116 protein-coding genes and 1 pseudogene (2 of these 117 running past the window's edge) are annotated in these 110,811 nt (G+C 68.0%); 75 read left to right on the top strand and 42 right to left on the bottom strand.

Annotation, left to right across the window (positions count from 1 at the left end):
• The 3 genes from DFR49_RS18055 to DFR49_RS18065 form a co-directional block, all read right to left on the bottom strand.
• A protein-coding gene (locus tag DFR49_RS18055; protein ID WP_119037047.1) for a tyrosine recombinase XerC crosses the window boundary here: on the bottom strand, window positions 1-807 show its 5' portion. The gene continues 78 nt to the left of window position 1, outside the view; the window shows 807 of its 885 coding nt (coding positions 1-807); it begins with the start codon at window positions 805-807; the stop codon falls past the left edge of the window.
• Between the two features lie 3 nt (window positions 808-810).
• Complete coding sequence (fsa, locus tag DFR49_RS18060) at window positions 811-1,464, bottom strand: fructose-6-phosphate aldolase (RefSeq protein ID WP_119037048.1); 654 nt, start codon at window positions 1,462-1,464, stop codon at window positions 811-813.
• Window positions 1,465-1,562: 98 nt separating this feature from the next.
• Window positions 1,563-2,024, bottom strand: coding sequence for a hypothetical protein (locus DFR49_RS18065; protein ID WP_119037049.1), 462 nt, complete (start codon window positions 2,022-2,024; stop codon window positions 1,563-1,565).
• A 157-nt stretch (window positions 2,025-2,181) separates the two neighbouring features.
• Between DFR49_RS18065 and DFR49_RS18070 the strand changes: the two genes are divergently transcribed.
• Genes DFR49_RS18070 through DFR49_RS18080 form a run of 3 tightly spaced genes read left to right on the top strand, consistent with a single transcriptional unit; the run spans window position 2,182 to window position 6,655 of the window.
• Entirely contained in the window at window positions 2,182-2,859 is a 678-nt protein-coding gene (locus tag DFR49_RS18070; RefSeq protein WP_170151051.1) for a DUF2490 domain-containing protein, read from the top strand.
• Between the two features lie 42 nt (window positions 2,860-2,901).
• Entirely contained in the window at window positions 2,902-5,076 is a 2,175-nt protein-coding gene (locus DFR49_RS18075; RefSeq protein ID WP_119037051.1) for a primosomal protein N', read from the top strand.
• 58 nt (window positions 5,077-5,134) lie between these two features.
• Complete coding sequence (locus tag DFR49_RS18080) at window positions 5,135-6,655, top strand: trypsin-like peptidase domain-containing protein (RefSeq protein WP_119037052.1); 1,521 nt, start codon at window positions 5,135-5,137, stop codon at window positions 6,653-6,655.
• A gap of 19 nt (window positions 6,656-6,674) precedes the next feature.
• Here DFR49_RS18080 and DFR49_RS18085 read toward each other — a convergent pair whose 3' ends face one another.
• The 7 genes from DFR49_RS18085 to DFR49_RS18115 form a co-directional block, all read right to left on the bottom strand.
• Window positions 6,675-7,589 (bottom strand): CPBP family intramembrane glutamic endopeptidase, encoded by a 915-nt coding sequence (locus DFR49_RS18085; RefSeq protein WP_119037053.1) that lies wholly within the window; start codon window positions 7,587-7,589, stop codon window positions 6,675-6,677.
• A gap of 181 nt (window positions 7,590-7,770) precedes the next feature.
• Window positions 7,771-8,391: a glutathione S-transferase family protein gene (locus tag DFR49_RS18090; RefSeq protein WP_119037054.1), complete on the bottom strand. Its 621-nt coding sequence runs from the start codon at window positions 8,389-8,391 to the stop codon at window positions 7,771-7,773.
• Between the two features lie 42 nt (window positions 8,392-8,433).
• Window positions 8,434-9,318 carry a dienelactone hydrolase family protein gene (locus DFR49_RS18095; protein ID WP_119037055.1) on the bottom strand — a complete coding sequence of 295 codons (885 nt, stop codon included), beginning with the start codon at window positions 9,316-9,318 and terminating at the stop codon, window positions 8,434-8,436.
• A 283-nt stretch (window positions 9,319-9,601) separates the two neighbouring features.
• Window positions 9,602-10,276, bottom strand: coding sequence for a DUF1013 domain-containing protein (locus DFR49_RS18100; RefSeq protein ID WP_119037056.1), 675 nt, complete (start codon window positions 10,274-10,276; stop codon window positions 9,602-9,604).
• 139 nt (window positions 10,277-10,415) lie between these two features.
• Window positions 10,416-11,033: a glutathione S-transferase family protein gene (locus DFR49_RS18105; RefSeq protein WP_119037057.1), complete on the bottom strand. Its 618-nt coding sequence runs from the start codon at window positions 11,031-11,033 to the stop codon at window positions 10,416-10,418.
• A gap of 126 nt (window positions 11,034-11,159) precedes the next feature.
• Entirely contained in the window at window positions 11,160-11,447 is a 288-nt protein-coding gene (locus DFR49_RS18110) for a GIY-YIG nuclease family protein (RefSeq protein WP_119037058.1), read from the bottom strand.
• Window positions 11,448-11,517: 70 nt separating this feature from the next.
• The gene (locus tag DFR49_RS18115; RefSeq protein ID WP_211325930.1) at window positions 11,518-12,519 is read right to left on the bottom strand and encodes an NAD(P)H-quinone oxidoreductase; all 1,002 of its coding nucleotides are present in this window, start codon (window positions 12,517-12,519) and stop codon (window positions 11,518-11,520) included.
• A gap of 70 nt (window positions 12,520-12,589) precedes the next feature.
• On the opposite strand from DFR49_RS18115, the gene DFR49_RS18120 reads away from it, so the two are divergent.
• From DFR49_RS18120 to DFR49_RS18145, 6 genes are all read left to right on the top strand, one after another.
• Entirely contained in the window at window positions 12,590-12,787 is a 198-nt protein-coding gene (locus DFR49_RS18120) for a DUF1192 domain-containing protein (RefSeq protein WP_119037059.1), read from the top strand.
• A 136-nt stretch (window positions 12,788-12,923) separates the two neighbouring features.
• The gene (gene clpA, locus DFR49_RS18125; protein ID WP_119037060.1) at window positions 12,924-15,245 is read left to right on the top strand and encodes an ATP-dependent Clp protease ATP-binding subunit ClpA; all 2,322 of its coding nucleotides are present in this window, start codon (window positions 12,924-12,926) and stop codon (window positions 15,243-15,245) included.
• 149 nt (window positions 15,246-15,394) lie between these two features.
• On the top strand, window positions 15,395-16,630 hold the full coding sequence (locus tag DFR49_RS18130) for a hypothetical protein (protein WP_245968625.1): 1,236 nt from the start codon (window positions 15,395-15,397) through the stop codon (window positions 16,628-16,630).
• A 66-nt stretch (window positions 16,631-16,696) separates the two neighbouring features.
• A complete protein-coding gene (locus DFR49_RS18135) occupies window positions 16,697-18,388 on the top strand; it encodes a GGDEF domain-containing protein (RefSeq protein WP_245968626.1) in 1,692 nt (563 codons plus the stop codon).
• Window positions 18,389-18,486: 98 nt separating this feature from the next.
• Window positions 18,487-18,690, top strand: a complete 204-nt coding sequence (locus tag DFR49_RS18140) for a hypothetical protein (RefSeq protein WP_119037061.1) — start codon at window positions 18,487-18,489, stop codon at window positions 18,688-18,690.
• A 37-nt stretch (window positions 18,691-18,727) separates the two neighbouring features.
• Window positions 18,728-20,416 carry an AMP-binding protein gene (locus DFR49_RS18145; protein WP_119037303.1) on the top strand — a complete coding sequence of 563 codons (1,689 nt, stop codon included), beginning with the start codon at window positions 18,728-18,730 and terminating at the stop codon, window positions 20,414-20,416.
• 102 nt (window positions 20,417-20,518) lie between these two features.
• Here DFR49_RS18145 and DFR49_RS18150 read toward each other — a convergent pair whose 3' ends face one another.
• Complete coding sequence (locus DFR49_RS18150; RefSeq protein WP_119037062.1) at window positions 20,519-21,877, bottom strand: NAD-dependent succinate-semialdehyde dehydrogenase; 1,359 nt, start codon at window positions 21,875-21,877, stop codon at window positions 20,519-20,521.
• A gap of 94 nt (window positions 21,878-21,971) precedes the next feature.
• Between DFR49_RS18150 and DFR49_RS18155 the strand changes: the two genes are divergently transcribed.
• From DFR49_RS18155 to DFR49_RS18180, 6 genes are all read left to right on the top strand, one after another.
• Window positions 21,972-22,217 carry an exodeoxyribonuclease VII small subunit gene (locus DFR49_RS18155; RefSeq protein WP_119037304.1) on the top strand — a complete coding sequence of 82 codons (246 nt, stop codon included), beginning with the start codon at window positions 21,972-21,974 and terminating at the stop codon, window positions 22,215-22,217.
• Window positions 22,218-22,257: 40 nt separating this feature from the next.
• Window positions 22,258-23,124: a polyprenyl synthetase family protein gene (locus tag DFR49_RS18160; protein ID WP_425454966.1), complete on the top strand. Its 867-nt coding sequence runs from the start codon at window positions 22,258-22,260 to the stop codon at window positions 23,122-23,124.
• Window positions 23,125-23,149: 25 nt separating this feature from the next.
• Window positions 23,150-23,656 (top strand): pantetheine-phosphate adenylyltransferase, encoded by a 507-nt coding sequence (gene coaD, locus DFR49_RS18165; protein ID WP_119037064.1) that lies wholly within the window; start codon window positions 23,150-23,152, stop codon window positions 23,654-23,656.
• 75 nt (window positions 23,657-23,731) lie between these two features.
• On the top strand, window positions 23,732-24,445 hold the full coding sequence (locus tag DFR49_RS18170) for a peptidylprolyl isomerase (protein WP_119037065.1): 714 nt from the start codon (window positions 23,732-23,734) through the stop codon (window positions 24,443-24,445).
• A gap of 16 nt (window positions 24,446-24,461) precedes the next feature.
• Window positions 24,462-25,496: a tRNA preQ1(34) S-adenosylmethionine ribosyltransferase-isomerase QueA gene (queA, locus tag DFR49_RS18175; RefSeq protein ID WP_119037066.1), complete on the top strand. Its 1,035-nt coding sequence runs from the start codon at window positions 24,462-24,464 to the stop codon at window positions 25,494-25,496.
• 1 nt (window position 25,497) lies between these two features.
• Window positions 25,498-25,986, top strand: a complete 489-nt coding sequence (locus DFR49_RS18180; protein ID WP_170151052.1) for an EF-hand domain-containing protein — start codon at window positions 25,498-25,500, stop codon at window positions 25,984-25,986.
• A gap of 7 nt (window positions 25,987-25,993) precedes the next feature.
• Here DFR49_RS18180 and DFR49_RS18185 read toward each other — a convergent pair whose 3' ends face one another.
• Entirely contained in the window at window positions 25,994-26,320 is a 327-nt protein-coding gene (locus tag DFR49_RS18185; protein ID WP_119037305.1) for a cupin domain-containing protein, read from the bottom strand.
• Between the two features lie 48 nt (window positions 26,321-26,368).
• Between DFR49_RS18185 and tgt the strand changes: the two genes are divergently transcribed.
• From tgt to DFR49_RS18220, 7 genes are all read left to right on the top strand, one after another.
• Window positions 26,369-27,496, top strand: coding sequence for a tRNA guanosine(34) transglycosylase Tgt (gene tgt / locus DFR49_RS18190; protein ID WP_211325931.1), 1,128 nt, complete (start codon window positions 26,369-26,371; stop codon window positions 27,494-27,496).
• 30 nt (window positions 27,497-27,526) lie between these two features.
• Window positions 27,527-28,030 carry a hypothetical protein gene (locus DFR49_RS18195; protein WP_119037068.1) on the top strand — a complete coding sequence of 168 codons (504 nt, stop codon included), beginning with the start codon at window positions 27,527-27,529 and terminating at the stop codon, window positions 28,028-28,030.
• Window positions 28,031-28,102: 72 nt separating this feature from the next.
• Entirely contained in the window at window positions 28,103-28,309 is a 207-nt protein-coding gene (locus DFR49_RS18200) for a hypothetical protein (RefSeq protein WP_119037069.1), read from the top strand.
• Window positions 28,310-29,089 carry a GNAT family N-acetyltransferase gene (locus tag DFR49_RS18205; protein ID WP_119037070.1) on the top strand — a complete coding sequence of 260 codons (780 nt, stop codon included), beginning with the start codon at window positions 28,310-28,312 and terminating at the stop codon, window positions 29,087-29,089.
• 94 nt (window positions 29,090-29,183) lie between these two features.
• Entirely contained in the window at window positions 29,184-32,021 is a 2,838-nt protein-coding gene (locus DFR49_RS18210) for a M16 family metallopeptidase (protein ID WP_119037071.1), read from the top strand.
• Window positions 32,022-32,297: 276 nt separating this feature from the next.
• Window positions 32,298-33,209: a hypothetical protein gene (locus DFR49_RS18215; protein ID WP_119037072.1), complete on the top strand. Its 912-nt coding sequence runs from the start codon at window positions 32,298-32,300 to the stop codon at window positions 33,207-33,209.
• Window positions 33,210-33,290: 81 nt separating this feature from the next.
• The gene (locus DFR49_RS18220) at window positions 33,291-34,304 is read left to right on the top strand and encodes a cell wall hydrolase (protein WP_425454961.1); all 1,014 of its coding nucleotides are present in this window, start codon (window positions 33,291-33,293) and stop codon (window positions 34,302-34,304) included.
• Between the two features lie 61 nt (window positions 34,305-34,365).
• Here DFR49_RS18220 and DFR49_RS18225 read toward each other — a convergent pair whose 3' ends face one another.
• The 3 genes from DFR49_RS18225 to DFR49_RS18235 form a co-directional block, all read right to left on the bottom strand.
• The gene (locus DFR49_RS18225; RefSeq protein WP_119037074.1) at window positions 34,366-36,255 is read right to left on the bottom strand and encodes an alpha/beta hydrolase family protein; all 1,890 of its coding nucleotides are present in this window, start codon (window positions 36,253-36,255) and stop codon (window positions 34,366-34,368) included.
• 83 nt (window positions 36,256-36,338) lie between these two features.
• On the bottom strand, window positions 36,339-37,958 hold the full coding sequence (locus tag DFR49_RS18230; protein ID WP_119037075.1) for a hypothetical protein: 1,620 nt from the start codon (window positions 37,956-37,958) through the stop codon (window positions 36,339-36,341).
• A 116-nt stretch (window positions 37,959-38,074) separates the two neighbouring features.
• Entirely contained in the window at window positions 38,075-38,473 is a 399-nt protein-coding gene (locus tag DFR49_RS18235) for a hypothetical protein (RefSeq protein WP_119037076.1), read from the bottom strand.
• 134 nt (window positions 38,474-38,607) lie between these two features.
• On the opposite strand from DFR49_RS18235, the gene gmk reads away from it, so the two are divergent.
• Window positions 38,608-39,270, top strand: coding sequence for a guanylate kinase (gmk, locus tag DFR49_RS18240; RefSeq protein ID WP_119037077.1), 663 nt, complete (start codon window positions 38,608-38,610; stop codon window positions 39,268-39,270).
• A gap of 498 nt (window positions 39,271-39,768) precedes the next feature.
• Here the strand turns inward: gmk and DFR49_RS18245 are convergent, their stop codons facing one another.
• From DFR49_RS18245 to DFR49_RS18270, 6 genes are read right to left on the bottom strand one after another with little or no spacing between them, the layout of a single operon-like run.
• Window positions 39,769-40,449 (bottom strand): ATP12 family chaperone protein, encoded by a 681-nt coding sequence (locus tag DFR49_RS18245; RefSeq protein ID WP_119037078.1) that lies wholly within the window; start codon window positions 40,447-40,449, stop codon window positions 39,769-39,771.
• Window positions 40,446-40,673: a hypothetical protein gene (locus DFR49_RS18250; RefSeq protein ID WP_119037079.1), complete on the bottom strand. Its 228-nt coding sequence runs from the start codon at window positions 40,671-40,673 to the stop codon at window positions 40,446-40,448. The genes DFR49_RS18245 and DFR49_RS18250 overlap by 4 nt, the downstream gene beginning before the upstream one ends.
• Window positions 40,670-41,329 (bottom strand): HAD-IA family hydrolase, encoded by a 660-nt coding sequence (locus DFR49_RS18255; protein ID WP_119037080.1) that lies wholly within the window; start codon window positions 41,327-41,329, stop codon window positions 40,670-40,672. Before DFR49_RS18255 ends, DFR49_RS18250 begins: the two co-directional genes overlap by 4 nt.
• A complete protein-coding gene (locus tag DFR49_RS18260; RefSeq protein ID WP_119037081.1) occupies window positions 41,329-42,414 on the bottom strand; it encodes an RluA family pseudouridine synthase in 1,086 nt (361 codons plus the stop codon). Before DFR49_RS18260 ends, DFR49_RS18255 begins: the two co-directional genes overlap by 1 nt.
• Entirely contained in the window at window positions 42,411-42,788 is a 378-nt protein-coding gene (gene crcB, locus DFR49_RS18265; RefSeq protein WP_119037082.1) for a fluoride efflux transporter CrcB, read from the bottom strand. The genes DFR49_RS18260 and crcB overlap by 4 nt, the downstream gene beginning before the upstream one ends.
• A gap of 42 nt (window positions 42,789-42,830) precedes the next feature.
• Window positions 42,831-43,628, bottom strand: coding sequence for a hypothetical protein (locus DFR49_RS18270; protein ID WP_119037083.1), 798 nt, complete (start codon window positions 43,626-43,628; stop codon window positions 42,831-42,833).
• Between the two features lie 44 nt (window positions 43,629-43,672).
• Here DFR49_RS18270 and DFR49_RS18275 point away from each other — a divergent pair, with 44 nt between their 5' ends.
• Window positions 43,673-43,894: a hypothetical protein gene (locus tag DFR49_RS18275; protein WP_119037307.1), complete on the top strand. Its 222-nt coding sequence runs from the start codon at window positions 43,673-43,675 to the stop codon at window positions 43,892-43,894.
• A 163-nt stretch (window positions 43,895-44,057) separates the two neighbouring features.
• On the opposite strand, the gene DFR49_RS18280 is transcribed toward DFR49_RS18275, so the two are convergent.
• The 3 genes from DFR49_RS18280 to DFR49_RS22580 form a co-directional block, all read right to left on the bottom strand.
• A complete protein-coding gene (locus DFR49_RS18280; RefSeq protein ID WP_119037084.1) occupies window positions 44,058-44,657 on the bottom strand; it encodes a glycine zipper 2TM domain-containing protein in 600 nt (199 codons plus the stop codon).
• A gap of 112 nt (window positions 44,658-44,769) precedes the next feature.
• Window positions 44,770-45,204 (bottom strand): OsmC family protein, encoded by a 435-nt coding sequence (locus DFR49_RS18285; protein ID WP_119037085.1) that lies wholly within the window; start codon window positions 45,202-45,204, stop codon window positions 44,770-44,772.
• Complete coding sequence (locus tag DFR49_RS22580; protein ID WP_425454967.1) at window positions 45,195-45,413, bottom strand: glycine zipper 2TM domain-containing protein; 219 nt, start codon at window positions 45,411-45,413, stop codon at window positions 45,195-45,197. The genes DFR49_RS18285 and DFR49_RS22580 overlap by 10 nt, the downstream gene beginning before the upstream one ends.
• Before the next feature lie 33 nt (window positions 45,414-45,446).
• Here DFR49_RS22580 and DFR49_RS22585 point away from each other — a divergent pair, with 33 nt between their 5' ends.
• Complete coding sequence (locus tag DFR49_RS22585) at window positions 45,447-45,593, top strand: hypothetical protein (protein WP_425454968.1); 147 nt, start codon at window positions 45,447-45,449, stop codon at window positions 45,591-45,593.
• 869 nt (window positions 45,594-46,462) lie between these two features.
• Here DFR49_RS22585 and DFR49_RS18295 read toward each other — a convergent pair.
• A complete protein-coding gene (locus DFR49_RS18295; RefSeq protein WP_119037087.1) occupies window positions 46,463-46,891 on the bottom strand; it encodes a CHRD domain-containing protein in 429 nt (142 codons plus the stop codon).
• 153 nt (window positions 46,892-47,044) lie between these two features.
• Here DFR49_RS18295 and thrS point away from each other — a divergent pair, with 153 nt between their 5' ends.
• From thrS to yczE, 5 genes and pseudogenes are all read left to right on the top strand, one after another.
• On the top strand, window positions 47,045-49,048 hold the full coding sequence (gene thrS, locus DFR49_RS18300) for a threonine--tRNA ligase (protein WP_211325945.1): 2,004 nt from the start codon (window positions 47,045-47,047) through the stop codon (window positions 49,046-49,048).
• Window positions 49,045-49,370, top strand: a pseudogene (locus DFR49_RS18305) (YnfA family protein). The gene thrS and the pseudogene DFR49_RS18305 overlap by 4 nt, the downstream one beginning before the upstream one ends.
• Window positions 49,371-49,470: 100 nt before the next feature.
• Window positions 49,471-50,001, top strand: a complete 531-nt coding sequence (gene infC / locus DFR49_RS18310) for a translation initiation factor IF-3 (protein WP_119037089.1) — start codon at window positions 49,471-49,473, stop codon at window positions 49,999-50,001.
• Complete coding sequence (locus DFR49_RS18315; RefSeq protein ID WP_119037090.1) at window positions 49,998-50,861, top strand: glycoside hydrolase family 16 protein; 864 nt, start codon at window positions 49,998-50,000, stop codon at window positions 50,859-50,861. The genes infC and DFR49_RS18315 overlap by 4 nt, the downstream gene beginning before the upstream one ends.
• A 211-nt stretch (window positions 50,862-51,072) precedes the next feature.
• Complete coding sequence (yczE, locus tag DFR49_RS18320; protein ID WP_211325932.1) at window positions 51,073-51,681, top strand: membrane protein YczE; 609 nt, start codon at window positions 51,073-51,075, stop codon at window positions 51,679-51,681.
• 27 nt (window positions 51,682-51,708) lie between these two features.
• Here yczE and DFR49_RS18325 read toward each other — a convergent pair whose 3' ends face one another.
• The gene (locus DFR49_RS18325) at window positions 51,709-52,098 is read right to left on the bottom strand and encodes a VOC family protein (protein ID WP_119037091.1); all 390 of its coding nucleotides are present in this window, start codon (window positions 52,096-52,098) and stop codon (window positions 51,709-51,711) included.
• 109 nt (window positions 52,099-52,207) lie between these two features.
• On the opposite strand from DFR49_RS18325, the gene DFR49_RS18330 reads away from it, so the two are divergent.
• Window positions 52,208-54,064, top strand: a complete 1,857-nt coding sequence (locus tag DFR49_RS18330; protein WP_245968627.1) for a cation:proton antiporter — start codon at window positions 52,208-52,210, stop codon at window positions 54,062-54,064.
• 136 nt (window positions 54,065-54,200) lie between these two features.
• Here the strand turns inward: DFR49_RS18330 and DFR49_RS18335 are convergent, their stop codons facing one another.
• A complete protein-coding gene (locus DFR49_RS18335) occupies window positions 54,201-56,957 on the bottom strand; it encodes a [protein-PII] uridylyltransferase (protein WP_119037092.1) in 2,757 nt (918 codons plus the stop codon).
• A 104-nt stretch (window positions 56,958-57,061) separates the two neighbouring features.
• On the opposite strand from DFR49_RS18335, the gene DFR49_RS18340 reads away from it, so the two are divergent.
• Window positions 57,062-57,715: an extensin family protein gene (locus tag DFR49_RS18340; RefSeq protein ID WP_425454962.1), complete on the top strand. Its 654-nt coding sequence runs from the start codon at window positions 57,062-57,064 to the stop codon at window positions 57,713-57,715.
• 72 nt (window positions 57,716-57,787) lie between these two features.
• Window positions 57,788-58,753, top strand: coding sequence for an LOG family protein (locus tag DFR49_RS18345; RefSeq protein WP_119037094.1), 966 nt, complete (start codon window positions 57,788-57,790; stop codon window positions 58,751-58,753).
• Window positions 58,754-58,824: 71 nt separating this feature from the next.
• Here the strand turns inward: DFR49_RS18345 and DFR49_RS18350 are convergent, their stop codons facing one another.
• Window positions 58,825-59,484 (bottom strand): c-type cytochrome, encoded by a 660-nt coding sequence (locus tag DFR49_RS18350; protein ID WP_119037309.1) that lies wholly within the window; start codon window positions 59,482-59,484, stop codon window positions 58,825-58,827.
• A gap of 139 nt (window positions 59,485-59,623) precedes the next feature.
• Between DFR49_RS18350 and DFR49_RS18355 the strand changes: the two genes are divergently transcribed.
• Window positions 59,624-60,514 carry a prephenate dehydratase gene (locus DFR49_RS18355; RefSeq protein WP_119037095.1) on the top strand — a complete coding sequence of 297 codons (891 nt, stop codon included), beginning with the start codon at window positions 59,624-59,626 and terminating at the stop codon, window positions 60,512-60,514.
• Here DFR49_RS18355 and nudC read toward each other — a convergent pair.
• From nudC to DFR49_RS18370, 3 genes are read right to left on the bottom strand one after another with little or no spacing between them, the layout of a single operon-like run.
• Complete coding sequence (nudC, locus tag DFR49_RS18360) at window positions 60,511-61,428, bottom strand: NAD(+) diphosphatase (RefSeq protein WP_119037096.1); 918 nt, start codon at window positions 61,426-61,428, stop codon at window positions 60,511-60,513. The two genes, DFR49_RS18355 and nudC, sit on opposite strands and share 4 nt — an antisense overlap.
• Complete coding sequence (locus DFR49_RS18365; RefSeq protein WP_119037097.1) at window positions 61,425-62,765, bottom strand: serine hydrolase domain-containing protein; 1,341 nt, start codon at window positions 62,763-62,765, stop codon at window positions 61,425-61,427. The genes nudC and DFR49_RS18365 overlap by 4 nt, the downstream gene beginning before the upstream one ends.
• Window positions 62,762-63,802: an A/G-specific adenine glycosylase gene (locus DFR49_RS18370; protein ID WP_245968628.1), complete on the bottom strand. Its 1,041-nt coding sequence runs from the start codon at window positions 63,800-63,802 to the stop codon at window positions 62,762-62,764. Before DFR49_RS18370 ends, DFR49_RS18365 begins: the two co-directional genes overlap by 4 nt.
• A gap of 26 nt (window positions 63,803-63,828) precedes the next feature.
• Between DFR49_RS18370 and DFR49_RS18375 the strand changes: the two genes are divergently transcribed.
• The 34 genes from DFR49_RS18375 to DFR49_RS18535 all read left to right on the top strand — a co-directional run bounded on the left by DFR49_RS18375 (window position 63,829) and on the right by DFR49_RS18535 (window position 93,873).
• Window positions 63,829-64,374 carry a DUF721 domain-containing protein gene (locus tag DFR49_RS18375; RefSeq protein WP_245968629.1) on the top strand — a complete coding sequence of 182 codons (546 nt, stop codon included), beginning with the start codon at window positions 63,829-63,831 and terminating at the stop codon, window positions 64,372-64,374.
• Window position 64,375: 1 nt separating this feature from the next.
• Entirely contained in the window at window positions 64,376-65,056 is a 681-nt protein-coding gene (locus tag DFR49_RS18380) for a thioredoxin domain-containing protein (protein ID WP_119037099.1), read from the top strand.
• A 40-nt stretch (window positions 65,057-65,096) separates the two neighbouring features.
• Window positions 65,097-65,843, top strand: a complete 747-nt coding sequence (locus tag DFR49_RS18385; RefSeq protein WP_119037100.1) for a thioredoxin domain-containing protein — start codon at window positions 65,097-65,099, stop codon at window positions 65,841-65,843.
• Window positions 65,844-65,875: 32 nt separating this feature from the next.
• Complete coding sequence (smc, locus tag DFR49_RS18390) at window positions 65,876-69,280, top strand: chromosome segregation protein SMC (protein WP_119037101.1); 3,405 nt, start codon at window positions 65,876-65,878, stop codon at window positions 69,278-69,280.
• Between the two features lie 49 nt (window positions 69,281-69,329).
• A complete protein-coding gene (gene rlmN, locus DFR49_RS18395; protein ID WP_484083250.1) occupies window positions 69,330-70,553 on the top strand; it encodes a dual-specificity RNA methyltransferase RlmN in 1,224 nt (407 codons plus the stop codon).
• A complete protein-coding gene (locus DFR49_RS18400; protein ID WP_245968630.1) occupies window positions 70,546-71,310 on the top strand; it encodes a sulfite exporter TauE/SafE family protein in 765 nt (254 codons plus the stop codon). The genes rlmN and DFR49_RS18400 overlap by 8 nt, the downstream gene beginning before the upstream one ends.
• Before the next feature lie 160 nt (window positions 71,311-71,470).
• Window positions 71,471-72,193 (top strand): cytochrome b/b6 domain-containing protein, encoded by a 723-nt coding sequence (locus DFR49_RS18405; RefSeq protein ID WP_119037102.1) that lies wholly within the window; start codon window positions 71,471-71,473, stop codon window positions 72,191-72,193.
• On the top strand, window positions 72,190-72,951 hold the full coding sequence (locus DFR49_RS18410; RefSeq protein ID WP_119037103.1) for a molybdopterin-dependent oxidoreductase: 762 nt from the start codon (window positions 72,190-72,192) through the stop codon (window positions 72,949-72,951). The genes DFR49_RS18405 and DFR49_RS18410 overlap by 4 nt, the downstream gene beginning before the upstream one ends.
• A gap of 46 nt (window positions 72,952-72,997) precedes the next feature.
• The gene (gene dapF / locus DFR49_RS18415; RefSeq protein ID WP_119037104.1) at window positions 72,998-73,942 is read left to right on the top strand and encodes a diaminopimelate epimerase; all 945 of its coding nucleotides are present in this window, start codon (window positions 72,998-73,000) and stop codon (window positions 73,940-73,942) included.
• A gap of 422 nt (window positions 73,943-74,364) precedes the next feature.
• On the top strand, window positions 74,365-74,904 hold the full coding sequence (locus tag DFR49_RS18420) for a hypothetical protein (RefSeq protein WP_119037105.1): 540 nt from the start codon (window positions 74,365-74,367) through the stop codon (window positions 74,902-74,904).
• Window positions 74,894-76,207: a DNA-packaging protein gene (locus tag DFR49_RS18425; protein WP_119037106.1), complete on the top strand. Its 1,314-nt coding sequence runs from the start codon at window positions 74,894-74,896 to the stop codon at window positions 76,205-76,207. Before DFR49_RS18420 ends, DFR49_RS18425 begins: the two co-directional genes overlap by 11 nt.
• A 172-nt stretch (window positions 76,208-76,379) precedes the next feature.
• A complete protein-coding gene (locus DFR49_RS21775; RefSeq protein ID WP_147373729.1) occupies window positions 76,380-76,718 on the top strand; it encodes a hypothetical protein in 339 nt (112 codons plus the stop codon).
• Window positions 76,684-77,208, top strand: coding sequence for a DUF2335 domain-containing protein (locus DFR49_RS18430; RefSeq protein ID WP_119037107.1), 525 nt, complete (start codon window positions 76,684-76,686; stop codon window positions 77,206-77,208). The genes DFR49_RS21775 and DFR49_RS18430 overlap by 35 nt, the downstream gene beginning before the upstream one ends.
• 31 nt (window positions 77,209-77,239) lie before the next feature.
• Window positions 77,240-78,349 carry a phage portal protein gene (locus tag DFR49_RS18435; protein WP_119037108.1) on the top strand — a complete coding sequence of 370 codons (1,110 nt, stop codon included), beginning with the start codon at window positions 77,240-77,242 and terminating at the stop codon, window positions 78,347-78,349.
• Window positions 78,346-78,654 carry a DUF6127 family protein gene (locus tag DFR49_RS18440; RefSeq protein ID WP_119037109.1) on the top strand — a complete coding sequence of 103 codons (309 nt, stop codon included), beginning with the start codon at window positions 78,346-78,348 and terminating at the stop codon, window positions 78,652-78,654. Before DFR49_RS18435 ends, DFR49_RS18440 begins: the two co-directional genes overlap by 4 nt.
• On the top strand, window positions 78,651-79,022 hold the full coding sequence (locus DFR49_RS18445; protein ID WP_425454963.1) for an HK97 family phage prohead protease: 372 nt from the start codon (window positions 78,651-78,653) through the stop codon (window positions 79,020-79,022). Before DFR49_RS18440 ends, DFR49_RS18445 begins: the two co-directional genes overlap by 4 nt.
• A gap of 110 nt (window positions 79,023-79,132) precedes the next feature.
• Window positions 79,133-80,185: a phage major capsid protein gene (locus DFR49_RS18450; protein ID WP_119037110.1), complete on the top strand. Its 1,053-nt coding sequence runs from the start codon at window positions 79,133-79,135 to the stop codon at window positions 80,183-80,185.
• A 137-nt stretch (window positions 80,186-80,322) separates the two neighbouring features.
• Window positions 80,323-80,586, top strand: a complete 264-nt coding sequence (locus DFR49_RS18455; protein WP_119037111.1) for a spike base protein, RCAP_Rcc01079 family — start codon at window positions 80,323-80,325, stop codon at window positions 80,584-80,586.
• Window positions 80,586-81,530 (top strand): phage head spike fiber domain-containing protein, encoded by a 945-nt coding sequence (locus DFR49_RS18460; protein ID WP_119037112.1) that lies wholly within the window; start codon window positions 80,586-80,588, stop codon window positions 81,528-81,530. The genes DFR49_RS18455 and DFR49_RS18460 overlap by 1 nt, the downstream gene beginning before the upstream one ends.
• A gap of 24 nt (window positions 81,531-81,554) precedes the next feature.
• Window positions 81,555-82,115 carry a head-tail connector protein gene (locus DFR49_RS18465; RefSeq protein WP_119037113.1) on the top strand — a complete coding sequence of 187 codons (561 nt, stop codon included), beginning with the start codon at window positions 81,555-81,557 and terminating at the stop codon, window positions 82,113-82,115.
• Window positions 82,112-82,321, top strand: a complete 210-nt coding sequence (locus DFR49_RS18470) for a hypothetical protein (RefSeq protein WP_119037114.1) — start codon at window positions 82,112-82,114, stop codon at window positions 82,319-82,321. Before DFR49_RS18465 ends, DFR49_RS18470 begins: the two co-directional genes overlap by 4 nt.
• On the top strand, window positions 82,318-82,713 hold the full coding sequence (gene gp17, locus DFR49_RS18475) for a tail completion protein gp17 (protein ID WP_119037115.1): 396 nt from the start codon (window positions 82,318-82,320) through the stop codon (window positions 82,711-82,713). Before DFR49_RS18470 ends, gp17 begins: the two co-directional genes overlap by 4 nt.
• Before the next feature lie 127 nt (window positions 82,714-82,840).
• Window positions 82,841-83,248: a phage major tail protein, TP901-1 family gene (locus DFR49_RS18480; RefSeq protein ID WP_119037116.1), complete on the top strand. Its 408-nt coding sequence runs from the start codon at window positions 82,841-82,843 to the stop codon at window positions 83,246-83,248.
• A complete protein-coding gene (locus DFR49_RS18485; RefSeq protein WP_119037117.1) occupies window positions 83,245-83,556 on the top strand; it encodes a gene transfer agent family protein in 312 nt (103 codons plus the stop codon). The genes DFR49_RS18480 and DFR49_RS18485 overlap by 4 nt, the downstream gene beginning before the upstream one ends.
• Window positions 83,553-83,807 (top strand): phage tail assembly chaperone, encoded by a 255-nt coding sequence (locus DFR49_RS22590; protein WP_119037118.1) that lies wholly within the window; start codon window positions 83,553-83,555, stop codon window positions 83,805-83,807. Before DFR49_RS18485 ends, DFR49_RS22590 begins: the two co-directional genes overlap by 4 nt.
• Window positions 83,800-84,348 (top strand): tail tape measure protein, encoded by a 549-nt coding sequence (locus DFR49_RS18495; RefSeq protein ID WP_119037119.1) that lies wholly within the window; start codon window positions 83,800-83,802, stop codon window positions 84,346-84,348. Before DFR49_RS22590 ends, DFR49_RS18495 begins: the two co-directional genes overlap by 8 nt.
• Before the next feature lie 132 nt (window positions 84,349-84,480).
• Complete coding sequence (locus DFR49_RS18500) at window positions 84,481-86,769, top strand: DUF2460 domain-containing protein (RefSeq protein ID WP_119037120.1); 2,289 nt, start codon at window positions 84,481-84,483, stop codon at window positions 86,767-86,769.
• Window position 86,770: 1 nt separating this feature from the next.
• Window positions 86,771-87,583 carry a DUF2163 domain-containing protein gene (locus tag DFR49_RS18505; protein ID WP_119037121.1) on the top strand — a complete coding sequence of 271 codons (813 nt, stop codon included), beginning with the start codon at window positions 86,771-86,773 and terminating at the stop codon, window positions 87,581-87,583.
• On the top strand, window positions 87,580-88,005 hold the full coding sequence (locus DFR49_RS18510; protein WP_119037122.1) for a peptidoglycan endopeptidase: 426 nt from the start codon (window positions 87,580-87,582) through the stop codon (window positions 88,003-88,005). Before DFR49_RS18505 ends, DFR49_RS18510 begins: the two co-directional genes overlap by 4 nt.
• Window positions 88,005-90,182 carry a phage tail protein gene (locus tag DFR49_RS18515; protein WP_119037123.1) on the top strand — a complete coding sequence of 726 codons (2,178 nt, stop codon included), beginning with the start codon at window positions 88,005-88,007 and terminating at the stop codon, window positions 90,180-90,182. Before DFR49_RS18510 ends, DFR49_RS18515 begins: the two co-directional genes overlap by 1 nt.
• A gap of 2 nt (window positions 90,183-90,184) precedes the next feature.
• A complete protein-coding gene (locus DFR49_RS18520) occupies window positions 90,185-90,688 on the top strand; it encodes a DUF2793 domain-containing protein (RefSeq protein WP_119037314.1) in 504 nt (167 codons plus the stop codon).
• Between the two features lie 144 nt (window positions 90,689-90,832).
• Window positions 90,833-91,954, top strand: a complete 1,122-nt coding sequence (locus tag DFR49_RS18525) for an OmpA family protein (protein ID WP_119037124.1) — start codon at window positions 90,833-90,835, stop codon at window positions 91,952-91,954.
• A gap of 189 nt (window positions 91,955-92,143) precedes the next feature.
• The gene (locus DFR49_RS18530) at window positions 92,144-93,445 is read left to right on the top strand and encodes a UDP-glucose dehydrogenase family protein (protein WP_119037125.1); all 1,302 of its coding nucleotides are present in this window, start codon (window positions 92,144-92,146) and stop codon (window positions 93,443-93,445) included.
• Entirely contained in the window at window positions 93,442-93,873 is a 432-nt protein-coding gene (locus DFR49_RS18535) for a VOC family protein (RefSeq protein WP_119037126.1), read from the top strand. Before DFR49_RS18530 ends, DFR49_RS18535 begins: the two co-directional genes overlap by 4 nt.
• Before the next feature lie 13 nt (window positions 93,874-93,886).
• Here DFR49_RS18535 and DFR49_RS18540 read toward each other — a convergent pair whose 3' ends face one another.
• From DFR49_RS18540 to DFR49_RS18555, 4 genes are read right to left on the bottom strand one after another with little or no spacing between them, the layout of a single operon-like run.
• Window positions 93,887-94,471: an ABC-type transport auxiliary lipoprotein family protein gene (locus DFR49_RS18540; RefSeq protein WP_245968631.1), complete on the bottom strand. Its 585-nt coding sequence runs from the start codon at window positions 94,469-94,471 to the stop codon at window positions 93,887-93,889.
• A gap of 17 nt (window positions 94,472-94,488) precedes the next feature.
• Window positions 94,489-95,454 carry an MlaD family protein gene (locus DFR49_RS18545; protein WP_119037128.1) on the bottom strand — a complete coding sequence of 322 codons (966 nt, stop codon included), beginning with the start codon at window positions 95,452-95,454 and terminating at the stop codon, window positions 94,489-94,491.
• Entirely contained in the window at window positions 95,454-96,266 is an 813-nt protein-coding gene (locus tag DFR49_RS18550) for an ABC transporter ATP-binding protein (RefSeq protein WP_119037129.1), read from the bottom strand. Before DFR49_RS18550 ends, DFR49_RS18545 begins: the two co-directional genes overlap by 1 nt.
• Window positions 96,266-97,369: an ABC transporter permease gene (locus tag DFR49_RS18555; protein ID WP_119037130.1), complete on the bottom strand. Its 1,104-nt coding sequence runs from the start codon at window positions 97,367-97,369 to the stop codon at window positions 96,266-96,268. Before DFR49_RS18555 ends, DFR49_RS18550 begins: the two co-directional genes overlap by 1 nt.
• Window positions 97,370-97,431: 62 nt before the next feature.
• Between DFR49_RS18555 and DFR49_RS18560 the strand changes: the two genes are divergently transcribed.
• The gene (locus DFR49_RS18560) at window positions 97,432-98,106 is read left to right on the top strand and encodes an HAD family hydrolase (protein ID WP_119037315.1); all 675 of its coding nucleotides are present in this window, start codon (window positions 97,432-97,434) and stop codon (window positions 98,104-98,106) included.
• A gap of 64 nt (window positions 98,107-98,170) precedes the next feature.
• On the opposite strand, the gene DFR49_RS18565 is transcribed toward DFR49_RS18560, so the two are convergent.
• The 3 genes from DFR49_RS18565 to DFR49_RS18575 are packed head-to-tail and all read right to left on the bottom strand — an operon-like array spanning window position 98,171 to window position 103,895.
• Entirely contained in the window at window positions 98,171-99,430 is a 1,260-nt protein-coding gene (locus tag DFR49_RS18565) for a DUF445 domain-containing protein (RefSeq protein ID WP_245968632.1), read from the bottom strand.
• A gap of 43 nt (window positions 99,431-99,473) precedes the next feature.
• Complete coding sequence (locus DFR49_RS18570; RefSeq protein WP_119037131.1) at window positions 99,474-102,695, bottom strand: efflux RND transporter permease subunit; 3,222 nt, start codon at window positions 102,693-102,695, stop codon at window positions 99,474-99,476.
• A 12-nt stretch (window positions 102,696-102,707) separates the two neighbouring features.
• Window positions 102,708-103,895: an efflux RND transporter periplasmic adaptor subunit gene (locus DFR49_RS18575; protein WP_119037132.1), complete on the bottom strand. Its 1,188-nt coding sequence runs from the start codon at window positions 103,893-103,895 to the stop codon at window positions 102,708-102,710.
• Between the two features lie 380 nt (window positions 103,896-104,275).
• Here DFR49_RS18575 and DFR49_RS18580 point away from each other — a divergent pair, with 380 nt between their 5' ends.
• The gene (locus DFR49_RS18580) at window positions 104,276-104,542 is read left to right on the top strand and encodes a GlsB/YeaQ/YmgE family stress response membrane protein (protein ID WP_245968633.1); all 267 of its coding nucleotides are present in this window, start codon (window positions 104,276-104,278) and stop codon (window positions 104,540-104,542) included.
• A gap of 125 nt (window positions 104,543-104,667) precedes the next feature.
• Window positions 104,668-105,393, top strand: coding sequence for an SIMPL domain-containing protein (locus DFR49_RS18585; RefSeq protein ID WP_119037133.1), 726 nt, complete (start codon window positions 104,668-104,670; stop codon window positions 105,391-105,393).
• Window positions 105,394-105,460: 67 nt separating this feature from the next.
• Here the strand turns inward: DFR49_RS18585 and DFR49_RS18590 are convergent, their stop codons facing one another.
• From DFR49_RS18590 to DFR49_RS18600, 3 genes are all read right to left on the bottom strand, one after another.
• Window positions 105,461-105,724 carry a GlsB/YeaQ/YmgE family stress response membrane protein gene (locus DFR49_RS18590; RefSeq protein WP_119037134.1) on the bottom strand — a complete coding sequence of 88 codons (264 nt, stop codon included), beginning with the start codon at window positions 105,722-105,724 and terminating at the stop codon, window positions 105,461-105,463.
• A 230-nt stretch (window positions 105,725-105,954) separates the two neighbouring features.
• Window positions 105,955-106,254 (bottom strand): CtrA inhibitor SciP, encoded by a 300-nt coding sequence (gene sciP / locus DFR49_RS18595; protein WP_119037135.1) that lies wholly within the window; start codon window positions 106,252-106,254, stop codon window positions 105,955-105,957.
• 103 nt (window positions 106,255-106,357) lie between these two features.
• Window positions 106,358-106,588 carry a hypothetical protein gene (locus DFR49_RS18600; protein WP_119037136.1) on the bottom strand — a complete coding sequence of 77 codons (231 nt, stop codon included), beginning with the start codon at window positions 106,586-106,588 and terminating at the stop codon, window positions 106,358-106,360.
• A 142-nt stretch (window positions 106,589-106,730) separates the two neighbouring features.
• On the opposite strand from DFR49_RS18600, the gene mnmA reads away from it, so the two are divergent.
• The 4 genes from mnmA to DFR49_RS18620 all read left to right on the top strand — a co-directional run bounded on the left by mnmA (window position 106,731) and on the right by DFR49_RS18620 (window position 109,843).
• Window positions 106,731-107,843 (top strand): tRNA 2-thiouridine(34) synthase MnmA, encoded by a 1,113-nt coding sequence (mnmA, locus tag DFR49_RS18605; protein ID WP_119037137.1) that lies wholly within the window; start codon window positions 106,731-106,733, stop codon window positions 107,841-107,843.
• 106 nt (window positions 107,844-107,949) lie between these two features.
• Window positions 107,950-108,447, top strand: coding sequence for a Dps family protein (locus tag DFR49_RS18610; RefSeq protein WP_119037138.1), 498 nt, complete (start codon window positions 107,950-107,952; stop codon window positions 108,445-108,447).
• A 57-nt stretch (window positions 108,448-108,504) separates the two neighbouring features.
• A complete protein-coding gene (locus DFR49_RS18615; RefSeq protein WP_119037139.1) occupies window positions 108,505-108,690 on the top strand; it encodes a DUF1328 domain-containing protein in 186 nt (61 codons plus the stop codon).
• 46 nt (window positions 108,691-108,736) lie between these two features.
• Entirely contained in the window at window positions 108,737-109,843 is a 1,107-nt protein-coding gene (locus DFR49_RS18620) for a GNAT family N-acetyltransferase (protein ID WP_119037140.1), read from the top strand.
• Here the strand turns inward: DFR49_RS18620 and DFR49_RS18625 are convergent.
• Window positions 109,830-110,811, bottom strand: the 3' portion of a protein-coding gene (locus DFR49_RS18625; RefSeq protein WP_245968634.1) for a hypothetical protein. The gene runs 572 nt beyond the window's last position; only the last 982 of its 1,554 coding nucleotides appear in the window; its start codon lies beyond the right edge, outside the window; it ends in the stop codon at window positions 109,830-109,832. The genes DFR49_RS18620 and DFR49_RS18625 overlap by 14 nt on opposite strands.

Below are 110,811 nucleotides of genomic sequence, written 5' to 3' on the forward strand. Positions count from 1 at the left end.
GAGGCTGGCATGGCCGAGCAATTCCTGGAGCGCGCGCAGATCGGCGCCCCGGCCCAGCAGGTGGGTCGCGAAACTGTGGCGCAGCGCATGCGGCGTGGTGCGATCGGACAGGCCCAGCGTGTGCCGCGCGTGTTGCACCGCCCGGCGCACGATCGTGGGCGCGAGCGGCCCGCCCTTGGCACCGCGGAAGAGCGGGGCATCGCGCGGCAGCGGCCACGGGCATAATGTCGCATAGGCATCGATCGCCGCGCGGACGGGGGGCAGCAGCGGCACGATCCGCGTCTTGTCGCGCTTGCCGGTGACGGGAATCGTCTCGCCCAGCGGGAGTACCGACGCCGACAGCCCGACCGCCTCGCCGATCCGCAACCCTGCGCCATAGAGCAGCAGCAGCACCGCCCAATCGCGCGCACCGATCCACGGCTCGGCGGCATTTTCCGCTACCTCCTCGGCCAGCGCGACCGCCTCATCAGGCGAGATCGGGCGCGGCACGCCCTTCTTGACGCGCGGCCCCTTGAGGCGCGGCGTCGCCCCCTCCCCGGTTGCGAAGGCGAGGAAGCCGCGCACCGCCGACAGCTCGCGTGCCGCCGAGGCATTGCCGAGCCCCTGCCCGCGCCGGTGCGCGAGAAAGGCGCGCAGGTCCGCCGCCGATACTCTGGCGAGATCGGGGCGGCCGACTGGCCCGCCCCAATGTTGCGTCAGAAAGGCGAGCAGGCGCTCGGCGGTCGCCTGATAGGCGCGCACCGTATGCGCCGACCGCCGCCGATCGCGCGCGAGGTGCTGGCCGAATTCCCCCGCGAGCGTCGTCATGGCTTAGCCGATCGTCTGCCCCGTCTTCGCCCAATCGGCGAGGAAGCCCTCGATCCCCTTGTCGGTCAGCGGGTGCTTGACGAGCTGGCGGATCACGGCGGGCGGCGCGGTCATCACGTCCGCCCCGATCTTCGCCGATTCGAGGACATGGATCGGGTGGCGCACGCTGGCCACGAGGATTTCGGTGTCGAAGGCGTAATTGTCGTAGATCAGGCGGATGTCGGCGATGAGTTGCATCCCATCGAAGCCGTTGTCGTCGTGCCGGCCGACGAAGGGCGAAATGAAGCTCGCGCCCGCCTTGGCCGCGAGCAGCGCCTGATTGGCCGAGAAGCAGAGCGTGACGTTGACCATCGTGCCGTCGTCGGTGAGCGCCTTGCAGGTCTTCAGGCCGTCGATCGTGAGCGGCACCTTGATCGCGACATTGTCGGCGATCTTGCGCAGGATCTCGGCCTCTTTCATCATCGTTTCATGGTCGAGCGCGACGACCTCCGCCGAGACCGGCCCCGAGGTGATCGAGCAGATTTCCGCAACGACCTCGAGAAACTTGCGGCCCGATTTGTGGATCAGCGACGGATTGGTGGTGACGCCGTCGACCAGCCCCGATTCGGCCAGGTCGCGAATCTCGGCGGTGTCGGCGGTATCGACGAAGAACTTCATGTGCGTGGCCCCTGATCTGAAAAAACGTGGCGCGCCCGGCGCGGCGCCGACCTGCTTTCGACGCCCAGCATGACAGAATCAAGCCTTGTGCGACAGCCTCAGCCGCGCGCGATCAGCACGCGCACCTGCGGGGTCTGCATCGCCGAGAGCTGGAGCGCGTACCGGCCGGGCGCGAGCCTGAAATCGACGATCTTGTGGATTCCCGAGCAGCGCGGGCCGTGCCCGTGCGCCACCGACGGCAACGGCGTGCCGCTTTGCACCATATCGACCCACGCCCCCTCGCTCAGCGCCACGCGGTAGGTGCCGGCGGTGGCGATTTCGATCGGCACCAGCGCAGCGCGGCCCGGCCGGGAGACCGCCGTTACGGCCAGGCCGCGCACGGTGGCGGGATCGCGCGCCTCGACAAGAAAGGCTTTGCCGATTGCGGGCACGCGCCCGGGCGATCGCCACCCCGCGAACGCCGCCGGCAGCGCGGCGGGCTTGTCGCACGCGAGGACCGGGGCCGAGGCGGGCGCAGCAGCGGCTTGCGCGAGCAGCAGTGGCAACAGCAATGAAAGCATGGTTTTCCCAGTCGCCCGTAACGTCAGCCATTCTACCGCATTCGGGGCACCGTCGATAGGGCCGACGCCGGTTGCAATAAATGTGACCCGATCTTGTCACGCAGATGTCATCGATCTGCATCTAAAGAGCCACATCATTGTCATGAAGGGTCGCCCGATGCGCGCCGTATTGATTGCCGCACCCCTGCTGGTGCTCGCCATGCCGGCCCACGCCCAGACCGATACCGATTCGCAGGTGTGGACGACGGTGGAGGCATCGACCGCGCTCGACGATGGCGTGAAGCTCACGCTCGAATCGATCGCGCGGTTCGGCGACGACGCCGGCGGGCTGTACGAGCTGGAATTCGGCGGTTGGCTGGGCTTCGATGCCGGCGACGGCGTGACGATCTCGACCGGCTATGTCCGCGTGCCCGGTTATGCGCATGGCGACCTCACCAAGATGGAGGACCGCCCGCGCCAGCAGATCAGTTTTCCGCTCGGTGGGTTCGCGGGCGGCAAGCTGTCGGCCCGCGTGCGGCTGGAGGAGCGGCTGCGCCGCGACGGCAACGATGTCGGGCTGAGGCTGCGCCCGCAGATCAAATATACGCTGCCGCTCGGCACCGGCAGCAAGACCGCGCTGGTGCTGAGCCACGAAAGCTTCATCCAGGTAAACGACACCGATTGGGGCCAGGCCAGCGGCTATGCCCGGATGCGCAACGCGATCGGCGTCAAGACCCCGCTCAACAAGGTGGTTTCGGTCGAGTTGGGCTATCTCAACCAATATGATTTCGGCCTCCACGGCGCGCGCGACAAGATGGCGCACGCCGCGACGGTGGCGTTGTCGTTCGGATTCTGACGACGCGGTTCACTCACGCTCGCGACACGCTATGTGAAGGGCATGGTCTCCTCCCGTGCCCGTGTCCTCGTGATGAATGCCGCGCTCGGCCCGCTCGATTATCGCGTGCCGCACGGGATGGAGGTTGAGCCCGGCTCGATCGTCGTCGCGCCGCTCGGCCCGCGCCAGCTCGTCGGCATCGTCTGGGAACCCGAGCGGATGCCGTCGGACGCCGAGGTCGGCGACAATCGGCTGCGCAATCTGGTGAACGTGATGCCCGCGCCGCCGCTCGCCGCGCCCTTGCGGCGGCTGATCGAATGGACCGCGGATTATTATCTTGCCCCTGCCGCCGCGGTGGCGCGGATGACGCTCGCGTCGACCTCGGCGCTCGAAGGCGGGCGCACGATCACCGAATATCGCGCGACGGGCACGCCGCCGACACGCATGACGCCGCAGCGTGCGCAGGCGCTGGAGCGGATCGGCGACCGGCAGGGGCTGATCCGCGAACTCGCGATCGCCGCCGACGTCTCCGACGGGGTGATCCGCGGGCTCGTCAAGGCCGGGGCGATCGAAGCGGTCGAGGTCGATATCGACAGCCCCTTCCCGCTGCCCGACCCAAGCCGCGGCGTGCCGACGCTTTCGCCCGACCAGCACACGGCGGCGCAGGCGCTGATCGCGGCGGTCGAGGCGCGTGATTTCGAGCCCTGGCTGCTCGACGGCGTCACCGGATCGGGCAAGACCGAGGTCTATTTCGAGGCCATCGCCGCCGCCATCGCCGCCGGGCGCCAGAGCCTCGTCCTGCTGCCCGAGATCGCGCTGACCGAGCCGTTCCTCAAGCGTTTCACCCAGCGCTTCGGCTGCGAGCCGGTGGCCTGGCATTCGGGGCTGCGCCAATCGCAGCGTCGCCGCGCGTGGCGGCAGATCGCCGAGGGGCAGGCGCTGGTGACGGTGGGCGCGCGATCGGCCCTGTTCCTGCCCTATGCCAACCTTGGCGTGATCGTCGTCGACGAGGCGCACGAGACCAGTTTCAAGCAGGAGGACGGCGTCCATTACCATGCGCGCGACGTGGCGGTGATGCGCGGGCTGTTCGAGAAATGCCCGGTCGTGCTCGCCTCGGCGACCCCCGCGATCGAGACTCGCCATCAGGTCGAGATCGGGCGCTACAAGGAATTGAAGCTCCCCGGCCGCTACGGCAGCGCCGAAATGCCGGAAATCACGGGCCTCGACCTGATCGCGCACCCACCCGAGCGCGGCCGCTGGATCGCGCCGCCGCTGGTCAACGCGATCGACGAGACGCTGGCGCGCCGCGAACAGGTGCTGCTGTTCCTCAACCGCCGTGGCTATGCGCCGCTGACCTTGTGCCGCACCTGCGGGCACCGCTTCCAATGCCCCAATTGCACCGCCTGGATGGTCGAGCACCGCCTGACGCGGCGGCTTGCCTGCCACCATTGCGGGCATATCGAGCCGGTACCGCGCGCCTGCCCCGAATGCGGCAATGAGGACAGTCTGGTCGCGTGCGGCCCCGGCGTCGAACGGATCGCCGACGAGGTCGCGGCGCTCTGGCCCGACGCCAAAGCGGCGATCGTCACCTCGGACACGATCTGGTCGCCCGCCAAGGCCGCCGAGTTCGTCCACCGCATGGAGGCAGGCGACATCGACATCGTCGTCGGCACGCAACTGGTGACCAAGGGCTATCATTTCCCCAACCTGACATTGGTGGGCGTGATCGACGCCGATCTCGGCCTCGAGGGCGGCGACCTGCGCGCGGCGGAGCGCACCTTCCACCAGATCATGCAGGTATCGGGGCGCGCCGGGCGCGGCGAGAAACCGGGCAAGGTGTTCCTCCAGACGCACGCGCCGGGGGCGGCGGTGATGCAGGCGCTGATCACCGGCGACGCCGACTCCTTCTACGCCGCCGAAACCGAGGCGCGGCGCGAGGCGGGCGCGCCGCCGTTCGGCCGCTATGCCGCGATCGTCGTCAGTTCGGAGGACAAGGACGCCGCGCACGACATCGCGCTGCGGATCGCCCGCACCGCGCCCCGGATCGAGGGGATGCACGTCTACGGCCCCGCCCCCGCGCCGCTGGCGATGCTGCGCGGGCGCCACCGCTTCCGCCTGCTCGTCCACGCGCGGCGCGCGCTCGACGTGCAGGACGTGATCCGCGACTGGCTCGGCGGGCTCGACTGGAAGCCCAAGGTGCGCGTTGCGGTCGATGTCGATCCGTATAGCTTCGTGTGACGCTTGAACGCCACCCGCCGATCGTCGAAGGCGGGCAGCGGCGATAGTGAGGAATCGAATGGCGCGTTTTCTGCTGATCCTGGCGATGGTGGCGGCGTTCGTGCAGCCCGCGCGCGCCGACGACATCTCAGCCGCCGCGCGCGGCGTGGTGCGCGTCGTGACGATCGCGTTCGACGGCGATCAGGTCGGCGATTTCGGCCACGGCAGCGGCTTCGCGATCGCGCCCGACCGGATCGTCACCAACGCGCATGTCGTCGAGCTTGCCGCGCGCGACCCTGCGCATGTCGTGATCGGCATCGTCCCCTCACAGGGCGACAGGACCTTTCGCGGCCGCGTGGTCGCCTATGATCCCGCACGTGACCTTGCCGAGATCGCGTTCGACGGCGCGCGGCTGCCCCCCGTCACGCTCTACAACGGGCCGATGAGCGACGGTGCGCAGGTGGTGGCGCTGGGCTATCCCGGCAATGTCGATCTCGCGACCGCGCAATCGGCGCTCGATTACATCACGCCCCTCTCGCCGGTGCGCTCGCAGGGCGTGTTCTCGGGCGCGCGCAGCCTGGCGGGGGTGCGTGTGCTGCTCCACACCGCCGGCATCGCGCGCGGCAATTCGGGCGGGCCGCTACTCGATCCGTGCGGGCGCGTGATCGGGGTCAATTCGGCGATCACCGGCGGGCAGGACGGCGATTCGAGTTTCGCCTTCGCGATCGCCGACAGCGAGCTTGCCCAATTCCTGCGCGAGGCCGGGCAAGCCTATCAGTCGGTCGGCACGCCGTGCACCAGCATCGAGAACCGCCTCGCCGCCGACGCCGAGGCCGCCGAGCAGGAGCGCGCCGCCGCCGAGGCCGCCAAACGCGCCCATGCCCAGGCCGAAGCGATGAAGCAGGAGCAGGCGCTCGCCGACGCCCGCGCGCGCGAGGAACGGATCGCCGAGAATTTCATGGCGCTCGCCGCCGTGCTGCTGGTCGCGGGCGCGCTCGCGGTGGGCGGCGCCACCTTGCTCACGACGCGCGGCGAGAAGCGGCACGCGACCTGGGCGGGAATCGCGGCCGCCGCTTTCTTCGTCGCGGCGATCGCGGTGTTCTTCAGCCGGCCCGACGGCGCGGTCTCGCTCGCCACCGCCGGGCTCGCCGGCGGCACCTCGGGCGACACTGCGACACCGCCCGCGCCGAGCGGCCGCCTACTCTGCCGCTTCGTGCCCGAGCGCAGCCGCGCGACCGTCTCGAGCACCGAGGATGTGACGATCGACTGGCGCCCCAACGGCTGCGTCAACGGGCGCACCCAATATCTGCCGGCGGGCGGCACGTGGCAGCGCGTGCTGGTGCCCGATACCGAGGACACCGTCTCGGTGCTCGGCTTCGATCCCGCGACCTCGACCTACACCGCCACGCGCTACCTGCTCGATTCGCCCGCGATGGCGGCGGCCCGCACCGCCCGCGGCGAGGAGCCCGCCGCCTGCGCCTCGGGCGACGCGCAGCGGCAGGCGCTGGCATCGCATCAGGCGGCGATCCGCGCGACGCTGCCCGCCCTGCCCAACGAGAAGCTCGTCTATCGCTGCGCGCCGGCGCCGGGCAGTAAATGACGCGGCGCGCGGCCGCGGCTCAGGTCGCGGCGACGGGCTCGACGGATGCGCCCCGCCGCATCCAGAAGGGCGCGACGAAATTGCCCTTGCGATAGGCGATCACGAGCAGCGCCACGCCGAGCGCGGTCGCGAGCACCAGCGCCGGAAGCGACGCTTCCGCGCCGAACGCGCCGCCGGTCAGCAGGTCGGAACCGCTGATGCGCGGAACGAGCAGCCCCTGCGTGTCGAGCCCCGAGATCGCGATGCCGTAAATCCCGCCTTGCGTGAAATTCCATGCCGCGTGGATGCCGACCGCCGCCCATAGACGGCGCGTGACCATGTAGATCGCACCGAGCATGATCCCCGCCTCGAGCGCGATGCAGACCGCAGCGAACCAGCTCGCATTGGGGTTGGCGAGATGCCCCGCCCCGAATAATGCCGCCGAGATCGCGAGCGCAATCCAGCTTCCGAGCCAGCGTTCGATCAGCCGGAAGATCACGCCGCGCATGATGATCTCTTCGCTGAAGCCCGAGATCAGCGCGATCCCGATCACCGGCCACAGCACCTCGGGCCCCCGCGTGCCGACCACGCGGTAGCCGCCGAACAGCGCGATCACGCCGACGATCGCGGAGAAGATCAGGAAACCGATCAGCAGCCCCGCGCCGAGTTCGCGCGCCCAGCCCGAAAGCCCGAACGCGGTCGGCCGCCGGCGCTCGACCAGCCACACGAAGGCGAGATAGGCGCCCGTGAAGATCGCCGCGACGACCGCGCCGAGCACAACCGCCATCGGGCCGTTTCCGTCCGCGCCGGTCGCGCGCAGCACCGTCGACACGATCGTCGCCAGCGCCCCAGCGGCCACCATGAAGGCGAGCCCGATGACGAGCAGCACCAGCGGGAAATGGACGACCTTCCAGACGGTGCTGGACGGCGGTGTGTTCGGTCCTGTCGGCAGCATGGACGGCGTTCCCCTAGGTTCACGTCCGATCCTAGCCGTGCCGGCTCGGGCAGGAAAGCGGTTTGGAATCAGCCCCTCGTGCTCCTGCGAAAGCAGGAGCCCAGTGTCACGAGCGACACGTTCCATACCCTGGGCTCCTGCTTTCGCAGGAGCACGACCTTTCCATGCCAGGGTCCTGACCCTAGGCCGCCTCGTTCGCCAGCGCATCGTCCTTCTCGTTCGCGCGGGCATAGGCGTCGCGCGCCATCAGCCGGCCGACATAGGCGGTGAAGGCATCGCGCTTGGGCAGCGTACCGAACTGGAGCCCCCAGCCGACCTGCGAGCCGACATAGACATCGGCGGCGGAAAAACGGTCACCGGCGATATAATCGTGCCGCGACACCGCTTGTTCGAGCACGTCGACCGCGAGATCGTAGCTGCCATAGCCGAGCATCCGGCTCTGCTCGGGGGTCGCCTCGGCATGGAGCGCCTTGTTGGTCACCGCCTGTTCGACCGGCCCGGCGGCGAAGAACAGCCAGCGATAATAATCGGCGCGGTCGGCGATCGGCGGCGCGAGCCTGGCCTCGGGAAAGGCATCCGCCAGATAGGCGCAGATCGCCGCGCATTCGGTGACGACACGGCCGTGATGGACGATCGCGGGCACCTTGCCCATCGGGTTGATCGCGCGATAGGCGTCGCCCTTCATCGTCGAGGCATACTCCATCACCTGCGTTTCGTAGGGCGCGCCGATTTCCTCGAGCATCCAGCGGACGATCCGCCCGCGCGATTGCGGATTGGTATAGAAGACGAGGTCGCTTGCCATCGGCTCTCTCCCGATTCGATTTCAGAACATAATGAGAACGAATTACGCCGCCGCGTCAAGATAGCGATGCAGAAATTCGATCGTCCGGCCCCAGGCGAGCGCCGCCGCCGCGGCGTCGTAGCGATCGGCCGAGGTATCGTTGTTGAACGCGTGGTTGACGCCCGGATAGGTGTAGGCGCTCACGTCCTTGCCCGCCGCCTTCAACGCCGCGACCCAGGGCTCTCCGGTCGCGGCGACACGCGTGTCGAGCCCGGCATAATGGAACATCAGCGGTGCGGCGACCTTCACCGCCTCGGCCGGATCGGGGGCCGGCCCGTAATAGCTGACCCCCGCCGCCAGCGCTGGGCCGGCGGCGACCGCGACCCGGTTCACCATCGCGCCGCCCCAGCAGAAGCCCACCACGCCGACCTTGCCGCTACCCTCTATCAGACGCAGCTTTTTGACGAGCGCAACCGTATCGGCGGTCAACGCGCCGAGATCGGCGACGCCGATCATGTCGCGCGCCTTGTCCTCGTCGGCGGGCGTTCCGCCCTGATCGCTGAGCAAGTCCGGCGCGACCGCAAAAAAGCCCGCGAGCGCGATCCGGCGCGCGATATCCTCGATATGCGTGGTGAGCCCTCGATTCTCGTGGATCACGATCACCGCGCCGCGATCGCTGGCCTGCCCGGCGACAGGCGCGGCGACATAGGCGCCGAGACGCCTGCTATCATCGACCGCATAGGTCTCGCGATCGACACGGAGCCGGGCATCGTCGGGCTCGACGACCGCCGCCGCGGCAGGCGTGGCCGCGATCCCGGCAATCAGCGCCTCGGCGGCCGCCACCGATCCGGCGAGCGCGACCATCTGCCGGAGCAAGGTCCGGCGATCGCGATGGTCATGGGTGAACGCGTCGTAGATCGCGATCGCGCGCTGACGCAGTTCCGTCATATGCGGCCCTTTCCGAATCGCCTCGCGGCGGTTCGGAAGAACGTACACCGTCCGGCGCCCGGATTGAACGCCGACGCGGCTGTTTGGGAAATCGCGAAAGGGCGATTTCCGTTGCGGCACCGGCCCGCTCCCCCACCCGGCCACCCAGTCAGGATACGCTGTGGAAGGCCGGGTGGGGGAGCGGGCGGAAGCGCCCAAGGTTCCGGCGATGCGCAGCATCGTTGGAATGGCGCTGGAGGGCGGTGCCGCAATGCGCCCAAAGGCGCATTTCCAAACGGGCGCTTCAGCGCTGGAACGGATCGACGAAGCCCTGCGGGGTCGCGGTATCGCCATTGGCGGCGTCTTCGGCCTCGCGCGCGGCCTGTTCGCGCTCGGCGCGCAATTCGCTGATCAGCGCCTCGCGATCGCCCGCGAGCCGGTTGTCGACCGGCGCTTCGAGCCCCGCCGCCTTGCCCGCCTTGATCACCGCCGCATCCAGCTCACGCTGCGAACACAGCCCCAGCGTCACCGGATCCTTGGGGGTGATATTGGCGATGTTCCAATGGCTGCGCTCGCGGATCGCCTGGATCGTCGTCCGCGTGGTGCCGATCAGCACGCCGATCTGCCCATCGGTGATCTCGGGGTGGTTGCGGATGATCCAGGCAATGCCGTCGGGCTTGTCCTGCCGCTTGGAAACGGGGGTGTAGCGCGGCCCCTTGGTGCGGCGCACCTGCTCGGGGCCTTTCGACATCTGGAGGCGGTAATCGGGGTCGGCCTGGCCCTTGTCGATTTCCTCGATCGTCAGTTCATGCGCGCGCACGGGATCGCGCCCCGTCAGCTTGGTCGCGGCGGTATCGTCGGCGATCGCCTGGACCTCGAGGATGTGGAGGCCGCAAAAATCCGCGATCTGCTCGAAGCTGAGCGCGGTATTGTCGACCAGCCACGAAGCGGTCGCGTGCGGCATGAGCGGCTGGGCCACGGTGGAATCCTTCTCAGATACAATAAGGGCCGCCCCTCGCGGAGCGGCCGTGCCAGGCACCCGACTTAATGCGGGCCGCGCGGCGTGGCAAGGTTTTCGCGCATATTCCTCGGCAGCACCCGCTCGAAGCAGGCACCGTTCAATCCCGCATCGGCACGAATTTGGGGAGCGCCCGCACCCGCGCGATCCAGGCGCCGACATGCGGATAGAGCCCGAGATCGAACCCGCCTTCGCCCGCGACATGGGTATAGGCGAACAGCGCGATATCGGCGAGGCTGGCCGCATCCCCGACGAACCAGTCGTGGAGCGAAAGGTGGTCCTCCATCTGCTGGAGCGCCGCTTCGCCTGCCAGCCTTTTGCCGGGGATCATGCTGCGCTGAAGCTCGCTCAACGCGTCGGTGCCCACCATCGTCAGCCAATAGCGCACGGTCGCGACATTGGGTTCGTGATGATATTGCTCGAAGAACATCCAGCGCAGCATATCGGCGCGCCCAAACCGGTCGCCCGGCACCAGCGCCGACCCCTCGCCCAGATAGCAGCACGCCGCGTTGCTTTCAGGCAGGAAGCGCTGCCCGACCTGAAGCACCGGAATCCGCCCGACGGGATTGATGTGTGCCAGAAACTCGGGCGTGCGCGTTTCGCCCTTCATGATATCGTATTCGACGCGCTCCATGCGAATGCCGAGCAGCGCCGCGGTGAGGCGGATCTTGTAGCAATTGCCCGAAACGGGGTCTTCGTGAAGGATCAGCTTGTCCATCGTCGGTCATCCCCGCGAAAGCGGGGACCCATCTCCGACGAGTGCCCGCAGGTCAACGGTTGAGATCGAAGAGTGTGTTTGAGAAATCGCGAAAGAGCGATTTTCGAAGCGCCGAAAGGCGCACTCTCAAACGAGATCGAAGAACAAGTCGCGCCAGTCGGGATTGGCTTTCTCGATCAGGTCGATCTTCCAGGCGCGACGCCACTTCTTGATCGCCTTTTCGCGGGCAATGGCATCCTCGATATGCTCGGCCGGCTCGACATAGACGAGCGTATCGATCCCGTACTCGCGGCAGAATTTGCTGCCCTTGCCGGCTTTGTGCTGCATCATGCGTGCGGCGATGTCGGCCGTCACGCCCGTGTAGAGCGCGCCGTTCTTGCGGTTGGCGAGGATATAGAGGTAGCCGCCGCTCATGTCCGTTCCCTCTCGTGCCAGAGTAGGAGATGGGTCCCCGCTTTCGCGGGGATGACGCAGGCGGCGCGCGTCATTCCATCGTCAGCACGATCTTGCCGACATGGTCGCCCGATTCGAGCCGGCGGTGCGCGTCGGCGGCCTGGGCGAGCGGGAAGGTGGTGTCGATCTCGGGCTTCAGGCGCCCCGCCTCGACGAACGGCCAGACGGTGCGCGCGAGTTCGTCGGTGACCAGCGCCTTGAACACGGCGTCGCGCGGACGCAGCGTCGAGCCGGTGAGCGTCAGCCGGCGGCGCATCACCTCGAACACCGGGATCGTCGCCACAGCACCGCCCTGCACCGCGATCGAGACGTGGCGGCCGTCGTCGGCGAGGCATTGCAGGTTGCGCGGCACGTAATCGCCGCCGACCATGTCGAGCACCGCCGTCACCCCCGCGCCGCCGGTGATCGCCTTCACCTCGGCGACGAAATCCTGCGTCTTGTAGTTGATCGCGTGATCGGCGCCGAGCGCGCGCGCGGCGGCGCATTTCGCGTCCGAACCCGCCGTCACGATGATCGTCAGCCCGAACAGCGCCGCGAGCTTGATCGCCATCGTGCCGATCCCGCTGGTGCCGCCGTGGACGAGGACGGTGTCGCCCTCGGCGACATAGGCGCGCTCGAACAGGTTGGTCCACACGGTGTAGAGCGTCTCGGGGATCGCCGCCGCCTCGACCATCGACAGCGCTTGTGGCACCGGCAGGCATTGCCCCGCGGGCGCGACCGCATATTGCGCATAGCCGCCACCGGCGACGAGCGCGCAGACCCGTTGGCCGAGCAGTGCCCCGTCGACGCCGGCGCCGAGCGCGACGACCTCGCCCGCGATTTCGAGCCCGAGGATCGACGGCGCACCGGGCGGCGGCGGATAGGCGCCCTTGCGCTGGAGCACGTCGGGGCGATTGACCCCGGCGGCGGCGACGCGAATCAGCACGTCGGCCGGGCCGGGGCGCGGCGTGGGGCGCCGGGCGGGCACCAGCACTTCCGGGCCGCCCCCATTCTCAGGGTCGATCGCGATCATCGTTTCGGGCAGCACGGTCATGATATCGGGTCCCCCCTTTCCCGCCGGCGCGTTATTGACATCGCGGCCGTGCCGGTCAACGCTTGGCCGCATGGATTCCGAGGAGAATCTTCCCCTCCGGCGCGACGACCCGCTGACGATGCTGGCGCGTCAGGATCTCGATCCGCTGTCGGTCGCCGAACTCGACGCGCGGATTGCCGCGCTGGAAGCGGAGATCGGGCGGATTCGTCGCCACCGCGACACCGCCGTTAACCATCGCGCAAGCGCCGACGCCTTATTCAAGCGATGAGCGCGAACCGCACCTTCGCGCCGGCGGCGACGCCGACACCGAGGTACGGACGGCTGGCGCTTGATGCGAGGCCCCTCGCTTCCGACATGGGAGCAAAGGGCCGCGCGTGCTGTGGCCCGCAAGGAGTGAACCCCTAATGCCGTCTTTCGCCCCCGCGCTCGAAACCACGCTGCACAAGGCGCTCGAAGCCGCGAGTTCGCGGCGCCACGAATATGCCACGCTCGAACATCTGCTGCTGGCGCTGGTCGACGACGAGCACGCCTCCAAGGTCATGGATGCGTGCAGCGTCGATCTCGGCGACCTCAAGGCCACCGTCACGCATTATCTCGATACCGAGCTTGAAGCGCTCAAGGTCGACCAGGCGACCGATCCCTCGCCCACCAGCGGGTTCCAGCGCGTCGTCCAGCGCGCGATCCTGCACGTCCAGTCGTCGGGCCGCGACGAGGTGACCGGCGCAAACGTGCTCGTGGCCCTGTTCTCCGAGCGTGAGAGCTACGCGGTCTATTTCCTCCAACAGCAGGATATGAGCCGGCTCGACGCGGTCAGCTTCATCAGCCACGGCGTCGGCAAGGGCGGTGCGGCCGCCGAAGCGGCGACCCCCAAGGGCGCCGACGAGGAGAAATCCGCCAAGGCCGACAAGACCAAGAGCGAAAGCGCGCTCAAGCAATTCACGGTCAACCTCAACGAGAAGGCCGAGAACGGCAAGGTCGATCCGCTGATCGGGCGCGGCCCCGAGGTCGATCGCACGATCCAGATCCTGTGCCGCCGCAGCAAGAACAATCCGCTCTATGTGGGCGACCCCGGCGTCGGCAAAACCGCGATCGCCGAAGGGCTGGCGCGCAAGATCGTCGAAGGCGACGTGCCCGACGTGCTCAAGGAAGCGGTGATCTATTCGCTCGACATGGGCGCGCTGCTCGCCGGCACGCGCTATCGCGGCGATTTCGAGGAGCGGCTGAAGGCGGTGGTTTCCGAACTGGAGAAACTGCCCCACGCGGTGCTGTTCATCGACGAAATCCATACGGTGATCGGCGCCGGCGCCACCAGCGGCGGCGCGATGGATGCGTCGAACCTCTTGAAGCCCGCGCTGTCGGGGGGGACGATCCGTTGCATCGGCTCGACCACCTACAAGGAATTCCGCAACCATTTCGAGAAGGACCGCGCGCTGCTGCGCCGGTTCCAGAAGATCGACGTCAACGAGCCGACGATCGAGGACACGATCAAGATCCTCGCGGGGCTGCGCAGCGCGTTCGAGAAGCACCATTCGGTCAAATACACGCCCGACGCGCTCAAGAGCGCGGTCGAATTGTCGGCACGCTACATCAACGACCGCAAGCTGCCCGACAAGGCGATCGACGTGATCGACGAGGTCGGCGCGATGCAAATGCTCGTGGCCCCATCGAAGCGCCGCAAGACGATCACCCCCAAGGAGATCGAGGCCGTGATCGCGACGATGGCGCGCATCCCGCCCAAATCGGTCTCGACCGACGACAAGAAGGCGCTCGAAAGCCTCGAGACCGACCTGAAGCGCGTCGTGTTCGGGCAGAACGAGGCGATCGAGAAGCTCGCCTCGGCGATCAAGCTGAGCCGCGCAGGGCTTCGCGATCCCGACAAGCCGATCGGCAATTACCTGTTCACCGGCCCCACCGGCGTCGGCAAGACCGAGGTGGCGCGCCAGCTCGCGAGCATCATGGGCATCCCGCTCCAGCGCTTCGACATGAGCGAATATATGGAGCGCCATTCGGTCAGCCGGCTGATCGGCGCGCCGCCGGGCTATGTCGGTTACGATCAGGGCGGTTTGCTGACCGACGCGGTCGACCAGAACCCGCATTCGGTGCTGCTGCTCGACGAGATCGAGAAGGCGCACCCGGACCTGTTCAACATCCTGTTGCAGGTGATGGACAACGGCAAATTGACCGATCACCACGGCAAGACGGTCGATTTCCGCAACGTCATCCTGATCATGACGACCAATGCGGGCGCCTCCGACATGGCACGCGAGGCACTGGGCTTCGGCGTGTCGAGCCGCGAGGGTGAGGATGAGGAAGCGGTGAAGAAGATGTTCACCCCCGAATTCCGCAACCGCCTCGATGCGATCGTGCCGTTCAGCTATCTGCCGCCCGAGGTCGTCGCGCGTGTGGTGGACAAATTCATCCTCCAGCTCGAACTCCAGCTCGCCGACCGGCAGGTCCACATCCAGCTCGACGATGCGTCGAAGGCGTGGCTCACCGAGCGCGGCTACGACAAGCTCTACGGCGCGCGCCCGATGAGCCGCCTGATCCAGGAAAAGATCAAACAGCCGCTTGCCGAGGAATTGCTGTTCGGCAAGCTCCTCCACGGCGGCGAGGTCGATGTCACCGTCAAGGACGGCCAGCTCGCGTTCCAGCTCACACCCGCGGCACCCAAGAAGCCGCGCAAGAAGGGCGGCGGCAAGAAAGCCGAGACGATCAAGGCCAAGTAACGGGACGAGCGGGGCGGACGGGTTTCCGCCCCGCACCTACTTGCGTCCTCCGCAACGCGTCGGGCATGACGTCTTCGGCTGTCGCGTTCGTACAATTTCTTGATTCCGTGACGTGATAAGCTCTTGTTTTTGCTCTGGGGAGATCGAGCATGGCACGTCATGGTCGCGCGCTGCTGGTGGGTGGCGCGGTGTTGGGAATCGGCGCGCTCGGGCTCGCGGGGCTGACCGCGCAGCCGCCCGGCGCGACGCCCAAGGCGCGCTATTGGATGGATGTCGCCACGACGAGCGGCTTCATGGGCGGCGGCGGCAACCCGCTCGCGATGCTGCGCGGCAGCGGCGGCAATGCCTCGCATCAACTCACGCTGCGGCTGGGATCGACCGAAGCGGCGACGGGCGCGCCGGCGGCGGATCATTTCATGCCCGCCGATATGAAGCTCGGCGTTTCGGTGCCGCTCGTCACGCCGCAACGGACGAGCGGGGCGAGCGACCGGACGTCCACCGACACACCGGACGATTTCCAGCGACCGAAAGGGCGGCTGCTGCTGTTCTGGGGCTGCGGCGTCCATGCCGGGGCAGGCCAGCCGGTCGTGATCGATTTCTCGAAACTCGCCCAAGGGCAGATGCCGCCGAATCTGTTCTCGTCGAACGTGCCCGTCGAAACCGGGCCGACCGCCGCCTCCAGCCGCACCTTCGGCGAGTGGCCCAACAGCAAGGCCAAGCGCACCACCGTGCCGACGGGCGCATCGCTGATCGGCGACCATCGGGTCGCGGGCAATTACAGCCCCGAGATCAAGTTCGCGCTGACGCAGGATTTCATGCCCGCGCTCCGCGCCTCGTCCGCGCCGGGCGCCGACGGGTCGGTCGCGCTGAACTGGCAGCCGGTCGATGCCGCGACCGGCTATTACGCGTGGATCATCGGCGCGCAGGGCACCGGCGGCGACGGCGGCGACATGGTCTGGTGGACCTCGGCCGGGCGGCAGGAGTTCGGCGCCGGGCTGACCGACTGGATCGCACCGGCGACCGTGCGCCGGTTGATCGGCGAGAAAGTGGTGATGCCCCCCAGCCAGACGAATTGTACGGTGCCCGCCGAGGTCAAGGCCGCGGCCGGCGCGATGATGATGACGCAGCTCTACGCCTACGGCCCAGAGGCCGATTTCTCCTATCCGCCGCGGCCGAAGAACGCGCCCACCGCATGGGCGCCCGACTGGACGGCGCGGGTGCGGTATAAATCAAACACCAGCCTGATGCTGGGTATGCCCGGCATGGGCGCGATGTCGGGCGGCAGCGAGCGCGATGACGGCGCGCGGACGGACGACGCGCCGAAGCAGCAGAAAAAGAAGTGCAAACCCAGCCTGGGCGGGTTCATGAAGGGCAAGATCTGCTGATCGGAACGCTGACGAAACGGATTGTGCATTTACAATCTGTTGGCGATCTTCGGCTAGGGTCGCCGCATGACGGGGGGTCGTCTCTATCGCGCGCTGGCGCTGATGCTGGCGGCGCTGGCGTTCATGTTCGGCGCGGAGCGCGTGCAGGCGCAAGCCGGTAACGTCGGCACCCCGCTCAACGTGTGCGTGGCGCGCGCCGCGCCCGGCATGACCGCGCGCGCGCTGTTCGACGATCCCGCCCGATTCGATTGCACGCGGCGCCAGACCGATTGGGGCGCGGGCGATTTCTGGGTGCTGTCGCAGCCGACCCGGATCGACGCGGGCCGGGCGTTTCAGGTCCGCATCGCGAGCCTGTGGCAGCAACGCATCACGCTCCATGTCCTCTACGCGGACGGCACGATCGCCCGCTTCGCCATCGACGGCCAGGGGGCGACCCGCAACCTCGCGCTCGGCGCGATCATCGCGCAGCGCGTGCCGGCGCGCGCCGATATGTCGGCCGTACGGATGCTCTGGCATGTCGAGGGAGCATCGAACCTGCGCGGAATCGTGGTCGACCCGCGCATCGCGAAGCTCGGGCAGGCGGCGCGATCGAACCTGACGATGGCGGCATTCTATGCCGGATTCGGCGGCATCTGCATCGCGCTGTTCATCTATAACCTCGCGCTGTGGGGCGCCCTGAGGCACCGCTTCCAGCTCGCTTATTGCGCGATGGTCGGCGCGCTTGCGGCCTATGCGTTCTCCTCCTCGGGCGCGCTGGCCTGGACCTTCCCCGATGTCCTCAACAACGATCGGCTGCGGATCAACTATCTGCTGCTCGCCGTCTCCGCCGCCGCCGCGGTCGCCTTCGCGCGCAGCTTTTTCGAGGAGCGCATCTTCACGCCGTGGCTCGCGCGCGCCTGCACCGCGACGATCGTGGCACTGCTCGGCACCGCGGCGCTGTTTGCCGGCCTGGCGCCGTGGCGGATCGCGCTGCTCGACCGGCTCTACGCGCTCGCCTTTCTCGGGCTGCTGGTGCTCACGGTGCCGATCATGTGGCGGGCATGGCGGATGAAGAGCAACTATCTGTGGTTGTTCGCCGTGGCGTGGGCGATGCCGATCGCGTTCGCCGGCGCGCGCCTCGCCAACAACCTCGATCTCGTCGCGTGGCATTTCTGGATCGACAATTCGACGATCGCGTCGATGGCGATCGAGGCGATGCTGTCGAGCGTCGCGATCGCCTATCGCATCCGCCTGCTGAGCCGCGAACGCGACGCCGCGATCCGCCAGGAAGTCGCCGCGCGCGCGCTTGCCGATACCGATCCGCTGACCGGGCTGCTCAACCGCCGGGCCTTCCTGCGCGAGGCGATCGGCCGCACCGGCGACCAGATCCTGCTGCTCGCCGATCTCGACCATTTCAAGCACGTCAACGACACGATCGGGCATGACGGTGGCGACGAGGTGCTGTGCCGCTTCGCGCGCGTGCTGCGCACCTCGGTGCCCGAAGGGGCGCTCGTCGCCCGCATCGGCGGCGAGGAGTTCGCGATCATCGGCGACGCCGGCGCCGGCCTCGCGCCCGAGCAAATCCTCGCGCGGCTCCGCACCGAACGGATGCCGTTCGACCTTACCGTCACCGCCAGCATCGGCGGCAGCGTCGGGCCGCTGCTGACCGAGCCCGACTGGAAGCAGCTCTACCGCGCCGCCGACCGCGCGTTGCTCGACGCCAAATCCGACGGCCGCGATCGCGCGCGCGCCGCCTATTCGATCGCGTTTGCCGCCTGAGCTTGCGGTTCGAAATTCGGCGCCGGCGCGCTCCCCCGCGGGCGCTTGTAGGAGCGGCGGGGATCCTGTATCCTTGCCGGCCACGCGAAGGAGGCTCGATGCGCGCGCGCAGAATCGGATTGGCGGTGATCGTCGCGCTGCTGCTCGTGCTGGGCATGCAGCACGCGCCCGATATCCGGCTGAGCACCAGCGTGCCGTCGGGGCATGACGCCGTTCAGGTGCAGGCTGTGGTCGATCTCGGCACCACGGCCGGCGCGTTGCTGTTCACCTGGACGATCGATCACCTCGAACACGCGCGCTGACGTGCAGTCCGACAGCGGCGTGCCACCCCCCGCACCGATGAACGATCCCGAGCGCGTCTGGCGCACCGCCTATCGCCATCCCGTGCCGTGGGAAACGCATTTCCCTCCGCAGACGATGGTCGAGCTGTTCGATCAGGCATGCGCCGAAGCGGCGGCGCGACCGCTGATCGATTTCCTCGGGCGGGCGTACAACTATGCCGAGACGCTCGACGGCGCCAATCGCGTCGCGAGCGGCTTGAAGGCGCTGGGCTATGGCCCCGGCGACCGGATCGGGCTGTTCCTCCCCAACGTGCCGCATTACGTCGCAGCCTATTACGGCATCCTCAAGCTCGGCGCGACGGTGGTCAATTTCTCGCCGCTCTATACGCCGCAGGAACTGGCGCATCAGGTCGCCGATTCGGGGACGAAGCTGCTGTTCACGCTCTCGGCGACAGCCTTGCTGCCGACCGCGCTCGAAGTGCTCGACAGTTCCGGGCTCGAACGCCTGATCGTCGGGTCGGTCGCAGGCGCGCTGCCGCCGACCAAATCGCTTTTCTATCGCCTGTTCCGCGGCAAGGAGGTCGCCAAACGCCCCGACGACGCGCGCATCACCGCCTTTTCGGCGCTGATCGACAATGACGGCGCTTACGAGGCGCCCGCGATCGACCCCGACCGCACGATCGCGCTGATCCAATATACCGGCGGCACCACGGGGACGCCCAAGGGCGCGATGCTCAGCCACCAGAACCTGTCCGCCAACGCCCGGCAGGTGATGGGGCTCGATCCGCTGCCCGGCACCGAGGACCGGATCGTCGGTGTGCTGCCGCTGTTCCACGTCTTCGCCAATACCTGCGTGCTCAACCGGACGGTCGCGAACCGCGGCTGCATCGTCATGCTGCCGCGCTTCCACGCCGGGCAGGTGCTGAGCACACTCGATCGCACCGCTGCGACCGCGCTGCCCGGCGTGCCGACCATGTATCAGGCGCTGCTCGACGATCCCAGGGTCGGTGCGACCGATTTCGCGCATCTGCGCGTGTGCGTCTCGGGCGGCGCACCGCTGCCGGCCGAACTCAAGGCGAAATTCGAGGCGACGGCCGGCGCGCGGCTGGTCGAGGGATACGGCCTGTCGGAAAGCTCGGGCGTGGTCTCGTGCAATCCGTATGAGGGCGACGGCAAATCGGGCACGATCGGCCAGCCGATCCCCGGCACCCGCGTTCGGCTGGTCGACAAGGACGATCCGCATCGCCCCGCCCCCGAGGGCGAGCCCGGCGAGATCGTCGCCGCCGGCCCGCAGATCATGCGCGGCTATTGGAACCGGCCCGATGCCGATGCCAAGGTGTTCGTCACCGATGCCGAGGGCACGCGCTGGCTGCGCACCGGCGATGTCGGCACGATCGACGAGGATGGTTTCATCCGCATCGTCGATCGCCTCAAAGACATGATCGCGGTCGGCGGCTTCAAGGTATTCCCGAGCCAGATCGAAGCAGTGCTCTACCGGCACCCCGCGGTGAAGGAAGCGCTGGTGATCGGCCTGCCCGACACCTATCGCGGCGAGCATCCGCGCGCCTATGTGACGCTGAACGACGGCGCCACCGAACCCCCCGAGGCGCTCACCGCGTGGCTCAACCCGCAACTGGGCAAGCACGAGCGCGTCGATGAGGTCGTCATCCGCACCGCGCTGCCCAAGACGATGGTCGGCAAATTGAGCCGCAAGGATCTGATCGCCGAGGTGATGGCGGAGAGGTAACTTCGTCACCCCAGCGAAGGCCGGGATCTATCTCTGTCGCGCCCGACGATGACGTTGGCGGCGAGAGACATGGATGCCAGCCTACGCTGGCATGACGGGCGATTACTCCATCACGGCCTTCAAGTTCATGAATTCGTGCAGCCCGTACGGCCCCAGCTCGCGGCCGTGGCCCGAGCGTTTGACGCCGCCGAACGGCGCCGCCGGGGCGCTGGCGAGCATCTGGTTGATCGCGGTCATCCCCGCGTCGATGTCGCGGGCGAAGCGCTCCTTTTCCGCCGCGTCGTTGGTCCACACGCTCGAACCCAGCCCGAAGGGCACCGCGTTCGCCGTCGCGATGGCCTCATCCATGTCGGCGACCTTGAACACCATCGCGACGGGGCCGAACAATTCCTCGTTCGCCACGGGGTCGTCGAGCGGCACGTCGACCAGCACGCCCGCGGACATATAGGCGCCCTTGCCGGGCAATGCCTCGCCGCCGAACAGCAGCCGCGCGCCCGCCCCGGTCAATTCCCGCAACTGGGCGACCACCGTCTGGCGCTGTTCCGCGCTCGACAGCGGCCCCATGTCGGTCGCCGCATCCATCGGATCGCCCGCTTTCACCGCCTTCATGCCCGCGATGAATGTCTCCATGAAGGCATCGTAGACCTCGGCGTGGACGATCATCCGCTTGGCGCAGATGCACGACTGGCCGGTGTTCTGGATGCGTGCCGTCACCGCGGTTGCGGCCGCCTTGGCGATATCGGCCGAGGGCATGACGATGAACGGATCGGAGCCGCCCAGTTCGAGCACGACCTTCTTGAGCGCCTTGCCCGCCGCCGCCGCGACCGCCATGCCCGCGCCCTCGCTGCCCGTCAGCGTCACCGCGACGACGCGATCGTCGGCGATGATGCCCGCCACCTTCGCGCTCGGGATCGCGAGATTCTGGAACAGTCCGGCGGGTGCGCCGGCCTTGAGGATGGTCGCCTCTATCGCCGCCGCGACGCCCTGCACGTTCGAGGCATGTTTGAGCAGCCCGACATTGCCCGCCATGATCGTCGGCGCGACGAAGCGGATGACCTGCCAGTAAGGGAAATTCCACGGCATCACCGCGAGCACCGGCCCCATCGGCAGCCAGCGCGCGGTCGCGGTGCCGCTCGCGGTGTCGAAGCGCCGATCCTCCAGCATCGCCGGCCCGTGCTGGGCATAATGCCGGAAGGCGGTAGCGCATTTCTCGACCTCGGCGATCGCGCTTTTGAGCGTCTTGCCCATTTCGCGCGTGGCGATTTCCGCGAGCGCGTGTTTGTCGGCCTCGAACGCATCGGCGATTCGGCCGAGCAGCGCGGTGCGGGTCTGGTAATCGCTCACCCGCCACTGCGCGAACGCGGCGTGCGCGCGCGCGAGCCGTTGCTCGATCCCGGCATCGGTGAGCGCCTCGTAGGTCGCGATCGTGTCGCCGGTCGCCGGATTGATGCTCGTCAGCATGGAAAGCTTCTCCCTCGAGTCGTCGGTCGCTCAACGCGGCGCGGGTGCGCGCGTATCCTTGACCCTTCTCGTTTCCCTGCCGCATAGCACGATCATGACCGCCGACCGACCGATCGAGGATTTGAGCTTCGAGGAAGCGCTGCACGAACTGGAGGCGATCGTCTCCAGGCTCGAAAGCGGCGAGACGCCGCTGCAAGACGCCATCGACCTCTACGAACGCGGCAACAAGCTGCGCCGCCGCTGCGCCGACCGGCTCGATGCCGCGCAGGCGCGGATCGAGGCGATCCGGCTCGATGCCGAGGGCCGGCCTGTGGGCACCCAGCCCTTCGATGCCGGCTGAGGCCGCGGTGGCCGAGCCGTCGCTCGCGCTCCGATCGGCGATGCTGCGTATCGGCGAGGAGATCGATGCCGCCTTCGAGACGGTGCTCGCCCTTCCCGACGATCCCCGCGCCGGGCTCTATCGCGCGATGCGCCATGCGGCGATCGGCGGCGGCAAGAGATTGCGGCCGTTGCTCGTCACCGCCGTCGCCGGGCTCTACGGCGTCGACCGCGCGGTCGCGGTGCGCGTGGGCCTCGGGATTGAGTGCGTCCACGTCTATTCGCTGATCCACGACGACCTGCCCGCGATGGACGACGACGACGTCCGCCACGGCAAGCCCACCGTCCACAAGGCGTTCGGCGAGGCGACCGCGATCCTGGCCGGCGACAGCCTCCACGCGCTGGCGTTCGAGATCCTCGCCGATCCCGAGACGCACCCCGATCCGTTCGTCCGCGCCGAACTGGTGCTCGCGCTGGCGCGCGCGGCCGGGCCGGGCGGGATGACAGGGGGGCAGGCGATGGACCTCGAGGCCGAACGCACCCGCTTCGATCTGGCGACGGTGACGCGGCTGCAAGCGATGAAGACCGGTGCCTTGATCGGCGCCGCGGTCGACGCGGGGCTGATCCTGGGGCGCGTGCCGCCCGAGGCACGCACGCCCTTGCGCGGCTATGCGCGCGACATCGGGCTCGCCTTCCAGATCGCCGACGACCTGATCGACGCGACCGGCGACGAGGATGTCGCGGGCAAGAAGCTGCGCAAGGACGGCACGCGCGGCAAGGAGACCTTCCTCACCCTGCTCGGGCTCGATCGCGCGCGCGCGCAGGCCGCGATGCTCGTCGATCAGGCGATCGCCCACCTTCGCGGCCACGGCGCCGAAGCCGACGTGCTGCGCGACATCGCCCGCTATGTGCTCGAGCGCGACCGGTGATTTTCCTCGCTGAAAGGGATCAAGCATGACCACGCGTACCGGCGTCTATCCCGGCACTTTCGATCCGATCACGCTCGGCCATATGGATATCATCCGCCGCGGCGCGAAGCTCGTCGATCGCCTCGTCATCGGCGTCACCACCAACCCTTCCAAGAACCCGATGTTCTCGGTCGAGGAGCGGATGGCGATGGTGCGCCGCGAGGTCGAGGGGATCGCGGGCGAGATCCATGTCGTCAGCTTCGATTCGCTGCTGATGGACTTCGCGGAACGCGAGGGCGCGTCGATCATCGTGCGCGGGCTGCGCGCGGTCGCCGACTTCGAATACGAATATCAGATGGCGGGCATGAACCAGGCGCTCAACAACCGGATCGAGACGGTGTTCCTGATGGCCGATGTCGCGCTGCAACCGATCGCGAGCCGGCTGGTCAAGGAGATCGCGATGTTCGGCGGCGATATCCGAAAGTTCGTGACGCCCGCGGTCAAGGACGAGGTGATGGCGCGCGTCGATGCGCTTGGCCGCAAGGGCAGTTGAGCATCCATGTTCAGATTGGCGCAAGCGGGGTTTTGGTCTAAGCGCACCGCCAACCAGAATTCCCGCGGGGTGTGCATGCGTTTCCTCTTCAGCCTGATCGCGCTCGTCGGCGCGCTGTTCGTGCTGCCGGCGACGGCACAGGTGCTCGACGTCAAGGTGCCCGGTCGCGCGCCGGCGGCCTCGCCCACCGATCCCGAGAACATCTGGCTGCTCGATCTGTCGACCGGCGGCCGCGTCAAGATCTGGCTGCGCCCCGATGTCGCGCCCAAGATGGTCGAGCGGATCAAGACGCTGACGCGCCAGCATTTCTATGATGGGCTGACTTTCCATCGCGTGATCGAGGGCTTCATGGCGCAGGCCGGCGACCCCAAGGGCGACGGCACCGGCGGATCGGACCTTCCCGACGTGCCCGCCGAGTTCAACTATCTGCCGCATGTGCGCGGCGCCGTGGCCGCGGCGCGCCAGGGATCGGCCCCCAATGCCGACGACGAAACGCGTATCAAGGCGGAAAATTCGGCCAACAGCCAGTTCTTCATCGTCTTTCAGCCCAAGCTCCAGCTCGACAAGGATTATACGGTGTTCGGCCGGGTGATCGACGGCATGCAATATGTCGATGCGATCCATCGCGGCGAGCCGCCCGCCGATCCGAGCCGCATCCTGCACGCCTATATCGCGGCCGACAATCCGCCCCCGTATCAGCCTGCGCCAGCGGCGGCCCCCGCCGCGACGCCGACGGTGCTGCCGGGAACGCGGCCGGCGAACGCGGCGCCCCAGCCCGCCGGCGAATAAGGGGGCCGCGCCCCCGATGAAGGTCGACCTTTTCGATTTCGAGCTTCCGCCCGAACGCATCGCGCTGCGCCCCGCAACCCCGCGCGATGCGGCGCGGATGCTCGTGCTGGATGGCGCCGGGACACGCGATGCCCGCGTCAGCGATCTGCCGCAGATGTTGCGGCCCGGGGATCTGCTCGTGTTCAACGACACCCGCGTCATCCCCGCCCAGCTCGACGGCAGGCGCGGCGACGCGACCATCGGCGCGACACTCCACAAACGCGAAGGCCCCCGCCGCTGGCGCGCGTTCATCCGTAACGCCAAACGGCTGCGCGAGGGCGATGCGATCGATTTCGGCAACGCCGTGTCGGCGATCGCGAGCGACCGCGCCGAGGACGGCAGTTTCGCGCTGACCTTCGCCGGTGACGACCCCGTCGAGCTGCTGCTCGAGCGCGCCGGGCGGATGCCGCTGCCGCCCTATATCGCCGGCAAGCGCGCCACCGACGCGCGCGACGCCGAGGATTACCAGACGATGTTCGCGCGAGCGGCCGGCGCGGTCGCCGCCCCCACCGCCGCGCTCCATTTCACCCCCGCGCTGATCGAAGCGCTGACCGCGGCGGGGATCGGCCACACCACGCTGACGCTCCATGTCGGCGCGGGCACCTTCCTGCCGGTCAAGACCGACGATACCAACGATCACAGGATGCATGCCGAATGGGGGCGTCTCGATGCGGCGACCGCCGACCGGCTCAACGCCGTGCGCGCGAGCGGAGGCCGCGTCATCGCGATCGGCACGACCAGCCTGCGCGTGATCGAGAGCGCGACGGGCGACGATAATATCATCCGCCCCTTCGAGGGCGACACCGCGATCTTCATCACGCCGGGTTATCGCTTCAAGGGCATCGACGGGCTGATGACCAATTTCCATCTGCCGCGCTCGACGCTGTTCATGCTGGTCTCGGCGCTGATGGGGCGCGAGCGGATGCAGGCGGCCTATGCGCATGCCATCGAAAGCGGCTATCGGTTCTACAGTTATGGGGATGCCTCGCTGCTGCTCCCCGAAAGGAGCTGACATGCGTTTGCTGCTCGCGCTGCCGCTGCTTGCTTTTGCGCTTCCCGCCGCCGCCCAGACCGCGCCCCAGGCGGCCGATGTTCCCTATGTCACCCCGCTGGGCCAGCCGCCGATTTCGACGATGGTGGTCGAGCCGGTGGCGATGATGCTGGCGGCGTGCGACGCCGACGGCGACGCCCGCGTCACCCGCGACGAGGCGCGCGCGTGCCTCGCCAGAAGCTTCGCGAGCACCGACACGGCGGGCGCGGGCTCGCTCGGCTATATCGCCTATTCGGACTGGGCGGAGCGCTATCTCGGCGATCGCAACGCGCTGCCGAGCCCGTTCGAGACCGACATCGACCACGACAACCGCATCACGCTCGCCGAAATGACCGCCAAGATCGACACGATCTTCGACCGCCTCGACCGCGACCGCGACGGCATTCTCGTGCGCGCCGAGTTGCTGACGATCCGGCCGGGCGGCTTCGATCGCCAGCGCAAACGCCGCTGACCTGCGCTCAGCCGAGGTGGAGCGCGAGCCACACGGCGGGCGGGACGCTGCTCGTAAGCGTCACCCAATGCGGCGTGCCCGCGGCGATGAAGACGTGATCGCCCGGCCCAAGCGATAATTCGGGGCCGTCGCCAAGCCGGAGCCGCGCCTCACCGCCAAGCAGGAGCACCCATTCGTCGGCATCCTGCACCATCGGCGCGGCGGCGGGCGTCGTCTGGCCTGCCGACACGATCCGTTCGAGTCGCATGCCGGGGCGCGACAGCAGGTCCGTGAACACCTCGCCCGCCGCCGCATGGGGCAGCGGGGCAAGCAGGTTGGCGGGCGCGTCGTCCATGCGCGCACCGTTGCGCGCGCCGGGGTTCCACGGCAAGAGCGCGGCACCATGCCTCGTTTCGATTTCGCCATCCACGCCACCGACGGCGCCGCGCGCACCGGCGCCATCACGATGGAGCGGGGGGTGATCCGCACCCCCGCCTTCATGCCCGTCGGCACCGCCGCCACCGTCAAGGCGATGAAGCCCGCCGATGTCCACGCCGCGGGCGCCGACATCATCCTTGGCAACACCTATCATCTGATGCTGCGCCCCGGTGCCGAGCGCGTCCATCGGCTGGGGGGGCTGCACGATTTCATGGGCTGGGATCGTCCGATCCTGACCGACAGCGGCGGCTATCAGGTGATGAGCCTCGCCGATCTCACCAAGCGTTCCGAAGACGGCGTCGCGTTCAAATCGCACCTCGATGGGTCGCGACACCTGCTCAGCCCCGAACGCTCGATCGAGATCCAGCGGCTGCTCGGGTCGAACATCGTCATGGCGTTCGACGAGCTCGTCCCCACCACCGCGACGCGCGAGGTGCAGGCAGCGGCGATGGAGCGATCGATGCGTTGGGCCAAGCGCAGCCGCGCGGCATTCGATTCGGGCGAGGATCATGCCGCCCACAATGCGATCTTCGGCATCCAGCAGGGCGCGCTCGACGAGGGGCTGCGCAAGGCCTCCGCCGACGCGCTGACCGACATTGGTTTCGACGGCTATGCGGTGGGCGGGCTCGCGGTCGGCGAGGGGCAGGAAGCGATGTTCGCCTGCCTCGACTATGCGCCGCAGCAGCTTCCCGCCGACAAGCCCCGCTATCTGATGGGGGTTGGCAAGCCCGACGATATCGTCGGCGCGGTCGAGCGCGGGATCGACATGTTCGATTGCGTGCTCCCCACAAGGTCGGGCCGCACCGGACAGGCGTTCACGCGCGGCGGGCCGATCAATATCCGCAACGCGCGTTTCGGCGAGGATACCGGCCCGCTCGACCCGACATGCGCCTGCCCCGTCTGCGCCGGATGGAGCCGTGCCTATCTCCACCACCTCGTTCGCGCCGGGGAGATTCTGGGCGCGATGTTGATGACCGAGCACAATATCTGGTTCTACGAGGCGCTGATGGCCGATCTGCGCGCCGCGATCGCCGATGGACGACTGACAACCTTTGCCCTCGATTTCCGGGCACGCTATCATGCCGGCGCGTGACCGGACCATGACGATGCGAAAGGCAGGCCGATGACCAGAATCATGATGGCGGCTCCACTCGCGCTTCTCGCAATCCTTGGCGGATGCGGTGAAACGACGGCGCCGACCAACACCGTCGTGGCAGACGATTCCGCCGCTGCGGATAACACCGCCGATGCCGCCGTCGCCGATACCTCATGGGCCGGCCTTCGCGACCTGATCGGGCAATATCCCCGCGACGTGAACCTGTTCGGGGGAAGCGCGATCACCGGCGACCTGAAGGCGCTGCTGGGCGAGAAGTTCGACGTCTTCGTACAGAACATGGAGGTCCAGGGACCGCTGGCGGAGGACAAGGGCGTCCTGTGGACGTCGGGCAACAAGGCGCATCAGGGCGGCGTCGATGCCGCCTATCTGCTCATCGATCCCGCGACGCACCAGCTTGAGGCGGGATTGTGGGAAAAGGGCGCGCTCAAGACCTATGCCAGCCCCGGCGCCCCGATCGCCAAGCCCGCGGATGTCCAGACGCTGCTCGCCAATGCCGGGCACCCGTCCTAATCCAAGATTACGGATATCGGCGGCCGCCGATGCGTTGACCAACCCCCTTCACTCCCAGACCGGACGCGTAGCTTGACCGATCGTCATCAGGATTGCCCCAACGAAATCACTGCCGCAGCACGTGACGCGCGCGAGCATGATGAAGCCGCAGCACCTGCCAAGGCAGCGCATCACAAGCGCCGCCGCTGGCCGGTCGCCTCGATCGGGATCGGGCTCGGCTCGGCCGCGCTCACCGCCGCCCTCATGTATGCGGGCAGGAATCGCGACAGGAAGAAATAGGTGGCGGGCCCGCGCGAGATTGCCGTCGCGCGGCGCTGGTTCCGCCTTCGCGGGCGTCATCCCACAGAGACGCAAGATGCGTTGATCGTCGCGACGCCGGCGTTTCCGGATACCTGGGACGCGAATTTCGCCCTGGCCAAGCCCCGCGCCGATCCGCCGAGGCTGATCAAGGCGCTCGATGCGGCGATGGAGCACAGCAAATGGCGTGTCGTCATGAGCGACGTATTGACCGATCCCGGCGTCGACGCGGCGCTCGCCATGACCGGATTCGAGCAAGGTTCCCCGACGATCGAAATGCTGCTGACCGACGACCCGGCGCGGCACCGATCCTTGCCGGCGATCGAGACCGTGCCGGTCGAAAGCGAGGCGGATTGGTCGCGGCTCGAGCATCTGGTGCGCATCGACCATGACGAAGGCCGACGGACAGGAGACACCAGCGCCGCGCTCAGCCGGGGCCTGATCGCCGCCATGCGCACCGCCGCACGGCCCGGCGATTATGAGATCATCCGTATGGGCGGCAGGGATATCGGTTACGGCCTCGCGTTGGCCTGTCCGGGCGGCCTGGGGTTGATCGAGCACCTGTTCACCGCGCCCGAAGCGCGTGGGCGCGGCGCGATGACGGCGTTCATCGTTCACGCCGTCGAGCGGCTGCGAAGGCAGGGCTGCTCCGGGACATTTCTCGACGCGCACGCTCATGATACGCCGCGCTTCCTGTATCAGCGGCTCGGCTTTGTGCCGATCGCGCTCAACCGTTGCTGGGCGCGCCGCTTATCCTCTTGAACGCGTTCCCGACGCACTGTCCTAGTCGGTTGACACAGTTGCCGGGTCGGGCGCACGACAGCGAATATCATCCTTTCCTCGGGGGGAATCACCGATGCTGTTTCGTGCTGCCCTGTTGCTCGGCGCCGCCGTGCTGCCGCTGTCCGCCTTCGCCCAGGCCAGCCCGCAAGCCGCTGCGCCTGCCGCCGCTTCGGTGAAGCCGATCGCCTTTACCGAACGCACGCTCGCCAATGGCCTGCGCGTCTATGCGATCCACGATCCCGCGACCGCCAATGTTTCGGTCAACGTCTGGTACGATGTCGGCTCGAAGGACGATCCCAAGGGCCGTTCGGGCTTCGCGCATATGTTCGAGCATCTGATGTTCAAGGCGACGCGCAACCTGGTGCCCGAGCAGATGGACCGGCTGACTGAGGATGTCGGCGGCTACAACAACGCCTCGACTGCCGACGACTACACCAATTACTTCGAGGTCGTCCCCGCCAACCACCTCCAGCGGCTGCTGTTCGCCGAGGCCGACCGCATGGCGAGCCTGGTGGTCGAGCCCAAGAGCTTCGCGTCCGAACGCGACGTCGTGAAGGAGGAACTGCGCCTGCGCGTGCTCGCCCAGCCATATGGCAAGCTGTTCTACCTCTATTTCCCCGAAATCTCGTACACCAACCATCCCTATGCGCGGCCGGGGATCGGCAGCATCGCGGATCTCGAGGCGGCGTCGATCGACGACGTGCGCGCGTTCCACGCCACCTATTACCGGCCCGACAATGCGATCCTGGTGGTCGCAGGCAATTTCGATCCCGCGCAGCTCGATCGATGGGTGGATCAGTATTTCGCGCCGATCGCGAAGCCCGACCGGCCGATTCCGCGCGTCGCCGTCACCGAGCCGATCCGCACCAAGGCGGTGCGCTATACCGTCTACGAGCCCAACACGCCGCTGCCCGCGGTGCTGATCAGCTATCCGCTGCCCCCCGACAACAGCCCCGACACGCCGGCGCTTACCGTGCTCGATGCGATCCTTTCCAAGGGCGAAAGCTCGCGGCTCTATCACGATCTGGTCTATCGCGATCAGCTCGCGCAGTCGGCGGAAACCTATCTCGATACCAAGCAGCAGGGCGGCGCGCTCGCGATCTACGCGATCATGGCGAGCGGCAAGGAGGCTGCCGACGGCGAGGCGGCGCTGCGCAAGGAAGTGGCGCGGCTGCGCGACGCGCCTGTCACCGCCGCCGAACTCGCCGAGGCCAGGAACGAGATCCTGACCGCGACGATCCAGAACCGCGAGACCGCCGCGGGCAAGGCCAATGTCCTCGCCTCCTCGGTGATCATCGACGGCGATCCGCGCGCGGCCGACAAGCAACTCGCGGCAATCGCACAGGTGACGGCGGCCGACGTGCAGCGCGTGGCGCAAAAATACCTTACCGAGGCGCAATCGGCCGCGATCCGATATCTCCCCGCCGAGAGCGCTGCCGCGGGCGCCAAAGGCGACACCGTATCGGTGCCCGCCACTGTGGTTACCGCGCCGCTCGCCGCGCCCGCAGGTATCAAGATCGTCACCCCCGCACCCGAGGGCGAGCGCGTGCTGCCCCCGCCTCCGGGCAAGCCGGTCGCGGTGACGATCCCGACGCCGGTCGCGGTGACGCTTGCCAACGGGATGCGCGTCGTCACGGTCGCGAAGCACGACCTGCCGCTCGTCACCGCGACGGTGGTGAGCGAGCGCGGCGGCGCGCTCGATCCCGTGGGCCGCGCGGGGCTGGCCAGCCTTACTGCCGGGCTGATGACCAAGGGCACCGCCACCCGCTCGGCGACCGACATCGCCAGCCAGATCGAATCGCTTGGCGGCGCGATCGCGAGCAGCGCGGATTGGGACGGTTCGTCGGTGACGGTCACGATCAAATCCGACCAGCTCGCGCCCGCGCTCGGCATCCTCGCCGACGTGACGCGCAACCCCGCCTTCGCCGCCGACGAGATCGACCGTGCCCGCGCGCAGGCGATCGACGCGGCCAATGTCCAGATGACCGACCCGATGGCGCTTGCAGGCATGGTCGCCGATCGGGCGATCTTCGGGGCGCAGCCGTACGGCCACGTTCTCGAGGGGACGCCCGCATCGCTCGCGGCGCTCAAGCGCGGCGACATCACCGCCGCTTATGCGAGGAGCTGGCAACCCGGCGACGTCACGCTGGTGATGGTGGGCGACATCACTCCCGCGGCGGCAAAGGCACTGGCCGAGCAGCAGTTCGGCACCTGGAAGGCAGCCCCCACCGCCGAGGCAGCGGCCGCGCGCGCCACAGCCGCACCCGCCCCCAGGGTGATCGCGGTCGACCTCCCCGATGCGGGGCAGGCCGGGATCGTCGTCGGCCGTCCCGCGATCGCCCGCAACGACAGCCGTTTCTATGCCGCGCAGGTCGCCAACGCGACGCTGGGCGTCGGTTTTTCGTCACGACTCAACCAGGAAATCCGCATCAAGCGCGGGCTTTCCTATGGCGCCGGCAGCCAGATGCCGGGCCGGCGCGATGTCGGCCCGTTCAAGGCGGCCACGCAGACCAAGAATCCGTCGGCGGCCGAGGTCGTCTCGCTGATCGTCGCGGAGATGGCGAAGCTGGGCGCCGCACCCGCCCCCGCGGCCGAACTCGACACGCGCAAGGCGGTGCTGGTCGGCGGTTTCGGCCGCGCGGTGGAGACGACCGACGGCATCGCGGGCATCCTGGGCGACTTCATCGAGGAAGGCGTGCCGCTGTCCGAACTCAAGACCTATTCGAGCGACATCACCGGCGTCAGCCCGAAAGCGGTCCAGGCGGCGGCCAGACTGTTCGACCCCAAGGGCGCGAGCATCGTCGTGGTGGGCGATTCGAAGCAGTTCATCGACGATCTGCGCAAGACCTATCCCGATCTCGAACTGATTCCGTCGAGCGCGCTCGATCTTGATGCGGCGGTGTTGAAATAGGGTGCGGCCGGAGGAACCGCCGCTTGTGCCGGCACCGTGATCGCAGGGTCGCAACGCGATCCGGGTTTCCCCTCAGCGTCGCGCGGAGATAAACCCCACGCGCCACGACGGCGCCGGCACGGTGCGGTGCGCAGAGAGACTCCCCCCGAGATGCTCTGCACCGATGGCCGCCTTGTACCCGCATCTCGGCGGCCGCGAATGGTCATTTTTGCGTAAATCATAATTCCCCCGTATCGATCGTCAGCGAATCCGATTGATCTGGGGGGACAATCTGACATGAACACCGGGCGCATGCTCGACCCCGCGAGCGGTACGCCGTTCCGGCCGGCGCGACATATCATCGCACATCCTCGCTTCGCCACGGCGCGGAACGCGTATATCGGCCAGCTATCGGCGCTCTACAGCGGCAAGCCCTTCCTCAGCCATATGATGGGCGAGGCGGTGCGCGCGGTGATGTTCGGGCTGATCATCTGCCTTCACGTCAATTATCGGCCCGACGATCGCGCGTCGCAGCCGACGCTCGCGAAGCTGAAGCGCACGCTCCAAGCTTACGGCCTGACCAGCCCGCGCCGCGTCGAAGCGCTGATCGCGCGTCTCATCCAGGTCGGCTATCTGCGCACCGAAGCAGCCCCCGGCGATCGGCGGGCACGCCTGCTCGTGCCCTGTGCGCCGATGATCGAGCACGACCGCGAATGGCTGGCGCTGCATTATGCACCGCTTGCGGTGCTGTTTCCCGACGATCCCGCTTATCGCCGCCCACTGGCGCACGATCCCGCGTTCCAGCGCGAGCAGCGCCGCGCCGCCGGGGGCACGATCTCGCACTCGGCGCAGGCGCTCGCGACCAATCCCGCGATCATCCTCTTCGGCTCGCACGCCGCCGGCTTCCTGATCCTTGCCGCGCTCGCCGATTCCGCGATCCACGCCGATGACGGCATCGCGCGACTTCCGACGGCAGAGCTTGCCCGGCGCTTCGCCGTCTCGCGCGCGCATGTTCGCCGTACCCTCGCCGCGGCGCGCGCGCAGGGGCTGCTTACGTTCGACGCCGCCGAAGATCGCGGCGTCGTGCTGGCGCCCTCGCTCTGGAGCGCGATCGATCGCTTCATCGCGGAATCGATGGAGCGCCACGATCTCACCGCAATGCGCGCGTTGCGGGCGCTCGACGCGTCGGAAGCGGATACCGGGGATTGAATTAACCCTGTTTCGTCCCGCCCCGAGACAATCCGAAATCGGGCCTCACCGTCGAGGCCTATCTGCGCTATGCGCGCCCGGGTGATCGCCCGTCTCGTCAACCACAAACATGCGCGCGAACTGGCCGTCGCCTGCATCGGTTTCCTGATCTGCGCCGGCGTGTCGGCGCATGGGGCACTTCGCGCGATCGAAGCGCATCCTGGTGCGATAGCAACCGTCGCCCTCCCCCAGACTCCGGCCGACGCCAGCGCCGCGGCGCCCGCACCCGGCACGACCGGCACCATCGCGCTTCCCGCCCTACCGGTTCCCGCCGGCACTGACTCAGGTGACGGCTCGGTGTTGCCGGCACGCGCCTTTTCGATGGCGGCCGCAAGCCCGATCGATCGCGCGCGGGCGCTCACCTGCCTCGCCGACGCCGTCTATTACGAAGCGGCGTCCGAAAGCGATGCCGGGCAGCGCGCGGTGGCGCAGGTGGTGCTCAACCGCGTCCGCCACCCGGCGTTTCCGGCGACGGTGTGCGGCGTCGTTTTCCAGGGATCGGAGCGCGCCAGCGGCTGCCAGTTCAGCTTCGCCTGCGACGGCACGATGGCGCGGACGCCTTCGGGCGCGGCGTGGAGCAAGGCGCTGAGCATCGCGGGCGCGGCGCTGGGGGGCTATGTGTTCGCGCCGGTCGGGCTGGCGACGCATTATCACACCTATGCGGTGACCCCGGCCTGGAACCGGCAATTGGTGATGACCGATGCGATCGGCGCGCATTTCTTCCATCGCTGGCGCGGTTGGTGGGGCACGCCCGCCGCGTTCAACCAGGCCTATATCGGCAGCGAGCCGCTGCCGGGGCCACATGCCGCCCCTGCCCGGCAACCCATCACGCCGCCGGCTCCGATGATCGCCGATGCCGCACGCGCGACCGTTGCGGGCGCTGTCGCTCCGGCCGCGCCCAAGGCCGATCCGATTGCGCTGGCGATGATCCAGCCGGCCTATGCCGATAGCGGCGCGCTGCGCGGCCCGCTTGCCGCCCCCGGCAGACAGCCCGACACGCTCCCGCAAAGCCAGGTGCTCGACCGCTGGAAGGATTCGGGCAAGCCCCTGAAATAAGGTCGGTCGTCGGGCCGGCTCCTGTTGCCGCATGAGACTCCAGCTTTCGCTGGAGTGACGGTCAGTCCGCCAGATATTTGTCGAACCAAGCGATCGTGCGGTCGTGCATGTCCCGTGCATGATCGGGATCGCGGATGCCGTGGCCTTCGCCTTCGTAGATCATCAGCGTGGTCGGCACGCCCATGTCCTTGAGCGCATGCCACCATTCGATCGATTGCGTCGGCGGCACCTCGATATCGCGCTCACCGACATAGATGAAGGTCGGCGTCTTGGCGTTCTTGACGTAATTGACAGCCGAGACGCGGCGATAGGCGTCGTAATCGTCGTAAAGCGGCTTGCCGAAAAAGGGCAGCATCCAGGTGTTGATACCGTTGGTGCCGTAATAGCTGACCCAGTTCGAAAGCCCCGCCCCCGCGACGATCGCCTTGAAGCGATCGGTCTGGGTGTTCGCCCACATCGCCATGAACCCGCCATAGCTGCCGCCCATCAGCCCGAGCCGGTTGTCGTCGATCGGCGCCTGCTGCTCGACCGCGTCGATCCCGGCGAGGATATCGCGCAGATCGCCGCCACCGAAATCGCGGCGGTTGGCGTCGACGAACGCCGCGCCCTGGCCATAGCTGCCGCGCGGATTGGGCAGGAACAGCCAATAGCCCTTGCGCAGCAGATCGATCGTGGTGCCTTCCGAGGCGAAGCGCGGCGTGCTCGCCGCCGCGGGGCCGCCGTGGACGATCGTGATCATCGGCGCCTTCGTCTTCGGATCGGCACCGACCGGCGACAGCAGCCAGCCCTGAACGTCATAATGCTCGTTCTTCCAGCGGATGCTGCGCGCCTCCATCACGGGGGCGAGATCGTCGTTGTCGTGGGTGATCTGGCGCGGGGCGGCGGCGCTGCCGGCATAGATGGCCGGAGCGTGCGTGAAATCCTGCACGACGGTCGCGATCGTCTTGCCGTCGGCGCTGTAGGCGACCTTGCCGTCGGCCGCGGCGAAGCTCGCCATCTTGCGCCACGTGGTGGTCGGCGTGCCCGACGCGTCGAGCGTGTTGAGTTCGAGCGTGTCGGCGGCAAGCGCAACGGTGTGGATGCCGCTGGACAGCCAGTCCATCGAGACGTTGGTGGTGGTCGACCCCCTGGTGATGTTGGTCGGCGTGCCACCCGTGAACGGCACCGTGTAGACATCGCCGCCGATCGATCCGAAATCGCTCATCAAGCCGCCGATATAGGCGACCGATTTGCCGTCGGGCGAGACGCGCGGCAGGTTGAGCTGGGTCGTCGGCCTGGCGATGTTGCGCACTGCGCCGGTAGTGGCGTCGACCGCATCGAGCGTCGCCACCCACCAGTTCGCGTCGCCATTGCCCGGCGCGCTGGTGACGACGAAGCCGTGCCCGTCGGGCGTCCAGTCATATTCGTAGATATAGCGATCGGCCGGCGACAGCGGCTTGACCGCATCGGCCGCGACGCTGGCGCCGACATCGAAGATCGCCAGCCGGCGCTCGTCATAATGCTCGCCGATCTCGCCGATCTGGCGCACGCCCGCCTGGGTCGCGCCCGCCTCTTTCTTCGCACCGATCGTCACCAGCAGCGCAATGCGCTTGCCGTCGGGCGAGAAGCGCGGCGTGGCGGCGATGCCGTTGATCGTCGCGACGGTATTCGCCTGGTTGCCCTTCGCGATTTCGAGTCGGGTGACGTCGCCGTCGCGCATCAGGAAGGCGATGGTGCCATCGGGGCCGAAGGTTGGATCCGAATAACGGCACGTCTCGCACGGATCGATCGTGCGGATGATGCGGCCATCACGCGCATCGCGCAGCGTGACCGCCGCGCCGCTCGCCTCGGTAGTCTCGATGGTGGCCAGTGTCCGGCCGTCGGGCGACATCACGAGATCGCCATATTGGTGCGTGGCGGCAAAGGCCGGGCCGGCGACCGACACGAGAAGCAGAGCGAGCGGCAAGCGCATGGGATTCCTCCGGATAAGGACGTTGCCGCTGGATAGCACGTCCGCGCACCGGGGCAATCGATGCGGGGTTGCGAAGGAGGGTGTCAGCGGCGGCGGGGATCGGCATCGCGGCGCGCCGCGGGCCGATGCGCTGCCGCCCGATGCGACGCCGCCCGGCGCGGTGTCTGCACCCGGTGGGAGGGCGCTGGGCGCGCGCGCTGGGGTGTCGCGCGATGCTGCGCGGTGCGGGGCGCGGCCTGCTGCCGGTGCGCGCGCCGGGGCTGCTGTCGCCGCATATGATCGGCCTGTGATCGACGCTGTACCGCCTGCGCGCGACTGCGGGTTTCAACCGCGTGCTGACGCCTGGCAGTCGCCGCCCGGGCCTTGACCTGCGACGACCGCAGGGCGGCCGCGCGGCGGTGCTCGGCGGTACGGGCCTTCACCCGCGCCTGTTGTGCCCGCTGATGCGTCCGGGCTTGTGTCCGCCGGGCAGTTTCGGCGCGTGCGGTGGCGCGATGCGCGCGACTCTGCGCCCTCACCTGCCCGCGATGCGCGGCCGTCCGAGCCCGATCGGCACGCGCCGCGTGATGGTCGGCGCGCGCGTTGCGCGCCACCGCGACACGTTGCTGCGCCGCGCGGGCATGGTCCGGCTGCGCCTGGCGGTGCCGCGTCGGTTCGAGCCGATGGCGCGCGACCGCGTGACGGGCATCGGCCAGCCGTTCGCGCTGCGCCGCTTGCGCCCGGACATGGCGCTTTGCCGAGACCTGCTGCGCGTGGCGACGCTGATAGGAGAGCTGTTGCGTACGCTGCACAGCCCGGTTGCGCGCATGATCGCGCGCGGCGGTGTTGTAGAAGCGCGGCGCGTGGCCCCGGAAATCCCGGCGCTGCCAGTTCGCAAAGCGTGTCGCGGCGTGGCGGCGGCGCTGGCGCTCCTCGCGCCAGTGGTGCGCCTGCGCCGCGGCGGCGCGTGCCCGCACATGGTTGGCGCGATCGACGCGATGGCGCGCGCGATCGATCGCGTCGCGCCGGACCGCCCATTGCCGGGCGGCGACACCGTAGTGATACCGATGCCGCGCCGCCGCGCGCAGATGGCGGGCGCGTGCATAATAGCGCGAGGCCGCGCGGCGCTCCTGCGCCCAGCGCGCGCGACCGAGTGCGCGGCCGTCGGGGCCGTAGATCACGGTGATCGTGCCGCCCGAATAGCCGTAGCCATAATAGGGATCGCGAATGAAATACGGCGCGACCGCGCCCGGCTGATAATAATAGGTGCGATAGCCGTCGTCGATCGGCTCGATATAGGTGGCATAGCCGTCGCCGGTCTCCCACGCCCAGGGCTCGACGCCGTAGCCGTCGTCGAAATAATAATCGGGCGGGGCCGCGCCGAACACGTCGTCGAGCGCGCCGGCGCGGTCGATCCACGCATAGCGATCGTCGGCGGCGATCGGCCGCGCGACCGGCAACGGCGCCGTGGCGGGCAGCGCCCGGGCCGATGGCGCCGTCGCGATCGGCGCGGCGGCAGCGAGCGTCATCGGCTGCGCATCGGGCAGCGGCGGCAGACCGGCGAGGCCGCCGTCGCGCAGCGCGTTCGCCCATAGTGCCTGCCGATCGGCCGTGGCTGGGGCAGTGGCGGTATTATCGGTCGCGGACGGATTGCACGCCGCGATCATGAGCGCCGCACCGAGCGCCCCGGCGACCTGCGCCTGGAGACGAGCCTTGCGGATCATCGCGGCTCTCCTGGTTGCTTCATCATCGAGCAACCATGAAGGACCGGCCCTGAACCCGCCGTGGCCCGCCTGTTCATGCGAGGTGAAGGCGCGCGGTGGCGCCCGAAACGGCGGCTTTAGTGTGTCGTGCCGCCCGCTGGTGGTTCTTTGGACGCGGTCGGCGGGTCGGCCCGCTTGTTCTTGAGCCAGCGATCGAGCGCCGCGGTGGCGATGCCGGCCGCCGCGCTCGCGAACTGCGCGCCCGCCGCGTGCGGATCGCGGTGCGGCGGCTCGTCGGCGGCAGCAGAGGCCGCCTCCGGCCCGGCCGCGCTGTCCGCCGCGCCGGAAGGCGACGCCGCCGCCGATTTACGCCGGGCGATCGCCGCCGCCGCCGTCATCAGCCCGGCAAGCGCCACTTCACGGCCGAGCGGCGTATCGAGCGCGGCGAGCAGCTTGCCGCCCTTCTTGCGTAATTTCTTGGGGATTTTCACCCCCGCGACCTGCTTCGGCAGCCGCGCCTTGTTCTTCTTGCCCATCCCGGCATCCTTCCGATCCGCTACACGCTCTACGCGACAGCGTATTACCTATATATTACACCACGGCCGGGAAAGATAGCATGATCAGCGCGCGGTGCTTGACGAACCGCCATCGCCCGCGCCACTTGCGCGGCATGACACCTCCGACCTCACGCCCGCTCCAGCCCGATCCGCACGGCTTCAAGCGTCGTGGCGTCCTGTTCGTCCTGTCATCGCCCTCGGGCGCGGGCAAATCGACGATCGCGCGCAAGCTGCTCGCCGCGCATCCCGAACTGGGCGTGTCGGTATCGGCGACGACGCGGCCGATCCGCCCCGGCGAGGAGGACGGCAAGGATTATCATTTCGTCGATCTCGAACAATTCCGGCGCATGACCGCCGAGGGCGAGTTCCTCGAATGGGCACACGTTTTCGGCCATCGCTACGGCACGCCGCGCGCGCCGGTCGAGAAGATGCTCGCCGAGGGCAAGGACGTGCTGTTCGACATCGACTGGCAGGGCGCGCAGCAATTGTTCCAGATCGCGGGCGGCGACGTGGTGCGCACCTTCATCCTGCCGCCGTCGATGGAGGAACTGCACCAGCGGCTGCTCAAGCGTGCGACCGACACGATCGAGGTGATCGATGCGCGAATGCAGCGCGCCGCCAACGAAGTGAGCCACTGGGACGGCTACGAATACGTGCTCGTCAACGACGATGTCGAGGAATGCTTCAGCAGCGTTTGCACGATCCTCGAGGCCGAACGGCTCAAGCGCTCGCGGCAAACGGGGCTGATCGGGTTCATCCGCAAGCTAATCAAATAGGGCGTCGGTTCGGCCATCGCGCGGCGCCGATCGAAGGCTCGCCCGAGGCGCGGAAGGTTACAAAGGTTACACTAGGTTCCCCCCTGTTTCGCCTTCCCCTGCGCATCGTGCGCACCGGGCACGACGGTTCGGACGGCAAAGCGCCGACGCGGATGGGATCGACCGATTCAAAGAGCAACGGGGATCATGACATGATTCTGGGATTGTAGGGCAGCGAAAAGAACAAATAGGGAATCTTTCGAAGGCGCGTGAAGAAGAAGAATTGGTTCGCGCGGAGGCGCGGAGACGCGGAGAGTCGACGTGCTTTTTCGTCCGTCTCGCGTCAGCGAGACCGTGAAGTTCGAGGTTGCCGGGAAATGATTGGCCGCTGGCGCGGGCGACGGCACCCACGAACGATACACCTCCGCGTCTCCGCGCCTCCGCGTGAATCAATCTTCTTCGAGCCTGGCGATTGTGGCCCTGGACTCCCGCTTTCGCGGGAAAACAGGATGCGATCCGCTAGCGCAGCAACGTCAGGAAGCGCGCGCCGGCGTCGAAATCGGCGCGGTGGGCGGCGCGGGCGCGTGTAGCGAGATCGTCTTCGCCCCATTGTTCGGCCTGCCACGCCTCGTCGACGTGCGCCGCCGCCCATACCATATCGGCGTCTGCAGCGCCCTCAAACAAGGCGAGCGCGGCGATGAGCGAGCCCGTTGTGGTGACGATCGGCGATAGCCCGGCGATTTCGAACGGCGTCCGCGCCGCGACCGCATCGGCGAGGCGCGCGATCGTCGCCGCGGGCTGGGGGCGGTGGATGACGCCGGTGGCGATCTCGACATGCACGTCGTACCGCCGCCGCGCCCAATCGAGCAGCGGATCCCACGACGCGGCCTGCCGCGCGACCAGATCGGGGGGCGATTCGGCGCGATAGCAGAGCAGATCGCTCTCGCCGTAGCGCGCCAACCCGGCGGCAAAGGACGCGGGATCGGCGGCGACGCGATCGATCGCGGCGTTGGCGAGCCCGGTAAGCGGCATCGCGCGCGGATCGACCGTCTCGCTGACGCCGCGCCATTCGTCGGCCACCGCCTCGGCGAGCGCGGGGGTGGGCAGCACCAGCGGCGCGCGGCCCGGCGTACGGATCGGGCGACCGTCGAGCCGGATGCCGCCATCCTCGACGGTGACATGCTTCCAGAAGCGTTTCATTCTTCGGGCGGGCTGCGCCAGCGATGCGCGAGCGCGCGCGGCACCGTCGCGATCATGTAGAGCGCGGCGAGGACGATGCCGACGCCGATCGCCTTGTCGGGCCAGTCTTGCGCGCGCGCGATCAGCACCACGCCGAACACCGCGCCCACAGCACCCGCGATGCGCGTCGCCGTCATCGCGAAATAACGGTTGCGGGCGATTCGGGGATCGACCGGCTGGGTCATGCCGCCTCCATACAAAGCGGCAGATGCGCCGCACTCTCCGCGATCGCATGCGCGCCCGCGGCGGTCAGCTCGTCGCGCGCGTGATAGCCCCAGGCAACGCCCACCGCCCGCGTGCCCGCGGCGCGCGCCATCGCCATGTCGAAGCTGGTATCGCCGATCATCACACTGGTCTCGGGCGCGGCGCCGGCTTCGGCGATCGCCGCCTCGATCATCGACGGGTGCGGCTTGGACGGGTGGCGATCGGCGGTTTGCAGCGTGACAAAGCGCGCCGACAGACCGTGCGCGGCAAGGATGTACCCGAGCCCGCGATCGGATTTTCCGGTCGCGACGCCGAGCAGCCAGCCATCGGCGTCGAGCGTGCCGAGCATGTCGGCGACGCCGTCGAACAGCGGCTCGTCGGCGAGCCCGCCGGTGATGCGCATCGAGGAGAATATCTGCTTGTAGGTATCGGCGAGGCGAGCGTGATCGTCGGCCTGCGCTTCGGGAAGCAGCATCCGCATCGCCTCGACCAGGCTCAGCCCGACGATGCGGCGGATCGCGATGCGCGGGGGCGGCTCGATGCGGTGCGCGGTGAATGCTTCCTCCACCGCGCGGCAGATATTGGCCTGGCTGTCGACGAGCGTGCCGTCGCAATCGAAGATCGCGAGCCGGTGCATCAGCCGCGCCGGCGGCCGCGCTCGCCCCGGCGTTCCTTGCGGGCCTGCTTGGCGTGCGCCTTGGCCTGCGCCTTCTTGACCGCACGGCTGGGCGGCGCATCCTCGGCGAGCCGCAACGCATCACCCAGCGCGGGGTCGAAGCCGAGCAGCCCCATGCTCTCGTCGAAATGCGCCGGCAAGGACGCGGTGACGTCGACCTGCCCGCCATCGGGATGGTCGATACGGATACGCCGCGCGTGGAGGTGCATCTTGCGGCTGACGCCCCCAGTGAGGAACGCCGCCTGCCCGCCATATTTGCCGTCGCCGACGATCGGATGGCCGATCGCCGCCATGTGAACGCGCAACTGGTGCGTGCGCCCGGTGAAGGGCTGAAGTTCGACCCAGGCGGCGCGATTGCCCGCGCGTTCGATCACGCGGTAACGGCTGCGCGCGATCTGGCCGTTTTCCTCATCGACGTGCATCTTCTCGCCGCCGGTTCCCGGCTGCTTGGCGAGCGGCAGATCGACGATGCCGTCCTCGATCCCCGGCACGCCGACGACGAGCGCCCAATAGACCTTGCGCGCGGCGCGCCCCGAAAAGCTCTTGGCGAAGAACGCGGCGGCGCGCGCCGTGCGCGCCAGCAGCAGCGCGCCGCTGGTATCCTTGTCGAGACGGTGGACGAGCTTGGGGCGGTTTTCGGCGTCGAACTGGAGCGCGTCAAGCAGGCCGTCGACATGATCGTGCGTCTTGGTGCCGCCCTGCGTCGCCAGCCCCGGCGGCTTGTTGATGACGATCGCCTGCGCATCGCGGTGGATCACCATCGCTTGCGCGAATTCGATCTGATCGTCGCTGAGCGGGGGACGCTCGCGCTTGGGCTTGGCAGTTGTTTTGGCGGGCTCGAGCGGGGGCACGCGGAGCGTTTGCCCCGCCTGCAACCGATCACCCGGCGTCGCGCGGTTGCCGTCCACCCGAAGCTGGCCGGTGCGTGCCCATTTGGCGACGACGGTATAGGTCGCCTCGGCCATATGGCGCTTGAACCAGCGATCGAGGCGGATGCCGTCGTCATCGGCCGATACCTTGAACTGACGGACCTCGTCGGCGCTCATGCCGCCACCCGCGCTAGCGCGAGCCCCCCGAACAGCGCCAGCACCGAACCGATCACCGAGATGAGCACATAGCCGAGCGCCACGCCCCAATCGCCGCGCTCGATCATCGTCGCGACGTCGAGCGAGAAGGACGAAAAGGTGGTGAAGCCGCCGAGAATGCCGACACCGACGAACAGCCGGAAACTCTCGTGGCCGACTGATTGGCGCATCAGGAATCCCGCCAGCAGCCCCATGACGAAGCCGCCGACGAGGTTGACCGTCAGGATACCCCACGGATAGCCCGGCCCGAGCGCGTGCAGCGTCCACTTGCCGACGAGATGGCGCGCACCGGCGCCGATCGCGCCGCCGATCATGACGAGGAGGAGTGCGAACATCCCATGCGCGTTAGCGCAGGTGGCTGCCTGTGAGAAGCGTGGTCAATCGGCGGCGTTGACGACGAGATCGATCACGCTGCCCCCTTGCGCCCGCGGCCGCACGATGACCGCATAGGCGGCGGCATCGCGATCCCGCGTGCCGTGGAGCGTATTCATATCGTCGTCCGCACGGTGTTCGGCAGAAAAGCCGCTTGCGCTGGCGTGCGCATAATAGAAATCGATCGCGCCCTTGACCGGCATTGCGGTGACGAAGCGCGCCGCCCGCAAAGCGCACTGCCCCTCGTCGGTTCCCGCCGCGACGAGCACGCGCGCATCGCGGGGCAACGGCAGCGCGGCGGGCATCCGCGCGGCCCAGCGCGCCGAATAGCGCAGCGTCGCCGCGCAGACGCGAGTGCGCGGATCGCGCCCGGCGGCGGCGAGCGCGCCGAGCGTACGCGCCTGGCGTGCGATCGTGCATTCAGCGCAGTCCCCGCCCGGCTCCGGGGCATGAACCGAGGGCGCGGCGGGCGGCGCGATCGGCGCGATGTCGACCGGCGGCAGGCCGCCCGACGGCGGACGATCCGGCGGGCGCAAGGCATCGCCGTTCGCCTGTTGGCCGAGATCGGGATCGACGAGGATCGGATCGGCGAGCGCGTCGGCAAGCGCGGGATCGAGCGTCGGCGCGCTGGTCGAATCGCGCTGGCTGCGCGGCGCCTCGCTGCCGCAGGCGGCGAGTGCGAGCGCCGTGATCGTTCCGGCGGCAATGATTCTGATCGGCGCGCGCGGCACGGCATCGTCCTGGCTCACGAAAAGACGGTAAATGACCTCGAAAGGTTTAAAGTCGGTTGATCGCGCGGCCACGCCTGCGCGCTTGCAACCATGCCGCGACCAACGCAGGATGCGCCATGCTCAACATTCTTTCTTTCCTCGTCGGGCTCGTCGCGCTGGTGCTGGCGATCCCCGCGTTCGTGCCGCTGCTCGGCTGGATGAACTGGGGCGTACTGCTGATCGCGGTGCTGGGGTTCGGGCTCGGGGCGCTTTCATCGCGCAACGGCGGCCGCAACTTCAACCTGATCGTGATCCTCGTCTGTATCGTGCGGCTGTTCCTGGGCGGCGGCTTCATCTGACGAAAAAAGAGGCCCGGCCGAAGCCGGACCTCCCTCCTTTCGTGTGTCTGCTGGATCAGCGGCACCGGCCCTCTCCCCCACCCCACCTCCCAGTGAGCATAATGTCTTGGGTGGTGGGGTGGGGGAGAGGGCCGGTCCCGCCTCCACGTTAGTGGATCAGACGCTAACGGCAGATCACCTGGCCGCGATCGATCTCGTTGCCGAGCAACGCGCCCGCGCCGGCGCCAATCAGTGTGCCGAGCAACTGCGACCCGCCGTCGGTGACGAGATTGCCGATCACACCGCCGGCGAGCCCGCCGATGATCAGCCCGGTCGTCCCGTCCGACCGGCGGCAGTAATAGCGCCCGTTGCCGCCGCGATAGATGCGGTCGGCGCGCGTCAGCCGGCGCGGCTGATAATAGCGCCCGTCGCGATAATAGCGGTCGGCATAATAATGGTTGTAGCCGGGCTCGTAGCGGTTCCAGTCGTATCTGCGATAGCGCCGCCAGTCGCGCATGTCCTTGCGGCGTTCGCGCTGCGCCTTGCGGATATCCTTGCTGCGCTCATGCTGTGCCTTTCGCATGTCCTTGCGATAGTCGCGCTGCGCCTTGCGCACGTCCTTGCGCGAATCGGCCCGGCGCAGATCACGGCGATAGTCGTGATTGGCGTCGCGCACGTCGTGGCGATATTCGCGATCGATCTGGTACGGGCTTCGCTGGGCGGCGGCCGGCGCCGCCGACAACGTGACGGCAAGCGCGGTCGCGGCGAGAATCGGGATACGCATGGTTCAACTCCTTCGTCTCTACACGACAACAAGACGCAGACCCTAAACCATGCGATGTGAACCGAAGAAACACCTGTCGTTCACCGCCCCGAAAGCAGTGATCGATCGTCGCTCAACCGCCATTCAACTGATAATCGAGCGAAATTTCGGCGTTGAGCACCTTGGAGATCGGGCAGTTCTTCTCCGCGCCTCGGGCGATCTCGGCGAAGCGAGCTTCGTCGATCCCCGGCACGCTGGCCTTGAGCGTCAGATCCGAGCGGGTGACCTTGAAGCCGTCGCCGTCCTTGTCGAGCGCGACCTTCGCGGTCGTCTCGAGCGTGCCATCGGCGAAGCCCGCTTTCGCCAGCCCGAAGCTCAGCGCCATCGTGAAGCATGACGCATGCGCCGCGGCGATCAGCTCTTCGGGGTTGGTGCCAGGTTCCTCCTCGAACCGGGTGGTGAAGCCGTACGGCTGATCGGCGAGCACGCCCGACCCCGTCGAGACATGGCCCTTGCCGTCCTTGCCCAGCCCTTCGTAACGCGCCGAGGCGCGACGCGTTATCGACATTTCGCGTCTCCCTTGTCGATCGCCTGGCCGACGAGCGCGCCCGCACCCGCGCCGAGCAGCGTGCCCAGCAGGCCCGAGCCGCCCGGCGCGATGACGTTGCCGAGCACGCCGCCACCGAGCGCGCCGACGATCAGGCCGGTCGTGCCGTCGTCGCGCTTGCAATAATAGCGGCCGTCGGAGCCGCGATAGACGCGGTCCTCGCGGCTCAGCCGGCGTTCGCGATAGCGGCTGTCGTTGCGATAATGGCGATAGGCATCGTAATTGCCCTGGGGGGCCTGGTTGTAATAGCCGGGGCCATAACGACTGTCATTGCCGTAGCCTTCGGCGCAGGCGCCAAGCGACAGCAGCGATACCGCACCGAGCGCGATCCAGATCGGCTTCATAGATAGTCCCTCCTGTTTGGCGTCCGGCGATCATGCCGACACCGGGTGACGAGCCGATGATCAACGAGGCTCGATACGATAGCGAAACGCTTTCCGACCAATCGGGTTGCATCGCAAAGGGCACGAAACGCCCGATTCGCAAGAAGCTGTCGGCGCCCTGAAAGATCGTGTCCGGCAATGCACGATATCCACGTTATCCACAGGCTGGAACGCGTATTCCGCGCTTGGCGCGACTCGGGAAAGGTGACAGCATCCCCCCTGTAAGCGGATGAGATCGAGGTGAGAAATCATCAAGAGATCAGAAACTTACGGCTGAACCGATGCCCTGGTGCCGCAAGGAAACCGTGGCTCGGATCGGTCGGGATGACACCATCGTGCAAGTCTTTTCGGATCGTCGCGCAAGCGATCATCCGCGGGCATCACGAAGGATGCATCCGACATCGTCTCCCTTATGCCTTCGGGCACAGGCGAGGCAGGCCGCGAACGGGCCGGGAATTGCGACCCCCTTTCACCGGGCGGGACGCGGATTTCGGAAACCGGCACGACCAGACGCGACGCAGGCGCGATTTCGATCGACCCGCGACGCGAGGCCGCCGAGGCCGAAACCGCGGCATGCCTTCGGGTATGCAGACGGGCGGCCTTGGTGACCGACCTGCGACACAAGCCCCCTTCGGGGAGCACGTGAAGCATGCCGCCGACCTTGATCGGGCGGCTGCCCTTCGGGGCCGGCCGGCTGAGCGAAGTCCGGCGACACGGAGGGGTCGACAGCGATGTCGGCCCCTCTTTCGCGTGGGCGCACGTACGGTGGCCGAGGCATGTTCGACTGCGGACGGTAAAAAGTATCGGGTTGCCGCTCCAACCCGTCAGACCTCGGGTCAGCGCGCGGCGAGCTGGCCGCGAATCGCGCCCTTGGGATAATCGGCGGTGTGGACGTTGACGTAATAGCCCGCCGGATCGGCGATGATCGCCGCCGCGAGCGCCTTATCGACGCTGAGGCATTCCTTCGAGCGGCCGCTGGTCGGCGGCGCGAGCGGCAGCACGGGCGGCCCCGCGACGCCAAGCGCCCCCTTATGGATATGCGCCGCCGTCGGCGCGGAAATCCCGCGCACGTCGAGCGTGTAGCAGACGGTGTTGGTGGCCGAATCGGCCGTCACCTTCACCGTACCGGTGCCGTCAGGATCGCCCGGGCCAGGCACTTCCTGCGCGCCGACCAGCGCGGCATTCCAGCTTTCGCCGACGGTGCCGGCGATCGTCGCGCAGCCGGCGAGCGCGAGCGCGGGGACGAGCAAGGCGTAAGGGGTCATCGACCATCTCCTTTCGATCGATCCTATCCGCTGGCGGCCGGGCGGCAAGCCCCCGCCCCTCGCACTACGCGATTTCCTTGCCTAAATGGGGGGGGCGGCGGCATAAGCCGCGCTCTTTCCACCTTCCAACGAAAGCGCCCCACCGTGTCCGAGATGTTCCGTATCACGCTGCCCGACGGTTCCGTCCGCGAGGTAGCGCCGGGGACTACCCCGGCGGACGTCGCCGCGGCGATCGGGCCGGGGCTGGCCAAGGCCGCGCTCGCCGCGCGGATCGACGGCGAAGTGCGCGACATCATGCGCGCCTTCGAGGGCGATAGCGCGCTCGCGCTGATCACCGCGAAGGACGAGGCCGACGCGCTCGAACTGGTGCGCCACGATTATGCGCACATTCTTGCCGAGGCGGTGCAGCACCTGTTCCCGGGGACGCAGATCACCTTCGGCCCCGCGACCGAGGACGGATTCTATTACGATTTCGCCCCCGCACCCGATCACGGCCCGTTTACCGAGGACGACCTGCCGGCGATCGAGGAGGAGATGCGCCGCATCATCGCGCGCGACGAGCCGCTGATCCGCGAAGTGTGGACGCGCGCGCAACTGATCGAGCGCTGGACGAAGCAGGGCGAGACCTTCAAGGCCGAATGGGCGGCCGAGCTGCCCGATGACGAGGAGCTGACCGTCTACAAGGCGGGCAACGGCGCCGACGCGTGGCTCGACATGTGCCGCGGGCCGCACCTCGCCTCGACGGGGAAGCTCGACCCGCAAGCGTTCAAGCTGACGCGCGTGTCGGGCGCCTATTGGCGCGGCGACCAGAAGAACGCGATGCTGAGCCGCATTTACGGCACCGGCTGGCTCAACAGGAAGCAGCTCGACGCGCACCTCCACCGGATGGAGGAGGCCGGCAAGCGCGACCATCGCAAACTGGGCGCCGAGATGGACTTGTTCCACCTCCAGCAGGAAGCGCACGGCAGCGTCTTCTGGCACCCGCACGGCTATATCATCTGGCGCGAACTCGAGGCGTATATGCGCCGCGCGATCGACGGCGCGGGCTATGACGAGGTCAAGACGCCGCAGGTGATGGACGCGCGCCAGTGGGAGCAATCGGGCCATTGGGGCAAATATCGCGAGAACATGTTCGTCATTCCCGACGAAATCCCCAACACCGAGGACGAAGGCCCGCTGGTATCGGACGCCGCCGAATGGATGGCATTGAAGCCGATGAACTGCCCGGCGCACGTGCTGATCTTCAAGCAGGGGATCAAATCGTATCGCGACCTGCCGTTGCGCATCTACGAGAACGGCTGCTGCCACAGGAACGAGCCGCACGGCGCGCTCCACGGGCTGATGCGCGTGCGCCAGTTCACGCAGGATGACGCGCACATCTTCTGCCGCGAGGACCAGATCGTCGACGAGGTCCGCGCCTTCTGCCAGCTTGCCGATCGCATCTATACCGATTTCGGCTTCACCTATGCGATCAAGCTGGCGCTGCGCCCCGAGAAGCGCTTCGGCAGCGATGAGATATGGGATCAGGCCGAGGCGGAATTGCGCGACGCGGTGGCCAAGGCGGGCTTCGCGACCGAGCAATATGGCTGGGCGGAGCTGCCCGGCGAAGGCGCCTTCTACGCCCCCAAGCTCGAATGGCACCTGACCGACGCGATCGGGCGGACGTGGCAGGTCGGCACGATCCAGTCCGACCGCGTGCTGCCCGAACGGCTCGACGCGAGCTATGTCGGCGAGGACGGCGAGCGCCACCGGCCGATCATGCTCCACCGCGCGATCTTCGGCAGCTATGAGCGCTTCATCGGCATCCTGATCGAACATTATGCCGGCAAGCTGCCGCTGTGGCTCGCCCCGGTGCAGGCGGTAGTGGCGACGATCGTGTCGGACGCCGACGATTATGCGGGCACGGTGGCCGAACAGCTCAACGCCGCCGGAATCCGGGTCGAGACCGATCTCCGCAACGAGAAGATCAACTACAAGGTGCGCGAGCACAGCCTTGCCAAGGTGCCCAACCTGCTCGTCGTCGGCAAGCGCGAGGCCGACGAAGGCACGGTGGCGCTGCGCGTGCTCGGCGGGCAGGGACAGCAGATATTGTCGCTCGACGAGGCGGTGGCGCGGTTGACGAAGGAAGTGACGGCGCCGGATCTGACGCCCGCGTGACCCCGGCGGCGATCGGTATCTATCTCGCCGCCGCGCTGGCCGAGATCGGCGGCTGCTTCGCCTTCTGGGCGGTGCTGCGGCTCGATCGGCCGGCGTGGCTGCTGCTTCCCGGCATGGCCAGCCTCGCGCTGTTCGCCTGGCTGCTCACGCTGTCGACGCCCGATGCGGCGGGGCGCGCCTTCGCCGCATATGGCGGCACTACATCCTTGCTTCGCTGGGCTGGATGGTGCTGGTCGAGCGGGTGCCGGCGACGCGCGGTGACGCGCTCGGCGCCGGGCTGGCGCTCACCGGCTGCTGCGTCATCCTGCTTGCGCGGCGATGATCCGCTAGACAAACCGCGCCCGCGACACCTTTCCATCGCGGCGCACACATATTAGATTGGCGTCAACACCCCTGTCAGGAGAAGCCCTATACGACCCCCAATGCGGCGCCCGCTGGCGCCCCCGCCGATGAACGGCCCGCGTTACAACGAATTCATCCAGAGCCAGAAGGTCCGCGTGATCGATCACGAGGGCGAAAATCTGGGGGTGATGTACACGCGCGAGGCAATCGAGCAGGCAGCCGAGGTCGGTCTCGACCTCGTCGAGGTCTCGCCCAACGCCGATCCGCCCGTCGCCAAGTTCCTCGATGTCGGCAAATTCAAATACGAGGCGCAGAAAAAGGCCAATCAGGCCCGCAAGACGCAGAAGACGCAGGACATCAAAGAGATCAAGATGCGTCCCAACATCGATGACCACGACTATGAGACCAAGATGAAGAAGGTCAACGAGTTCATCGAAGACGGCGACAAGGTCAAGATCACGATGCGTTTCCGCGGCCGCGAGCTTTCGCACGGCCAGCTCGGCATGGCCGTGCTCCGCCGAGTCGCCGACGAGACCGCCGAGATCGCCAAGATCGAGGCGCATCCGCGCATGGAAGGCCGGCAGATGCTGATGGTGCTGTCGCCCAAATGATCCGGCTGCTCGCGGCGGTGGCGGCGATCGCCCTTGCCGCGAGCGCGCAGGCGCAGGACGCGCCACCCCCAAGCCTCGCCGCCCGGAACGCCGCGGTCGATCTGCCGATCGCGGCGCCCGCGCGTGCGCCCGACTGGGCCGACGAGTTCGACACGCCCGGCCTGCCCGATCCGGCGAAATGGGCATACGATACCGCCTGGAACAAGCAGGGCTGGTTCAACGACGAGAAGCAATATTACGCCGCCGACCGGCCCGAAAACGCGCGCGTCGAGGATGGTACGCTGCTCATCACGGCGCGCCACGAGGCGCTGACCAAGGCCAAGGATTACGGCGGGCAGGCCTATACCTCGGCGCGGCTGCTGACGCGCGGCCATGCGCAATGGACGCACGCCTTCGTCGAGGTGCGCGCGCGCCTCGCGTGCGGGCGTGGGGTGTGGCCGGCGATCTGGATGCTCGGCGCCGACGATCGCGCAGGCTGGCCCGCGCAAGGCGAGATCGACATCATGGAGCATGTCGGCTGGGACGAAGGCGTGGTCCACGGCACGATCCATACCAAGGCGTACAACCATGTCGCGGGCACGCAGGTCGGCGCGCAGACACGGCTGGCCGACGCCTGCACCGCGTTCCACACCTATCAGCTCGATTGGACCCGCGACCGCCTGCTGATCGGCGTCGACGGCCGCGCCTATATGCGCTTCGACAATGACGGCAAGGGCGAGGCCGCAAGCTGGCCGTTCGACCGCCCCGAATTCCTGATCCTCAACGTCGCGGTCGGCGGCTGGGGCGGGCAGCAAGGCATCGACGACACCGCCTTCCCGGCAACGATGGCGGTCGATTACGTGCGGGTGTGGGAGCGATAGGGGCCAGCTATTCCACGGCCGGTATTGCGGCCACCGGCACCCTCCTTTCCGTCCATCGCCCCGAATGACATATCGGGCGCCAATAGCGGGCGGGCACGCGACAACGCTGTGGGGGCTCGTCGCGTGGCCGCCCCGGCGTCAGATACCGGCATAATCCCGCTTCAAGCCTCACCGCCCTTTCCCGGGAGGGCAGTTTCGGTAAGGAGCGGCCATGATGATCCGGCGCCTCGTTCAACTTTACGCAGGGCTGTTCGCTTTCGGAATGTCCACGGCGATGATGGTCCGCTCCGATTTCGGGCTCAATCCCTGGGATGTGTTCCATCAAGGCGTGGGAGACCGTACCCCCCTCAGCTTCGGCACCGTCGTCATCATCGCTGGCGCGATCGTCCTGTTGCTGTGGGTTCCGCTGCGACAACGGCCCGGCCTGGGGACGATCAGCAACATTATCGGCATTGGCCTTGCGGCGGATTTCGGTCTTTGGCTGATCCCAGATATCGCGTCGCTGCCCGTTCGCGCCACGATGCTCGTCGCAGGCATCTTCCTTAACGGCGTCGCGACAAGCGCCTATATCGGCGCGGGTTTCGGACCGGGACCTCGCGACGGGCTGATGACGGGCCTGGCCGCCCGCACCGGTCGGTCGATCCGATTCGTGCGCACAGGTATCGAGCTTACGGTGCTCGCCGTAGGGTGGGGGCTCGGCGGCACTGTCGGCATCGGCACGATCCTGTTCGCTCTCACGATCGGCCCTATCGTTCACCGGACACTGACTTTTTTCGCGATCCGTCCGGGCGGATCGGCTGGGGCCAGGATCACCGAATGACGGGGACGGGGACGCGCCCCATCACCATCACCCGTCGCCGGCGGGCGGTTCCCATAGTTCGATCGCATTGCCTTCGGGATCGTGGATGCGAGCGAAGCTGCCGGTTTCGGGGCTGTCCCATTCGGCGCGGGTTTCGATCGCGATGCCGCGGGCGTTCAGTTGTTCGAGCAGCCCTTCGAGATCGGTGACGCGCAGGTTGAGCATCCATTGCCGGTCGGCGGCGAAATAATCGCTGTCTGCCTTGAACGGCGCGAACACGACCGGACCGCCTTCGGTTTTCCAGAACCATTCGTCGGGCGTGCCCGTGCCTTCGGCGGCGCAGCCCGCGCCGATGCCGAGGTGGCGGCGATACCAATCGGCGAGGCCTTCGGGATCGCGCGCCCGGAAGAACAATCCGCCTATTCCCTGTACCGGCATCGTCCTGCTCCTCAAGCGCGGCCAAGGTCGTTCGCCCGGCCTCCACCGCTGGAACCCGGGACGTGCGCCTGTGGTTGCATCGCACGCGCCGAGGCCACAGGAAAGGACGATGTCCGAATCACTGATGCTCAAAATGGCGCTGATCGGCTTGCTGGGGGTCGGCGCGCAATGGGTGGCGTGGCGCACCGGCAAGCCGGCGATCGTGCTGATGCTGATCGCCGGGATCGTCGCCGGGCCGGTGCTCGGCTGGATCGTCCCCGAACGCGATTTCGGCGACTTGCAGGAACCGATCATCAAGCTCGCGGTCGCGGTGATCCTGTTCGCGGCCGGGCTGAGCCTCAATTTCCGCGACCTGCGCCACGCCGGCCCCGCCGTGCTGCGGCTGGTGGTGATCGGGGTGCCGGTGGGCGCGGTGCTCGGCACGCTCGCGTCGCATTACGCGGCGGGGCTGCCGCTCGGCATCTCGGCGGTGTTCGGCGGGATCATGGTGGTGACGGGGCCGACGGTGATCGGGCCGATGCTGCGGACGCTGCGGGTGCCCGCGCGCACCCGCGACATCCTGAAATGGGAAGGAATCGTCAACGACCCGATCGGCGCGCTGCTCGGCGCCGCGATCTATGCCTATATCACCTATGCCGGGGTGTCGCGCGACGCGATGGCGATCGGTTTCGACATCGCCGCGGCGGCGGCGATCGCCACCGGGCTCGGCGTCGCGCTGGGCTATGCCGTCACCACGCTGTTCCCGCGCGGCTACGTGCCCGAATTCCTGATGGCGCCGGTGCTGCTGGTGACGGTGATCGGCGGCTTCGTGCTCGCCGACATCATCAAGCACGAGACCGGGCTGATCACCGTCACGGTGATGGGCGTGGTGATGGCCAACCGGCCGATGTATTCGAGCACCGCGCTACGCCGGTTCAAGGAGGATCTCGCCGTCCTGCTCATCTCGGGGGTGTTCATCATCCTGTCGGCGACGCTCGATTACGAGGTAATCCAGCATTTCCGGCTGCGCTTCGTGCTGTTCCTCGTGCTGCTGCTGTTCGCGATCCGCCCCGCGACGGTGCTCGCGAGCCTCGCTTTCTCGGCCGTGCCGTGGCGCGAGCGGCTGTTCATCGCGTGGATCGCGCCGCGCGGGATCGTCGCGGTCGCCGTCACCGGGCTGTTTTCGCTGCGGCTCGCCGATTTCGGCTTCATCGGCGCGCGCGACCTGCAATCCTTGGGATTCGCGGTCGTCATCGTGACGATCTTCGCGCACAGCTTCTCGGCCTCGTGGTGGGCGCGGCGGCTGGGGATCGACAAGGGCAAGGAACTGGGCGTTCTGCTGATCGGCGCCAACGGCTGGACCAACGCGTTCGGCAGCGCGCTCAAGCAATACGGGCTCGCGGTGACCGTCGCCGATACCAGCAAGTTCGCGCTGCGCGGCGCGCGCAAGCAGGATCTGGAGGTCCACCGCGGCGACGTGCTCGACGAGGCGACGCAGGATCAGCTCGACATGGGCCGGTTCCAGCAGGTGATCGCGGCGACCGAGAACGACGCGTACAACGCGCTGGTGTGCAGCGACCTCGGCCCCGAACTCGGCGTCGATCGGCTCGCGCAGACCGGGCATGACGAGGATCTGCCGAGCCATGTGCGCGCGCGTGTGCTGCTGCCGAGCGGGGCGCCGATCGACGCGTTGCAGGGGCGGATCGAGGCCGGATGGACCTTCAGCCGGACCAACATCACCGAGAAGTTCGGCTACGACCAGTTCCGCGCGCAATTGCCCGAGGGCGCCGAGCCCGTCGCGGTGCTCGACGGGGACAACCATCTGCTGCTGTTTTCGACCAAGGCGCGGCCGGTGATCGAGCCCGGCGACAGCGTGATTGCCTTTTATCCGCCCGAACCGCCGCGTCAGGCAGCGGCGAAGCGTAAGGCGGAAGACGCACCGCCCGAACCGCCCGTCGCCGACGACGGCACGCCGCGCCTGTTCTGAGGGTCGGTTTGATGCGCCTTTTGGCGCATAGCGGGCCGTTCTTCTTCCGATCGGCCAAAGAATGGAACGGTGCTTCGACAAGCTCAGCACGAACGGTTCGGGGCTGCTCTAAAACCAGGTCCCCAGGCCGCCCGAATCAGGCGGCTTCGGCCTCGTCGAGCGTGCCGGCGGCGGCGGCGAGCAGGCGGCGCTCGAGCGCCTTGAGCCGCTGCGCGTTGGCGATCTTTTCGCCGGTGAGATCGGTGACGTAGAAAGTATCGACCGCGCGCTCGCCATAGGTGGCGACATGCGCCGAATGCAGCGTCACCTTCGACTGGAACAGCGCGTGCGCGAGGCGATTGAGCAGCGCGGGGCCGTCGCGGGCGTTGACCTCGATCACGGTGAAGCGGTTCGAGGCGCCGTTGTCGATGATGACGTTGGGTGCGATCTCGAACGCCTCGGCGCGCGCGCGCGGCAGCGGCTTGGCCTTGAGCCGGTCGGCGAGCCGGGTGCGGTTGGCGAAGGCATCCTCGATCGAGGTTTCGAGCCGGGCCAATTGGTCGGGATGATCGAACGGGCGCCCGACCGGATCCTGGACGAGGAAATTGTCGAGCGCCATGCCGTCGCGCGTGGTGTGGATGCGCGCATCGATGATGTTACCGCCGGCGACGTGGATCGCCCCCGCCGCGCGGTAGAACAGCCCCGGATGATCGGTGGCGTAGATCGTCACCAGCGTCGCGCCGCGCTCGGGATAGACCTGCGCGGCGATCGAGAGCGCGGCGTCACCCGCCTCAGCCATCGTACGCGCGTTGCGTGCCAGCACGTCGTCGGGCTCGGCGATCCAATAAGCCTCGGGCAGGCGCCGGACGTGCGCGGCGAAACGCGCGTCGTCCCAGCCCAGCGTCTGGGCGAGCGCGGCCTGCTTGGCGGCGATGCGTTCGCCGCGGCCCTTGTGCTTGTGGCCGAGCCGCAGCACTTCCTCGGCGGCGTCGTAGAGTTCGGTGAGGAGCTGCTTCTTCCAGCCGTTCCACACGCCGGGGCCGACCGCGCGAATATCGACCACCGTCAGCACGAGCAGCAGCCGCAGCCGCTCGGGGCTTTTGACCACCTCGCAGAAATCGAGGATCGTCTTGAAATCGGCGAGGTCGCGCTTGAACACCGTCGCCGACATCAGGAGATGGTGACGCACCAGCCAGGCGACCGTCTCGGTCTCGGCCGCGTTGAGCCCGAAGCGCGGGCACAACCGCCGCGCGACCTCCGCCCCCAGCACCGAATGATCGCCGCCACGACCCTTGGCGATGTCGTGCAGCAGCACCGCCACATAGAGCACGCGCCGCGACGATTCGCCGATATGCTTGAGGATGCCGGTCGAGAGCGGATGCTCTTCCTTGAGCGTGCCGTGCTCGATCTGCGACAGCAGGCCGATCGCGCGGATGGTGTGCTCATCGACCGTATAGTGATGGTACATATCGAACTGCATCTGCGCGACGACGCGGCCGAAATCGGGCACCAGCCGGCCGAACACCCCGGCCTCGTTCATCCAGCGCAGCACGGTTTCGGGATCGCGCGGCGACGTGAGTACATCGAGGAAGAACGCATTGGCACGCGGTTCGCGGCGGATGTCGTCGACGAGCTTGGCGTCGCGGGCGGCGGCGCGCATCGCAAGCGGATGGATTTCGAGCCCGTGCAGGTCGGCAAGCTGGAACAGCTCGACGAGGCGGGCCGGATCAGCCTCGAAGAAATCTTCCGACGGGATCGCCAGCCGGCCGCGATCGAGGACGAAGCCGCGCAGCTTGCCCGGGCGCCGGCGCAAGCGCGGCAGGCCGAACCGGCGACCGCGCGCGGCGAATTTCTCGTCGAGATGGGCGAGGAACAGCCCGGTCAGGTCGCCGACCGCCTTGGCCTGGAGGAAGTAGAATTGCATGAAGCGTTCGACCGGCGACTTGCCAGGCCGATCGGCATAATTCATCCGCCCCGCGATCTCGCGCTGCATGTCGAAGGTCAGCCGGTCCTCGGCGCGCCCGGCGATCGAATGGAGATGGCAGCGCACCGCCCACAGGAAATTCTCGGCACGGTTGAACTGGCGATATTCGGCGCGCGTCAGGAGCCCCGTCTCGACCAGCTCGGCGACGGTGCGGACGTTGTAGGCGTATTTGCCGATCCAGAACAACGTGTGGAGATCGCGCAGGCCGCCCTTGCCTTCCTTGACGTTGGGTTCGACGACGTACCGGCTGTCGCCCATCTTCTTGTGGCGCGCGTTGCGTTCGTCGAGCTTGTCGGCGATGAACTGGCGCGCGGTATCGGCCTGCACCTCGGCCTTGAAGCGCCGCGCCGCCTCGTCATAGAGCGCGATGTCGCCCCAGATGTAGCGGCCTTCGAGCAGCGCGGTGCGCACCGTGATGTCGGCCTTGGCCTGGCGCACCATCTCGTCGAGCGAGCGCGACGAATGGCCGACCTTCAACCCCATGTCCCACAGCGCATAGAGCATCGATTCGATGATCTGTTCGGCCCAGGCGGGTTGCTTCCACGGCGTGATGAAGGCGATGTCGATATCCGAGAACGGCGCCATCTCGCCGCGCCCGTAGCCGCCGACCGCGACCAGCGCGATCCGTTCGGCCGCGGTCGGGTTGGTGTTGGGATAAAGCCGCGTGGTGACGAAATCGTAGAGCAGGCGTAGCAGTTGATCGGCGAGGAACGCCTGCGCCGCCGCTGCCTCCAGGCCGCGCGTGGGATGATCGATCAGGCGGCGCTGGATCTCGGCGCGGCCCAGATCGAGCGCCTGTTTGAGATGCGCGGTGGCCGCCCGGCGCAGCGCGGACGGATCGGCCGCGTCGAGCGCGGCAAGCGCATCGGCGAGCGCGCGGCGATCAATGATCTGGCGGCGGTGCGGCAGGCTGTCGATACGGCTGGTCATCGGCCTCGCTTTACCCGAGCGCCGCGCCGAACAACAGCCGTTCGGCACCATCCGCCGCCGCGCGCCACGACCGGCGTTGCCGTCGGCGGGCGCAGCCCATAGGGTTGCCCCACGTGAAGCGTCTGGTTCCCCTTGCCGCCCTGCTGCTGTCCGGCTGTATCTTCGGCGGCGGGCACACGCCGCCTACCGACCAGCGCCGCACTGGCGCGCCGGGGCCGAGCGCACGCCAGACGCAGATGTGCCATGCCGACCTCAAGCGGATCGGGGTGGCGTTCAACCCGCTGCCGAACCGCGATCGCGGCGGCGGCTGCTCGACGATCGGCACGGTGCAACTGCTCGATATCGGCGTGCCGGTGACCAATCTGGGCGCGATGCGGTGCGGGCTCGCGCGGACATTCTCAGGCTGGGCGCGCAACGCCGTCGCCCCTGCAGCGCGGCAGATTTTGGGCAGCGACCTCGTCAAGATCGAGACCTTCGGCACCTATGCCTGCCGCGCGGTGGTGGGGGTCGCGTCAAACCGGCTGTCAGGCCATGCGATCGCCAACGCGGTCGACATCTCCGCCTTCGTGCTCGCCGACGGACGACGGATCAGCGTGCTCGACGACTGGTCGTCCCCCGATCCGCAGATCCGCGCCTTCATGCGCGTGATCCATAGCTCGGCCTGCAAACGCTTCGGCACCGTGCTCAGCCCCGATTACAACAGCGCGCACCGCAACCATTTTCACCTCGAGGACGACGGCGCCCATTTCTGCCGGTGACGCGGGCGCGCGGCCGGTCTGGCATATGGGCTCCATTGCCGTTTGCCGGGACAGGCCCTAAGTCCCGATCCAATGAGCGACACCAGAGTTCCCTCCCGCGTTTTCCGCGGGGCCAAGCAAGAAGCGGAATCGGCCAAGGACGGCGTTTCCACCCCGCAAACCGAGCATCCGGCGTACCGCCTCGCCTTTCAGGACATGGATTTCCTGTTGCGCGAAGACCTGCGGCCGGTGCGGTTCCAGCTCGAATTGCTGAAGCCGCAATTGCTGCTCGACGAAGCGCATATCGGCTCAACCTTCGTCTTTTACGGCTCGGCGCGGATTCCTGAGCCCGAAAAGGCGCAGGCGCTGCTCGACGCGGCCGAAGGCGAGGCCGCGAAGACGATCGCCCGAAAGCTGGTCGAAAAATCGAAATATTACGAGGTCGCGCGCGAGCTTGCCCGGATCGCGAGCAGCTTTCCGCCCGACGAGAACGGGATGCGCCAGTTCGTCGTCTGTTCGGGCGGCGGGCCGTCGATCATGGAAGCCGCCAATCGCGGGGCCGCCGATGTCGGCGCCGAATCGGTGGGGCTCAACATCGTGCTGCCGCATGAGCAGGCGCCCAACCCGTATGTGACGCCCGCGCTGAGCATGCAGTTCCACTATTTCGCGCTCCGCAAGATGCACTTCCTGCTGCACGCGCGCGCGCTGGCGGCATTTCCGGGCGGGTTCGGGACGTTCGACGAGCTGTTCGAGCTGCTGACGCTGATCCAGACCGGCAAGATCGATCCGATCCCGGTGCTGCTCTATGGCAGGGATTTCTGGAGCCGCGTCGTCAATTTCGAGGCGTTGTGTGAGGAAGGCGTCATCTCGCCGCGCGATCTCGACATCTTCACGATCGTCGAGACCGCCGAGGAAGGCTGGGACGTAGTACGCAACTTCTACCGGGAGCGTCGCGAAGATCGCGCCAACCCGACCGCGGGCAAAGACCCGCAGCCGCCGCTCGAACGCCAGGGCTTCGCCGAGGCGCATGAGGCGGCCAACGAAGCGATCAAGCGCTGACCTTCGACGAGCGATGCCGATAAAAAAGGGGCCGCAATCGCTGCGGCCCCTTTTTCGTATCAGCGGCGGGTTCAGCCGCCTTGCTGGTTCGCCTCGGCTCCGGCGGCCGGAGCGGCGGCGTCGCCCTCGGCGGGTGCCGCCTCGTTGCCGGCGGCCGCATTGGCATCGGCCGGCGCATCGGCCGCAGGGGCTGCGTCGGCGGCGGGCGCCGCCGGCAGCGGCAGGTTCGAGCCCTGCTGGTTGAGATAGAGGATCAGATCGGCGCGATCCTGCGGGTTGGAAAGCCCGGCGAAGGTCATCTTGGTGCCGTTGGCGAACTTACGCGGGCTGGTGAACCACGCATCGAGCGCGTCGAAGGTCCACGTGCCGCCGACCGATTTCAGCGCGTCGGAGAAGGCGAAGCCACCCCGGCCGGTCGCGATCTTGTCACCGACGACTTCCCACAGATTGGGGCCGATGCCGTTGGCGCCGCCCTGCGTATCCGTGTGGCAGGCCGTGCATTTCTTGAACACGTCGGCACCGTGCGCGGCATCGGCGGAGGCGAGTCGCGTCGCGATCGGCGCCACGGCGTCACCGCCCTCGCCGCCTTCGGCCTCGACACCCTCGATCGGGTAGCCCATTTTTTCCGGGCGCTCCGAGTGAAACATCATGCCGCTCAAAATCGAGAGCCCGAGCGCCGCCCCGCACCCTGCCAGCACCCAACCCGCAATCGTATTCGTGCGATTGTCCATCGTATCGATCGAACCCTCTAGAAAACCGGCCCCCGGTTTGCGGCCGCCCACGGAAAAGTCGCCTCCCTTTACGGTCGCGATGCGAGGCAAGCAAGCCGCGCTTGCTTGTCATCGACCGCGCGACTACCCGCGGGCGCCGATGGAGAATTTCGCCCCGCCCGCCCGCGCGCTCGTCGCGCGCATGATCGAGGACGCCGAGCGTCACCCCGAACGCACCGTCGCGTTCCAGGGCGCGCCGGGCGCCAATTCGCATGTCGCCGTGCGTCAGGCCTTTCCCGACGGCCTGCCGCTGCCGTGTTTCGATTTCGCCGACGCGATCGAAGCTGTGCAGGATGGCAGCGCCGATTGCGCGATGATTCCGATCGAAAATTCGCTGCACGGCCGCGTCGCGGACATCCATTTCCTGCTGCCCGAATCGGGGCTGGTGATCGTCGGCGAATATTTCCTACCGATTCGCTACGCGCTGATGGGGCTGGAGCGGCGCGACGACATCCGCCAGGCGATGAGCCACCCGCAGGCGCTGGGCCAGTGCCGCCACTGGCTGAAGGCGCGCGGGATCGAACCCGTCTCCTACCCCGACACCGCGGGCGCCGCCGCCAAGGTCGCCGAGCTGGCCGATCCGCGAATCGCCGCGCTCGCGCCGCCGGGCGCCGCCGAGATGTACGGCCTCGAGACGCTGGTCGAGGACATCGCCGACGCCGACCACAACACCACCCGCTTCGTCACGCTCGCGCGCGAGCCGCGCCCGCTCACCGGCGACGGCCCGTGCATGACCACCTTCATCTTCGAGGTGAAGAACGTGCCCGCCGCGCTCTACAAGGCGCTGGGCGGCTTTGCGACCAACGGCGTCAACATGACCAAGCTCGAAAGCTATCAGCGCGGCGGCAGCTTCGCGGCGACCGAATTCTACGCCGATATCGTCGGCAAGCCGGGCGATCCGTCGATCGACAATGCGCTGGAGGAACTCAGCTTCCAGACCAAATGGACTCGCCTGCTCGGCACCTATCCGCAAGCGCGGCCGCGGCCTTAGGGGTTGTTTGAGAAATCGCGAAAGAGCGATTTCGAGACGGCACCGGCCCGCTCCGCCGCCCAGACACTCAGCAATGTGTGCGCGATCGCGTAGGGCGGCGCGGCGATGAAGGGGGCGTCCTCGCCGGCCAGCGCCGCGCGGACCTCGGCGCGCGACACCCAGATCGCGTCTTCCAGCTCGGTCGTATCGAGCGTGATCGCGTCATGCTCGGCCGCGCCCACGCAGGCGATCATCAGCGACGAGGGGAACGGCCAGGGCTGGCTGGCGATGTAGCGCACGTCGGCGACGCGCACGCCGGCCTCCTCCGCGATTTCGCGCGCGACCGCTTCCTCGATCGATTCGCCGGGTTCGACAAAGCCCGCGAGCGCCGAATAGCGCCGCTCGGGCCAGTTCGCACCGCGCCCGAGCAAAGCGCGTCCTTCGTGCTCGGCGATCATGATGACGACGGGATCGACGCGCGGGAAATGTTCGCCGCCGCACCCCCCGCACGATCGCGCCCAGCCCGCCTTGAACGGCGTGGTGGCGCCGCCACAATTCGCGCAGAAGCCGTGGCGCGCGTGCCAATCGATCAGGCTGCGCGCCGCGGCATAGGTCGCCGCTTCGCCGGGCTGCATCTGATCAAGCGCGCGGAACAGCGCCGGCGAGCGCTGCGGCGACACCCGCGTGCCGGGGACGTGCGCCGCGAATCGAGGCCGACCGTCGTCGAGGCCGAGCAGGATCAGCTCCGCCCCGTCGGGCGCCTCGGCGAGGCTGGTCCAGCCCAGCAGCCCGGCCTCGTCGACCTCGGGTTCGGCACCGTTTAGGACAAGCAGCCGCGCCCGCAGATCGATCCGCGCCCGCGCGACGCCGTCGGCATCCTGCCGCAAGTGATCGGCGCGATCGAGCGTCCCGCCGGTGAAGCCGGGCCGCATCATTGGTGGCGCGCAAGATCCTTGACGAGTGCGGCGGGCACTTCCTCGCGCAGCGGCCATTTGTCGGCGGGGAAGTAGTTGACCATGATCGTGCCGCGCGCGTGCCTGACCGGATCGACCCAGGCGACCGTGCCGGCCGCACCGCCCCAGCCGTAGGTGCCCTTGGACGCGCCGCCCGGCTTGTCGGCAAGATAGACCGAGCCGCCCGCGCCGAAGCCCATCGGCACGGCAGCGGCAGTGCCGCCCGTGCCGCCGCCGATCCCTTCGAATGTCACGCCCTTCGGCAGCAGGTTCGACATCGCCAGCGCCGCCGTCTCGGGCTTCATGATCCGCACGCCGTCGAGCGCGCCGCCATCCTGGAGCATGTGGAGGAAGCGATCGTAATCGCGCGCCGACATGACGAGCCCGGCGCCGCCGTAGGGAAAGCTCGGCTTTTGGAGATACACCGAGGTCGCGGCGGGATCGAACGGGGTGCGCGCATCGCCCATGATGACATAATTGGTCGCGAATCGGCCGACCTCGCCGGCGGGCACGGTCCAGTAACTCGAATTCATCTTGAGCGGATCGAAGATGCGCGTCTGGACGAACGTGTCGAACGGCATGCCGCTCGCCTTCTCGATCACCGCGCCCATCACGTCGAGTCCGATCGAATAGCTCCATTTGGTGCCCGGATCGGCGATCAGCGGCAGCGTCGCGACGCGCTCCGCGAATTCGGCCAGCGTTTTCGGGCGCGCGGGCCGCGCCTGCGCTTCGACCGCGGCGTTGATCGCGCCGGGCGTGATGCCGAGCCGTTCGTATTCCTTGAGCAGCGGCCCCTGGGTGACGATCGTATAGCCGAGGCCCGCGGTATGGGTGAGCAGGTTCCGGACCGTGATCGGGCGCGTGGCGGGCCGGCTTTCAAGGCTGGTATCGGGGTGGAGGAGCACCTTCATGTTCTGGAAGCCGGGGAAGAAATCGCTGATCGGCTGATCGAGCTTCAGCTTCCCGTCATCGATCAGGATCATCGCCGCCATCGCGGTGATGGGCTTCGTCATCGAATAGACGCGCCACAGGCTGTCCGGCCCGGCCGCGGGCGCGGTCGCGCCATCGGCGATCCGGCCCGCCGCGACGAACACGGTCGGCAGATCGCCGACCCCGAACGCGCCGACGATGCCGGGCATCTTGTCGCTGCGGATATAATCGTCGAACAGCGCCTGCGTCGCCGGCAGCGGCGAGGTGGCGGGATCGGGAAGGATCTGGGGCTGGGGCTGAGGGGCGGGCTGCGCCTGATGCGCGATCGCGCCGGTCGCGAGCAAGGCCACCGCCGAGCCGGCGAGCGCGAACGTCTTCACAAACCTCATCCCTCTCTCCTCACTGCGCGGGCGGCCTTGAGAAACAGGGTCGGAAGCCCTGCTTCGTCGAGCCTGTCGATCGGCCACCATTCGCCCGCGGTTTCATGCGCCCCGCCACGCGCCACCGCAAGCGCGCATATCAGGCGGAAGTGTGTGAAGACATGGGAGATCGTCGCGTTGCGCAACTCCCAATCGGTATCCGCAGGCGCCGCCGCGAGGCCGGGCGGCGCGGCTTCCCACGGGCCGGTGGGGAGCGCGCGCATACCACCGAGCAGCCCCTTGGGCGCGCGGCGGACGAGCAGCACCTCACGCCCGCGTTCGAGCCAGAAGATCGTACCGTAACGTTGTGGCCCGACGCGTTTCGGCGCCTTGACGGGAAACGTCTCGGGCGCGCCCGTCGCGCGGCCGTCGCAATCCTGCGCCAGCGGGCAGAGCAGGCATTTAGGCGCGCGCGGGGTGCAGATCGCCTGCCCCAAATCCATCATCGCCTGCCAGAGATCGCCCGCGCGCGCATCCGGCGTGATCGATCCGGCGGCCTGCCGGATCGCGCCGCGCGCGGCAGGCAGCGATTCGCGAATCGCGAACAACCGGGCGACGACGCGCTCGACATTGGCGTCGACCGCAACCGCGCGGCGGCCGAACGCGATCGCCGCGATCGCCGCCGCGGTGTAATCGCCGATTCCGGGCAGCGCGCGCAATTCGGCCTCGGTATCGGGCAAGCGACCGCCATGATCGGCAACAACGGCGCGCGCGCAGGCGATCAGATTGCGCGCGCGGGCATAATAACCAAGCCCGGCCCACGCCGCCATGACCTCGGCATCGTCGGCGGCCGCGAAGGCGGCGAAATCGGGCCAACGTTCGGTGAACGCCGCGAATTTCGGGCGGACGGTGGCGACCGTGGTCTGCTGGAGCATGATCTCCGACAGCCAGACGCGATACGGATCGGGCGCGGGCGTGCCGGGCAGGGCGCGCCACGGCAGCGCCCGCGCCTGGACGTCGTACCAGGCGAGCAGCCTGTCGGCGATCGATGAACGCTTGGCGGGCACGCGCCGCCTATGGCATGAGGAGCGCCATGAGCAAAACGCGGCGGGGGCTGCCCCGCCAGACCAACGCCGAACCCCGCCGCAGCAACCGTTCGCGCGCTGTTTCCGAGCTGCTGCCCGATGTCGGGCGCGCTGCGTTCCGCAAGTTCGGCTTCATCCAGAGCGCGATCGTCAGCCGCTGGGCCGAGATCGTTGGCGCGCGTTACGCCGGGGTTTCCGCCCCCGAATCGCTGCGCTTCCCGCATGGCGAACGATCGGGAGGCACGCTGACGCTGGTGGTGCGCGGGGCGCACGCGCCGATGATGCAGCACATCACCCCCGAAATCGTCGAGCGGGTGAATCGATTCTTCGGCTATGGCGCGGTCGCCCGCGTCACGATCCGGCAGGGTGAGGTCGCGGTGGCCAAGGCGCGGGTCGCGCCGCCGTCGCTCAAGGCGCCCTCGCTCAAGCCGGCGACGCTCGATCTCGGCGACAGCCTGCGCTCGATCGCCGACCCCGAGTTGAAGGCGGTGCTCGAATCGCTCGCCGCCGGGGTCGCCTCGACGCACGGCCCCCCTGTTTTCGACAAGGACTGACATGGCGTTCACGACACGGTTGCTGGCGCTGATCGGCGTCGTGATGCTGATAAGCGCCGCCGCGCCAGCCCCCCAGGCCAGCGACTGGACCCGGACCGTCACCCAAACCGCATCGGGCAGCTTCGTGATGGGCAATCCGGCCGCGCCGGTGAAGCTGATCGAATATCTGAGCTACACCTGCCCGCATTGCGCCGAATTCTCGGCAGAATCGGCGGCCGTGCTGCGCGGACGAATGGTCAAATCGGGCAAGGTCAGCATCGAACTGCGTAACGCGGTGCGCGACAAACTCGACCTTGCCGCCGCCGCGCTGGCACGGTGCGCGGGCACGCAGGGTTTCTTCGCCACCACCGATGCGCTGTTCGAACACCAACGCGACTGGTATCCGCGCGGCGCGCAATTCATCGAGACCAACAATGCGCGGCTGGGGCTCTACCCTGAAAGCGCGCGGCTGCGTGCCTATGCCGACGGCGCCGGACTGACTGCGATGATGAAGGCGCGCGGGCTGAACGATGCGGCAATCGACGCGTGCCTGGCGCCGCCCGCGCTGGCGCCGGTGCTCAAGATGACGCGCGAGGCCTGGAGCACGATCACCGGCACCCCGACTTTCTTCGTCAACGGCAAGATCGTGGCCAACGCGCACTGGCACGAGTTGCAACCGGTGCTCGAAGCAGCAGGCGCGTGATTTCCCCCTCCCACCAAAGAACCGAAAAGGCGATGACCCCATGACGATCAAGCTTTCGATCCTGTTCGCGGCCGCCCCGCTGCTCGCGCTTTCCGCGTGCGGCAGCGGCAATGGCGGCAACAGCGACGCGCCGGCAGCCCCCGTCGCCGCGGTGACACCGCCGGCGGGACAGGACTGGACCCAGGTGGTGCGCAAATCGCCCGAGGGCGGTTTCGTGATGGGCAACCCCAATGCCGCGCTCAAGCTGATCGAATACGGATCGCGTAGCTGCCCGACGTGCGGCGTGTTCGGCCGCGACGGAATTCCGCCGCTCGAGGAAAATTACGTCAAGACCGGTAAGGTCAGCTTCGAGTTTCGCGACTTCCCCGTTCATGGCGGCCCCGACCTCGGCCTTTCGACGCTCGGTCGGTGCGTGAGCGAGAGCGCGTTCTTCCCGATCCTCGAACAGACCTATGCCAGCCAGGACAAGCTGCTCGAAAAGCTCGAATCCCCCGAAGCCCAGGCCTTGTTGCAGCGATTGCAGGGCAAGAGCCCGACCGACATCGCGACCGGCTGGGCGACCTATCTCGGCTATGTCGATTTCGTGAAGCAGCGCGGCGTGACCGAGCAGCAGGCCAAGGCCTGTCTTGCCGACCAGAAGAACGTGCAGGCGGTGGTCGACATGGCGCAACAGGGCGGCAAGGACGGCGTCACGGGGACACCGAGCTTCTTCCTCAACGGCACGCTGCTTGAAAACACGCTCACCTGGGAGCAGCTTGAAGCGAGGTTGAAGGCGGCGGGGGCCTGAGCATCCGCTCCGCCTTTGCCGGGGGGTAGCGCGTGCAGATCAAGCGGCTTCGGCTTTCCGGGTTCAAGAGCTTCGTCGATCCGGTCGACCTGCGCATCGAGCGCGGGCTGACCGGAATCGTCGGCCCGAACGGCTGCGGCAAATCGAACCTGCTCGAAGCGCTGCGCTGGGCGATGGGCGAGAACAGCGCGCGATCGATGCGCGGCGCCGGCATGGAGGACGTGATCTTCGCCGGCACCGCGCACCGGCCCTCGCGCGATTTCGCCGAGGTCTCGATCCTGCTCGATAGCGCCGAGGGCGACGAGACCGAAGTGGTGCGGCGGATCGAGCGCGGCGCAGGCTCCGCATACCGGCTCGACGGCCGCGACGTGCGCGCCAAGGACGTGTCGCTGCTGTTCGCTGACGCCGCCACCGGCGCCCATTCGCCCGCGCTCGTCAGCCAAGGCCGGATCGGCGCGGTGATCGCCGCCAAGCCGGTCGAGCGCCGCGCGCTGCTCGAGGAAGCCGCGGGGATCGCGGGACTGCACGTCCGGCGCAAGGATGCCGAGCAGAAATTGCGCGCGACCGAGGCCAATCTCGCGCGGCTCGACGAGGTGATCGCCGATCAGGAGGCGCGCGCGAACGCGCTCAGGCGGCAGGCGCGGCAGGCCGAAAAATATCGCGCGCTTTCCGACCAGATCCGTGTCGCCGAGGGGCGGATGATCTATGCGCGGTGGCGCGATGCCGCCGCCGCCGCCGATGCCGCCAAGGCCGAAGCGGAAGCGGCCGAGGCCAGGGTTCGCGAAACGGGCGAGGCGGGGCGCGCGGCGGCGGCCTATCAGACGCAGGCGACCGACACGCTGGCCGAGGCGCGCGCGGCGGCGCTGGCCGCGCGCGACACCGCGAGCGAGGCAGGGCACCGGCTCGCGGCGCTGAGGCAGGAACGCGCGCAGGTCGACCGGCGGATCGAGGAACTCGACCAGATCAAGGCGCGGCTCGCCGCCGATCGCGAGCGCGAGGGCGCGCTGGCGCAGGACGCCGCCGACGCGCTCAAGCGGCTTGGCGACGATGCGGCGCGGCTCGATGCCGCGATCGCGGCAACCGCCGCGCGCCAGCCCGCGCTCGACACCACGCTGGCCGAGGCCGAGCGCGCCGCGCGCGATGCCGAGGTCGCGCTGGCGCAGGCACTCAGCCGACAGGCGAGCGAGGCGGCGGATGCGCGCGTGGCGCAAGCCGCCCTGGCGAGCGCGCGCGAGCGGCTGGCGCGCGTCGAACGCGATCAGGCGACGCTCGATGCCGAGCGCGCGTCGTTGGGGCCGGTCGCGCCGATCGAGGCCGAGCGCGACACAGCGGCAGCGGCGCGTAAGGAAGCGATCGAGGCCGCCGGCAAGGCGCGCACCGAACGCGATGCCGCGCAGGTTGCCGAACAGGCGGCGATCGAGCGGCAGGGCGAGGCGCAGGCGACACGCGCCGCCGCGCGCGCCGACCTTGCCGCAATCGACAGCGAGGCGGCGGCGATCGACAAGGCGCTGCGATCGAACGCGCGCGACCGATTGCTCGACAGGCTCAAGGCAGACCCCGGTTACGAACACGCGCTGGCGGCCGCGCTGGGCGACGACCTGGAGGCCGGGCTCGACCGCGAGGCCGATCGCTTCTGGGGCGGCGCGGCGCGACAGGAGAGCGATCCCGCATTGCCACCAGGCGCCGAAGCGCTCGCCGATCACGTCTCCGCGCCGCCCGAACTCGCGCGGCGGCTGGCGCAGATCGCGGTCGTCCCCACCGACGACGGCGCGGCGCTCGCGATCGGGCAGCGGCTGGTGACGCGCGAGGGCGCGATGCGGCGCTGGGACGGATTCGCCGCCAGATCGGGCGGCGCGGCGGCGGCCGAACGGCTGCTCCGGGTCAATCGTCTCGCCGACCTCAACGCCGCCCGCCCGGCAGCGGCGCGCGCCGTGGACGCGGCGGAAACGGCGCTGGCGGGAATCGAGACCGCGATCGCCGAGGCACGGCAGGCGGCGCAACGCGCACGGGGCGACCTTGCAACTGCCGAATCCGCCGAGCGCGAGGGCGCGCGCGCCGAGGACCGCGCGGCAGCGGCGATCGAGCGTTTGCAGGGGCTAGCCGCCGATCTCGACGCGCGTGCGACGCGGATCGGCGACGAGCACGATCAGGCGCGCACCGCGCTTGCCGAGGCCGAGCGCGCGGTCGCGGCGCTTCCCGATGGCAACGCGACGCGCGACGCGGTGGCGGCGCTCCAGAGCGGGGCCGAGGCACGGCGCGCGGGTGTCGCGCAGGCACAGGCCGATCGTGCGACTTTCGAGCGCACTCTGGCTACCGATCGCGAGGCGCTGGCGCGCGCGCGCAGCGAGGCGAGCGACTGGAAAGCGCGTGCGGGGGATGCCGCGCGAAGGATCGCCGACATGGACAAGCGCGAGGCGGCACTCGCCGAGGAGGCCGAAGCGATTGCGGGGCGTCCCGAAAAGCTGCTGGCCGAGATCGCGGCGCTCGAAGACGAGCATGAGGCCGCGCGGGCACGAGCCGACGAATTGCGCGCCGCCGAGATTAAGGCCGGCGAGGCGGTGCGGTTGACCGAGGAGCAGGCGCGGATCGCCGGCGAGGCGCTGGCGCAGGCGCGCGAGGAACGCGCAGGCGCGGTCGCGCGGGCGGATAATCAGGAACAACGCCGGATCGAGATGGGGCGGCTTTCGGGCGAGCGCTTTGCATGCCCGCCACCGCTGCTGCCCGAAAGAATCGGCTTCGCGAGCGCCGAGGTCGGCAACCCGCAGGACGAATCGGGCCGCCACGAGAAACTGATGCTCGATCGCGAACGGATCGGGCCGGTCAATCTCGTCGCCGAGGCCGAGCTGGCCGACCTCGACGAGGCGCGCACCACCAATGCCGCCGAGCGCGACGAACTCGGGTTGGCGGTCAACCGGCTGCGCGGATCGATCGGCAACCTAAACCGCGAGGGCCGCCAGCGGCTGCTCGCCGCGTTCGAGGCGGTGAACGTGCATTTCCAGCGGCTGTTCACGACGCTGTTCAACGGCGGGCACGCGCATCTCGAACTGGTCGATTCGGATGATCCGCTCGAAGCGGGTCTTGAGATCATGGCGCAGCCGCCGGGCAAGAAGCTGCAATCGCTGACATTGCTGTCGGGCGGCGAGCAGGCGCTGACCGCGGTGGCGCTGATCTTCGGGCTGTTCCTCACCAACCCGGCGCCGATCTGCGTGCTCGACGAGGTCGACGCACCGCTCGACGACGCCAATATCGAGCGCTTCTGCGGACTGCTGGAAGCGATGACGCAGGAGACCGACACGCGATACCTGATCGTCACCCACAATGCGGTGACGATGAGCCGGATGGACCGGCTTTTCGGGGTGACGATGATCGAACAGGGCGTGAGCCGGCTGGTCTCGGTCGATCTGCGCGCCGCCGAGACACTGCTCGCGGCGGAGTGACGATACAGCGCAGTAGCGAAGCGCCGCGCAATCGCTTATATGCGCCGCCATGCAACAGGCTGCGCCGCTTCCCATGCCCATCCCCGGGCATATCGACCCCGTGCCCGTTCTGCGGAAGGTGATGCCGCGTGTCGATGGCCGGGTGGATCTGCTCGGGCTGTCGAAAGAGCAGATTCGCGCGAGCCTCGCCGACGCGGGGATGGAGCCCAAACAGGCAAAGTTGCGCGGCAAGCAATTGTGGCACTGGATCTACAATCGCGGCGCGACCGACTTCACCGCGATGACGGACATCGCCAAGGCACAGCATCCCTGGCTCGAAGAACGCTTCGTCATCGGGCGGCCCGAGGTGATCGAGGCGCAGGTTTCCGAGGACGGCACGCGCAAATGGCTGTTGCGATCCGACGCCAATGACGGCCAGGGCGCGCAGGAATACGAGATGGTGTTCATCCCCGACGCCGATCGGGGCACCTTGTGCGTATCGAGCCAAGTCGGCTGCACGCTCAACTGCCGCTTCTGCCACACCGGCACGATGCGGCTGGTGCGCAACCTGACGCCGGGCGAAATCGTGGGGCAAGTGATGCTCGCGCGCGATTCGCTGGGTGAATGGCCGTCTACGCCTGAGGGGCGGATGCTGACCAATATCGTGATGATGGGGATGGGCGAGCCGCTGTATAATTTCGAGGCGGTGCGCGATGCCCTCAGAATCGTGATGGACGGCGACGGCCTCGCGCTCAGCAAGCGGCGGATCACGCTGTCGACCTCGGGCGTGGTGCCGATGATGGCGCGCGCGGGCGAGGAGATCGGGGTCAACCTCGCGGTCTCGCTCCACGCGGTGACCAAGGAGGTGCGCGACGAGATCGTGCCGATCAACCGCAAATACGGGATCGAGGAACTGCTCCAGGCGTGCGCCGATTATCCCGGCGCCAACAACGCGCGGCGGATCACGTTCGAATATGTGATGCTGAAGGACAAGAACGACAGCGACGAGGATGCGCGCGAACTGGTGCGGCTGATCCGCAAATACCGACTGCCCGCCAAGGTCAACCTGATCCCGTTCAACCCCTGGCCGGGCGCGCCGTACGAATGTTCGGCGCCCGATCGCATCCGCGCGTTTTCGAACATCGTCTTCGAAGCCGGCATCTCGGCGCCGGTGCGCACCCCGCGCGGGCGCGACATCGACGCCGCGTGCGGCCAACTCAAGACCGCGGCCGAAAAGAAGACCCGCGCCGAACTCGACCGGCTGGCGGAAGAGAAATTGGCCGCCCTTGGCTGATCTCTCCGCGGCGCAGATCGCCTTCGCCGCCGCTGCCGGGATGCTGGGCGGCGCGATGAATGCGCTGGCCGGCGGCGGCACGTTCGCGACGCTGCCGGCGCTGATCGCGCTGGGATTGCCCGCTAATATCGCCAACGCGACCTCCAATGTCGCGTTGCTGCCCGGCTCGACGGCAAGCGTCTGGACGTTTCGGGACGAGATCGGGCCGGTCGGCGGGCTTTCCCCGCGCCGGCTGATCGCGATCACGCTGGCGAGCGCGATTGCCGGGAGCGTGCTGCTGGTGCTGACGCCGACGCGCGTGTTCGACGTGCTGATCCCGTGGCTGCTGCTGTTCGCGACGCTGGTGCTCGCCTTCGGCAGGCGCGCGGCCGCCTGGCTGCACGCGCGCGTGACGATCGGCATGCGCACGCTGATCGCGGCGCAGACCGCGCTCAGCGTCTATGGCGGCTATTTCGGCGGCGGGCTGGGGCTGATGACCACCGCGGTCTATGGACTGCTCGCCGGCATCGACCCGCGCGGGATGTTCGCGCAACGCACGCTGATCCTCGCGATCTCGGGCGTCGCCGCCCTGATCGTGTTCGTCGCGACCGGGCTGGTCGACTGGGCATCGGCGGTCCCGATGCTGCTCGGCGCGATCGTCGGCGGCTGGGTGGGCGCACGGCTGGGCCTGCTGCTGTCGGCCAACCTCGTGCGCGTGTGGACGCTGATCGTCTCGGTCGCCACCACGATCGTCTTTTTCTGGCGCGCCTACGGCTGAATCTTTTCGTCGGCGGCGGCACCGGCCCCCTCCCCACCCCACCACCCAAGACATTGTCCTGCATGGATGGTGGGGTGGAGGAGTGAGCCGGTGCCGCTTCCACGATAGTGGAATAAACCCCGGCTGGCTTGTCGGAAAGCGCGCGCTTATGCTGCCGTGCATGGACTCGCCCGCCAACGCGACGCCGACGCCCTCGATCAAACGCCACGCGATCGCGACGCGGCTGTGGCATTGGATCAACGCGGTTGCCGTGTTCATCCTGATCGGATCGGGGCTGGGCATCTCGAACGCCCACCCGCGGCTTTACTGGGGCGAATATGGCGCGAATTTTGATCACGCCTGGCTGACGCTGCCGCGCTGGCCGGGCTGGCTGACGATTCCGGGGCATTACAATCTGGCGCTGTCGCGGCGCTGGCATCTGTTCTTCGCGCTGGTACTGGGCTTCGCGTTGCTGGCCTTCGTGATCGCGAGCCTGATCAACCGCCATTTCCGCCGCGACCTGCGCGTGCGGCGCGGCGAGGTGGCGCCACGCCACCTGTGGGCCGATGCGAAGGCGCATCTCGCCTTCCGCTTCCACGATCCCGCGCGGCCGGGGGCGTATAACACGCTCCAAAAGCTGTCGTACGCCACCACCATTTTCGTGCTGTTGCCGCTGCTGATCGTGAGCGGGCTCGCGTTGTCACCGGGGATGGACGCGGCGTGGCCGTGGCTCACCTCGATTTTCGGCGGGCGCCAATCGGCGCGCTCGGTTCATTTCGTCACGATGGCGGCGATGAGCGGGTTCGTCATCGTCCATCTCGCGCTGGTGATTCTGGCCGGGCCGGTGAACGGCGTGCGATCGATGATCACCGGGTGGTGGCGCGTGCCCGAGGACGGGGCATGAGCGCGCCGATCACGCGGCGGCGGCTGGTGGCCGGTGGAGCGATCGGCGCGGGCGTGCTGCTCACCGGATGCGACCGGGCGATCGAGATCCCCACCGTGCGCAAAATTCTGTTCACGGGCGAGGACATGCATCGCGGCTTGCAGCGCGCGTTGACCGATCGCCGCGCGCTGGCACGCGAATTCAGCGCGGCGCAGATGTCGCCGATCTTCCGATCGAACGGCACGCGCGATCCGGGCACGCCCGCTTATGCCGCGCTGTCGGCGGACAATTTCGCCGCATACCGACTGACGGTGACGGGGCTGGTGAACCGGCCGCTGGCGCTGAGCCTTGCGCAGCTTCGATCGATGCCCGCGCGCACCCAGATCACGCGCCACGATTGCGTCGAGGGCTGGAGCGCGATCGGCAAATGGACCGGACCGATGCTGGGCAATGTGCTCAAGCTCGCCGATATCCGCCGCGACGCGCGCTATATCGTGTTCCGGTGCGCGGATTTGATCGGGGGGAAGCCATATTACGAATCGATCGATTTGATCGATGCGTTTCATCCGCAGACGATCCTGGCCTGGGGGATGAACGACGCGATGCTGACGATTCCACATGGCGCGCCGGTGCGGCTGCGCGTCGAGCGGCAATTGGGGTATAAGCACGCCAAATACGTGACCGGAATCGAAGCGGTGGCGAGCCTGGCCGGGATCGGGCAAGGCAAAGGCGGCTATTGGGAAGATTGGGTGGATTATGACTGGTATGCCGGCATCTAGGCCGATCGTACCGCGTGGAGCCCAACCGGATTGGATCGGAACCGAGATGCGCTTTCACTTCACCGTCTGCCAGGGATCGGGGAACGATTTTCCGCTGATCGATGCGCGCGCGATCGACCTGGACGATGCGACCTGGGCGGGCGTGGCGCGCGCGCTGGCGGATCGTGCGGGGCCGGTGGGCGGCGACGGACTGCTGCTGCTGACCGACGGCGATGCGCACCACGCCTTCGGGATGCGGATGTTCAATGCGGACGGATCGGAAGCAGAGACGTGCCTGAACGGGCTGCGCTGCGTGGCGCGCGCAGGCTTCGAGGCGCTGGGGATCGAGCGCGCCAGCGTGCGGCTCAAGACATCGACCGCCGAGGTGTCGCGCGACGCGGCGATCGCGCCCGGGGTGACGACGATCCGCGAGGTCGCGGGGCCGGCCGACCTCGATGTCGGGCGCTGGCTGGTGACGGGCGACAGCGAGAACGTCCAGCGGCCGATCCCCGGCCTGCCGAGCGCACGCGCCTTCACCGCGGTGGCGATGCCCAACCCGCACCTGATCGCCTTTGTCGACGAGATCGACGAGGACGAATTGAGCATGATCGGGCGCTTCGCCGAGACGGCGCCGCCGCTGCTGCCCGAGCGCGCCAATGTGAGCTTCGTCGAAATCCGGGGGGCCACCGCGATGTTCGTGCGCACCTTCGAGCGCGGCGTCGGGCTGACCGACAGTTGCGGGAGCGCGATGGCGGCATCGACCTTTGCCGCGTGCCTTTCCGGCCGGACCGACTTCGGGCGCGAACTGATCGTGCTCAACCGCGGCGGGCTGGTACGCGGGCAGGCCGAAGCCGACGGGATGGTGCGCCTTTCCGGCAATGCGACCTGGGACTGGACGGGATCGGCCGAGGTCGACGCGGCAACAGGGGTCGCGGGCGCGGTCGAGATCGAGCGGCATTATAACGACGAGATCGCGGCCTGGGCGGAGGTGGCGGATCGGGCGGCGGGGTGAGCGAGTGAAGAGTGGGCCGGGGCCGCGATGCCCCGGAAGGCGCGTTCTCACACAGGCTTGGCGATGATCCCTGCGCATACGTATTTTCATTCACCACCCCGGCGAAGGCCGGGGTCCAGCATCGGGCCGGCCGTAACTGGGCCCCGGCCTTCGCCGGGGCGGGGAGAAGGGGGTGATTCGGCGCTTACCTATCCGAAAGGGATAAACGCCAACGGGCTTTACCCCTCCACCACGCCCTGGGGGCGCGGCCCCTTCCCCGTTCCAGGGAGGTATGACGGCACATATAACCAAATGGGATAATATTGCTTGACATCGTCGCGCTGTTATGGCACATATAGCGAACACTGAGGAATTGCGAATCGGGCCGGGGCAACACGCGTTGCCGCCGGCCCGATGCGTTTCGGGAAGAAGTGAGGAAGAGCGTGGCGGATGCAACCAAGATTACCGGCAGCCGCAACCGGGCTGTCCAGATCCGGAACCGGCGCCGCGATGGCTTTACCGTGCAGGCGCGGCAGACGTTTCTCGATACGCTGGCCGCGACGTGCAACGTCACTGCATCCGCCCGGGCCACGGGCCTTAGGGTCGCGACTTTCTATTGGCAGCGCAAGCGCGATCCGGGGTTCGCGCTGGCCTGGCAGGAAGCCTTGACGATCGGATACGAGCGGCTCGAGGCCGCGCTGCTCCAATACGCCATCGCGCGGATAGGGACCGACCGCATCGACCCGACGGCGGCGGATGCCGCCGCGATCAGCGACAGCGTGGTGACCGCGCTGGAGAACCGGACAGTTTCGATCGCCGAACTGCAATTCGCGCTGGCGCTGCTCAACCGCCACGAGGCAGGCGCGCAAGGGCGCGCCGCTTTGCGCAAGGGCACCAAACGGGCGAGCGCCGCCGAAACCGATGCGGCGCTGACGCGCAAGCTCGACGCGTTGGCGCGGCAGATGGCGCAGCATGGCAGATGAAGCGCGCGGCGATCCCGTCCGCCGCCTGGCCGCGCTGCCGCCGCCCTGGCGCGACCGCGCGCTTGCCGACCTGACGCTGGAGCAGCAGCGCGAACTGGCCGCGCGCTGGCGGGCATGGGCGCATCCGGGGCAGATCGCGCCCGAAGGCGACTGGCGCGTGTGGTTGATCCGCGCCGGCCGCGGCTTCGGCAAGACGCGCGCGGGCGCCGAATGGGTGACCGGTTTCGCGCGCGCCAACAAGAAGGCGCGGATCGCGCTGGTGGGGGCAACCGCCGAGGATGTGCGCAGCGTGATGATCGAGGGGCCGAGCGGGCTGATCGCGGTGGCGGCGGACGACGAGCCGGTGACGTGGCGGACCTCGGCACACGAATTGCGCTTCGCCTCGGGCGCCAGGGCGTTCGTCTATTCGGCCGCCGCGCCGGAGAAATTGCGCGGCCCCGAACACCATCTCGCGTGGTGCGACGAACTGGCCAAATGGCGCTACGGCGACGCGGCGTGGGACAATCTGATGCTGGGAATGCGGCTGGGCGACGCCCCGCGCGTGCTGGTGACGACGACGCCGCGCCCGGTGCCGCTGTTGCGGCGAATCATGGCCGATCGCGCGACGGTGGAGACGCTGGGGCGCACGCAGGACAACCCGCATCTGCCCGCGAGCTTCGTCGCGGCGATGGAAGAGACCTACGGCGGCACGCGGCTGGGGCGGCAGGAGCTGGGCGGCGAACTGATCGACGATGTGGTGGGCGCGCTGTGGACGCGCGACCTGATCGAGCGGTGCCGGGTGGCGGCGACGCCCGAACTGGTGCGCGTGGTGGTGGGAGTCGACCCGCCGGCCGGGATCGGCGGCGATGCGTGCGGGATCGTCGCTTTGGGGCTGGGGCGCGACGGCCACGGCTATGTGATCGAGGATGCGAGCGTGGCGGGCGCGAGCCCTGAAGGCTGGGCGCAGGCGGTGGCGGCGTGCGCGGCGCGGCGCCGTGCCGACCGCGTGATCGCCGAGGCCAACCAGGGCGGATCGATGGTGATGTCGGTGCTGACCGCCGCCGATGCCGGGCTGCCGGTGCGGCTGGTGCATGCGAGCCGCGGCAAGGCGGCGCGCGCGGAGCCGATCGCGACGCTCTACGAAGCGGGCAAGATGCACCATGCGGACGCGTTCACCGCACTGGAGGACGAATTGTGCGGGCTGATCGCGGGCGGCGGCTACGAAGGGCCGGGCCGATCGCCCGACCGCGCCGATGCGCTGGTGTGGGCGGCGAGTGAGCTGATGCTCGGGCGGCGCGGGGCGGCGAGCGTCAGGGGATTATGATTTCCAATTGTATGGATTGCGCACCGCTATCAAATAAGGCATCCAGCCGCTGTCGATATTAAATCGATCGCTTAGAGGCCAAGCGAACCATGCGCTTGAAGCGAGTATGATGAGATTCGTCACGCGGCCATGGAAACCTAACGCTTCGTTGGGATTTGTAGTGGAAGGTGTAATGATGAATCTGATTGCCCATGACCGCTTAAAGGCGACGATCGCTCGGAAGAGGGAGACCAACGCCCTCAGACCGTATGTGGCGCAGTTTGCCTGCACCAATCAGTTCCGTCTTACGTCTAACTGCAAACCTGGGAAGGCCAGATTTGCAGGCTTTCTAAGCGTCCTTGACGCATTTGCCGCTCCTGACGTAATTTCCGAAAGTTGGCTTGTGTGCGCTAAGCCGAAGGATCTCAACAAGAGTCACTTCGAACAGGTTGGACACTACCTGCTTCGAGTGATGAACTCCCCCGAAGGCAAAGCGCTTGGCCGAATCGAAACCACCGAGAAAGACTCCTGAAGCTGACGACATCGCGGCGGTAGAAGCTGGAGACTTACCGCAACTCTATGTAAAAGATGACCAGGGAGAGTTTATCCCTGTTTCCTTGGAGCCGGTGGATTCACCTGACGAGCCCACATTGCCGGGTATTTTGTCTGAAAGTTATCAGCGCAGTTTCCATTCTGGACCCTTGCCATCTGTCGACGAATTTCGCGCATATGGCGAGGTGGTATCTGACGCCCCCGAACGCATTCTACGGATGGCCGAAAGAGATCAGGAAGCCAAGCATCGCATCATCGAGAAACAGATAATACAGAATTCGCGAGCGGTTTCCCAAGGGCAATGGATGGGTTTCACTGCCATGATCGTAGCTCTCGGCGGGGCAATTTATCTCGCCTCAACCGGCCATTCGGCAGTAGCAGCGCTTCTTGCAGGCCCATCTGTCTTAGTACCTATCATGCGTTTCTATTTCCATGGAAAACATGAAGCTGACCAAGACCGTGCCGCCTAAATAACAAACATACGCTCAAGCGGAGTTTCAGATGAAAATCTTCGGCTGGAAGTCAGCCGGGCGTGCAGAAGCGCGCCCGGCTTTGTCGCGTTCGGGAACCGCGCTCATCACTTTGGGCGACTGGCCGCGCAGTTACGAGGCGATGGTGCGCGAGGCCTATTGCGACAATGCGGTGGCGCAGCGCGCGGTGCGGATGGTGAGCGAGAGCGTCGCCGCCGCACCAGTGACCGCTTCCGAGCCCGCACTGGCGCGGCTGATCGCCGAGCGCAGCGGCGGGCAGCCATTGACCGAGACGATCGCGGCGCATCTGCTGCTCCACGGCAATGCCTATGTGCAGGTGCTGGTCGACGGCGCGGGCGGGATCGCCGAACTGTTCGCGCTGCGCCCCGAGCGCGTGTCGGTGGAGGCCGATGCCGGCGGCTGGCCGGCGGCATACCGGTATCGCGTCGGCGACCGGGTGACGCGGCTGACCGCCGACGCGCCGCGGCCCGAGGTGATCCACCTCAAGACCTTCCACCCCAGCGACGATCATTATGGACTCGGCTGCCTGGGCGCGGCGGCGGGGGCGGTGGCGATCCACAACGCCGCCACGCGCTGGGCCAAGGCATTGCTCGACAATGCGGCGCGGCCTTCGGGGGCGCTGGTTTATGATCCGGGTGACGGATCGAGCCTGTCGGCGGACCAATTCAAGCGGCTGCGCGAGGAGATGGAGGCGGGGTTCGCCGGCGCGGGCAATGCCGGGCGCCCGATGCTGCTCGAAGGCGGACTCAAGTGGCAGGCGCTGTCGCTGAGCCCGGCCGACATGGATTTCGCGGGGACCAAGGCGGCGGCGGCGCGCGAGATCGCGCTCGCCTTCGGGGTGCCGCCGATGCTGCTCGGGCTGCCGGGCGACAACACCTATGCCAATTACAAGGAAGCCAATCGCGCTTTGTGGCGGCTGGCGGTGCTGCCGCTGGCGCAGACGATTCTGGGCGGGATCGCCGAGGCGCTGGGGGGGTGGTTCGCCGGCGCGGCGCTGGCGGTCGATCTCGATTCGGTGCCGGCACTGTCCGAGGATCGCGAACGATTGTGGGCGCGGGTGTCGGCGGCGGACTTTCTCACGCCTGACGAAAAGCGGGCGATGCTGGGGATCGATCGATGAACGAGGGCAAGGTGCTCGCGCAATTGCTGGCGCAGGCCGAGGGCGCGCGCGGCGACCTGGCGACGCTGAGCGCGATCGTTGAGGAAGCGGGCGAATTGGGCGCGATGCGCGCGCTCGCGCGGCTCGGGCTGGGCGACGACAATGCGCCGGGCGATGTCGCCGAACTGCGCGAGCTGCTGAGCGCGTGGCGCGATGCCAAGCGATCGGCGTGGAAGGCGCTGGTGGGGTGGTTGGTGCGGCTGGCGAGCGTGCTCATCCTCGCCGGGCTGGCGGTAAAGCTGGGGTTTTGGGACTGGATCAAGTGATCCGGTTCGCGGGCTATGCGGCGGTGTTCGACCGGGTCGATCGCGGCGGCGACGTGGTGCGCGCAGGCGCGTTCGGGGTGCTGCCCGAGGCGGTGCCGCTGCTGTGGCAGCATCATGGCGCGCCGGTGGGGGTGATCGAGCGGATCGGCGCGGATGCGCGGGGACTGCGCGTGATCGGGCGGGTGACGCAGCCGCGGCTCGCCGCGCTGGTCAAGGCCGGCGCGGTGGGCGGGCTGTCGTTCGGCTATCGCGTCAAGGCGGCGCGGACCGGGCGCGTGCGCGAATTGCACGCGCTCGAGCTGATCGAGGTGAGCCTTGTCGCGCAGCCGATGCAGCCGCTGGCGCGGGTGCACGCGGTTCAGGACTGAACAATGAGATCGAGGACGGAGCGCGTGCGGCGCTTCCCCTCCACCATCGCGTCGCGATGGTCCCCCTCCCCGAGCAAGCTCGGGGAGGATTTCAAGCATGGGAGAATAGCATGATCGAGACCAAGGCGGACGCGCTCGAGGCGAGCTTCGAGGGCGTGACGATGGCCGTGCCGGTGACGCGGCCGGTGCTGAGCGGGGCACGCGAGCCTTCGGGTGCGGCGTTCGAGGGGTTCCTGCGATCGGGCGCGAGCGTGGAGATGAAATCCTTCTCCGGCGCGAGCAGCGACAGCGGCGGCTATGCGATCCCCAAAGAGATCGACGCGGCGATCGACGCGACGCTCAAGGCGGTGTCGCCGATCCGCGCCATCGCCAATGTCGTCAAGGTCGGCTCGGCCGGGTATCGCAAGCTGGTGACGACCGGGGGCACGCCCTCGGGCTGGGCGAGCGAGACCGGCAGCCGCGCCGAGACCGGAACGCCGGACTTCGTCGAGATCACGCCGCCGATGGGCGACCTCTACGCCAATCCGAGCGCGAGCCAGGCGATGCTCGACGATGCGCTGTTCGATGTCGAGGACTGGCTGGCGAGCGAGATCGCGCGTGAGTTCGCGGCCGCCGAGGGTAGCGCGTTCGTGAGCGGCACCGGGACCAACCAGCCCAAGGGCTTCCTCGCCGCGCCGACCGGGACCGCGGGCGATGCGACGCGGAGCTTCGGGACGCTGCAATATCTCGCGAGCGGGGCGGCGGGCGATTTCGGCGCCAAGCCCGACGAACGGCTGATCGACCTCGTCCAGAGCTTGCGCAGCCCGTATCGGCAGGGTGCGGTGTTCGTGATGAATTCGGCGACCGCCGCGCGAATCCGCAAGTTCAAGACCGCCGACGGGGCGTTCCTGTGGCAGCCGGGGCTCGCGGCGGGGCAGCCGGCGACGCTGCTCGGCTATCCGGTGATCGAGGCCGAGGACATGCCGGATATCGCCGCGAACAGCCTGTCGGTCGCGTTCGGCAACTTCAAGGCGGGCTATCTGATCGCCGAGCGGCAGGAGACGCAGATCCTGCGCGATCCGTACAGCAACAAGCCGTTCGTCAATTTCTATGCGACCAAGCGCATCGGCGGCTGCGTGTCGAACAGCGAGGCGATCAAATTGCTGAAGTTCGCGGCGTCCTGAGGACGCTGCGCTGAGCTGCGGCACCGGCCCACTTCCGTGGGGGAGTGGGCCGGTGCGGTGATCAAAAACACCCCTCCACCATCGCTGCGCGATGGTCCCCCTCCTCGTTTCGGGGAGGTATTCCGGTGGAGAGATTCATGACCGATTCCTTTTCGAACAGCGCCGACAGCGTGTCGGCGCCGGCGGCACGTGCGATGGCGGTGACGCCGCATGACGACAATGCGCTGAACGACGTGCCCAAGGCGCTGTATGTCGGCACCGGGGGCACGATCGCGATGCGCGGGACGGGCGCCGCCGATACGGTGTGGAAGAATGTGCCAAGCGGCACCGTGCTGCCGTTCCGCGCGCGCTATGTGCGGGCCACCGGCACGACCGCGGCCGACATCCTGGCGCTGTACTGATGATCGCGATCGGCTTCGGCCCGTCGTTGGCGAGAAGCGGCGCGCCGCGCGCGGGCTTCGATTTCACGACCGGCGCGCTGCCGGCAGGCGCGAGCCTGGCGCGCGCCTCGATCGGCAGCCGGTTCGATGCGAGCGGGGTGCTGCGAATCGAGAGCAGCAACGTCGCGCGCTTCGATCACGATCCGGCAAGCTCGATCTTGCGCGGCCTCCTGATCGAACCGGAGCAGACCAATGAAGTGCTGATGAGCGAAGATATCGGCGACGCGAGCTGGACGAAGCTCCAAAGCCCGGAAATATCGCGCAACGTCGCCGACGCGCCGACCGGCGTGCCGACGGGGGATACGCTGCGCGATACGAACATCGGCCAATATTCAGGCGTCTCGCAGACCTTCGCCACGATAGCGGCCAGAACCGTCTCGCTGTTCGTCAGGAAGGACACGAGCGGAAGGGCAATACGCTTCACCGTCTTGCGGGGCGGCCCGCCGCTTTCCGACCTGGCGCTCGATACGGCGACCGGCGACGTCAAGCTGTCCGGGCCGGGATCCGTCAGCGGCGCGGCCCATGATTGCGGCGCCTTCTGGCGGCTGGTGCTGGTGAACAATACCGCATACGACAGCCTCGTCATTTTCCCTGCTGCCGGCGCGAGCGCATCGTGGACTTACTCGGCGGGCGCGACGGGATCCGCCGTCATCTGGGGAGTGCAGGCCGAACGGGGCGCGCACGCGTCGAGCTACATCCCTACCGACACCATGACGGCAACGCGCGCCGCCGATGTGCTGACGCTCGACTGGGGCCGATTCGCCGTCCCCGACGGGCCGCTGCCGCTGCGCTATCTGTTCGATGACGGATCATCGCAGGACGGCATGGCGACCGTGACCGGCGGACTTGCCACGGTGCCGACAACGCTCGCGCGGCCGTGGCTTCGGCGCGTCGAACGCCGCTGAGCCTTTTCAACTGGGGAGAATGCGATGACCATCGCAGCGAACGGACCGGGCGACGTGACGCTCGGCGCCGAAGACCGGACAGCGGCCGTCGCCGACATGAAGGCGCTGCTGCGGATCGCGACCGGCGACGAAGACGCGCTGATCGCGGCGTTCATCGAGACTGCGCTCGCGCTCGCCGAACGCTTCACCGGCCGGGTGACGATCGCGCGGACGATGACCGAGACGGTGCCGGCGACGCCCGCGTGGCAGGCGCTCGGCGCGATGCCGGTGGCGAGCATCGCCAGTGTGGCGGACGCCGACGGCACGCCGCTGGCGGCGGATGCCTACCGGATCGACATCGATGCCGACGCGCGCGGCTGGGTGCGGGTGCTCGATGCCGGGGGCGATACGCTGGCGCATGTGACGCTGAGCGCGGGCATGGCCACCGACTGGGCGAGCCTGCCCGCGCCGATGCGGCAAGGCGCGATCCTGCTCGCCGCGCATCTGTTCGTCGAGCGCGACGCGGTGACGCCGCCGCCCGCCGCGGTGACCGCGCTGTGGCGGCCGTTCCGCGTCATGCGGCTCGATGCGGCGGCACGGCTGTGATCGCCGGGCTGCGCGCGCGGGCGGCGACAATCGGGGACCAGGCGGCGACCGGCGCGCGCGATCGGATCGCGGCGCGGATCGCCGACGACGTGCCGGGGGTCACCGCGGCGATCGACGACGACCGGATCGTGGTGACCGGGCGCGGGCTGCGGGCGCGGTTGCTCAGCGAGCCGGCGTTGCGCTGGATCGGGAGTTTCGGGCGATGAGTGCGGAAAGCGTGCTGCACGCGGCGCTGGTGGCGGCATTGCGCGCGGCGGACGATCTCGACGGGGCGATCAACGGCGTGTTCGAGGGGCCGCCGGTGCAGGCGACCCCGCCCTTTGCCGAGGTGCAGCCGATGATCGCGGTCGACTGGAGCATGAAGGATCGCGCCGGGCGTGAGCTGCGCCCCGCGGTGATCATGCGCGACGCGGGCGAGACGCCGGCGCGGCTGCATGCGCTGGCCGAGGCGGTGGTCGCGACGGTGACGGCGCTGCCGCGCGACCTCGACGGGTGGCGGATCGCGAGCAACGTCTTCGTGCGATCACGGATGCTGCGCGAGGCAGCCGGCCGCTGGGCGGTGGCGATCGAGTTTCGGGTGCGGATGATGGAAGTGTGATGTGATCCGCTGACGCGGGGTAGCGGCACCGGCCCGCTCCCCCACCCGACCACCCACGAGAGTATCCTGATGGGTGGTCGGGTGGGGGAGCGGGCCGGTGCCGCCTACAATCAAAGGAGAACATATCATGGCGGCGGAGAAGGGTAGCGCGTTTTTGCTCAAGGTCGGCGATGGCGGGTCGCCGGTGGGCTATGCGACGGTGGCGGGGCTGCGCACGACACAGCTTTCGATCAACGGCGAGATGGTGGCGATCACCTCCAAGGATTCGGGCGGATGGCGCGATCTGCTGTCGGGCGCGGGGGTGCGATCGGTGAGCGTGTCCGGGGCCGGGGTGTTCACTGGATCGGCCGCCGAGGCGCGGCTCAAGACCAACGCGCTGTCGGGCGTGCTCGACGATTACCGGCTGAGCTTCGAGAGCGGTGACAGCCTGACCGGGCGCTTCCTGGTGACGAGGCTCGATTATGCGGGCGATTACAATGGCGAGCGCAGCTACACGCTGAGCCTCGAAAGCTCGGGCGCGGTGACGGCGGCGTGAGCGGCGCCAATCCGGCGCGCGGCGAAGCCTCGATCAAGATCGCCGGCGAGACGCTGGTGCTGCGGCCGAGCTTCGCGGCGCTGGTGGCGGCGGAACAGGAGACGGGGCCGCTGTTCGATGTCGTGGCGCGGGCGGCCGAGGGGCGGCTCGCACTGGGCGAGATGGTGGCGCTGTTCTGGCACTGCCTTGCCGCGCCGCCCGAAGGGATGACGCGCGCGCGATTCGGCGAGGCGGTGGTCGCAGGCGGGCTGGTGAACGCGACGCCGGCGCTGAAAATGCTCGTCGGGCAGATTTTGGCGGGGCGGTGAGAAAGCCCCTCCACCATGCCGCGCATGGTCCCCCTCCCCGAGACAAGCTCGGGGAGGAATTTGCGGCAACCGCCGCGCGGCTCGCGGGGGTGGCGGGGGCGGTGCTGGGGTGGACGCCGGATGCGTTCTGGCGGGCGACCCCGGCGGAGCTGGAGGCGGTGGTGCGGGCGCTGTGCGGCGACGCGAGCGACCCCGCGCCGCCCGATCGCGCGACGATCGCGCGGCTGATGGAGGCATTTCCCGATGGATGAGGAAATCGAGAGCCTGGTGGTGCGCGTGCGCGCCGATACCGCCGGGTTCGCGCACGATGTCGATACGATGCGCAGCAGCCTGGACGGGCCGCTCGCCGACAGCGCCGAACGGGCCGGGCGGGGAATCGAGAACGCGCTGGTGCGCGCGGTGCGCACCGGCAAGCTGGGGTTCGAGGATCTGGGGCGCACCGCGATGAACGTGCTGTCGCAGATCGCGGCGAGCGCGGTGCGCGGCGGGATCGACAGCATCGTCAGCGGCGGCGGGGGGCTGGGCGCGGCGCTGGCGGGGCTGATCGGCGCGCCGGGCCGCGCGACGGGCGGGCCGGTGTCACCGGGGCGGGCTTACAGGGTAGGCGAACGTGGCCCCGAACTGTTCGTGCCGACGACGAGCGGCCGGGTGGTCGCGGCGGGCCAGCCGGGCGGGCGCGAGGTGCGCGTGGCGATCACGATCAATGCGCCTCGGGGCGAAAGCGGCCCCGCGTTGCAGCAATCGAGCCGGCAGGTGGCGCGCGCGGTGCGCGCGGCGATCGAGCAGGTGTGACCATCGTGCCTTCCTTCAAGGAAGGGTCGGGGAGCAGCGGCCAGGAGTGGAGAAAGCGCGAACCGAGCATCGAGCCCGGTTCGCGCTGCCCCACCCCCTGCCCCTCCCCTGAAGGGGAGGGGTTTTCCGATTATGGGCTATTGGCTCACACAGGCGCGGACGGTGCAGGCCGATAGTGTGATCTCGCGCTTCGACCCGCGGTTCTGGACGGTCAATTTCCCGCGACCGATGATGGCGAGCGTCGTCACCACCGCGCCCGACGCGCTGCGCGTCGATGCCGTCTTCTATCGCAAGAGCGACCTCGCCGGGCTGATCTGGGAAGCCGAGGACAATATCGACCACCCGTTGCTCGCCTATGAGACGGCGCGCGACTTTCGCGACTGCGTGCTCTCGTTCCGCTGGCGATCGGACGGGGTGCGCACGCTCGATGCGATCGACGGGCCGACGCTGACGATCGAGGGGCGCGATGCCGACGGGGCGCCGCGCGCCTGGTATGTGCGGCTATGGAACTACGCGATCGGGACGGCCCGCGACGCGCAGGTGACGCTCGATTTCGCTCACCTGGTGGGCGGGTTCGCGCTTCCGCAAGAGGCCGATCCGGTGTGGGCGGGCGATATCGACCGGATGTTCATCTCGCTGGTGGCGCCGGGCTATACCGAGGGGGACGACGGCCTGCTCGCCGATCCCGCCGAGGGCTGGTGCGAGCTGAGCGGGATCGCTTGTGCCGGGGCGGGCGCGGTGCTGGCGATCGGCGACGCGATCGTGCCCGAGCACGCCATGAGGATCGCGAGCGGTTATGACGACAGCTATCACCTGACGCCCGCGCGGCTGCTGCGGAACGCCTTCCAGCTCGGCTATCGCGGGCTGATCGACCATTATGTCGGCATGAGCCACTATTTCCGGCTCCAGGCAAACGGGCCGGACCTGTATGTGAGCCTGACCGGTGGCGCGCTGAATGCCGCATGCGCGGCGTGGCATCGCGATTTTTCGCGCCGGGCGCGGGCGCTGGGATACGACGTGATCTGGTCGCTGTCGTACGAGCTGTTCGACCAATATTGCTGGAACGACTGGAAGCAGCGCGCGTGGGACGGGAGCCCGGCGCTGACCGGGTGGGAGCCGCCCTCGACCTTGCTGTCACCGGCGCATACCGGGGCGATGGCGTATCTGCGAGCGGTCGCGGTGGCGTTCATCGCGCTGGCGCGCGAGAGCGGGATGCCGGCGAAGTTCCAGGTCGGCGAGCCGTGGTGGTGGGTGACGGCCGACGGGCGGCCGTGCCTCTACGACGATGCCGCCAAGGCGGCGTTCGGGGACGATCCGGTGGAGATCGCGAGCGTGCGCGGGACGCTCGACGACGATCAGACGGCGTTGCTCGACACGGCGGGGGCGTTGCTCGCGCAATCGACCGCGGCGCTGATCGACGCGCTGGTGGCGGCGTTCACTTATGTCGAGACCTATCTGCTGGCCTATCTGCCGAGCGTGCTCGATCCCGCGGCGCCCGAGATCCGACGCGCTAATTTGCCGACCGGCTGGGCAGCGCCGGCGTTCGACGTGCTCCAGCTCGAGGATTACGACTGGGTGACGCGCGGCAATAGCGGCGCAAGTGCGGCGGCGCGGGCGGCGGCGACCGCGCGGCTCGGCTATCCCGAGGCCGAGCAGCATTATCTGTCGGGCTTCGTGCTCAACCCCGAGGATGCGGATCAATGGCGCGCGATCGAGGCGGCGGCGGATGCCGCGCGCGGGCGCGTCGCCGAGACCTTCGTCTGGGCGCTGCCGCAGGTGATGCGCGACGGATTCACCCATTTCGACGAGGAGACCGAGGTGCAGGCATTCGATGACATACTGTTCCCGCTGGCGCTGGGCCGCGAGGCCGAGGTGGCGCCGGGCTTTTCCACCGCGATCGTGACCAGCGCGGGCGGGCACGAACGGCGCAACGCGAGCTGGGCCGAGGCGCGGACCCGCTACGATGTCGGGCCGGGGGTGCGATCGGAGGCGGATATCGCGACCCTGCTCGCCTTCTTTCGCGCGCGGATGGGATCGGCACGCGGATTTCGGCTGCGCGATCCGTTCGACGGCAATTCGGGCGCGGGCAGCGCGATCGACCAGCAGATCGGCATCGGCGACGGCGCGGCGACACGGTTCGCGATCGTCAAGCATTACGGCGCGCATCAGCGGCGGATCACGCGGCCGGTGGCTGGCAGCGTGCGCGTGGCGGTGGATGGCGATGAGACCACGGCATTCACGATCGAACGGGGCGGGTGGATCGCACTCGATGCGCCACCGGCCACGGGGGCGGCGGTGACGGCGGGGTTCGCCTTCGACGTGCCGGTGCGGTTCGCCGAGGATCAGTTGAGCGTGACGCGCGCGACCTTCCTGGCGGGCGCGGCGCCCTCGGTGCCGCTGATCGAACTGCGCGAGGATTGAGATGACGACCTTTCTCGACGGCGACCTGACGACGATCGCCTTGTGCTGGCGGCTCGAACGGCGCGACGGCGTGACGATCGGGCTGACGACGCACGACCGCGACCTGATGATCGGCGGATTGCTCCACCGCGCCGCGCCGGGGATGACCCCTTCCGCGATCGAACGCAGCGAGGGGCTCGACCCCGACACGATGGACGTGGCGGGCGCGCTCACCAGCGGGGCGATCGGCGAAGACGATCTGATCGCGGGGCGCTGGGACGGCGCGCGGGTGGCGTTGTTCGCGGTCGACTGGACCGACCCGGCCGCGAGCGTGGCGCTGGGCGAGGGCACGATCGGCGCGGTCGAGACCAGAGACGGCGGGTTCACGGCGGAACTGCGCGGTGCGGCGGCGGCGCTCGACCGGCCGGTGGTGGAGGCGACCTCGCCCGAATGCCGCGCCGAACTGGGCGACCAGCGTTGCCGGATCGCGATGGCCGGGCGGCGACGGATGGCGCGCATCGTCTCCGGCGACGATACGACGATCGTCATCGATAGCGCCGAACCGGTGGCCAACGCCTATGGCAACGGCCTGCTGCGCTGGCTGGGTGGGACCAACGGCGGATGCGAGAGCGCAATCGCGGTGTCGGCGGGCGTCACGCTGACGCTGACCGCGCCACCGCCCTTCGTGGCCGACGCGGGGACAATGATCGAGCTGATCGAGGGCTGCGACAAGAGCTTCGCGACGTGCCGACACCGGTTCGACAACGTCTCCAACTTTCGCGGCGAGCCCTTCCTGCCCGGGATCGACCTGCTGACACGGTATCCCGGCGGATGACCGGGCTTTCGATCCGGGTGCCGCACACAAGGAGCGACCGCGTCGTGGCGGCGGCGCTGGCGCTGGTCGGCGTGCGGTTTCGGCCGCACGGGCGCGATCCGCGCTTCGGGCTCGATTGCGTGGGGCTGGCGGGGTACGCGCTCAGGGCCGGCGGCTATCGGGGGCCGGTGCCCGACGATTACGGACTGCGGCACGGCGATGCGGCGCGCGCGCGGGCCATCATCGACGCGCTCGATGTGATCGATGGCATCGGCGGCCCCGGCGAAATGCTGCTGTGCGTGAGCGCGCCGGGACAATTGCATCTGGCGATCTCGATTCCCGGCGGGCTGGTTCATGCCGACGCGCTGCTGCGGCGCGTGGTGGCACGACCGGGCACGGCGCCCTGGCCGGTGCTGGGGCGCTGGCGACTGGAGGAGGAATAATGGCGACTCTGGTGCTGACCGCGGTCGGGACGGCGATCGGCGGGCCGATCGGCGGTGCGCTGGGCGGGCTGCTGGGGCAGGCGATCGATCGCGACGTGCTGTTCAAGCCCAAGGGGCGGCGGGGGCCGCGGCTGACCGAACTGGCGGTGCAAACGTCGAGCTATGGCAGCCCGATCCCACGCCTCTACGGCACGATGCGGGTCGCGGGATCGGTGATCTGGTCCACCGATTTCGTCGAAACCGAACAGGAAGGCGGCGGCGGCAAGGGCAAACCGTCGCAGACCAGCTACAGCTATTCGGTGTCGTTCGCGGTGCTGTTGTCGGCGCGGCGTATCGGCGGCGTCCGGCGGATCTGGGCCGACGGCAAGCTGCTGCGCGGGGCGGCGGGCGACTTCAAGACGCCGACCGCCTTCCGCCTGCACCCGGGCAGCGAGGACCAGACGCCCGATCCCGGCATGGCCGCCGCGATCGGATTCGGCGCCACGCCCGCGCATCGCGGCGCGGCCTATGCGGTGTTCGAGCAGTTCGAGCTTGCCGAATACGGCAACCGCATCCCGTCGCTGACCTTCGAGATCGTCGCCGACGATGCCCCGGTAAGCGCAGGCGCGATCGCCGCCGATCTTTCGGGCGGCATCGTCGACGGTGCGGGCGCCACCCAGATGCTCGGCGGCTTTTCGGCATATGGCGACAGCGTGCGCGGGGTGCTGGAGACGCTGGCGGTGGCGAGCGGCGGCTGGTTCGCTCCTGCCGGCGCGCGTATCCGCTTCACCGCCGACGGCGCACCTGTCCGCACGATCGAGGATCGCGGCGACGGCGCCGGCACCCGCGGCGGCACGAGGGCCGTCCGCACGATCGCGCCGATCGATACCGTGCCGCAATCGATCACGCTGGCGCATTACGATCCCCAGCGCGATTACCAGACCGGCTTGCAGCGCGTGCGGCGCCCCGGCGCGGGCGTGCGCGAGGAGCGGATCGAGATGCCTGCGGTGCTATCGGCATCGGCCGCCAAGACGATGGCGGCAGCGACGCTGTCGCGCGCGGCGACGGCGCGCAGCCGGCGGGCGCTTGCGATCGGCTGGGATGCCGCCGATCTTGCGCCCGGCGACGTCGTGGCGCTGGCCGACGCGCCCGGACGCTGGCGGATTGCCGGGTGGCGGCTCGAAAGCTTCGTGCTGACGCTCGATCTGGTGCGCCTCGCCAGCGCGCCGATCGTCGCCAGCGCCGATTCGGGCACCGGCCTCACCGCCCCCGATCTGCCCAACGGCCCGACGATCGTCCACGCCTTCGAATTGCCCGCGCTCGGCGACGCCGTGCTCGCAGGCCCGCGCGTGCTGATCGCGGCGGGAAGCGCCGCGCCGGGATGGCGCGGCGCGGCGTTGCGGTACAGCATCGACGGCGGCGCGCAGTGGGCATCGGCGGGCAACGCCCGCGTGCCGGCGACGATCGGCGTGGTAGCGGTGCCGCCCGGCGTGGCGCCGGCGACGCTGGCCGATCGACACCACGCGATCGAGGTGATTCTCGCCAGTGCGGAAGCGACGCTGGGCAACGCCGGGGACGTGCTTCTCGATGGCGGCACCAATCTGGCGCTGGTCGGCGACGAATTGCTCCAGTTCGGCCGCGCCGAGCAGATCGATGCGACGCGCTGGCGGCTCTCGCGGCTGTGGCGCGGCCGGCGCGGCACCGAGGCCGCGATCGGCACCCAGGCAGCGGGCGACCGGTTCGTACTGCTGACGCCGGGAACGATCGTCGCGATCGATGTGCCGCTTGCAGCACTCGGTGCGACGGTGCGCGTGCTTGCCTCGGGCGCGGGGGATACCGAGATGCCCGCCGATGCCGAGGCGCCGCTGACCGGAGCGTCGGTGCTGCCGCCGTCACCCGTCCACCTGCGCACCGACACCTTGCCCGACGGCGATCTGCGGCTGCGATGGATTCGCCGGAGCCGCGCGGGCTGGCGCTGGCTCGACGGTGTTGATGTGCCGCTGGCCGAAGAGCGTGAGGCGTATCGACTGACGCTGGCAGGAACCCCCGACACCGTTATCGACGCCACCACCGCCGAGATCGTGCTGTCGGCGGGCGAGCGCCCCCACGGCGCGACGCCGGCGGCGCTGGTCCAGGTCGGCACCCACGGCCTGTCGCCGAGCGCCCCGGTGATCTTACCCGCGTTCGAGGAGGAATGACGATGAGCGACGAAACCAGCGCGCGCCTGGCGCTGCCCTTGCTGAACCCCGGCCAGGCCCAGAAGGAAATGACGCACAATGAGGCACTGACGCTGCTCGACCTGACACTCGGCGCGTTCGTGCGCGATATCGGGGTGGACGATCCGCCCGCCGCGCCCGCGATCGGCGATTGCTGGATCATCGGCGCGGCGCCCGTGGGCGCCTGGGCCGGCCAGCCGCACGCGATCGCCGGATGGACCGCGGGCGGATGGCGCTTCATGGCGCCGGTCGACGGGCTCTGCGCCTGGGTCGATGCAGCGGGCGTGCCGGCTCGTTTCCTGTCCGGCGCCTGGCAGATCGGCGAGGTCGCAGCGACGCGCATCATGATCGACGGCGTCCAGGTGCTGGGCGCGCAAGGTGCCGCCATCGCGGCACCTGCGAATGGCACGACGATCGATGCCGAGTGCCGCGCCGCGCTGAACGCGGTGATCGCGGCGCTCAGCGCGCACGGCCTGATCGCTTCCTGAATCGTCGTTGTTGCAGCGGGTTCCAAAGCCTCGGATTTGTTGCGTTTTGGCAACAGAAGGCGAAATTTGTTCGCTTGCGCGGAAACTAACCCCGGAGTAGGGAGTTGGGGCTGTCCGTAGTGACAACCAAGAAAGGGGATTATGATGCGGAAGCTTGCCGTCGCACTGGCACTCGCTTCGACCGTTCTTGCCTCGCCTTCGCTGGCCCGCGACAAGTCGTGGTATGTCGGCGTCGAAGGTGGCGCGATGATCGTCGAAGATATTGAATTCGACGTCGGAGAAGCCTCAAAGGCGACTGTGGTCGACAGTAACTACGGTTACGATGTCGATGGCACCGTCGGTTACGATTTCGGCGCGTTCCGCGTTGAAACCGAAGTCGGTTATCGGCGCGCCACCGTCGACGGGATTTCGTCGACCGTTGCCACGCCGCTCTATGCCAATGGCGGCTTGGGCAATCTCGCTGCCGGGAATTACGATTTCGCTGGCGGATCGACCTCGGCGCTGAGCTTCATGCTCAACGGCTTGCTCGATTTCGGCGATGACGATGGCATCCAGGGGTTCGTCGGCGGTGGTGTCGGCGTCGCTCGCGTGAAGGCCAATTATGCGCTGAACACCGGCGGACCGTTCCTCGACGATTCGGACACGGTCTTCGCGTGGCAGGGCCTCGCCGGCGTTCGCGCGCCGATCAGCGATCATCTGGACGTGACGTTCAAGTATCGCTTCTTCAACGCCGACAACGTCAAGTATGTCGACGTGACGAACCGCGACTTCGAGGGCCGGTTCCGGTCGCACAGCGTGCTGGGTGGGCTGACGTACAACTTTGGTGCGCCGCCGCCTCCCCCGCCGCCTCCGCCGCCTCCGCCCCCGCCGCCGCCTCCCCCGCCGCCTCCGCCGCCGCCTCCGCCCGAGGTTGTGTGCTCGCCGGGTCCGTTCATTGTCTTCTTCGAATGGGACAAGTCGAACATCACCCCCGAGGCTGCGTCGATCCTGGACAACGCGATCACCGCGTACCAGAGCTGCGGCAACGCGCAGGTCATGCTGGCCGGCCACGCCGACCGTTCGGGTCCGGCCGACTACAACGTCGGTCTGTCACAACGTCGCGCGGACTCGGTGAAGGGCTACATGACGTCGCATGCGATCCCCGAGGGCGTGATCTCGACCGAAGCGTTCGGCGAAAGCCGTCCGCGGGTCGATACCGCCGATGGTGTCCGCGAGGTGCAGAACCGCCGCGTGGAAATCACCTATGGGCCGGGATCGGGCATGTAAGCTCGCTTCCAAGCGAACAACAAAGAGGGGGGTCGGCGTTGCCGGCCTCCCTTTTTTTATGCGCTTCCTTCGTGATGGCGTCGTAAAGCGCGGAAATCGCGCCCAAACGGCTGGAAAAATCGACGGCGGGCGTTACATCGGGCGGGTCCGGGCCGCGGCCCCTCCATTTTTCGGGAAGCTTTCCGCCTCATGCGCATCACGATGATCGGATCGGGCTATGTCGGCCTGGTATCAGGGGCCTGCTTTTCCGATTTCGGCCACGACGTCATCTGCGTCGACAAGGACGCGGCCAAGATCGACGCGCTCGATGCGGGCAATATGCCGATTTACGAACCCGGTCTCGACCAACTCGTCGCGGCCAACGTCGCTGCCGGGCGGCTGAGTTTCACCACCGACCTTGCCCAGGCCGTCGCCGGGGCGGACGCGATCTTCATCGCTGTGGGCACGCCATCGCGCCGCGGCGACGGCCACGCCGACCTGACCTATGTCTTCGACGCGACGCGCGAGATCGGCGCCGCGATCACCGGCCCGGCGGTGGTGGTGACCAAATCGACCGTTCCGGTCGGCACCGGCGACCGCGTCGAGGCGATCCTGCGCGAGGTGTGCCCGGACAAGCAGGTCGCGGTCGTCTCCAACCCCGAATTTCTGCGCGAAGGCGCCGCGATCGGCGATTTCAAGCGCCCCGACCGCATCGTCGTCGGTACCGAGGACGAGCGTGCGCGGCAGGTGATGCGCGACATCTATCGTCCGCTCTACCTGAACGAGAGCCCGCTGCTGTTCACCGGCCGCCGGACCGCCGAGCTGACCAAATACGCCGCCAACGCCTTCCTCGCGACCAAGATCACCTTCATCAACGAGATTGCCGATCTGTGCGAGGCGGTGGGCGCCGATGTGCAGGACGTGGCGCGGGGAATCGGGCTCGACAAGCGGATCGGCGGCAAGTTCCTGCATGCGGGGCCCGGCTATGGCGGCTCCTGCTTCCCCAAGGACACGCTCGCGCTGCTCAAGACCGCCGAGGACGCCGAAAGCCCGGTGCGGATCGTCGAGGCGGTGGTGAAGGTCAACGACAGCCGCAAGCGCGCGATGGGACGCAAGGTGATCCACGCGCTGGGCGGCGACGCGCGCGGCAAGACCGTCGCGCTGTTCGGCCTGACCTTCAAGCCCAACACCGACGATATGCGCGACGCGCCCAGCCTGGCGATCGTGCAGGCGCTGGAAGACGCCGGTGCGCGGGTGCGCGCATTCGACCCCGAGGGCATGGAGATCGCGCGCGACCTGATGCCGGGGGTGACCTTCTGCACCGATGCTTATGACGCGGCGACCGACGCCGACGTGGCGGTGATCGTGACCGAATGGAACGTGTTCCGGGCGCTCGATCTCGATCGGCTCGCCGATGTGATGGCGGCGCCGGTGCTGGTCGACCTGCGCAACGTCTATTCGCCCGCCGAGATCGCGCGGACGCCCTTCACCTACCATTCGATCGGGCGATGACCACGCCGCCGCCGATCGCGGGATTGCTCGAGACGGCGCTGTACGTCGACGACCTCATACGATCGGCGGCGTTTTTCGAAGACATCATGGGCCTGAAGGCGATGTTCCGATCCGAGCGGTTGATCGCTTATGACGCGGGGCCGCACGCGGCGCTGCTCGTCTTCGCGCGCGGCGGATCGACCGAGGATAGTATCTCCGAGCGCGGGACGGTCCCCGGCCACGACGGCGCGGGGCCGCTGCATATGGCATTTCGCATCACCGCCGACAGCTATGATATCTGGCACGCGCATCTGACGGCGGCGGGTGTCACGATGCGCGGCGAGATGGCGTGGCCCGCAGGCGGCCACAGCCTCTATTTCGAGGATCCGGACGGCCACGTCCTCGAACTGGCGACGCCGGGGATCTGGCCGAACTACCCAGCCGACTGATCGGCGCGCGCGCTCAACGCCCGACCCAATCCGCCACCTGTGCCGCGACCTGATTGGCCGCCTGATTGAGCGCGATGCCGACCGACCTGGCGTCGATGGCGGCCACCGGCACGCGCGCTTCGAAGCGTTGCTTCTCGATCGCATCGCTGCCGCCCCGAATCAGCGCGCCGTCATAAATGACAACGGCTTCCTGCGTCGCCGCATCCACCCCGAAATCGCGCAGTTCGCCGGCAAGCCGGCTGCCGGGATCGATCCGCGATTGCGCCGAACTGAGCACGACACGCCCGGTGCGCGCGGTGATCGTATCCGCCATCAGCCGCGCGAACAATTGCGCGGGCGGCTCGACCCATTGCGCGTCCTTGACGTAGGCGACCGACGTATCGGTCGCCTGGACGGGCACGCGCAGCACCGAGAGTTTCTGCGGCACCGCGGGCACGGTGACCAGGATCGTCGCGGCGTCGGCCGAGCTTTGCGGCTGGCCGGTCGCAACGGTCGCTTCGGTCGTCAGCGTCAACAGCGAGGGCGGTGGCTCGGCCCCGAAACTGATGCACGCGGCAAGCGGAAGCACCGCGAGCAGGATGGCGGATCGCTTCAACATCGTGCGGCTCCTGTTGGTCATTTCCCGGGCTTGTAATCGGGGAGCTTCTGCGGGCCGATCAGCGACCCGGCACCGCCCTGATCGAGCTTTTGCGCCACCGAAGACAGTGATTCGGACATCACGCGCAGATCGTGGACGAGCTGGCCCACCTCGGGAACGGTCTGTTTCGAGAATGCTTGCAGCCCCGGCCGCGCATCGCCGATCGCAGCGTTGAGCGTGTCGGTGCTCGCCTTCGCCGATTTGATGGCCTCGTTGAGGTTCGCCATCGCCGGCCGCACGTCTTCGGACAGCACGCCGTTGGTGGTCGCGGCGAGATCGCCGATCTTTTCCGCCGCATCGCCCGCCTGCTGGACGGCGATCCGCGTCTGCGCGAGCGTCGCGGCGATTTCCGGGCCGCGATCGGCAAGCGCGCTCGTGAGGCGATTGGTGTTTTCGAGGATACCCGCGATCGACGCCTGGTTCTTGTCCGACAGCATCTGCGTCAGCCGCTCGGTCAGCGCCGAGAGCCGTTCGAGAAGCTGCGGCGCCGAATTGAGCACCGCGCCGAGGCCGCCGATCCGGGTCGGAATGACCGGCACGCCGAACGGGCATTGGGTGACGGCGTTTTCCTTGGGGCAGGTGATCTCGGGCTGCCCCTTCTCGCCGCCGTCGAGCGCGACCGTGCTGGTGCCGGTGAAGCTGCTCTGAACGGTGGCGGTCGTGCCGCGCAGGATCGGAATATCGGGATCGAGCGCGACGCGGACGCGCACGAGTTGCGGATCGGGCTTCCACAGCGCGATCTCGCGCACCTGGCCGGCGGGCACACCCGAATAAGCGACCGCCGAACCCTTGGCGAGACCATCGACCGACTGGCGGAAGAAGATGTCATATTCCTTCTCCTCCGCGCCGCTCAGCCGCGCCAGCCAGACGATGAAGAAGGCGAGCAGCAGCAGCAGGATGAGCACAGCGGCCCCGACCAGAACATGGTTCGAACGCGTTTCCATCAAACAGCCCCTGCCTCTTGCTGCGCCTTGTTGCGCTTCACCGCCGCGGTCGCGGCCCGCCCGCGCGGCCCATTGAAATATTCCTGGATCCACGGATGGTCCATCGCGAGCAGCTCGGGAATCGTGCCGACCGCGATGACTTTCCTGTCGGCGAGCACCGCGACCCGATCGCAGATCGCGTACAATGTATCGAGATCGTGGGTAATCAGAAACACCGTCAGCCCGAGCGTCTTGTGCAGCGACTTGATGAGCGCGTCGAACCCCTCAGCACCGATCGGATCGAGCCCCGCGGTCGGTTCGTCGAGGAACAGCAATTGCGGATCGAGCGCGAGCGCGCGCGCCAGCCCCGCGCGCTTGCGCATCCCGCCCGAAAGCTCGGACGGATATTTGGGGCCGGCCTCGGGCGCGAGCCCGGTCATGACCACCTTGTAGGCGGCGATCTCGTCGAGCAGCCCCTGATCGAGGCTGGGATAGAATTCGCGCAGCGGCACCTGGACATTCTCGGCGACCGTCAGCGTCGAGAACAGCGCCCCGCCCTGAAACAACACGCCCCAGCGCTTGCGCATCGCGGTCGCTTCGGCCTCGTCGACGCTGAGCGCGTTCTCGCCGAACACCGTGATCTCGCCGGTATCGGGCGGCTGGAGGCCGATGATCGAGCGCATCAGCACTGACTTCCCGGTGCCCGAGCCCCCGACCACCCCGAGAATCTCGCCGCGGCGGACATCGAGATTGAGATCGTCGTGGACGATCTGGTCCCCGAAGCTGTTCTTCAGGCCGCGAACGCGGATGATCGGCTCATCACACTCGGCCATCAGATCCACCCGATCCAGGTGAAGAAGACGGCGAAGAACGCATCGAGCACGATCACCAGGAAGATCGCCTGCACCACCGCGCTGGTGGTGCGCAGCCCGACCTGCTCGGCATCCGATTCGACGAGCATGCCCTGGAAGCAGCCCGCGATGGCGATGATCGCGCCGAACACCGGTGCCTTGACCAGCCCGACATAGAGATCGGTGATCGGCACCACTTCGCGCAGACGCTGGACGAAAGTGACGGGCGGAATACCCAGCGACACCCAGCACAGCAAACCGCCGCCGATGATTGCCACCAGCGACGCGTAGAAGCCCAACAGCGGCATCAGGATGATCGCCGAGATCGTGCGCGGCAGCACCAGCGCTTCCATCGGCGACACGCCGATCGTGCGCATCGCGTCGATTTCCTCGGTCAGCTTCATCGTGCCGAGTTGCGCCGCGAACGCCGAGCCCGAACGCCCCGCGACCATGATCGCGGTCATCAGCACGCCCAGTTCGCGCAGCGTGATGCGGCCGATCAGGTTGATCGTCAGCGCTTCCGCACCGAACTGGCGCAACTGCACCGCGCCCTGCTGCGCGATCACGATCCCGATCAGGAAGCTCATCAGCCCGATGATGCCGAGCGCCGACACGCCCACCACCTCGAACCGGTGGACCGTCGCGTTGAAACGGAAACGGCGCGGGTCGCGCACCACGTTCCAGAACGCGATCGTCGTCGCGCCGAGGAAGCCGAGCAGGCCGTAGAGCGTCGTCAGGCTGACGACGACGGCATCGCCGATTTCGCCCAGCACGCGGGTGAAGGGAGTCGGCGGCGGTGCCCGCGCCGCGACGGGCGCATCGGCCGCGCTCACCTGATCGAGGAGGTATCGGCCGTCGGCATCGAGACCGGTGATCTCGGCATCATGCTCGGTCGCGAATCGGTGGATCAGCCATGCGCCGACCGTATCGATATGGTCGATCCCGCTCATATCGAGCCGATCGACCGCGCCTTCGTAGCTATGCAGTCGATCGGGAAGGTCGCCGATCGACGCAAGCGCGAGCGTGCCGGAGAAGCGGAGCGTGCCATCCCGATCGGCTGGAGTGAAGGCAGCAGGCGCGGTCATTGCTGCCTCATGTGGTGCAAAGTGGCTGGATCGGCAAGCCGATAGCGGCTTATGGGACCATCATGCAGCGCCTCGCCATCTACGACATGGATCGCACGATCACCCATGCCCCCACTTGGACGCCGTTCCTGTGGGGGACGATGCGCCGCCACGCGCCCTGGCGGATGATCCTGGTGCCCGCCGCCGTCATCGCCGCGTTCGGCTATCTCGCGCGGGTGATCGATCGCGCGCGGCTCAAGCAGACGATGCAGCGGCTGCTGCTGGGCGGATCGCTGGCCCCCGAGGCCGTGGAGGCGGCAGCCGAGGCGTTCGCCGAGCGTGTGACCGCGACCGGCGTGTTCGCCGGCGCACGCGAACGGATCGCGGCCGATCGCGCCGCCGGATACCGGCTGGTGATGGCGACCGCGTCGTACCGATTCTATGTCGGCGCGATCGCCGACCGGCTCGGCTTCGACGACGTGATCGCGACCGAAGCCGAGATCGACGAGACCGGGCGGCTCTACGCGAGGATGGTCGGCGACAACGTCTACGGCCCCGCCAAGCTTGCCGCGATCGAGGCGTGGCTGGCGCGCGAGGGCATCGATCGCGCGGATTGCCACATCCGCTTCTATTCGGATCATGTCTCCGACGCGCCGGTGCTGGGCTGGGCCGACGAACCGTTCGCGGTCAACGCGCACGGGCCGCTGCGCGCGCTCGCCCGAAAGCGCGGCTGGCCGATCGTCGATTGGGAACGGTAAACAGCGTTCGCACGTGCCCTGCTCCTGCGACAGCAGGAGCCCGGGAGATGACCCGATTCGCCTATCAGAGCGCAACATCGACCGTGTGAATGACAAGGCCGACCAGCCCGCCCACCAGCGTGCCGTTGACGCGGATATATTGCAGATCGCGCCCGACCGCATTTTCGAGCCGGTCGGTGATCGTACGCGCATCCCAGCCGCGCACCGTTTCCGACACCAGCCGGACGATCCCGTCGCCGTAATCGGCGGCGATCCCGACCGCGGCGCGGCGCACGAAGCGGTTGATCGTCGCGCGCAGTTTATCGTCGTGCTGGAGCGTCTCGCCCAACTGGCGCAGCGCCTCCCCGAATTGGCCCGCGAGCGCGTCATTGGGATCGCGCACGAGCCCGATCAGGCCGCGCCGCATCTGTTCCCACATGCTCATCCACCAGCGCTCGATCGCAGGGTTATCGAGCATTTCCGCCTTCAACCGGAAAACCCGATCGCGCATTTCGGGATCGTGCTGGAGATCGAACGCGAGTTCGGCGAGGCTGTCTTCGATCTTGAGCCGCAGCGGATGCCCGGGATCGTCGGCCATCTCGCCGAGCAAGCGATCGAGCGCGTCGATGATCTTGTTGGCGATCGTCTCGTCGAGCCCGGTCCAGCGCAGGATCGACCCCGACCGTTCGTGGACCATCGATCGGATCAGCGCCTCGTTGCGCTCCAGCAGCGCGTTCGCCCAGCGGATGCCCGCATCGAGGAGCGGGACGTGCCGATCCTCCTTCATCGCCGCCTTGAGCGCCCGGCCGAGCGTGGGCGCGGCGTTGATCTCGCGCAGGCGCCCCGCCAGCGCGCCCTTGACCATGCCGCCCAGCCGTTCCTGATCGAGCGATTCGAGCACATCGGCGATGAGGCGCGAGGCGCCGCGCCACAGCCGGCCGCGCTCGGGCGGGGCGGCGAGGAACTTGCCGATCGCCGCGGCGATATCGACGCGCCGCATCCGCCGCGCGACGACGGCGGGGGTCAGGAAATTGGCGCGCAGGAACGAGGCGAGCGTGGTGCCGATCCGATCCTTGTTCCGCGGCACGATCGCCGTATGCGGGATCGGCAGCCCGAGCGGATGGCGGAACAAGGCGGTGACCGCGAACCAATCGGCGAGCCCGCCCACCATCGCCGCCTCGGCGAAGCTCCGCAGATAGCCGAGGCCTGGATGCGCAGGCTCGAACGCGCGCGCGACGAAGAACAGCGCCGCCATCAGGACGAGCAGCCCCGTCGCGATCACCCGCATCCGCACGAGCCCCGGAGGGGCGGTATCCGACGGCAAGGGGCGGGCGATACGATTCATCACCGAAACAATCCCCGAAGCCGAGGATTGTTCAAGTGATTCGTCATTCCGCCGGCTGTGGTTCCTCGTCGTCACCGCGATAGCCGATCGCCCCGCGCCGGCCCGGCAGTGCCGGCCCGCCGTGGTGATCGATCGCGGCCGGCTCGTCATCGCCGGGACGATAGGTGAGCAGACGACGGCCGAGCTTGGGCCCGATCCAGCGCTCGACCCCGACCGCGAGGCTGAAGGTCGCCGGCACGATCAGCAGCGTGAGCAGCGTCGACAGCGCGAGCCCGCCGATCACGGTGATGCCCATCGGCGCGCGCCAGCTATTGTCGCCGGTCAAGGAGATCGCGGTCGGGATCATGCCCGCGATCATCGCCACCGTCGTCATCACGATCGGCTGCGCGCGCTTGTGGCCGGCATCGATGATCGCGGTCAGGATGTCGACGCCCTTGCTCATTTCCTCGAGCGCGAAATCGATCAGCAGGATCGAGTTCTTGGCGACGATTCCGAGCAGCATCAGCAACCCGATGAACACCGGCATCGACAGCGCGCTGCCCGTCACCGCCAGCGCGAGCAAGCCGCCGAGCGGCGCCAGCAGCAACGAGCCCATGTTGACGAACGGCGGCAGGAAGCGGCGATAGAGCAGCACCAACACCGCGAACACCAGGAAAGTGCCCGAAATCACCGCGATGATGAAGTTCTTGATCATCTCGGCCTGCCATTTCTGCTGGCCGACGCTCATCTCGTGCACGCCGAGCGGCAGGTTCTTCATCAGCGGCAGGTTGTGGATATCCTGCATCGCGACGCCGCTGACGATGCCTTGCGCCAGATCGGCGCCGATCGTGAGCTGGCGCTGCTGGTTGAGGCGCTCGATCTTGGTCGGGCCGGCGCCGAAGCCGATATCGGCGACCACGCGCAGCGGCACCGATCCGCCGGATTGCGTGGTGACCGGCAGGTTCTCGATCGTCGACAGCCGCTCGCGCGCGCTTTCCGACAGCGCGACGCGGATCGGAATCTGACGATCGGAGAGCGAGAAGCGCGCGCTGTTCTGATCGATATCGCCCAGCGTCGCGATGCGGATCGCGCTCGACATCGCTGCGGTCGTCACGCCGAGATCGGCGGCGAGATCCATGCGCGGGCGGATGACGATCTCAGGCCGCTGGAGGTCGCCGGTGATGCGCGGCGCGACCACGGTCTTCAACTTCGCCATCTGGTTGACGAGCTTGAGCGCGGTCTCGTTGAGAAGTTTGGGATCCTCGCCGCCGAGCACGATCGTCAGGTCGCGCCCGCTCGACCCCCAGCCGCCTTGCGACTGGAAATTGACGCGCGCATCGGCGATCTTGTTGAGTTCGGGCGCGAGGCCGCGTTCGAACTGGACGGAGGTGATCTCGCGATCGTCCGCAAGCTGCGCAGTGACGCGGCCCGAGCCGACGAAGCTGCGCTGATAGACCGAGGTCACGATCTTCTGTTCACGCAGCAGATGCGCCACGCGATCGACGACCGCCTGCGTCTGCTCGAGCGTGGTGCCGGGCACCATCTCGACGCGTACCGTGCTCGAATCGTCGTCCTGCTCGGGCTGGAACTGCTTGGGCAGCACGCCGAACATCACGATCGTCAGCAGGAAAGAGGCAAGACCGAGGCCGAGCACCCAGATCCGGTGATCGCGAAAGCGCGCGCGCACCCGGCCGAAGAAGCCCCGCCCCGCCGCGCGCGCCTTGGCGACGCGCGAATCGAGCGTCCAGCGCAGGATCTTCATGTAGGCGTCCATCATCCAGCCTTCGCCGTGCTTGGCGTGGCCGAACGATTTCAGGAAATAGGCAGCGATCATCGGCGTCACGAGGCGCGCGACCGCAAGGCTCATCAACACCGAGATGACGACGGTAAGGCCGAAATTCTTGAAGAACTGGCCCGAGACGCCCGGCATCAGCCCGACCGGCAGGAACACCGCGACGATCGACATGGTGGTGGCGAGCACCGCCAGGCCGATTTCGTCGGCCGCGTCGATCGAGGCCTGATACGCGCTTTTGCCCATGCGCATGTGGCGCACGATATTCTCGATCTCGACGATCGCGTCGTCGACCAGCACCCCCGCCACCAGACTCAAGGCGAGCAATGTCATCTGGTTGAGGTTGAACCCCATCATCTCGATGAACCAGAAACTGGGGATCGCCGACAAGGGGATAGCAAGCGCCGAGATCAGCGTCGCGCGCCAATCGCGCAGGAACAGGAACACGACGACGACCGCGAGGAACGCGCCCTCGATCATCGCGTCGATCGCGCTCGCATATTGCTCCTCGGCGTATTTGGCGTTGTTGTAGAGGAGCTGGAACTGGATCTTGGGATTGCGTGTCTGGAGATCCTTCAGCTTCTCGACCGCGCCGTGATAGACGGTGACGTCCGACGACCCCTTGGCGCGCTGGATATCGAAGCTCACCACCTGCCGGCCGTTGATCGCCGACGATGAGGTGCGTTCGGCATAGAGATCCTTGACCTCGCCGATATCGGCGAGCTTGACCGTCCGCCCATCGCCGACCGCGATCTGCGTCTGGCCGAGATCGTAGGCGGTCTGCGCATTGCCCAGCACGCGCACCGCCTGTTCGGACCCCGCGATCTCGGCCTTGCCGCCCGCGGCGTTGAGATTGACCTGGCGGAGCTGCTGGTTGACCGCGCTCGCCGTCAACCCTTGCGCCTGGAGCTTCGCGGGATCGAGAATGACGCGAATCTCACGGCTGACCCCGCCGTTGCGATTGACGCCCGCCATGCCGGGGACAGAGAGCAATTCCTTGGCGACGTCGTTGTCGATGTACCAGCTCAGCTCCTCGATCGTCATGTCGGTCGCGATCGCGGAGAAGCTGGCGAGATCGTTGTTGGTCGTGTCGACGCGGCCGATCTGCGGTTCGAGGATGCCGTCGGGCAGGTCGCTCCTGATCTGCTGAACCGCGCTGCGCACATCCTCGACCGCGCGATCGATCGGGGTGCCGATATCAAGCTGGATCACCGTTTCCGACTGGCCTTCGGTGACCGTCGAATTGATCTCGTCGATACCCGGCAGGCTGCGCACCGCCGATTCGACGCGCTGGGTGATCTGCGTCTCCATTTCCGACGGCGCCGCGCCCGGCTGCGAGATGACGACCCAGACGATCGGGAAATCGATATCGGGCTGGTTGTTGACGTCCATCCGCATGAAGCTGACGATCCCCGCCAGCGTCAACGCAACGAACAGGACGATCGACGGAACCGGGTTCCGGATCGACCAGGCGGAGATGTTGCGGAAGCTCATGGGCTGGAGTCCTTAGCTCGCACGCTTCTGGAGGACCGGTTTCACCTTGTCGCCGGGATTGAGGAAGGCGCCCGCCGAAACCACGACGCGCTCGCTGCCGTCGAGCCCGCCGGCGATCGCGACGCCCGCGTCGGAGACCTCGCCGGTGGTAACGTTGCGGCGGACCACCTTGTCGTCCTTGTCGACGATATAGACGTAATTCTGCCCGCCCTCGCTCTGGACGGCCGATTCGGGAAGCAACGGCGCCTGGTTCGAGCCGGCGATGATCCGCGCCGTGGCGAAGCCGCCGGGCCGGAGCGCGGGCGCGTAGCTGAGCGCGATGCGCGCGATGCCCTGGCGCGTCTGCGGATCGATCACCGACGAAATCTGCCAGATCTGGCCCTTGAACTGCTCGTCGGTTCCCACCGGCGTTACCGTCGCGGGCACCCCGACCGACAGCCGCGTGAGATCGGATTCGGCGAGCTTCGCCTGCATTTCCATCTGGCCGCCGAGCGCGACCCGGAACAGCACGCCGCTGCCCGCGCTCACGATCTGGCCCGGCTCGACGTCGCGGGTCAGCACCAGCCCCGCCGCGGGCGCCCGGATATCGAGCCGGCCGTTACGGGCCTGCGTCTCGGCGAGCGATGCCTTGGCGACGTTGACGCGCGCGACCGCAGCATCGCGCGTGGCGGTCTTGCTGTCGATATCGGCCTGCGAGATGAAGCCGCGCGAGACGAGCTGCTTCGCGCGATCGAGATCGGCCTGGGCGAGCTTGGCATCGGCCTCGGCGACGCGAACCTGTGCGGCGAGCGACGCCGCGGTTTCGGATTGGACCGAGCGATCGACCGTCGCGAGCACCTGACCCGCCTTCACCCAGGTGCCGGCGTCGACCAGCACGCGCGTGACGCGACCGCCCTCACCCGCGACCCCGACCGGCATCTCGCGGCGCGCGGCGATCGTACCGGTCGCCGAGATGTCGCGGACGATCGTGTTGCTGCCGGGCTGCATGACGGTGACCGTCGGAATTTGGCTGCTCGGATCGCTCGCGCCGAACGGCTGGTCGGTCGGCTTCGAATGGCCGAGCGCAAGATAGCCGACCACGAGCACCACCGCGGCCGCGACGATGACGTATACCAGCCAGCGACGGCGGCGCCCGCCTTCGCTCATGTCCGGCAACGCATAGCGCTCCGCCTCGCCGACGCCCCCCGATTCGTAGTTCATGTGCTGCGTCACTTTCCCGTCCCGGCCATGCTGCCGTTTTTGTCGAGCGGTGTATTATAGAAATATATCACCGACCTCAAGCGGTCGTGTGCGCTTTTTTTGTTCATCCAGCGTGAACGAAACCTGAGCGCGTTTGATAATGCGTCTTTCGACGCATGGGGGCGCCGACCCGCTCCCTCACCCGGCCACCCAACAGTGTATTCTATGGGTGGTCGGGTGAGGGAGCGGGCCGGCGCCGCCTGGAAAATCGCCCTTCCGCGATGTCCCAAACAGCCTCGCGCAAGCCGTTACTTGGAAGTAACGGTTGCAATGCGCCTTGGTTGCCGCGAGGATGTGCGCCGTCGTTCCTGAGGGGGTGCGGCAACAGGGGAGCCGGATCGATGCCCGAGCGCTCGATGCTGGAATGGGTGCTGATCGGCACTGTCGTGGGCGTGATCGCGCGGCTGCTGATGCCAGGTCGCGATCCGGGCGGTTTCGCCGTCGCGATCCTGATCGCCATCGTCGGCGCGATGTTCGGCGGCATGATCGCCCAGATGCTCGGCTGGCCGATCGGCGAGGGCTGGGGCAACGACATTGCCGCCGGGGTCGGCGCATTGGCGCTGATGCTCGCCTATCGCTGGGTTCTGGCGCGCCGCACCAGCCACTGAGAACGCGTTCTGGTAAAGCTGCCTTTCAGCGCAATGCGGCCCCGGCCCACTCCCCCACCCGCCGTTCAGCGCAGGTTGTGCGCGCCGCGCCATCATATCCACAGCTTTACCCAGGAGAATATTTCATGCGCCGTACCGCCATCGCCCTTGCCGCCGCACCGCTCGCCGCCATGCCGGCAGCCGCACAGACGCCCCCCGCCGCCACGCCCGCCATCCTGCCCGACGGCACGCTGCTCGACGTGAACGCCGAGGGCAAGAGCACCCGCGTCCCCGATCTCGCCACGATCCGTGCCGGCGTCGTGACGCAGGCCGCGACCGCCGCGGCGGCGCTGAGCGAGAATGCCGCGCGCATGGATCGCGTGCTCGCCGCGCTGAAGGGAGCCGGCGTCGCCGCGCGCGATATCGCGACCGCCAATGTGCAATTGTCGCCGCAATATCGGTATGGCGAGAACCAGCCGCCGGTCATTACCGGCTATCAGGCGACCAATTCGGTCTCGATCCGCTTCCGGGATATCGCCAAGAGCGGCACGATCCTCGATACGCTGGTCAAGCAGGGCGCCAACCAGATCGACGGCCCCAATCTCTCGCTCGACAACCCCGATGCCGCGCTCGACGAAGCGCGCGCCGATGCCGTCAAGCGCGCCCGCGCGCGTGCCGAGCTATACGCCAGTGCCGCGGGGCTCACGGTCTCACGCATCGTCTCGATCAGCGAGAGCGGGAGCAATGCCGGCTATCCGCCGCCGCGCCCGGTGATGTACGCCGCGCGCGCAGAGGCCGCGGCCGACACCGCGATCGTCCCCGGCGAAACCGACATCACCGTCAATCTCCAGGTGCGCTTCCTGCTCAAATGAGAAAAGGCGCCGCCCGGTGATTGCCGGGCGGCGCCTTGATCGTGCGTCGCGATTGACGCCGTTTCGGTCAGCGCACGCTGCCGCGCCGGATCAGATTGACGATGCCGAGCAGCACGACCGCGCCGACGAACGACCAGAACAGGCCCACGACGCTGAAAGTGGTCAAGGTGGCGCCCGATCCGAACAGGCCGCCGATCCAGTTGCCGACGAACGACCCGATCACACCGACGACGACATTGAGGATGATGCCCTGCTGCGCGTCCGTCCGCATCACAATGCTGGCGAGCCACCCGATGATCCCGCCCACGATGATGGCAATGATGATACCCATGAATCCATCCCTCCGTTCCTGGCCCGGTGTGACGCCGGGCTGTGGAGGGAAAGACTCGCGAACGGGCCAGTTTGTTCCGCAGGCGTTTTGGTTATCGTATAAGTCTCGCGACCTGTTCCGGTTGAGACGGCACCGGCCCGTTCCCCCAGCCCATCACCCATGCAGTATAATGACTTGGGTGGCAGGGTGGGGAACGGGCCGGTGCCGCTTCCACGTCAGTGGAACAAACCTCAGTATTTCTGCTGGCGTTCGTAGAGCGACTTGTAATGCTGGATGCGCGTCACGCGCAGCCCCGGCATGCCCGAGCGATCGATCGCCCGCTGCCAGCTCGCGAATTCCTCCGCGGTAAGACCATAGCGATCGCAGACTTCGTCCACCGTCAGCAGCCCGCCGTTGACCGCGGCCACGACCTCGGCCTTGCGCCGCACCACCCAGCGGGTCGTGTCGGCAGGCGGCAGCGTTTCCAGCGTCAGCGGTTCGCCGAGCGGGCCGATTACCTTGGCAGGGCGAATCTTCTGGTTCTCGATCATCTATACCTCATCGGGGCGGGGGTCCCCTCTCTCACTCAACACAGCACGACCTATGCCGGCAGGGGATTCAACATCGCCTGAAACGGCACGGTAAACGCCACCTTCACGCTTCATGCCGTCCGCGCAGCGTGGCGGCGACCACCGCGTTGAAGGCACCGTGCGCCGGGGCGAGCAGACCCGCCTCTGCGCACGGACACGCCATCCGCGCGAAGAACAACGCCGTCGGGCTCGCGGCCTGACGCGCCGAGACGGAAACCATCATCACCGCCAGATCGGGCGGCAGGCCGACGAGCGCCTCGCTCTTGTCAAAACGGCTGAAACCCAGATCGACCAACGCCCGACGAACCTTCTCATTTCGACTTGTTCGGGAATCGCTCCTAAGCCGCGTGTCTGAAGGTCCGGTAAACTCGCGTGCAAGAGCTTGGAAACCGTCGCGGCTTTGCATCGCCGCGCGGCGTGGCTTATGGGCGGCGCCGATGATCGAAGGCGATTTCCAGCTCGGCGCCGATCCGGCCCGCCGCCGCATCGTCGTCGCCATGTCGGGCGGCGTCGACAGTTCGGTGGTGGCCGCGCTCGCGCATGCGACGGGCGCGGAGACGATCGGCGTGACGCTCCAGCTCTACGACCACGGCGAGGCAGTGGGCCGCGCGGGCTCGTGCTGCGCGGGCCGCGACATCCGCGACGCGCGCGCGGTGTGCGACCGGCTGGGCATCGCGCATTACGTGTTCGACCACGAATCGAGCTTCCGCGAGCAGGTGATCGACGATTTCGCCGACGAATATCTTGCCGGCCGCACGCCGATCCCGTGCGTGAAGTGCAACATGGGGCCGAAGTTCACCGATCTGTTCGGGCTTGCGCGGGAGCTTGGCGCCGATGCGCTCGCGACCGGCCATTACGTTCGCCGGATCCAAGGCGCTGACGGCCCCGAATTGCACCGTGCGATCGATCCGGCGCGCGACCAGAGCTATTTCCTGTTCGCGACCACCACCGCGCAGCTCGATTTCCTGCGCTTCCCGCTCGGCGCCTTGCCCAAGGCGCGGGTGCGCGAGATCGCGGCCGACCTGGGCCTGGGGGTCGCCGCCAAGCCGGACAGCCAGGACATCTGCTTCGTCCCCGATGGCGATTATGCGACGCTGGTGAAGAAGCTCCGCCCCGAGGCGGACGCATCGGGCGATATCGTCGACGAGGCGGGGCGCAAGCTGGGCGAACATCGCGGGCTGATCCATTTCACCGTCGGCCAGCGGCGCGGGATCGAGATCGGCGGCCAGGCCGAACCGCTCTACGTCGTCCGGCTCGAGCCCGAATCGCGGCGACTCGTGGTCGGCCCGAAGACGGCGCTCGCGGTACGCGCGGCGCGGTTGACCGACATCAACTGGATCGGCGGCCGCGCCACCGGCGCCGTCACCGCCAAGGTGCGGTCGCTCGCCAAGCCGGTGCCGGCGCGTATCCAAGGCGACGACCTGATGTTCGACGCGCCCGAATACGGTGTCGCACCGGGGCAGGCCGCGGTGCTCTACGCCGGCGAGCGCGTGCTCGGCGGCGGGTGGATCGCCGAAACCGAGCGGGCGACGACAGCGCTGGCTGCCTGAGCCCGTCGATCGCTGTCATCGAGACATTGCATGACGTGATCCCGGACCCAATGTGGGTTCGAACCGTTACTGCAATGATCCACAAATCAGCCAAGGGAGCATCACGATGGCCACGACCAACGCGCCGCTGAAAACGCCGACCGATCTCAAGACCAACGCCGCCAAGACGGTCGCCGAAGCGCTGAACGGCATCCTCGCCGATTCGTTCGCGCTCTATTTCAAGACCAAGAATTTCCACTGGCACGTCTCGGGCCCGCATTTCCACGATTATCACCTGATGTTCGACGCCCAGGCCGCGCAGATCCTCGCGACCACCGACCAGATCGCCGAACGTGTGCGCAAGACCGGCAACACCACGCTGCGTTCGGTCGGCGACATCGGGCGGCACCAGTCGCTCAAGGACAACGACAGGGATTTCGTGAAACCCGAAGACATGCTGGTCGAGCTGCGCGACGACAACCTCAAGCTGGTCGAGGCGCTGCGCGAAGCCAAGGACATCGTCGACGACGCCAAGGACAACGCGACCAGCGGCATCCTCGACGACTGGACCGACCAGGCCGAGGAGCGCGCGTGGTTCCTGTTCGAGGCGAGCCGCAAGAGCTGAGCGGGAACAGACACCCCGACGCACGGTTGAACCGGCGCGGCGAATCGGAGACGTATCATGCTCAAATGGGCTTTCATCTTCCTGATCGCCGGGCTGGTTCTCGGCGTGCTCGGCTTCACCACGATCGGCGGAGCTTTCGTGGGCATCGCCAAGATCCTGTTCTTCATCGTGATCGCGATCGTCGTCATCCTGCTTGTGCTCGGGCTGCTCGTCGGCAAGGGCGTCAAGGACGCGATCGACTGATCCGCGCGACGATCCGTTCGTGAACCGGGCAGTGACCGCCCGGCTGATGCCCGGTGTCGAGGCGATCGACGCCGCCGATTGGGATGCCTGCGCGGGCAATGCCAACCCGTTCGTCGGCCACACCTTCCTCGCGCTGCTCGAACGATCGGGGAGTGCGACGGCGGCCGCGGGCTGGCAACCGCTGCCGATCGTCGTCGACGGGCCGGACGGAAGGCCCGGCGCGATCGCCCCGGTTTATGCCAAGAGCCACAGCCAGGGCGAATATGTCTTCGACCACGGCTGGGCGGAGGCGTGGGAGCGCGCGGGCGGCGCCTATTACCCCAAGCTCCAGGTCGCGGTGCCCTTCACCCCCGTGCCCGGCCCGCGCCTGCTGCTGCGCGATACAGCGCTGGCGCCGGCGCTGATCGCGGGCATCGAGGCGGTCGTCGACCAGCACGGTCTGTCTTCGGCCCACGCGAGTTTCGTCGCCCCCGATCAGGTGCCGCTGTTCGAGGCGGCGGGCTGGCTGATCCGGCAAGGCACGCAATTCCATTGGCGCAACCACGGCTATCGCTGCTTCGACGATTTCCTGGGCCAGCTCGCCTCGCGCAAGCGCAAGGCGATCCGGCACGAACGCGCCGCGGCGATCGCGGGGCTGACGATCCGCCATCTCACCGGCAACGCCATCACCGAAGCGCATTGGAACGCGTTCTGGGCCTTCTATCAGGACACGGGCGCGCGCAAATGGGGCCGCCCCTACCTAACCCGTGCCTTCTTCTCGCTGCTCGGCGAGGCGATGGCGGACAAGGTGCTGCTGATCCTCGCCGAGCGCGACGGCCGGGCGATCGCGGGCGCGCTCAACCTGATCGGCGCCGACACGCTCTACGGCCGCTATTGGGGAGCGATCGAGGACGTGCCGTTCCTTCATTTCGAGCTATGCTATTATCAGGCGATCGACGCCGCGATCGCGCGCGGGCTGGCGACCGTCGAGGCGGGCGCGCAGGGCGAGCACAAGCTCGCGCGGGGTTATGCGCCGGTGCCGACCTTCTCCGCGCATTATCTGCCCGATCCGGGCTTTCGGAGCGCGGTCGCCGATTTCATCGCCCGCGAGCGCGAGGCGGTGGCGGCGGATCGCGATTTTCTCGCCGAACTGATGCCGTTCAGGAAGGGCTGAGCGGCGCGGGCTGCGTGTGATCGTCGATCCGGTAGAGCACGCTCGTGCCCGAGCGCCAGATCGGCGTCATGCCCCGCACCAGCGCGGGATCGTAATGCGGCGGGTTGATCAGCCAGACGTAATCGAAGGCATTGCGCGGGAAGGTCGCGAGCGCCTTGGAGATCGGCCGCCACAATTCGTATGGGCATTGCGACAGCGTGGCGAGCTGGGACGGATCGTGCGCGAAGCCCTGCGCGGCGCGATAGCGGACAGTGAGCAACTGCGCGCCGGCCATCGACCATTGATCGTTGGAAAAGGCCAGCCGTCGCTCGAGCGCGAAGGCCGGGAGGTGCTCGAAGCGCTGGCCGTACCACACGTTGCGGCAGGCGACACCGACGAAGGATACCAGCCTGGCGCCGACCGGCACGTGATCGAGCGCGGTGAGTTCGTGCTTCCAGCTACGATCGTAGAGATACAGGCTGGCGGTCGTCGCGGCCATTCGCGCGCCGAAAAAGACGAGCCCCGCCGCGGCGAGCAGCGAGGCGCCGCGCATCGACAGCCCCGGCCGGGGACGCAGCGCAAGGACCGCGATCCCGGCGAGATAAGGCGCAAGCCGCATGTCGGCATAAGCCGAGCCGAACACGATGCGCGGCAGCAGGATATAAACCGCGATCAGGAACAGCGCCGATAACGTCAGGTTGCGCGAATATTGGATCTTGGGATCGCGGATGCCCTTGAGCAGGATCAGCAGCAGCACCGCGACCGAGGCGATATCGAACGCCATCCAGCGATCGCGCAGCATCATCACCATCCAGGCGACCTTGGCCCCCCAGTTGAACCAGTCCGCGGTCTGACCCGAGACGTGCTGACCGCCGCGCCACATCGCCATCAGAACCATCGGCAGCGCGAGCAGGAGACAATGCGGAATGGCGCGGAACCATGCCTTGAACCACGAACGTCCGAGATCGCGCTGGCGCACCAGCTCGCCC

It is taken from the genome of Hephaestia caeni (assembly GCF_003550065.1).
In the GTDB taxonomy this organism is placed as follows: domain Bacteria; phylum Pseudomonadota; class Alphaproteobacteria; order Sphingomonadales; family Sphingomonadaceae; genus Sphingomonas; species Sphingomonas caeni_A.

Excerpts from the sequence above, each read along its gene's own strand:
- mnmA (WP_119037137.1), top strand. The coding sequence starts at position 106,731 with ATGATCGAAGGCGATTTCCAGCTCGGCGCCGATCCGGCCCGCCGCCGC.
- DFR49_RS18255 (WP_119037080.1), bottom strand. The coding sequence starts at position 41,329 with ATGCACCGGCTCGCGATCTTCGATTGCGACGGCACGCTCGTCGACAGC.
- sciP (WP_119037135.1), bottom strand. The coding sequence starts at position 106,254 with ATGATCGAGAACCAGAAGATTCGCCCTGCCAAGGTAATCGGCCCGCTC.
- DFR49_RS18110 (WP_119037058.1), bottom strand. The coding sequence starts at position 11,447 with ATGAGCGGCGGCTACCTCTATATCCTCGCCAACCGCAAGAACGGCGCG.
- DFR49_RS18450 (WP_119037110.1), top strand. The coding sequence starts at position 79,133 with ATGATCGAGACCAAGGCGGACGCGCTCGAGGCGAGCTTCGAGGGCGTG.
- DFR49_RS18480 (WP_119037116.1), top strand. The coding sequence starts at position 82,841 with ATGGCGGCGGAGAAGGGTAGCGCGTTTTTGCTCAAGGTCGGCGATGGC.
- DFR49_RS18315 (WP_119037090.1), top strand. The coding sequence starts at position 49,998 with ATGATCCGGCTGCTCGCGGCGGTGGCGGCGATCGCCCTTGCCGCGAGC.
- DFR49_RS18375 (WP_245968629.1), top strand. The coding sequence starts at position 63,829 with ATGAGCAAAACGCGGCGGGGGCTGCCCCGCCAGACCAACGCCGAACCC.
- DFR49_RS18185 (WP_119037305.1), bottom strand. The coding sequence starts at position 26,320 with ATGGACGACGCGCCCGCCAACCTGCTTGCCCCGCTGCCCCATGCGGCG.
- DFR49_RS18085 (WP_119037053.1), bottom strand. The coding sequence starts at position 7,589 with ATGCTGCCGACAGGACCGAACACACCGCCGTCCAGCACCGTCTGGAAG.
- DFR49_RS18120 (WP_119037059.1), top strand. The coding sequence starts at position 12,590 with ATGGATTCCGAGGAGAATCTTCCCCTCCGGCGCGACGACCCGCTGACG.
- DFR49_RS18325 (WP_119037091.1), bottom strand. The coding sequence starts at position 52,098 with ATGCCGGTACAGGGAATAGGCGGATTGTTCTTCCGGGCGCGCGATCCC.
- clpA (WP_119037060.1), top strand. The coding sequence starts at position 12,924 with ATGCCGTCTTTCGCCCCCGCGCTCGAAACCACGCTGCACAAGGCGCTC.
- DFR49_RS18610 (WP_119037138.1), top strand. The coding sequence starts at position 107,950 with ATGGCCACGACCAACGCGCCGCTGAAAACGCCGACCGATCTCAAGACC.
- DFR49_RS18535 (WP_119037126.1), top strand. The coding sequence starts at position 93,442 with ATGACCACGCCGCCGCCGATCGCGGGATTGCTCGAGACGGCGCTGTAC.
- DFR49_RS18090 (WP_119037054.1), bottom strand. The coding sequence starts at position 8,391 with ATGGCAAGCGACCTCGTCTTCTATACCAATCCGCAATCGCGCGGGCGG.
- queA (WP_119037066.1), top strand. The coding sequence starts at position 24,462 with ATGAAGGTCGACCTTTTCGATTTCGAGCTTCCGCCCGAACGCATCGCG.
- DFR49_RS18455 (WP_119037111.1), top strand. The coding sequence starts at position 80,323 with ATGACCGATTCCTTTTCGAACAGCGCCGACAGCGTGTCGGCGCCGGCG.
- DFR49_RS18180 (WP_170151052.1), top strand. The coding sequence starts at position 25,498 with ATGCGTTTGCTGCTCGCGCTGCCGCTGCTTGCTTTTGCGCTTCCCGCC.
- fsa (WP_119037048.1), bottom strand. The coding sequence starts at position 1,464 with ATGAAGTTCTTCGTCGATACCGCCGACACCGCCGAGATTCGCGACCTG.
- DFR49_RS18530 (WP_119037125.1), top strand. The coding sequence starts at position 92,144 with ATGCGCATCACGATGATCGGATCGGGCTATGTCGGCCTGGTATCAGGG.
- DFR49_RS18510 (WP_119037122.1), top strand. The coding sequence starts at position 87,580 with ATGACCGGGCTTTCGATCCGGGTGCCGCACACAAGGAGCGACCGCGTC.
- DFR49_RS18075 (WP_119037051.1), top strand. The coding sequence starts at position 2,902 with ATGGTCTCCTCCCGTGCCCGTGTCCTCGTGATGAATGCCGCGCTCGGC.
- DFR49_RS18095 (WP_119037055.1), bottom strand. The coding sequence starts at position 9,318 with ATGACGGAACTGCGTCAGCGCGCGATCGCGATCTACGACGCGTTCACC.
- DFR49_RS18520 (WP_119037314.1), top strand. The coding sequence starts at position 90,185 with ATGAGCGACGAAACCAGCGCGCGCCTGGCGCTGCCCTTGCTGAACCCC.
- DFR49_RS18145 (WP_119037303.1), top strand. The coding sequence starts at position 18,728 with ATGAACGATCCCGAGCGCGTCTGGCGCACCGCCTATCGCCATCCCGTG.
- DFR49_RS18580 (WP_245968633.1), top strand. The coding sequence starts at position 104,276 with ATGCCCGAGCGCTCGATGCTGGAATGGGTGCTGATCGGCACTGTCGTG.
- DFR49_RS18335 (WP_119037092.1), bottom strand. The coding sequence starts at position 56,957 with ATGACCAGCCGTATCGACAGCCTGCCGCACCGCCGCCAGATCATTGAT.
- coaD (WP_119037064.1), top strand. The coding sequence starts at position 23,150 with ATGACCACGCGTACCGGCGTCTATCCCGGCACTTTCGATCCGATCACG.
- DFR49_RS18435 (WP_119037108.1), top strand. The coding sequence starts at position 77,240 with ATGAAAATCTTCGGCTGGAAGTCAGCCGGGCGTGCAGAAGCGCGCCCG.
- DFR49_RS18130 (WP_245968625.1), top strand. The coding sequence starts at position 15,395 with ATGGCACGTCATGGTCGCGCGCTGCTGGTGGGTGGCGCGGTGTTGGGA.
- DFR49_RS18385 (WP_119037100.1), top strand. The coding sequence starts at position 65,097 with ATGACGATCAAGCTTTCGATCCTGTTCGCGGCCGCCCCGCTGCTCGCG.
- DFR49_RS18235 (WP_119037076.1), bottom strand. The coding sequence starts at position 38,473 with ATGGGCAAGAAGAACAAGGCGCGGCTGCCGAAGCAGGTCGCGGGGGTG.
- DFR49_RS18500 (WP_119037120.1), top strand. The coding sequence starts at position 84,481 with ATGGGCTATTGGCTCACACAGGCGCGGACGGTGCAGGCCGATAGTGTG.
- DFR49_RS18330 (WP_245968627.1), top strand. The coding sequence starts at position 52,208 with ATGTCCGAATCACTGATGCTCAAAATGGCGCTGATCGGCTTGCTGGGG.
- DFR49_RS18540 (WP_245968631.1), bottom strand. The coding sequence starts at position 94,471 with ATGTTGAAGCGATCCGCCATCCTGCTCGCGGTGCTTCCGCTTGCCGCG.
- DFR49_RS18135 (WP_245968626.1), top strand. The coding sequence starts at position 16,697 with ATGACGGGGGGTCGTCTCTATCGCGCGCTGGCGCTGATGCTGGCGGCG.
- DFR49_RS21775 (WP_147373729.1), top strand. The coding sequence starts at position 76,380 with ATGATGAATCTGATTGCCCATGACCGCTTAAAGGCGACGATCGCTCGG.
- DFR49_RS22585 (WP_425454968.1), top strand. The coding sequence starts at position 45,447 with ATGGCGATAGGCATCGTAATTGCCCTGGGGGGCCTGGTTGTAATAGCC.
- DFR49_RS18170 (WP_119037065.1), top strand. The coding sequence starts at position 23,732 with ATGCGTTTCCTCTTCAGCCTGATCGCGCTCGTCGGCGCGCTGTTCGTG.
- DFR49_RS18225 (WP_119037074.1), bottom strand. The coding sequence starts at position 36,255 with ATGCGCTTGCCGCTCGCTCTGCTTCTCGTGTCGGTCGCCGGCCCGGCC.
- DFR49_RS18525 (WP_119037124.1), top strand. The coding sequence starts at position 90,833 with ATGCGGAAGCTTGCCGTCGCACTGGCACTCGCTTCGACCGTTCTTGCC.
- DFR49_RS18150 (WP_119037062.1), bottom strand. The coding sequence starts at position 21,877 with ATGCTGACGAGCATCAATCCGGCGACCGGCGACACGATCGCGACCTAC.
- DFR49_RS18285 (WP_119037085.1), bottom strand. The coding sequence starts at position 45,204 with ATGTCGATAACGCGTCGCGCCTCGGCGCGTTACGAAGGGCTGGGCAAG.
- DFR49_RS18545 (WP_119037128.1), bottom strand. The coding sequence starts at position 95,454 with ATGGAAACGCGTTCGAACCATGTTCTGGTCGGGGCCGCTGTGCTCATC.
- DFR49_RS18080 (WP_119037052.1), top strand. The coding sequence starts at position 5,135 with ATGGCGCGTTTTCTGCTGATCCTGGCGATGGTGGCGGCGTTCGTGCAG.
- DFR49_RS18210 (WP_119037071.1), top strand. The coding sequence starts at position 29,184 with ATGCTGTTTCGTGCTGCCCTGTTGCTCGGCGCCGCCGTGCTGCCGCTG.
- DFR49_RS18575 (WP_119037132.1), bottom strand. The coding sequence starts at position 103,895 with ATGAACTACGAATCGGGGGGCGTCGGCGAGGCGGAGCGCTATGCGTTG.
- DFR49_RS18380 (WP_119037099.1), top strand. The coding sequence starts at position 64,376 with ATGGCGTTCACGACACGGTTGCTGGCGCTGATCGGCGTCGTGATGCTG.
- rlmN (WP_484083250.1), top strand. The coding sequence starts at position 69,330 with ATGCAACAGGCTGCGCCGCTTCCCATGCCCATCCCCGGGCATATCGAC.
- tgt (WP_211325931.1), top strand. The coding sequence starts at position 26,369 with ATGCCTCGTTTCGATTTCGCCATCCACGCCACCGACGGCGCCGCGCGC.
- DFR49_RS18465 (WP_119037113.1), top strand. The coding sequence starts at position 81,555 with ATGACCATCGCAGCGAACGGACCGGGCGACGTGACGCTCGGCGCCGAA.
- DFR49_RS18585 (WP_119037133.1), top strand. The coding sequence starts at position 104,668 with ATGCGCCGTACCGCCATCGCCCTTGCCGCCGCACCGCTCGCCGCCATG.
- DFR49_RS18065 (WP_119037049.1), bottom strand. The coding sequence starts at position 2,024 with ATGCTTTCATTGCTGTTGCCACTGCTGCTCGCGCAAGCCGCTGCTGCG.
- DFR49_RS18425 (WP_119037106.1), top strand. The coding sequence starts at position 74,894 with ATGGCAGATGAAGCGCGCGGCGATCCCGTCCGCCGCCTGGCCGCGCTG.
- DFR49_RS18590 (WP_119037134.1), bottom strand. The coding sequence starts at position 105,724 with ATGGGTATCATCATTGCCATCATCGTGGGCGGGATCATCGGGTGGCTC.
- DFR49_RS18365 (WP_119037097.1), bottom strand. The coding sequence starts at position 62,765 with ATGAGGTTTGTGAAGACGTTCGCGCTCGCCGGCTCGGCGGTGGCCTTG.
- DFR49_RS18560 (WP_119037315.1), top strand. The coding sequence starts at position 97,432 with ATGCAGCGCCTCGCCATCTACGACATGGATCGCACGATCACCCATGCC.
- DFR49_RS18155 (WP_119037304.1), top strand. The coding sequence starts at position 21,972 with ATGACCGCCGACCGACCGATCGAGGATTTGAGCTTCGAGGAAGCGCTG.
- DFR49_RS18260 (WP_119037081.1), bottom strand. The coding sequence starts at position 42,414 with ATGAGCGCCGACGAGGTCCGTCAGTTCAAGGTATCGGCCGATGACGAC.
- DFR49_RS18440 (WP_119037109.1), top strand. The coding sequence starts at position 78,346 with ATGAACGAGGGCAAGGTGCTCGCGCAATTGCTGGCGCAGGCCGAGGGC.
- DFR49_RS18070 (WP_170151051.1), top strand. The coding sequence starts at position 2,182 with ATGCGCGCCGTATTGATTGCCGCACCCCTGCTGGTGCTCGCCATGCCG.
- DFR49_RS18405 (WP_119037102.1), top strand. The coding sequence starts at position 71,471 with ATGGACTCGCCCGCCAACGCGACGCCGACGCCCTCGATCAAACGCCAC.
- DFR49_RS18565 (WP_245968632.1), bottom strand. The coding sequence starts at position 99,430 with ATGAATCGTATCGCCCGCCCCTTGCCGTCGGATACCGCCCCTCCGGGG.
- DFR49_RS18555 (WP_119037130.1), bottom strand. The coding sequence starts at position 97,369 with ATGACCGCGCCTGCTGCCTTCACTCCAGCCGATCGGGATGGCACGCTC.
- DFR49_RS18550 (WP_119037129.1), bottom strand. The coding sequence starts at position 96,266 with ATGGCCGAGTGTGATGAGCCGATCATCCGCGTTCGCGGCCTGAAGAAC.
- gp17 (WP_119037115.1), top strand. The coding sequence starts at position 82,318 with ATGAGTGCGGAAAGCGTGCTGCACGCGGCGCTGGTGGCGGCATTGCGC.
- DFR49_RS18115 (WP_211325930.1), bottom strand. The coding sequence starts at position 12,519 with ATGACCGTGCTGCCCGAAACGATGATCGCGATCGACCCTGAGAATGGG.
- DFR49_RS18245 (WP_119037078.1), bottom strand. The coding sequence starts at position 40,449 with ATGAAACGCTTCTGGAAGCATGTCACCGTCGAGGATGGCGGCATCCGG.
- DFR49_RS18105 (WP_119037057.1), bottom strand. The coding sequence starts at position 11,033 with ATGGACAAGCTGATCCTTCACGAAGACCCCGTTTCGGGCAATTGCTAC.
- dapF (WP_119037104.1), top strand. The coding sequence starts at position 72,998 with ATGCGCTTTCACTTCACCGTCTGCCAGGGATCGGGGAACGATTTTCCG.
- DFR49_RS18515 (WP_119037123.1), top strand. The coding sequence starts at position 88,005 with ATGGCGACTCTGGTGCTGACCGCGGTCGGGACGGCGATCGGCGGGCCG.
- DFR49_RS18355 (WP_119037095.1), top strand. The coding sequence starts at position 59,624 with ATGGAGAATTTCGCCCCGCCCGCCCGCGCGCTCGTCGCGCGCATGATC.
- DFR49_RS18160 (WP_425454966.1), top strand. The coding sequence starts at position 22,258 with ATGCTGCGTATCGGCGAGGAGATCGATGCCGCCTTCGAGACGGTGCTC.
- DFR49_RS18280 (WP_119037084.1), bottom strand. The coding sequence starts at position 44,657 with ATGCGTATCCCGATTCTCGCCGCGACCGCGCTTGCCGTCACGTTGTCG.
- DFR49_RS18615 (WP_119037139.1), top strand. The coding sequence starts at position 108,505 with ATGCTCAAATGGGCTTTCATCTTCCTGATCGCCGGGCTGGTTCTCGGC.
- crcB (WP_119037082.1), bottom strand. The coding sequence starts at position 42,788 with ATGTTCGCACTCCTCCTCGTCATGATCGGCGGCGCGATCGGCGCCGGT.
- yczE (WP_211325932.1), top strand. The coding sequence starts at position 51,073 with ATGATGATCCGGCGCCTCGTTCAACTTTACGCAGGGCTGTTCGCTTTC.
- gmk (WP_119037077.1), top strand. The coding sequence starts at position 38,608 with ATGACACCTCCGACCTCACGCCCGCTCCAGCCCGATCCGCACGGCTTC.
- DFR49_RS18495 (WP_119037119.1), top strand. The coding sequence starts at position 83,800 with ATGGATGAGGAAATCGAGAGCCTGGTGGTGCGCGTGCGCGCCGATACC.
- DFR49_RS18140 (WP_119037061.1), top strand. The coding sequence starts at position 18,487 with ATGCGCGCGCGCAGAATCGGATTGGCGGTGATCGTCGCGCTGCTGCTC.
- DFR49_RS18570 (WP_119037131.1), bottom strand. The coding sequence starts at position 102,695 with ATGAGCTTCCGCAACATCTCCGCCTGGTCGATCCGGAACCCGGTTCCG.
- DFR49_RS18230 (WP_119037075.1), bottom strand. The coding sequence starts at position 37,958 with ATGATCCGCAAGGCTCGTCTCCAGGCGCAGGTCGCCGGGGCGCTCGGT.
- DFR49_RS18620 (WP_119037140.1), top strand. The coding sequence starts at position 108,737 with ATGCCCGGTGTCGAGGCGATCGACGCCGCCGATTGGGATGCCTGCGCG.
- DFR49_RS18250 (WP_119037079.1), bottom strand. The coding sequence starts at position 40,673 with ATGACCCAGCCGGTCGATCCCCGAATCGCCCGCAACCGTTATTTCGCG.
- DFR49_RS18350 (WP_119037309.1), bottom strand. The coding sequence starts at position 59,484 with ATGGACAATCGCACGAATACGATTGCGGGTTGGGTGCTGGCAGGGTGC.
- DFR49_RS18275 (WP_119037307.1), top strand. The coding sequence starts at position 43,673 with ATGCTCAACATTCTTTCTTTCCTCGTCGGGCTCGTCGCGCTGGTGCTG.
- DFR49_RS18345 (WP_119037094.1), top strand. The coding sequence starts at position 57,788 with ATGAGCGACACCAGAGTTCCCTCCCGCGTTTTCCGCGGGGCCAAGCAA.
- nudC (WP_119037096.1), bottom strand. The coding sequence starts at position 61,428 with ATGATGCGGCCCGGCTTCACCGGCGGGACGCTCGATCGCGCCGATCAC.
- DFR49_RS18410 (WP_119037103.1), top strand. The coding sequence starts at position 72,190 with ATGAGCGCGCCGATCACGCGGCGGCGGCTGGTGGCCGGTGGAGCGATC.
- DFR49_RS18195 (WP_119037068.1), top strand. The coding sequence starts at position 27,527 with ATGACCAGAATCATGATGGCGGCTCCACTCGCGCTTCTCGCAATCCTT.
- DFR49_RS18295 (WP_119037087.1), bottom strand. The coding sequence starts at position 46,891 with ATGACCCCTTACGCCTTGCTCGTCCCCGCGCTCGCGCTCGCCGGCTGC.
- DFR49_RS18460 (WP_119037112.1), top strand. The coding sequence starts at position 80,586 with ATGATCGCGATCGGCTTCGGCCCGTCGTTGGCGAGAAGCGGCGCGCCG.
- DFR49_RS18505 (WP_119037121.1), top strand. The coding sequence starts at position 86,771 with ATGACGACCTTTCTCGACGGCGACCTGACGACGATCGCCTTGTGCTGG.
- thrS (WP_211325945.1), top strand. The coding sequence starts at position 47,045 with ATGTTCCGTATCACGCTGCCCGACGGTTCCGTCCGCGAGGTAGCGCCG.
- DFR49_RS18215 (WP_119037072.1), top strand. The coding sequence starts at position 32,298 with ATGAACACCGGGCGCATGCTCGACCCCGCGAGCGGTACGCCGTTCCGG.
- infC (WP_119037089.1), top strand. The coding sequence starts at position 49,471 with ATGCGGCGCCCGCTGGCGCCCCCGCCGATGAACGGCCCGCGTTACAAC.